At 70.1% G+C, this 93,516-nt stretch carries 84 protein-coding genes, 1 tRNA gene and 1 pseudogene (1 of these 86 running past the window's edge); 34 read left to right on the forward strand and 52 right to left on the reverse strand.

Going from position 1 to position 93,516, the window contains the following annotated elements:
- The 5 genes from Pth03_RS25110 to Pth03_RS25130 form a co-directional block, all read left to right on the forward strand.
- Window positions 1-890, forward strand: the 3' portion of a protein-coding gene (locus Pth03_RS25110) for a phosphate ABC transporter substrate-binding protein PstS (RefSeq protein ID WP_203946838.1). Its footprint begins 775 nt before the window's first position; the window shows 890 of its 1,665 coding nt (coding positions 776-1,665); the start codon falls outside the window, past its left edge; its stop codon occupies window positions 888-890.
- 11 nt (window positions 891-901) lie between these two features.
- Window positions 902-3,580: a hypothetical protein gene (locus Pth03_RS25115; protein ID WP_203946839.1), complete on the forward strand. Its 2,679-nt coding sequence runs from the start codon at window positions 902-904 to the stop codon at window positions 3,578-3,580.
- 128 nt (window positions 3,581-3,708) lie between these two features.
- Window positions 3,709-5,700, forward strand: coding sequence for an Ig-like domain repeat protein (locus Pth03_RS25120; protein ID WP_203946840.1), 1,992 nt, complete (start codon window positions 3,709-3,711; stop codon window positions 5,698-5,700).
- A gap of 87 nt (window positions 5,701-5,787) precedes the next feature.
- A complete protein-coding gene (locus Pth03_RS25125) occupies window positions 5,788-6,711 on the forward strand; it encodes a sortase (protein WP_203946841.1) in 924 nt (307 codons plus the stop codon).
- Window positions 6,712-6,864: 153 nt separating this feature from the next.
- Window positions 6,865-7,629 carry a phosphate ABC transporter ATP-binding protein gene (locus tag Pth03_RS25130; protein ID WP_239119352.1) on the forward strand — a complete coding sequence of 255 codons (765 nt, stop codon included), beginning with the start codon at window positions 6,865-6,867 and terminating at the stop codon, window positions 7,627-7,629.
- Between the two features lie 98 nt (window positions 7,630-7,727).
- Here the strand turns inward: Pth03_RS25130 and Pth03_RS25135 are convergent, their stop codons facing one another.
- A complete protein-coding gene (locus tag Pth03_RS25135) occupies window positions 7,728-8,513 on the reverse strand; it encodes a hypothetical protein (protein WP_203946842.1) in 786 nt (261 codons plus the stop codon).
- Window positions 8,514-8,666: 153 nt separating this feature from the next.
- Here Pth03_RS25135 and Pth03_RS25140 point away from each other — a divergent pair, with 153 nt between their 5' ends.
- The gene (locus Pth03_RS25140) at window positions 8,667-9,413 is read left to right on the forward strand and encodes a TenA family protein (RefSeq protein ID WP_239119342.1); all 747 of its coding nucleotides are present in this window, start codon (window positions 8,667-8,669) and stop codon (window positions 9,411-9,413) included.
- 21 nt (window positions 9,414-9,434) lie between these two features.
- Here Pth03_RS25140 and Pth03_RS25145 read toward each other — a convergent pair whose 3' ends face one another.
- Window positions 9,435-9,872 carry an SRPBCC family protein gene (locus tag Pth03_RS25145; protein WP_203946844.1) on the reverse strand — a complete coding sequence of 146 codons (438 nt, stop codon included), beginning with the start codon at window positions 9,870-9,872 and terminating at the stop codon, window positions 9,435-9,437.
- Between the two features lie 106 nt (window positions 9,873-9,978).
- Between Pth03_RS25145 and Pth03_RS25150 the strand changes: the two genes are divergently transcribed.
- Window positions 9,979-12,015 carry a phosphocholine-specific phospholipase C gene (locus Pth03_RS25150; protein WP_203946845.1) on the forward strand — a complete coding sequence of 679 codons (2,037 nt, stop codon included), beginning with the start codon at window positions 9,979-9,981 and terminating at the stop codon, window positions 12,013-12,015.
- Window positions 12,016-12,117: 102 nt separating this feature from the next.
- Here the strand turns inward: Pth03_RS25150 and Pth03_RS25155 are convergent, their stop codons facing one another.
- Window positions 12,118-12,708 carry a Dps family protein gene (locus tag Pth03_RS25155; RefSeq protein WP_203946846.1) on the reverse strand — a complete coding sequence of 197 codons (591 nt, stop codon included), beginning with the start codon at window positions 12,706-12,708 and terminating at the stop codon, window positions 12,118-12,120.
- 148 nt (window positions 12,709-12,856) lie between these two features.
- Between Pth03_RS25155 and Pth03_RS25160 the strand changes: the two genes are divergently transcribed.
- The gene (locus tag Pth03_RS25160; protein WP_203946847.1) at window positions 12,857-13,258 is read left to right on the forward strand and encodes a hypothetical protein; all 402 of its coding nucleotides are present in this window, start codon (window positions 12,857-12,859) and stop codon (window positions 13,256-13,258) included.
- Between the two features lie 67 nt (window positions 13,259-13,325).
- Window positions 13,326-13,757 (forward strand): substrate-binding domain-containing protein, encoded by a 432-nt coding sequence (locus tag Pth03_RS25165; protein ID WP_239119343.1) that lies wholly within the window; start codon window positions 13,326-13,328, stop codon window positions 13,755-13,757.
- Here the strand turns inward: Pth03_RS25165 and Pth03_RS25170 are convergent.
- Together Pth03_RS25170 and Pth03_RS25175 are read right to left on the reverse strand one after the other, a co-directional pair.
- Window positions 13,754-14,182 carry a MarR family winged helix-turn-helix transcriptional regulator gene (locus Pth03_RS25170; protein ID WP_203946848.1) on the reverse strand — a complete coding sequence of 143 codons (429 nt, stop codon included), beginning with the start codon at window positions 14,180-14,182 and terminating at the stop codon, window positions 13,754-13,756. The two genes, Pth03_RS25165 and Pth03_RS25170, sit on opposite strands and share 4 nt — an antisense overlap.
- Window positions 14,179-15,597: a DHA2 family efflux MFS transporter permease subunit gene (locus Pth03_RS25175; RefSeq protein ID WP_203946849.1), complete on the reverse strand. Its 1,419-nt coding sequence runs from the start codon at window positions 15,595-15,597 to the stop codon at window positions 14,179-14,181. Before Pth03_RS25175 ends, Pth03_RS25170 begins: the two co-directional genes overlap by 4 nt.
- A 93-nt stretch (window positions 15,598-15,690) precedes the next feature.
- Between Pth03_RS25175 and Pth03_RS25180 the strand changes: the two genes are divergently transcribed.
- The gene (locus Pth03_RS25180) at window positions 15,691-16,557 is read left to right on the forward strand and encodes an alpha/beta fold hydrolase (RefSeq protein WP_203946850.1); all 867 of its coding nucleotides are present in this window, start codon (window positions 15,691-15,693) and stop codon (window positions 16,555-16,557) included.
- A gap of 23 nt (window positions 16,558-16,580) precedes the next feature.
- Here the strand turns inward: Pth03_RS25180 and Pth03_RS25185 are convergent, their stop codons facing one another.
- From Pth03_RS25185 to Pth03_RS25200, 4 genes are read right to left on the reverse strand one after another with little or no spacing between them, the layout of a single operon-like run.
- The gene (locus Pth03_RS25185; protein WP_203946851.1) at window positions 16,581-16,952 is read right to left on the reverse strand and encodes a hypothetical protein; all 372 of its coding nucleotides are present in this window, start codon (window positions 16,950-16,952) and stop codon (window positions 16,581-16,583) included.
- Between the two features lie 30 nt (window positions 16,953-16,982).
- Window positions 16,983-17,351, reverse strand: coding sequence for a roadblock/LC7 domain-containing protein (locus Pth03_RS25190; protein WP_203946852.1), 369 nt, complete (start codon window positions 17,349-17,351; stop codon window positions 16,983-16,985).
- Window positions 17,352-17,395: 44 nt separating this feature from the next.
- Window positions 17,396-18,199, reverse strand: coding sequence for a hypothetical protein (locus Pth03_RS25195; RefSeq protein ID WP_203946853.1), 804 nt, complete (start codon window positions 18,197-18,199; stop codon window positions 17,396-17,398).
- Window positions 18,200-18,202: 3 nt separating this feature from the next.
- Window positions 18,203-18,610, reverse strand: a complete 408-nt coding sequence (locus Pth03_RS25200; protein ID WP_203946854.1) for a roadblock/LC7 domain-containing protein — start codon at window positions 18,608-18,610, stop codon at window positions 18,203-18,205.
- A gap of 315 nt (window positions 18,611-18,925) precedes the next feature.
- On the opposite strand from Pth03_RS25200, the gene Pth03_RS25205 reads away from it, so the two are divergent.
- The gene (locus tag Pth03_RS25205) at window positions 18,926-19,471 is read left to right on the forward strand and encodes a 2-thiouracil desulfurase family protein (RefSeq protein WP_203946855.1); all 546 of its coding nucleotides are present in this window, start codon (window positions 18,926-18,928) and stop codon (window positions 19,469-19,471) included.
- Here Pth03_RS25205 and Pth03_RS25210 read toward each other — a convergent pair.
- Complete coding sequence (locus Pth03_RS25210) at window positions 19,422-20,666, reverse strand: DUF4032 domain-containing protein (protein ID WP_203946856.1); 1,245 nt, start codon at window positions 20,664-20,666, stop codon at window positions 19,422-19,424. The two genes, Pth03_RS25205 and Pth03_RS25210, sit on opposite strands and share 50 nt — an antisense overlap.
- A 56-nt stretch (window positions 20,667-20,722) precedes the next feature.
- On the opposite strand from Pth03_RS25210, the gene Pth03_RS25215 reads away from it, so the two are divergent.
- Window positions 20,723-22,309 (forward strand): DUF885 domain-containing protein, encoded by a 1,587-nt coding sequence (locus tag Pth03_RS25215; RefSeq protein ID WP_203946857.1) that lies wholly within the window; start codon window positions 20,723-20,725, stop codon window positions 22,307-22,309.
- 174 nt (window positions 22,310-22,483) lie between these two features.
- Here the strand turns inward: Pth03_RS25215 and Pth03_RS25220 are convergent, their stop codons facing one another.
- Window positions 22,484-23,113, reverse strand: coding sequence for a class II aldolase/adducin family protein (locus Pth03_RS25220; protein ID WP_203946858.1), 630 nt, complete (start codon window positions 23,111-23,113; stop codon window positions 22,484-22,486).
- Window positions 23,114-23,392: 279 nt separating this feature from the next.
- Between Pth03_RS25220 and ngcE the strand changes: the two genes are divergently transcribed.
- Genes ngcE through Pth03_RS25240 form a run of 4 tightly spaced genes read left to right on the forward strand, consistent with a single transcriptional unit; the run spans window position 23,393 to window position 26,990 of the window.
- Window positions 23,393-24,835: an N-acetylglucosamine/diacetylchitobiose ABC transporter substrate-binding protein gene (gene ngcE / locus Pth03_RS25225; RefSeq protein WP_203946859.1), complete on the forward strand. Its 1,443-nt coding sequence runs from the start codon at window positions 23,393-23,395 to the stop codon at window positions 24,833-24,835.
- Between the two features lie 4 nt (window positions 24,836-24,839).
- Window positions 24,840-25,775, forward strand: coding sequence for a carbohydrate ABC transporter permease (locus Pth03_RS25230; protein ID WP_203946860.1), 936 nt, complete (start codon window positions 24,840-24,842; stop codon window positions 25,773-25,775).
- Between the two features lie 2 nt (window positions 25,776-25,777).
- Window positions 25,778-26,677, forward strand: coding sequence for a carbohydrate ABC transporter permease (locus tag Pth03_RS25235; RefSeq protein WP_239119344.1), 900 nt, complete (start codon window positions 25,778-25,780; stop codon window positions 26,675-26,677).
- Window positions 26,678-26,732: 55 nt separating this feature from the next.
- Entirely contained in the window at window positions 26,733-26,990 is a 258-nt protein-coding gene (locus Pth03_RS25240) for a 4a-hydroxytetrahydrobiopterin dehydratase (RefSeq protein WP_203946861.1), read from the forward strand.
- Between the two features lie 324 nt (window positions 26,991-27,314).
- Here Pth03_RS25240 and Pth03_RS25245 read toward each other — a convergent pair whose 3' ends face one another.
- Window positions 27,315-28,094, reverse strand: coding sequence for a spermidine synthase (locus Pth03_RS25245; protein WP_203946918.1), 780 nt, complete (start codon window positions 28,092-28,094; stop codon window positions 27,315-27,317).
- Between the two features lie 133 nt (window positions 28,095-28,227).
- Between Pth03_RS25245 and Pth03_RS25250 the strand changes: the two genes are divergently transcribed.
- The 3 genes from Pth03_RS25250 (at window position 28,228) to lat (ending at window position 31,960) form a co-directional block, all read left to right on the forward strand.
- On the forward strand, window positions 28,228-29,829 hold the full coding sequence (locus tag Pth03_RS25250; protein WP_203946862.1) for a penicillin-binding transpeptidase domain-containing protein: 1,602 nt from the start codon (window positions 28,228-28,230) through the stop codon (window positions 29,827-29,829).
- A 47-nt stretch (window positions 29,830-29,876) separates the two neighbouring features.
- Window positions 29,877-30,536 carry a PAQR family membrane homeostasis protein TrhA gene (gene trhA / locus Pth03_RS25255; RefSeq protein ID WP_203946863.1) on the forward strand — a complete coding sequence of 220 codons (660 nt, stop codon included), beginning with the start codon at window positions 29,877-29,879 and terminating at the stop codon, window positions 30,534-30,536.
- 134 nt (window positions 30,537-30,670) lie between these two features.
- Window positions 30,671-31,960 (forward strand): L-lysine 6-transaminase, encoded by a 1,290-nt coding sequence (lat, locus tag Pth03_RS25260; protein ID WP_203946864.1) that lies wholly within the window; start codon window positions 30,671-30,673, stop codon window positions 31,958-31,960.
- 36 nt (window positions 31,961-31,996) lie between these two features.
- Here lat and Pth03_RS25265 read toward each other — a convergent pair whose 3' ends face one another.
- The 8 genes from Pth03_RS25265 to Pth03_RS25300 form a co-directional block, all read right to left on the reverse strand.
- On the reverse strand, window positions 31,997-32,218 hold the full coding sequence (locus Pth03_RS25265; RefSeq protein WP_203946865.1) for a helix-turn-helix domain-containing protein: 222 nt from the start codon (window positions 32,216-32,218) through the stop codon (window positions 31,997-31,999).
- Between the two features lie 192 nt (window positions 32,219-32,410).
- A tRNA-His gene (locus Pth03_RS25270) sits at window positions 32,411-32,483 on the reverse strand.
- Between the two features lie 72 nt (window positions 32,484-32,555).
- The gene (gene orn, locus Pth03_RS25275; protein WP_203946866.1) at window positions 32,556-33,152 is read right to left on the reverse strand and encodes an oligoribonuclease; all 597 of its coding nucleotides are present in this window, start codon (window positions 33,150-33,152) and stop codon (window positions 32,556-32,558) included.
- A gap of 21 nt (window positions 33,153-33,173) precedes the next feature.
- Window positions 33,174-34,226 carry a DUF2510 domain-containing protein gene (locus Pth03_RS25280; protein ID WP_203946867.1) on the reverse strand — a complete coding sequence of 351 codons (1,053 nt, stop codon included), beginning with the start codon at window positions 34,224-34,226 and terminating at the stop codon, window positions 33,174-33,176.
- An 18-nt stretch (window positions 34,227-34,244) separates the two neighbouring features.
- Window positions 34,245-35,681, reverse strand: a complete 1,437-nt coding sequence (locus Pth03_RS25285; protein ID WP_203946868.1) for a protein kinase family protein — start codon at window positions 35,679-35,681, stop codon at window positions 34,245-34,247.
- Window positions 35,682-37,259 (reverse strand): serine/threonine-protein kinase, encoded by a 1,578-nt coding sequence (locus tag Pth03_RS25290; RefSeq protein WP_203946869.1) that lies wholly within the window; start codon window positions 37,257-37,259, stop codon window positions 35,682-35,684.
- A 162-nt stretch (window positions 37,260-37,421) separates the two neighbouring features.
- A complete protein-coding gene (locus Pth03_RS25295) occupies window positions 37,422-38,420 on the reverse strand; it encodes a serine/threonine-protein kinase (RefSeq protein ID WP_203946870.1) in 999 nt (332 codons plus the stop codon).
- A 63-nt stretch (window positions 38,421-38,483) separates the two neighbouring features.
- Window positions 38,484-39,122: a pyridoxamine 5'-phosphate oxidase family protein gene (locus Pth03_RS25300; protein WP_203946871.1), complete on the reverse strand. Its 639-nt coding sequence runs from the start codon at window positions 39,120-39,122 to the stop codon at window positions 38,484-38,486.
- 68 nt (window positions 39,123-39,190) lie between these two features.
- Here Pth03_RS25300 and pdxR point away from each other — a divergent pair, with 68 nt between their 5' ends.
- Window positions 39,191-40,648 carry a MocR-like pyridoxine biosynthesis transcription factor PdxR gene (gene pdxR / locus Pth03_RS25305; protein ID WP_239119345.1) on the forward strand — a complete coding sequence of 486 codons (1,458 nt, stop codon included), beginning with the start codon at window positions 39,191-39,193 and terminating at the stop codon, window positions 40,646-40,648.
- Here the strand turns inward: pdxR and Pth03_RS25310 are convergent.
- Entirely contained in the window at window positions 40,642-41,298 is a 657-nt protein-coding gene (locus Pth03_RS25310) for a hypothetical protein (RefSeq protein WP_203946873.1), read from the reverse strand. The two genes, pdxR and Pth03_RS25310, sit on opposite strands and share 7 nt — an antisense overlap.
- Window positions 41,299-41,460: 162 nt before the next feature.
- Between Pth03_RS25310 and Pth03_RS25315 the strand changes: the two genes are divergently transcribed.
- Together Pth03_RS25315 and Pth03_RS25320 are read left to right on the forward strand one after the other, a co-directional pair.
- Complete coding sequence (locus tag Pth03_RS25315; protein WP_203946874.1) at window positions 41,461-41,754, forward strand: hypothetical protein; 294 nt, start codon at window positions 41,461-41,463, stop codon at window positions 41,752-41,754.
- Entirely contained in the window at window positions 41,751-42,389 is a 639-nt protein-coding gene (locus Pth03_RS25320) for a hypothetical protein (RefSeq protein ID WP_203946875.1), read from the forward strand. Before Pth03_RS25315 ends, Pth03_RS25320 begins: the two co-directional genes overlap by 4 nt.
- 140 nt (window positions 42,390-42,529) lie before the next feature.
- On the opposite strand, the gene Pth03_RS25325 is transcribed toward Pth03_RS25320, so the two are convergent.
- The 3 genes from Pth03_RS25325 to Pth03_RS25335 all read right to left on the reverse strand — a co-directional run bounded on the left by Pth03_RS25325 (window position 42,530) and on the right by Pth03_RS25335 (window position 49,186).
- A complete protein-coding gene (locus Pth03_RS25325) occupies window positions 42,530-46,927 on the reverse strand; it encodes an FtsK/SpoIIIE domain-containing protein (protein WP_203946876.1) in 4,398 nt (1,465 codons plus the stop codon).
- A gap of 72 nt (window positions 46,928-46,999) precedes the next feature.
- Complete coding sequence (locus tag Pth03_RS25330; protein ID WP_203946877.1) at window positions 47,000-47,293, reverse strand: WXG100 family type VII secretion target; 294 nt, start codon at window positions 47,291-47,293, stop codon at window positions 47,000-47,002.
- A gap of 72 nt (window positions 47,294-47,365) precedes the next feature.
- Window positions 47,366-49,186 (reverse strand): Rv2240c family protein, encoded by a 1,821-nt coding sequence (locus Pth03_RS25335; protein ID WP_203946878.1) that lies wholly within the window; start codon window positions 49,184-49,186, stop codon window positions 47,366-47,368.
- A 146-nt stretch (window positions 49,187-49,332) separates the two neighbouring features.
- Between Pth03_RS25335 and Pth03_RS25340 the strand changes: the two genes are divergently transcribed.
- Window positions 49,333-52,203 (forward strand): AfsR/SARP family transcriptional regulator, encoded by a 2,871-nt coding sequence (locus tag Pth03_RS25340; RefSeq protein ID WP_203946879.1) that lies wholly within the window; start codon window positions 49,333-49,335, stop codon window positions 52,201-52,203.
- A gap of 293 nt (window positions 52,204-52,496) precedes the next feature.
- Entirely contained in the window at window positions 52,497-53,042 is a 546-nt protein-coding gene (locus Pth03_RS25345; protein ID WP_203946880.1) for a sigma-70 family RNA polymerase sigma factor, read from the forward strand.
- A 39-nt stretch (window positions 53,043-53,081) separates the two neighbouring features.
- Here the strand turns inward: Pth03_RS25345 and Pth03_RS25350 are convergent, their stop codons facing one another.
- The 5 genes from Pth03_RS25350 to Pth03_RS25370 form a co-directional block, all read right to left on the reverse strand.
- Window positions 53,082-54,467: a hypothetical protein gene (locus Pth03_RS25350; RefSeq protein WP_203946881.1), complete on the reverse strand. Its 1,386-nt coding sequence runs from the start codon at window positions 54,465-54,467 to the stop codon at window positions 53,082-53,084.
- Window positions 54,468-54,661: 194 nt separating this feature from the next.
- Entirely contained in the window at window positions 54,662-55,264 is a 603-nt protein-coding gene (locus Pth03_RS25355; RefSeq protein WP_203946882.1) for a hypothetical protein, read from the reverse strand.
- A gap of 197 nt (window positions 55,265-55,461) precedes the next feature.
- A complete protein-coding gene (locus Pth03_RS25360) occupies window positions 55,462-57,009 on the reverse strand; it encodes an RNA polymerase sigma factor (protein ID WP_203946883.1) in 1,548 nt (515 codons plus the stop codon).
- Window positions 57,010-57,211: 202 nt separating this feature from the next.
- On the reverse strand, window positions 57,212-59,005 hold the full coding sequence (locus Pth03_RS25365; protein ID WP_203946884.1) for a substrate-binding and VWA domain-containing protein: 1,794 nt from the start codon (window positions 59,003-59,005) through the stop codon (window positions 57,212-57,214).
- A 540-nt stretch (window positions 59,006-59,545) separates the two neighbouring features.
- Entirely contained in the window at window positions 59,546-60,262 is a 717-nt protein-coding gene (locus Pth03_RS25370) for a cation diffusion facilitator family transporter (RefSeq protein ID WP_239119346.1), read from the reverse strand.
- Window positions 60,263-60,328: 66 nt separating this feature from the next.
- Between Pth03_RS25370 and Pth03_RS25375 the strand changes: the two genes are divergently transcribed.
- Window positions 60,329-61,156, forward strand: coding sequence for a TrmH family RNA methyltransferase (locus Pth03_RS25375; RefSeq protein ID WP_239119347.1), 828 nt, complete (start codon window positions 60,329-60,331; stop codon window positions 61,154-61,156).
- Here Pth03_RS25375 and Pth03_RS25380 read toward each other — a convergent pair.
- The 5 genes from Pth03_RS25380 to Pth03_RS25400 all read right to left on the reverse strand — a co-directional run bounded on the left by Pth03_RS25380 (window position 61,153) and on the right by Pth03_RS25400 (window position 68,194).
- Window positions 61,153-62,115 (reverse strand): D-alanyl-D-alanine carboxypeptidase family protein, encoded by a 963-nt coding sequence (locus Pth03_RS25380; RefSeq protein ID WP_203946885.1) that lies wholly within the window; start codon window positions 62,113-62,115, stop codon window positions 61,153-61,155. The genes Pth03_RS25375 and Pth03_RS25380 overlap by 4 nt on opposite strands.
- Window positions 62,116-62,181: 66 nt before the next feature.
- Window positions 62,182-62,688, reverse strand: a complete 507-nt coding sequence (locus Pth03_RS25385) for a DedA family protein (RefSeq protein WP_203946886.1) — start codon at window positions 62,686-62,688, stop codon at window positions 62,182-62,184.
- Window positions 62,689-62,798: 110 nt separating this feature from the next.
- Window positions 62,799-66,134: an ATP-binding protein gene (locus tag Pth03_RS25390; protein WP_203946887.1), complete on the reverse strand. Its 3,336-nt coding sequence runs from the start codon at window positions 66,132-66,134 to the stop codon at window positions 62,799-62,801.
- 103 nt (window positions 66,135-66,237) lie between these two features.
- Window positions 66,238-67,311 carry a lysylphosphatidylglycerol synthase domain-containing protein gene (locus Pth03_RS25395; RefSeq protein WP_203946888.1) on the reverse strand — a complete coding sequence of 358 codons (1,074 nt, stop codon included), beginning with the start codon at window positions 67,309-67,311 and terminating at the stop codon, window positions 66,238-66,240.
- Window positions 67,312-67,396: 85 nt separating this feature from the next.
- Window positions 67,397-68,194 (reverse strand): PIG-L deacetylase family protein, encoded by a 798-nt coding sequence (locus Pth03_RS25400; RefSeq protein WP_239119348.1) that lies wholly within the window; start codon window positions 68,192-68,194, stop codon window positions 67,397-67,399.
- A gap of 161 nt (window positions 68,195-68,355) precedes the next feature.
- Between Pth03_RS25400 and Pth03_RS25405 the strand changes: the two genes are divergently transcribed.
- Window positions 68,356-69,450 (forward strand): glycosyltransferase family 4 protein, encoded by a 1,095-nt coding sequence (locus Pth03_RS25405; protein WP_203946889.1) that lies wholly within the window; start codon window positions 68,356-68,358, stop codon window positions 69,448-69,450.
- Window positions 69,451-69,738: 288 nt separating this feature from the next.
- On the opposite strand, the gene Pth03_RS25410 is transcribed toward Pth03_RS25405, so the two are convergent.
- From Pth03_RS25410 to Pth03_RS25435, 6 genes are all read right to left on the reverse strand, one after another.
- Window positions 69,739-70,575 (reverse strand): transglutaminase family protein, encoded by an 837-nt coding sequence (locus tag Pth03_RS25410; protein WP_203946890.1) that lies wholly within the window; start codon window positions 70,573-70,575, stop codon window positions 69,739-69,741.
- Window positions 70,560-71,531 (reverse strand): alpha-E domain-containing protein, encoded by a 972-nt coding sequence (locus Pth03_RS25415; RefSeq protein WP_203946891.1) that lies wholly within the window; start codon window positions 71,529-71,531, stop codon window positions 70,560-70,562. Before Pth03_RS25415 ends, Pth03_RS25410 begins: the two co-directional genes overlap by 16 nt.
- Before the next feature lie 23 nt (window positions 71,532-71,554).
- Window positions 71,555-73,090, reverse strand: a complete 1,536-nt coding sequence (locus tag Pth03_RS25420) for a circularly permuted type 2 ATP-grasp protein (RefSeq protein ID WP_239119349.1) — start codon at window positions 73,088-73,090, stop codon at window positions 71,555-71,557.
- A 111-nt stretch (window positions 73,091-73,201) separates the two neighbouring features.
- Window positions 73,202-73,801: a hypothetical protein gene (locus Pth03_RS25425; protein ID WP_203946892.1), complete on the reverse strand. Its 600-nt coding sequence runs from the start codon at window positions 73,799-73,801 to the stop codon at window positions 73,202-73,204.
- Window positions 73,802-73,887: 86 nt separating this feature from the next.
- Window positions 73,888-74,457 carry a DUF3558 domain-containing protein gene (locus Pth03_RS25430; protein ID WP_203946893.1) on the reverse strand — a complete coding sequence of 190 codons (570 nt, stop codon included), beginning with the start codon at window positions 74,455-74,457 and terminating at the stop codon, window positions 73,888-73,890.
- 10 nt (window positions 74,458-74,467) lie between these two features.
- Window positions 74,468-76,030, reverse strand: a complete 1,563-nt coding sequence (locus Pth03_RS25435) for a hypothetical protein (protein WP_203946894.1) — start codon at window positions 76,028-76,030, stop codon at window positions 74,468-74,470.
- 199 nt (window positions 76,031-76,229) lie between these two features.
- Between Pth03_RS25435 and Pth03_RS25440 the strand changes: the two genes are divergently transcribed.
- Window positions 76,230-76,850 carry a TetR/AcrR family transcriptional regulator gene (locus tag Pth03_RS25440; RefSeq protein WP_203946895.1) on the forward strand — a complete coding sequence of 207 codons (621 nt, stop codon included), beginning with the start codon at window positions 76,230-76,232 and terminating at the stop codon, window positions 76,848-76,850.
- 8 nt (window positions 76,851-76,858) lie between these two features.
- Here Pth03_RS25440 and Pth03_RS25445 read toward each other — a convergent pair whose 3' ends face one another.
- Window positions 76,859-77,785 carry a nucleoside hydrolase gene (locus Pth03_RS25445; RefSeq protein ID WP_203946896.1) on the reverse strand — a complete coding sequence of 309 codons (927 nt, stop codon included), beginning with the start codon at window positions 77,783-77,785 and terminating at the stop codon, window positions 76,859-76,861.
- Between the two features lie 24 nt (window positions 77,786-77,809).
- Window positions 77,810-79,165 carry a cysteine--tRNA ligase gene (gene cysS, locus Pth03_RS25450; protein ID WP_275413199.1) on the reverse strand — a complete coding sequence of 452 codons (1,356 nt, stop codon included), beginning with the start codon at window positions 79,163-79,165 and terminating at the stop codon, window positions 77,810-77,812.
- A gap of 127 nt (window positions 79,166-79,292) precedes the next feature.
- On the opposite strand from cysS, the gene Pth03_RS25455 reads away from it, so the two are divergent.
- Window positions 79,293-80,009, forward strand: a complete 717-nt coding sequence (locus Pth03_RS25455; protein ID WP_203946898.1) for a DUF427 domain-containing protein — start codon at window positions 79,293-79,295, stop codon at window positions 80,007-80,009.
- 30 nt (window positions 80,010-80,039) lie between these two features.
- Here Pth03_RS25455 and Pth03_RS25460 read toward each other — a convergent pair whose 3' ends face one another.
- The 3 genes from Pth03_RS25460 to Pth03_RS25470 all read right to left on the reverse strand — a co-directional run bounded on the left by Pth03_RS25460 (window position 80,040) and on the right by Pth03_RS25470 (window position 81,070).
- Complete coding sequence (locus tag Pth03_RS25460) at window positions 80,040-80,462, reverse strand: type II toxin-antitoxin system VapC family toxin (RefSeq protein WP_203946899.1); 423 nt, start codon at window positions 80,460-80,462, stop codon at window positions 80,040-80,042.
- Window positions 80,462-80,713, reverse strand: coding sequence for a type II toxin-antitoxin system Phd/YefM family antitoxin (locus Pth03_RS25465; protein ID WP_203946900.1), 252 nt, complete (start codon window positions 80,711-80,713; stop codon window positions 80,462-80,464). Before Pth03_RS25465 ends, Pth03_RS25460 begins: the two co-directional genes overlap by 1 nt.
- Window positions 80,714-80,785: 72 nt before the next feature.
- Window positions 80,786-81,070, reverse strand: coding sequence for a hypothetical protein (locus Pth03_RS25470; RefSeq protein ID WP_203946901.1), 285 nt, complete (start codon window positions 81,068-81,070; stop codon window positions 80,786-80,788).
- A gap of 238 nt (window positions 81,071-81,308) precedes the next feature.
- On the opposite strand from Pth03_RS25470, the gene Pth03_RS25475 reads away from it, so the two are divergent.
- The 5 genes and pseudogenes from Pth03_RS25475 to Pth03_RS42600 form a co-directional block, all read left to right on the forward strand.
- Window positions 81,309-82,751 (forward strand): NsdA family TPR-like regulatory protein, encoded by a 1,443-nt coding sequence (locus tag Pth03_RS25475; protein ID WP_203946902.1) that lies wholly within the window; start codon window positions 81,309-81,311, stop codon window positions 82,749-82,751.
- A gap of 16 nt (window positions 82,752-82,767) precedes the next feature.
- A complete protein-coding gene (locus tag Pth03_RS25480; RefSeq protein ID WP_203946923.1) occupies window positions 82,768-83,664 on the forward strand; it encodes a phosphotransferase enzyme family protein in 897 nt (298 codons plus the stop codon).
- Window positions 83,665-83,876: 212 nt separating this feature from the next.
- Window positions 83,877-84,080 (forward strand): cold-shock protein, encoded by a 204-nt coding sequence (locus tag Pth03_RS25485; RefSeq protein WP_203881548.1) that lies wholly within the window; start codon window positions 83,877-83,879, stop codon window positions 84,078-84,080.
- Between the two features lie 127 nt (window positions 84,081-84,207).
- A complete protein-coding gene (locus Pth03_RS25490; RefSeq protein WP_203946903.1) occupies window positions 84,208-85,911 on the forward strand; it encodes an alpha-amylase family protein in 1,704 nt (567 codons plus the stop codon).
- A gap of 189 nt (window positions 85,912-86,100) precedes the next feature.
- Window positions 86,101-86,538 (forward strand): annotated as a pseudogene (locus Pth03_RS42600) (DUF998 domain-containing protein); the annotation flags it as partial.
- A gap of 93 nt (window positions 86,539-86,631) precedes the next feature.
- On the opposite strand, the gene Pth03_RS25500 reads toward Pth03_RS42600, so the two are convergent.
- Entirely contained in the window at window positions 86,632-87,609 is a 978-nt protein-coding gene (locus Pth03_RS25500) for a malate dehydrogenase (RefSeq protein ID WP_203946904.1), read from the reverse strand.
- Between the two features lie 417 nt (window positions 87,610-88,026).
- Between Pth03_RS25500 and Pth03_RS25505 the strand changes: the two genes are divergently transcribed.
- Window positions 88,027-88,437: an ester cyclase gene (locus Pth03_RS25505; protein ID WP_203946905.1), complete on the forward strand. Its 411-nt coding sequence runs from the start codon at window positions 88,027-88,029 to the stop codon at window positions 88,435-88,437.
- Window positions 88,438-88,551: 114 nt separating this feature from the next.
- Here Pth03_RS25505 and Pth03_RS25510 read toward each other — a convergent pair whose 3' ends face one another.
- The 6 genes from Pth03_RS25510 to dapD all read right to left on the reverse strand — a co-directional run bounded on the left by Pth03_RS25510 (window position 88,552) and on the right by dapD (window position 93,185).
- Window positions 88,552-89,160 (reverse strand): MarR family transcriptional regulator, encoded by a 609-nt coding sequence (locus Pth03_RS25510; protein WP_308442376.1) that lies wholly within the window; start codon window positions 89,158-89,160, stop codon window positions 88,552-88,554.
- Window positions 89,161-89,346: 186 nt separating this feature from the next.
- A complete protein-coding gene (locus Pth03_RS25515; RefSeq protein WP_203946907.1) occupies window positions 89,347-90,384 on the reverse strand; it encodes a cation diffusion facilitator family transporter in 1,038 nt (345 codons plus the stop codon).
- On the reverse strand, window positions 90,377-90,748 hold the full coding sequence (locus Pth03_RS25520; protein ID WP_203946908.1) for an ArsR/SmtB family transcription factor: 372 nt from the start codon (window positions 90,746-90,748) through the stop codon (window positions 90,377-90,379). The genes Pth03_RS25515 and Pth03_RS25520 overlap by 8 nt, the downstream gene beginning before the upstream one ends.
- An 85-nt stretch (window positions 90,749-90,833) precedes the next feature.
- Entirely contained in the window at window positions 90,834-91,655 is an 822-nt protein-coding gene (locus Pth03_RS25525) for an alpha/beta fold hydrolase (protein WP_203946909.1), read from the reverse strand.
- Between the two features lie 208 nt (window positions 91,656-91,863).
- Window positions 91,864-92,043: a hypothetical protein gene (locus tag Pth03_RS25530; RefSeq protein WP_203946910.1), complete on the reverse strand. Its 180-nt coding sequence runs from the start codon at window positions 92,041-92,043 to the stop codon at window positions 91,864-91,866.
- A 173-nt stretch (window positions 92,044-92,216) separates the two neighbouring features.
- Window positions 92,217-93,185 (reverse strand): 2,3,4,5-tetrahydropyridine-2,6-dicarboxylate N-succinyltransferase, encoded by a 969-nt coding sequence (gene dapD / locus Pth03_RS25535; protein ID WP_203946911.1) that lies wholly within the window; start codon window positions 93,183-93,185, stop codon window positions 92,217-92,219.
- Window positions 93,186-93,516: the final 331 nt, after the last annotated feature.

Here is a 93,516-nt window from a genome sequence, read left to right on the forward strand (position 1 = left end):
TCAACTACTCCTACGCGCTCAACGCGCACTTCCCGGTCGCCAAGGTGCTCAACAACGCCGGGTACTACACCGAGCCGACCCCCAAGAACGTGGCCGTCTCGCTGCTCCAGGCGAGGATCAACACCAACAAGAACTCCGCCGACTACCTCACGCAGGACCTCTCGAGGGTCTACACGGACACCGATCCGCGCAACTACCCGCTGTCCAGCTACTCGTACATGATCCTTCCGCTGAAGGTGCAGGGCATCTTCACCGTCGCCAAGGGCAAGACCCTCGGCGCGTTCTCGTACTACTTCATGTGCCAGGGGCAGCAGAAGGCGCCCGATCTCGGTTACTCGCCCCTGCCGATCAACCTGGTGCAAGCCGGTTTCGACCAGATCCGGCGCATCCCCGGCGTGCAGGCCCAGAGCATCAACATCAAGGGCTGCAACAACCCCACATTCAACTCCGACGGCAGCAACCGGCTCGCGAAGACCGCTCCGTACCCGAGTGCCTGCGACAAGAAGGGCGTCACCGCCTGCAACACCGGCAGCGGCGGCGCGACCGGCTCGGGCGGCGGGGGCGGCACGGGTTCGTCGGGCAACTCGGGCAACACAGGCGGCGGGACGAACGGCACGTCCGGCAGCGGGACGGGCAGCACCCCGAGCCCAAGCGGTGCCGCGGTCGATCCCGCCACCGGCCAGACGCCTGGCGGCGGTACGGGCACCTCGGCCGGCGGCACGACCACCGGCGACGGAACGGTCGTTCTGGCGGAACCCGTCACCGTCGCCGCCGAGAGCGGCTGGAGCAGCACCGAGACCCTGACGCTGCTCATCGTGCTGAGCCTGCTGGCGCTGGTCCTGCTTCCCGCCGTCGTCGCCCGGGTGCTCGGCTCCCGGAAGAACTCGTGAGGACACCTACGATGACCACTCGTCACCTCAGGGCCGGCCGGTTAGGCCGGCTGCGCGCGGTGGTTCTGCGCCTGGTCGCAGGGGCCGCGATAGGCGCCGTGCTCGGCGCCGCCGCCCAGGCTGCCGTGCCGGCCCTGGCCGCGGGCGGCGCCTCGCCGTCCACCGGCTCCGCCGTCACCGTGTCCGGCCGCGGTGAGTTCGCCGGCATGAAGTTCACCGTCAGCCAGACGAAGAACCTCACCAACCAGGCCGTCCAGGTGACCTGGACCGGCGGCACCCCGACCACGTTCGCCGGCAGCTCCTTCAACACCGACTTCGTCCAGATCATGCAGTGCTGGGGCGACGACGACGGAACGGTCCCGGGCAACCCCGGCCCGTCGCGGACCCAGTGCCAGTACGGTGCCTCGCCGACCACCAACCGGACCGCCTGGCCCGGGAACGGCCGCGACGACACCCGGGTCGTCACCTACAGTCCCGGTCCCGCCCACTACGGCCAGGACGACACGTACGGCAACGGCGCTCGCGGCGGCCAGGGCGAGGTCCCGTTCAAGTCCGTGGACGGCACCCTCATCACCAGCAGCACCCAGAACAACCCGCTGTTCAACTACAACACCACCAACGAGATCGACTTCGGCCGGACCAGCGCGGACGGGACGGGCAACGAGTACTTCGAGGTGCAGACCTCGAACGAGGCGCCGCACCTCGGCTGCGGGGCGCCCGTCACCAGGAACGGCGTCACCACCCCGCGCTCCTGCTGGCTGGTCATCGTGCCGCAGGGGCACCTCGACCTGGACGGCCAGCCGTACGCCGACCCCACCCAGGTCAACGCGGGCTCCCCGGTCTCCTCCACGAACTGGAAGAACCGCATCGCGGTCAAGCTCGGCTTCAACCCGATCGGCATCAACTGCGCCCTCGGCTCGGCCGAGCGCGAGACCATCGGCAGCGAACTCGTGTCCGACGCCATGTCCAGCTGGCAGGCGTCGCTGTGCTCGAGCGGCACCGTCTACGGCTACACGGAGCTCGGCGAGCCCGACGCCCGTCAGCGGCTCATCTCAGACGGCGAGAGCGGGCTGACCTTCACCACGCGCGCGCTCGGCTCGGACGAGGGCACCTTCGCACCGAGCGACAAGACCACCTACGCACCGGTCGCGGTCTCGGGTGTCGTCATCGGATTCAACATCGAGCGCAACCCGAAAACCACAGCGCCTGACTCGATCAAGCAGCTGGCGGGAACCAAGGTCCAGTCGATCAACCTCACGCCGAGACTGGTCGCCAAGCTGCTCACCGAGTCGTATCGCAACTCTCCATGGGGCGCGGTGGTGACGAAGTTCACCGGCGGCACCGGCGTGCTCACCGCCGCCAAGGGTTACGAATGGGCGCTCCGCAACCCGGCCGGTCTGATCACCGACCCCGAGTTCGTCAAGTACAACCCGGAGTTCGCCGATCTCACCGTCACCGAGAACCCCAGCACCGACACCGACCTGATCACCGCCCTCGGGCACTCCGACAGCGCCCACCAGTTGTGGACATGGATCGAGTCGGACAAGGACGCCCGGAAGTTCCTGGCGGGTTCCCCTGACGAGTGGGGCATGCAGGTCAACCCGTACTACAGCACCAACGCGGACATCAATCCGCTCGGCCTCAGCTTCGATCCGCTCCGCGACGACTACCCGAAGAGCGACCCCTGGTGCACCGTCCCGTCGGGCAGCGGGGCCACTGAGAAGCAGTGCATGACCGACTTCCACCCATACGTGGACGACATGCACGCCGGGGCTCTGTCCAGCCGTCGAGGCGACACCCTGTGGAAGGCCAGCTGGGACCCGCTCGGCAACCCTCCCGGCTGGAAGTCCACCGGCCCGCAACTGGTCGGCCAGCGGTTCATGCTGACCGTCACCGACGCCGCCTCCGCCTCACGGTTCGGCCTGCAGACCGCGAAACTGCGCAACGCCTCCGGCACGTTCGCCGCTCCGACAGCGGCGGCCTTGACCGCGGCGGCGGCGACCGCGAGCGGCACCGGCGGCGTTCGCACGGTCAGCCCGGACACCAAGAAGGCCAAGAGCGCCTACCCGCTGACCGAGGTGGTGTACGCCGCGGCCCGGCCCGCCAAGCTCCCGGCCGCCGCCCGCAACGACTACGCCAAGTTGCTGCGGTACGCCGCCAACACCGGACAGATCAGCGGTTCCAACCCCGGTCAGCTGCCGATCGGTTATGCCCCGCTGTCCGAAACCCTGCGTGCCCAGGCTCGGGACGCCGCCACCACGCTGGTCGACTGGAAGACGGCCCCGCCGTCCTCCAGCGGCGGCGGCTCCGATGAGGGCTCCGGCAGCACTCCGTCCCAGACGCCCGACGCTGCGGCGCTGCCGAGCATCAGCCCGAGCAGCACCCCCAGTCCGAGCGCGAGCGTCACCTTCGGCGGCGGCACGGCGGTCGCCCTGACGCTGACCGGCACCACTCCCGCGGACCCGAGCACCGACCTGCGCTACGCCGTACCGGTGGGGGCTGCGCTCGGGCTGCTGGCCGCGCTCGGCGCACCGTTCACGGGCGGCCTCAGGCGCCTGCCGATACGGCTGCCGCTCAACCTGCCGGGGGGACGGTCGGTCACCGCCCTGCCCCGGTTCACCCTGCCGGCCGGCCTCCGGCGGCCGCGTCTGCCTCGCCGAGGCAAGGCAGACCGCACGCCACCCGGCTGAGCAGCCACAAGCCCGCCCGCCCCGAGAGGCAGTCGGGGCGGGCGGTAGGTACCAACCTGCCAGACCGCGGACGCCCCCGGGCAACCGCGCGCACGATCCACCCCCGTTCCCTGATCAGGAGAACCCACATGCGCAGCAAGCGCTACCTGGCCGCGGCCACCGCGTCCCTCGCAGCGGTCGCGACGGCCGGCAGCCTCACCTTCACGGGTGCGGCCTACGCCGACCCGCCCGCCGGCAACTTCCGCACGTTCGTCGGCGTGGGCTCCGACACCATCCAGGACGTGATGAACGCCCTCGCGGGCGACTCCGTCAACGGCAAGGCCTACCCCGCGGTGACCGGCAACGGCGACCACGTCGCCTCCTACGACGCGGTGGAGCCCGGCACGCTCTCCACCACGTCGAAGATCCAGACCCGGGTCAGGGGCAAGGTCTTCGCCCGTCCCAACGGTTCCGGCAACGGCCGCAAGGCTCTGAGCTCCTCCCTCACCGGCACCGCCTTCCTCGGGCCTGACGGCGTCGGCGTCACGATCCCCGGCCAGGTGGACTTCGCCCGGTCCTCCGGTGCTCCGTCGGTCTCGGGTACCACCCTCACCTACGTTCCGCTCGCCCGCGACGCGGTCGGTGTCGCGGTCAAGGGTTCCGCGCTGCAGAACCTGAGCCGTCAGCAGCTGCACGACATCTACTCCAGCACCACGCCGACGGTCGACGGCACCGCGGTGCACCCGTTCCTGCCGCAGAGCGGCTCGGGCACCCGTTCGTTCTTCCTGAACGCGATCGGCCTCACGGAGAGCACCATCGCGACGGGCATCCCCACGGTTCAGGAGAACCAGGCCAAGGACCCCGCTTTCATCGACGCCGACAACGTTCTGGTGCCGTTCTCGGTCGGTAGCTGGATCGCCCAGCGCAACGGCGTCTCCCCCGACAACAGCAGCGCGGGGGCCGACAAGGGCGTCACCCTGGCCAGCATCAAGACGTCGGACAGCGCCACGACCTTCACCGCTCCGTTCACCACCGAGGCCGGCAAGCTTGCCGCCAACCCCGTCTTCTACAACGACCCCACGTTCGGCCGCGACGTCTACAACGTCGTCCCGAGCCGGGCGATCGACCCCAGCAGCGTCTTCTACGACGACTCGCTGTACGACATCTTCGTCACCGAGGGCGCCCACAAGGCGGCCACGGCCTCCGCCGACAGCCAGAACACCATCGCGGCCTTCGGCTTCCTGAACGAGCCGTACAACGGCTCGATCGACCCGAGCAACCACGCCAAGCTCGGCGGCCTGGAGGACGGCTCCTCCAACGCGGCGCCCGGCGCCCCGCAGGCCACCATCACCCCCGCCACCGGCAGCGTCAAGGTCTCCTGGACCGCTCCGACGGTCAACCCCGGCCTTCCGGTCACCGACTACCGCGTGGTGCTGACCGGTTCCACGGGCGCCTTCGTGGCCGAGAAGGACGTCACGGCCGCCACTTCCTCCTTCACCTTCACCGGCCTCGCCGCCGGCAAGTACAACGCCAGCGTGTTCGCGAACAACCTTGGCGGCTCGAGCGTCGGCGCCGTCGCCAGGGGCGTCAGCAAGGTGACCGCCAGCGCCGCCACGACCGCGTACGGCCAGACCGGGCACGTGAGCATCACCGTGACCGACACCAACTCGGTGGTCCCCACCGGCAAGGTGACGGTCAAGGAGGGCTCGACCACCATCGGCACCGCCACGCTGGTCAACGGCAAGGCGTCGGTCGCGGTGAAGAGCAGCCTCAGCGTCGGCACGCACACCTTCAGCGTCGCCTACTCCGGTGACAGCGCGCTCAACCCCGCCAGCGTCACGGTCAAGAAGGTCGTCACCAAGGCCACCCCGACCGTCACCTCCTCGGCGCCGACCAAGGTCTCGACCAGGTCCCACGCCAAGGTCACCGTCGCCGTCAAGGCCTCCGGCTTCGTTCCCACCGGCTCGGTGCGGATCTACGAGGGCACGAAGGTCATCGCCACCGGCACGCTGAAGAGCGGCAAGGTCGTCGTCACGCTGCCCCTCCTCAAGAAGGGCAGGCACGTGCTGCACGCGACGTACGTCGGCACCTCGACCACCAACGCCAAGGCCGGCAAGAGCTTCGCCATCACCGCGAGCTGAGCACCACTTCCCGACGCACCACCGCCGGGGAGGCCTCGTGCCTCCCCGGCATCATCCCCGAGCACGCGCCAAAGGAGGCCGGCCGCCGTGACGGTCGCCGCACAGACCCCGCCCCGCGCATCGGCCCCGGCCGCCGCGTCCACGCCCCCGCCCGCACCGCGGATGCCCGTCGGCAGCCAGATCGCACGCGGCGCGCTGCTCACCCTCGCCGCACTTCTGCTCGGCCTGAGCCTCCAGGTCCTGCTCCTCAGCGGCCTGCAGGAACGCGCGGCCCAGCAGTCGGCCTTCGACGCGTTTCGCGCCTCCCTCGCCGAGGGCGTCGCCCCCGTCGGACAGACCCAGGACGGCAAGCTGCTCGCCCCCGGAACCCCTGTGGCGCTGATCGACATCCCCTCCCTCCAGGCGCACCAGATGGTGGTGCTGGAGGGCACCGACTCCTCCGTCATGGCCGACGGCCCCGGCCACCGCCGCGACACCCCGCTGCCGGGGCAGGAGGGCACCAGCGTGCTGATGGGCCGCGCCGCCGCCTACGGCGGTCCGTTCGGCAGGCTCGACGAGCTCACCGCAGGCGACACCTTCAGCGTCACCACCGGACAGGGCACGTCGCAATTCCGTGTCCTGGACGTCCGCCGCGCCGGAGACCCGGCCCCCGCTCCGCCCGCAACGGGCAAGAGCCGCCTGATCCTGGTCACCGCGACCGGCGCCCCGTACATGCCGGAGGGCATCCTGCGGGTCGACGCGGACCTGGTGTCGGCCACCGCGGCGACCCCGAACCCCACCATCCGGTCCGGCTCACTTCCCGACGCCGAGCAGCCGATGGCGGGCGACACCAGCGAGCTGTGGCAACTGGTCATGTGGCTCCAGGCGCTCGCGGTCGTCTCGATCGCCGCCGTGTGGGCGTGGAAGCGGTGGGGCCGCCTGCACACCTGGGTCGTCTTCACTCCCGCGCTCGTCCTGGTCGCCGTCGAGGTCGGCGGCCAGGTCATCCGACTCCTGCCCAACCTGCTGTAACAACCTTCTCCGTTCCACATCGAGGTGCCCGCCGTGACCGACATCGCCCCTGCCGCGACCGAGACCGCCGCTCTCGCGGCCATAGAGCCGCTTGAGGACACTCTCAAGCAGCCCGCCGTCGCCGGTGGGCCGGGCGCACTCCCGCCGGCCGCCCTGGACGCCCGCGACGTGTCCGCGTGGTTCGGCGGTCACCAGGTGCTCGACCGGGTCACGCTCGCCATGCCCGCCGGGCGGGTGACCGCGCTGATCGGCCCCTCCGGTTGCGGCAAGTCGACCTTCCTGCGCACCCTCAACCGGATGCACGAGCTGATCCCCGCCGCCGCGCTGGCGGGCGAGGTGCTGCTGGACGGCGAGGACATCTACGGCGCGGGCCGCCGCCTCACCGACGCCCGCCGGCAGATCGGCATGGTCTTCCAGAAGCCCAACCCGTTCCCGGCGATGAGCATCTACGACAACGTCGTCGCCGGGTTGCGGCTCACCGGCGTGCGCACCCCCCGCCGCACCAAGGACGACCTCGTGGAGGAGAGCCTCACTCGCGCCGGGCTCTGGAAAGAGGTCAGCAGCCGCCTCCGCCAGCCCGGCGGAGCGCTGTCCGGCGGCCAGCAGCAGCGGCTGTGCATCGCCCGGGCCCTGGCCGTACGCCCGCGCGTCCTGCTGATGGACGAGCCCTGCTCCGCCCTCGACCCCACCTCCACCCGGCGGGTGGAGGAGACCATTCACGAACTGGCCAGCGAGGTCACCGTCGTGATCGTCACGCACAACATGCAGCAGGCGGCCCGGGTCTCCCAGCAGTGCGCCTTCTTCCTGGCCGAGCAGGGCGCCCCTGGCGGCATCGTCGAGCACGGTCCGACCGAGGCCGTGTTCGGCAGCCCGCAGGACGAGCGAACCGCCGACTACGTGGCGGGCCGGTTCGGCTGACGCGGGGAGCGGGCAGCCTCCCGCACGATCGTGCCGCCGCCGAAAATGGAAGGGCCTGCCTCCCCGTGCTCCGGGGAGGCAGGCCCTTCTGCCGCAGGTCAGCCGAGCTTGCCGATGTCGATCACATCCCCGGCCGGTGGAGCCTTCAGGGTGACGGCCTTGCCGTAGTCGAGGAAGTCCATGTTCTGGGAGCCGCCGTCGGGGCCGCCGACGCGCAGGATGTACGGGTCGCCCTCGGCCGCCACGTATACCGTGCTGCCGTCTTCGGCCTTGATGGCGACCGCCGGAGTGCCGTCGACCTCCGCAAGGGTGGTGGCTCCATCGGACGGAGCCACCTCGCCAAGGAGTCCGTCGAGTTCGAACATCGAGATGAGGTCTTTGAAGTCGGACTGCGTCGACGTCATCTTGATGTACTTGCCGACCAGCAGGCTTGCGGCGTCCTTGCCTGCCGCGGATGTCCAGAAGGCCTTGTCGCCCTTCATGTAGGCGGTCTTGCCGATCACCGTCAGATCGAGCCGCTGGCCGTTGATCGTGATGTATCCGGCCCCGCCCTTGCCCGGGACCATCTTGATGTCGACCTTGTAGGTGCCGTCGCTTTCCTTGACAGCCCCGCGAAGATGAAGCGACTTCGCCGACCCCGACGCCTTGAGGGCCTGCTCGAAAGCCTCCTTGCTCGAAAGCGCCGCCAGACCGGTCGCCGCCGGGGAAGGAGCGCTCGCCGACGCGGCGACCGAGGCGGTGGAGGTAGCCGACGTGTCGGCGGTCTGGCAAGCGGACAACAGGCCTATGGCGAGCAGGCCGGAAACCGCACCCGCGACGGCGTGGCGGCGAGCCGCGCGGCCCTCGGGATGACGGGAGAGGACACGGTGGAGATTTGTAACCATGCGCATTGGACGGTAGGTATGTCCGATTGGTTCGCCGGTGTTCGTTGTCTGTGACACAAACGTGTCAAAACCGTCATAAATTACCGCAAATGCGCCGTGAACTGCTGATTGCTGGAACTTCTGGGCGGTCGGCCGGAGGCTATGATCGGCTTCGTGGAGTTCCAGGACGGCGCACAAGGTACGGCAGGCGGCACGCCCCGGCGAGCGGAAGACGGCCAGGCGGCCTGGCCCGCCTTCGCGGTGTGGCGGTCCACGGCGGCCGATCCCGTCTTCAGCGAGTGGCTTCGCTCGGCCGCCGAACCGGACTGGACCGCCGCCGTCACCCACCCGTTCGCGGCGGCCATCAGCGGCGGAACCGCCGACATGCGACGCTACCTCATCCAGGACTTCCAGTTCGTCGACACCTTCACGGCGTTGCTTGGCGCGGCCGTCGCCGCCGCCGACCGGTTCGAGGCCCGGGTGCCCTTCGGCAGGTTCCTGGGGCAGACCGTCACCGACACCGAACGCGGCTACTTCCACCGTGCGCTGGAGGCGCTCGGCGTCGACGCCGCCGACATGACCTCCCCCGAACTCGAGCCCGTGACCGTGAGTTTCCGCTCGCTGATGGACGAGGCGCGATCGAGCCAGGACTATTCGCTGGTCCTCGCCGTGCTGTGCGTGGCGGAGTGGGTCTACCTCGGCTGGGCGAGCCGTACGGTCTCTCCTCCTGAGGGATTCCTCCACCGCGAGTGGGTGGAGCTGCACAGCGGGCCGGAGTTCGAGGCGTGGGTCGGTTTCCTGCGGGCGGAGCTCGACCGGGTCGGGCCGGCGCTCGGCGAGGCCGCGCAGCGCCGGGTGCTCACGATCTTCCGCGAGGCCGTACGGCTGGAGCGCGGCTTCTTCGACATGGCCGAGGGCTGATAGCCGGGCCCTACACCGCCTTCAGGCGGCGCTCAGCTCGGCGAGGCGGTGCAGCGACCGCCGCAGGACGAGCGCGCCGGCCGGACCGGCCAGGCGGCAGCCGAGCCGTCCCACGAGGCCGAACGGCAGATCGAGATCCTCCTCCCACACGATCGTGCTGCCGCCGCCGAGCCGCGGCAGCACGCGGAACAGCCCGGTGCCGCGCACGAGCCGGCCGGTGTGCCGGACGCGGACCTCGTGGGGCGGATCCCAGCCGGTGATCTCCATGGTGTCCAGGAAGCCGACGGGCCCGACACCGGTGAAGGCGCTCAGGGAACTGCCCGCGCTGTGGCCGTCCCCGGTGTTCACGCGGGCGTCGGTGAGGAACATCCACTCGCGGTGACGCGGCCAGTCGGTCAGCACGGCGAAGACCCGCTCCGGGCTCGCCTCGGCCTCCACGCTCACCGCGAGATGTGTCATATCCCTCTCTTCGTGCCGTCCGGCCTGTCCGGATGCGACCGTGATCCGGCCCGCTGTTAGCGTTGAGGCCCGTCGGACCGAAACGTCTCCGGAGGGGCGCACCACGATGTCGGCCGGATCCATGCTTCCCCCGTCCCTGCAGCGGGCGCTGGCGCGGCCCGCCGCTCCGGGCGGCCTTTCCAGCATCGAGCACGTGGTGTTCGTCATGCAGGAGAACAGGTCGTTCGACCACTATTTCGGTCACCTGCGCGGGGTGCGGGGCTACGGCGACCGCAACGTGCTGCCCACCAGGGCGCTGCGGCCGATGTTCGAGCAGGACGGGGTGCTGCCGTTCTCCGTACGGGAGGCCGCGCGCGCCACGGGGGCCGACCCCATGCTGCTCGACAGCCACGACCACAGCTGGCTGGGCACGCACAACGCGTGGGCGGGTGGATGGAACGACGGGTGGACGCCCAACAAGGGCGCGTCCACGATGGGCTACTACGAGCGTCGCGACGTGCCGTTCCACTACGAGCTGGCTGACACCTTCACGATCTGCGACGCCTACCACTGCTCGGCGCTGACCTCCACGACGCCGAACCGCAACTACCACGTCTCCGGCTACACCGGGTTCGAACCGGGCACCGGGCAGCGCGCCGTCGACAACGACGCCTGCGAGGAGGACGGCCACGCCGGCTACACCTGGACCACCGTGCCCGAGTTGCTGACGCAGGCCGGGTACGGCTGGCAGGTGTACCAGGAATGGGACAACTACCAGTGCAACAACCTGGAGTTCTACGCCCCGTTCAAGGCCGTCATGGCGAAACTCGGGCAGACCAGCATGCACGCCTTCTACCAGGCGGTGCAGGCCGCGGACGACCCCGAGCCGCTGCTCACCGAGCTGGAGAGGCGGGTGGCCGCGCTCGCCCCCGCCGACCGCATGCTCTACGACCGCGCGCTGCGCCGCGCCAGGCCGGGCGGGCTGGGGGAGTGGTTCATCGGCGACGTGGCCGACGGCGTCCTGCCCGAGGTGTCCTACATCGTTACCTCCCTGGCCGACTCCGAGCACCCCGAAGGCTCGTCCGCCGTCGAGAGCGGCAAGATCATCTATAAGGTTCTGGACGCGCTCGCCTCCCATCCGGAGGTGTGGGCGAAGACCGCGGTGTTCATCACCTACGACGAGAACGACGGCCTGTTCGACCACGTGCCCCCGCCCGTGCCGCCGGAGGGAACGCCGGGCGAGTTCGTCAGCGGAAGGCCCATCGGCCTGGGCATGCGCGTCCCGATGATCGTCGTGTCGCCGTGGAGCGTCGGAGGCCACGTCTGCTCCGAGACGTTCGACCACTCCTCGACCGTGCGGTTCCTCGAGACGTGGCTCGGCATCAAGGCGCCGGACCTCGGCGCGTGGCGCCGGCAGGTCGTGGGCGACCTCACCTCCGCGTTCGACTTCGCCAATCCGGTCGCCGCGCCGCCGGTTCCCGAGATCATGCCGGAGACCCCGGCCGACGGGGCTTTCACGCCCGGCCGGTGGTATCCGGTCGTCCCGGACGAGCAGCGTATGCCCGTGCAGGAGCCGGGGACGAAGCCGGCGCGGGCTCTGCCGTACCAGCCGGACGCGTGGGCGAGAGCCCGGCGGCGCGCGGTGGACATCACCATGTCCAACAGCGGGAACTCGAGCGCGCATTTGGCGCTTTATGGGTACATGGGCGAGCTCGACCGACCCCAGCACTTCGACGTCGTCGACACCCACCGGGAGTCGATCTATTTCCCGACCGACGTCTACGACCTCGTCCTGACCGGGCCGAACGGGTTCCGGCGGCATTACCGGGGCGGCCTCGCCGATCGGGTCGAGCTGGCGAGCGAGATCGACGCCACGGCGCGGGTGGTCCGGATGAAGGTCGCCAACGCGGGTAACGAGCCCGCCGAGGTCACCGTGGCGCCGTTGGCGTACGGGGGCGAGACCCTGTCCGTGCGGTTGGCGGCGGGGGAGACCCGCCAGGTCGACTGGGCGACCGAGACGGGCTGGTACGACGTGATGGTGACCGTGGAAGGCGACCCGGTCTGGGCACGCCGCCTGATGGGCCACATAGAGAACGGCCGCCCCAGCATCACCGACCCATCCCTTGCCCGTGATCATGCAGAAGTTCGCGGGGACGCCCACTGACCTGCGCCGCCTCCTGCCCGTGATCATGCAGAAGTTCGCGGAGGCCTGCGCCGGCCTGCACAAACGCCGTGCGTGATCACGGGAAAAAGGCGCCGGGGGGTGTCAGGCGTGGACCAGGGGGGTGTCGACCAGGTGTTCGGCGAGGAACCACGCCTGCAGTTCGCCTGTGCGTATGACGTCGGAGACGAGCAGGTCGTTGGTCCCGTCGTCGCCCTTGTCGGCGGCCGTGGCGGCGGCGTCGTGGGCGGCGATGAGGATCATCTCGTGCGCCTCCAGCAGCCGTGACAACATCGCCGGAACCTCTTCGACCCCGTCCGGCGGCCGCGGGATCACGGTGATCTCGGCGACGTGACGGGGATCGCCCACCGCGACCCCTCCAAGTGTCTGCACGCGTTCGGCGAGTTTGTCGACGATTTCGAGCTGCTCTTCCGCGTGCTTGTCGAGGAGCAGGTGGAGCTGATAAAACGTCGGGCCCCGCATGAGCCAGTGATGCTTCTTGTAGAGGTTGTAGAGGATCTGGGTGTCGGCCAGGATCTGGTTGAGCCTCTGACAGGAGTGCATCCGGGCCTCCTGCGGGAGGCCGACCGGAAACTCTCGTACGGTGCCGAATTCCTGGATCTGAACGCCCTTCTGGTGCAGCCAGGGCTGGCTCCCGGCGCGGGAGCGTGCTTTGGCGGAAGACTTGACACTCACGGCGGTTCTCCTCCCTTTTTAGGGCTTCTTCCAAAGTGTTCCGTCCGCCAGGCAAGCCGACCCCGGCCAGATATCCCGAAATTTCCACTTATTGGGTAAAGGCAGAGCCAATGAACCGGCCCCACACCCCCCGCGTATCTCGAATGTGTTGAGACCTTCACGCGCACGCGCCACCCTGCTGCTCGTCCCCGTCGTCGTCCTCACGGCCTGTACGGCTGAGCAGGCGGCGCCGGCGGACTCCGGGCCCCCGCCCACGGTCGAACTGCTCGCCGCCAAGGCGGGATGCACGCCGAAGATCCAGATCGACGCCGAAGAACTGCGGCAGGGCTACTGCACGACCTCCATCGGCACGTTCTTCATCACGACCTTCGCCACCCAGCAGGGCAAGGACCAGTGGATGGACCAGGCGCCCGAATACAGCCCCCACCTGGTCGGGGAGTTGTGGACCGCGCTCGCATCCCGCGCGGTGCTCGACCGGCTCCGGCAGCAGATCGGCGGCGACCTCCATCTGATGGACCACAGGAAGAGCCCGAGTCCCGGCGCCTCCTGACCGGCCTGACGGGCTACGCTCGAAACCCCGCCATCCGGGTGTTCCGGCGTGCTGCGAGGAGGACGACGTGAGGCCGACGCTCGCGACCCTGGTCGCCGTCCTGCTCGTCGCCGTGGTGCCGGGATGCGGCGGGCGCGAGCAGCAGACGCTGCGGGTGTTCGCCGACCGCTCGTTGTCCGGGGTGTTCCCGGCGCTCGGCAGGGAATTCGAGGCGTCCCATCACGGTGAGAAGGTGAGCTTCACGTTCGGCGGGAGCGACCTGCTCGCCCGGCGGGTCGCCCAGGGGTCCGCCGACGTCTTCGCATCCGCGGGAGAGGCGGCGATGCGGCACTCGGGAGCGCCCGCGTTCCGGGTGTTCGCCCGCGACGCGAGGGGCGACTACCTCATCGGGGCGGCTCAGATGACGCCCCGCCTGGTCCTCGCCCGCGAGTTCGTCGACCTGGTGCTCTCCGACCAGGGCCGTCGCGCGCTGGCGGGCGCGGGGTTCACGCCGGTCTAGACCGCGTCGGCGCCGAGCAGCGTCGTGACGATCCGGTCGAGGGCGGCCTGGTCGGCGAGGCCGAGAGCCACCACCGACGCGGGCGGCTCGCCGAGGATGCGCTCGGCCGCCTCGGCGGCCTCCGCACCCGAATCCGTGATCACGACGAGCTTGGACCTCCGGTCGCCGGGATTCGCGATCCGCTCGACCATGCCACGCCGTTCCAGGTCGGCGACCACGACGCTCGTGTACGGAGCGTCGGTCGCGAGGCGCTCGGCCAGGTCGCGCAAGGTCAGCGGTCCCGCGGTCAGCATGCGCAGCGCCTTGATCCGGATGAAGCTCATGCCGAGTGCGTCGCAGACGTCCTTGCGCCTGTCGTGGATGTCGAGCACGAGGGTGCGCAGGCCCTGCCAGACCCTGGCCGCCGTCTCGAGATCGTCGCTCATGGAGTGCTCACCGGTTCCATGATCGTGAGGCGCTCCGCCGTACGGTCCGCGGTGGCGCGTCCCCATCTGCCCGTGGTGATTAGTGCGATGCACAGGACGAGCGTGCCGTACGCCGCGATGATCCACCAACTCGTGTGGGCGGCCCCCATGAAGTCGCCGTTGCTCGCGGCCGACGCGACCACCGAGCCCGAGATCGCGACGCCGAGCGACTGGCCGACCTGGCGGCTGGTCGAGGCGACCGCGGCCGCCACGCCCGCCTGCGCGAGCGGCATGCCCGACACGGCGGTGTTGGTGATCGGCGGGTTGAGCATGCCGAATCCCAGCCCGAACACCGTGTAGATCGCGAGCAGCGCGGGCAGGGGCGTGTCCAGGCCGACGCGCGTGAGCAGCACGCCGGCGACCGCCATGCAGACGCCGGCGACGAGGAGGGACGCCCGCGGCCCCCGGGTGCCCACGAGCCGGCCGGACAACGGCCCGAAGACCAGCGCCATCAGCGCGATCGGAAGCGTGCAGAGCCCGGCGTCGAGCGCGGTCAGGCCGCGATGGCTCTGGAGATAGAGCGTGTTGAGGAACAGGAACGACCCGAGCGCGGCGAATCCGCAGATCGCCATGGCCGCCGCCCCCGAGAACGGTGCGCTTCTGAAGAACCGCACGTCGAGGAGGGGTTCCTCCCTGCGCGACTCGTAGACGACAAGGCCGGCGAGCGCGAGCAACGCCACGACGAAGCACCCGAGGATCGTCGCGGACGTCCAGCCCTTCCCCGGGCCTTCGATGATCCCGTACGTCAGGGAGGCCAGCAGCGCGATGACGAGGACCTGCCCGACGGGGTCGATCCTGCGCGCGCGAGGAGCCTTGGACTCGGGCACGAACCTCCACGCCAGGATCACGGCGAGGATGCCGATCGGCACGTTGATCCAGAAGATGGCCCGCCAGCCGACGGTGTCGGTCAGCAGGCCGCCGATGACCGGGCCGAGCGCCATGCTGATGCCGACGACGCCGCCCCACACCCCGATGGCCTGGGCGCGCTCGCGGCGGTCGGTGAAGGTGTTCGTGATGATCGACATGGCCACCGGGTTGAGCATCGAGCCGCCGATCGCCTGCAGGGCGCGGAAGACCACCAGCCAGGTGAGGTTCGGCGCGAGGCTGCACAACAACGAGCCGACGGTGAAGAAGGCCAGACCTGCCTGGAAGGTCCGCCGGCGGCCGATTCGGTCCGCGGTGGAGCCGGAGAGCATGAGGAGACTGGCGAGGGTGAGCGTGTACGCGTCGATCGTCCACTGCAGGCCGGACACCGGCGCGTGCAGGTCGTGCCCGAGCGCGGGCAGGGCGACGTTAACGATCGTGTTGTCGAGGGCGACGATGAGCAGGCTCATGGAGCAGATCAGCAGGACAAGGATCCGCCTGCGGCGGGACATACGGAGACTCCTCAATTAGTTGTACTAACACAACCATATAGGCGCCGCGTGGCGCTCTTGCAGCGAGGGGAAACCGAATGAAAATCTGTCCGCATGCGTGCGACGGCGAACGGCATCGAGATCTGCTACGAGGTCTTCGGGAAACCCACGGGCCGGCCCCTTCTGCTGGTCATGGGCCTCGGCATGCAGATGATCGGCTGGGATGAGGGCTTCATCGACCTTCTGGTGGACGCAGGTCACCAGGTCGCCAGATTCGACAACCGCGACTGCGGACTGTCCACCCACCTGGACGGCGCACCCGATCTCACGGCGGTGTACGGCGGCGACGCGTCGGCCGCGCCGTACCTGCTGGACGACATGGCCGACGACACGGCGGGCCTGCTCGACGCCATGGGCTGGACGAACGCCAACGTGGTCGGCGTGTCGATGGGCGGCATGATCGCGCAGGCGCTGGCGATCAGGCATCCCGGCCGCGTCCGCACGCTGACCTCGATCATGTCCACGACCGGCCCCCGTGTCGGGCGGCCGACCGAGGCGGCCCTGGCGATGCTGCTCACGCCGCCGTCATCCAGCCGGAACGCCGTGGTCGAGCGCGCGCTGGCCTCGTGGCAGGTGATCGGCTCGCCGGGATACCCGATGGACGCCGAACGTATAGCCCGGGTCGCCGGGATGGGCTACGACCGGTCCTACGACCCTCGGGGGACGACGCGTCAGCTCACCGCGATCCTGGCCTCGCCCGACCGGGCCGAGGGCCTGCGCGGGCTGGCGATCCCGGCCCTGGTGATCCACGGAGAGGACGACCCGCTGGTGACGCCGCCCGGCGGCGCCGCCACCGCCGACGCGATCCCGGGGGCCAAGCTCCTGACGTTTCCCGGCATGGGCCACGACATGCCCCGCGCGTTGTGGCCGGTGTTCGTCGAGGCCATCGCCGAGTTGACGGGCCGGGAAGCCGCCGGCTGACGGCCTCCCTGGCCCGGTGGTCCTCAAACTTCGAGCTTGTCCTCGATCACGCGCAGGTGGTGCCGGGCCATCGCGAGGTTGGCCCGGTTGCGGTCCAGGGCGAGGTAGAGGAACAGGCCCTTGCCGCTCCGGCCCGCGAGCGGCCGGATGATGTGGTACTGGGAACTCAGCGTGATGAGGATGTCCTCGATGCTGTCCTGGAGCTGGAGGGCGTCCATGGCCCGCAGCTTGGCCTTGACGACCTCGGTGTTGGCCGCCGCGGCGATCTGGAGGTCGAGCTCCTTGGAGCCGCCGAGGGTGCCCAGCGCCATGCCGCTCCCGTAGTCGACGACCGCCGCCCCGATCGCGCCGTCGATGGCCAGCATCTCCTTGAGGGAAATGTCCATATTAGGCATGCGTTCTTCTCCTGTTCCGATGTTCGGTGATTAACCTCGTTCGACGATGGCGGCGAGTTTCTCCGCCGTTTTGCGGCCCTCTCTCCGGAGCAGGCCGAGATTGGCGCCCGGGCCCGCGAGAACGGTGAGGACGAGTTTTGGCCCCGCGGCATAGCACGCGGCATATCCCTCCGTCCCGGAGACCAGGGTCTCTTCGAGCCGGCCGACTTTGGCGAGATCGGTCATCCGGCGGCTGAGCGACAGCAGCGCCGACGTGAGCGCGGCCGTCTGCTCGGTGTCGGCCGGCATGTCCGTCGTCACGAGCATGCCGTCCACCGTGCAGGTGAGCGCACCGGTGATCTCCGGCGTACGGCTCCGGAGCAGGACGATCTCCTCGTGTATGTCGCGGCGCAGATCCATCGGGACCCCCTTTCCGGCCCGCTTGAGCCACGAGCGCGTGATCACTACAGCGCCTCCAGGGCGTCACGCAGCCTGATGAGCAGGTTCACATCGGTCGGGTCCGCCTGCGGTGGGCGCGGCCGGGCCGGCGTGTCCCGGGCGGGCCCGGCCGCCTTCCGTTTCGGCAGGGCCGGCGCGTCCACCTCGGCCTGTACGGCCAGCAGTCCCGCCGCGGCGAGTTCCCGTACGGCGAGCAGCGTCGCGTACGCCGGACGCCCCAGACGGCGGGCCAGGTCGACGGGGGTCGCCGTGGAGTCCGCGGCGACCAGCAGCTCCCACTGATGTGCGGTGAGGAGGACATGTCCGCCGCCGAGCCGCTCCACCGGGACGACCGGCCGGTCGTCGAGCTCGGCCGACGGCCAGGTGCGCTCCAACTGTTCCGTCCTCCGCTCGCATTCGCGGAACAGGCCGGGGATGTCGAAGAACCAGTGCGCGCCGAGCCAGTGGGTGTCTCCGTCCTTGAACCTGCATCGAGGCGCTCCCGAACGCAGCAGGAAGAACGACGCGTCCAGCGTCGCCCCCAGGGCGCTGAACTCGAGCTCGCCCCGGCTGAGCACGCCCTTGTTGACGAGGAGGTCACCGCCGTCGGCCTCGGGACCGGAGGCCTGCCGTACGCCGCGCACCCCGGTGGCGGTGATCCGGCCGGAGGCGGTGAGCAGTTCTTCGATTCCGGGCGTGGTCGCGCTCTCGGCGTACGACACGCGCCCGCGGGTGAGGTAGACCGTTCCCTCCTTGCCCACGCGCACGGAGCCGGTGGCGTTGTCGCGGGCGAGTCCGGTCAGGACGGCGTCCAGAGTGGGAGGGGCCATGGGTCACTGTGCCGTCGACTGTGCTGTCGACTGGGCCGTCAGCTGGTCCGTCAGCTGGTCCGTGATGGTGCACAGCCGCCGCCGCGCTAGGGCGAGGTTCGAGCGCTCGAGATCCATGCGCAGGCAGATCAGCAGAGTGCCCTGCACGGCCATCTCGATCGGCCTGATGAGGTGGTAGCTCGTCTCCGTGGTAATGATCATGTCGTCTATTCGCACGGTTCCTTCCGGGGAGGCCATCGCGACCCCCTCCAGAGCCGCACGGAAGGTCTCGGTGAGGCCGGCCGCCGACCTGACGGGGTCGGGCACCCCCTTGCCGAGAATCGCCATGCCACTGATGGGTTCCACCAGGATCGCGTCGAGCGCGCCCGGAATCGACATGACCTCCGAGAGGCAGCCTTCGATCCCGATCACGTCAACTCCTCGCCGTTCAGCCGATGTAGCGCGGCCAACATTAGAGAAGCCGGTGGCGTCATTCCGGCGTCGCGGAGAGTCGAAAAGACATCAGATGGACGATTCATCCACTCTGAATAAGTTCTGTCCCTCTCGGTGGAACGTGCCTATTTTTCGTGAGATCTGTTCGGATTGCTGACAATTTGTAGGGCATGCCGGAAAAGTTCAGGATTCCGAGGTGGATCAATGCAAGCCCTCCCGTACGGGAGCCGGTCCGGGCCTCTCACGGGGGCCGTGCCGTACGGGGGCCGGGCGGAAGCCGTACAGAATGGAGGCGTGGAGCGGATTCTGGTCAGCGCGTGCCTGCTCGGCAGACGGGTGCGGTACGACGGGGGCGCCAAGACCAGCGACGACGAGACGCTCGCCGCCTGGAGGGCGGAGGGGCGGCTCGTGCCGCTCTGCCCCGAGGTCGAGGGCGGACTGCCCGTCCCGCGCCCGCCCGCGGAGATCGAGGGAGGCGTCGGCGGGGCCGCCGTGCTCGCGGGCGCGGCGAGGATCCTGACACCGGACGGCGACGACGTGACCAACGCGTTCCTGTCCGGCGCACAGCAGGCGCTGGCCGTCGCGAAGTCCTTCGGCGTGCGGATGGCGATCCTCAAGGAGGGCAGCCCGTCGTGCGGGCCGTTGCGGATCTACGACGGCACCTTCCGCGGCCATGTGACCCCCGGTCAGGGGGTCACGGCGGCGCTCCTGGAGGCCAACGGCATCCGCGTCTTCGGCGAGGACCGCATCCCGGAGGCCGCCGCCCACCTGGCCGGCCTCATGGAGACGCTCAGGGAGACAGCGGGTCCGGGGCCGGATCCAGATCGTGAGAGTCGATGAGGGCCTTCTCGTCCGGTTTGTAGACCAGGACGTTGTCGACGTAGGACTTCACCGCCGCCTCCAGGCCGACGTCCTTGCCGGCCGCCTCCGACATGAACCAGCGGTGGTCGAGCACCTCGTGGAACAGCTGCGCGGGCTCCAGCTTGCGCCGCAGGTCGGCCGGGATGGCGTTGACCACCGGCTGAAAGACCTCCGCCAGCCAGCGGTGGGCCACGATGGCCTCGTCCTCGTGGCGCAGGCCGTTGGACACCCGGAACGAGTCGAGGTCGTTGAGGAGCCGCCTGGCCTGGTTCTCCTCGACGTCGAGGCCGGTCAGCCTGAGCAGGCGCCGCTGGTGGTGGCCGGCGTCGACGACCTTGGGCCGTACGAGCAGCCGCGACGTGCCGGCCTTGCGGCGGATCATCATCTCCGCGACGTCGAACCCGAGCGAGTTGAGCCGGCGCACCCGCTGGTCCACCCGGTGCCAGTCGACCTCTTCGATGATCTCGTCCTGCGTCAGCTCGTCCCACAGCCGGTTGTAGCGCTCGACGAGCTGCTCGGAGAAGGCGAGCGGGTCGATCGTCGGGTGAAGCAGCCCGCCGGCCTCCAGATCGAGCATCTCGCCATAGATGTTCATGTGCGCGACCTCGATGTCGTAGGACCGCTGTCCCTCGGTGAGCGCGGGGTGGATCTCGCCGGTCTCCGCGTCGACCAGGTAAGCGGCGAAGGCGCCCGCGTCCCTGCGGAAGAGGGCGTTCGACAACGAGCAGTCGCCCCAATAGAACCCGTTCAGGTGGAGCCGTACGAGCAGGACGGCCAGCGCGTCCAGCAGGCGGGTCAGCGTGTCGGGCCGCACCGAGCCGGACAGCACGGCGCGGTAGGGCAGCGAGAACTGCAGGTGCCGGGTGATCAGCGCGGAGTCGAGCTCCGAGCCGTCCGCGGTGGTCCTGCCGGTCACGACCGCGACCGGTTCGACCGCGGGGGCGTCGAGCCGGGCCAGATCCCACAGGAGTTTGTACTCCCGCTTGGCGTACCTCGCGCTGATCTCCTTGATGGCGTAGACGCGGCCGGAGAGGCGGACGAAGCGCACGACGTGCCGGGAGATGCCCCGGGGCAGCGTCACCAGATGCTGGGCGGGCCAGTCTTCGAGGGGGATGTCCCAGGGCAGCCGGATCAGCTCGGGGTCACCGGGCGCGCCGGTCATCTGCAGGGGCACGACTGCTCCTAGTTTCGGGGTTTTCATCACAAGTGTCACGGATAGAGTCGAGCGTTATGACACTGCACGACGAATTCCTCGACTGGTACCTGGACGCCTATCCGGTCAGGGCGGCGCTGCTCGGAGCCGACGGTCATGACCGTACGTTGGGCGACTTCAGCGCGGCCGGCTTCTCCGCCAGGGAGCGGGCCGAGGAACAGTGGCTGCGGCGGCTCACCTCGGAATCGCCCGGCTCCTTCGACTCGCTCGACGACGAGATCGACCGGGGCCTCGTCGTCTCGCACCTGCGCGGCTCCGTCGCCTCCGCCCGCCGGCCGGAGTGGCGGCGCGATCCCGCCCCGTACCTCGGTGCGATCTTCGGGTCGTTGTTCACGCCGTTCCAGCAGCGGCTCAAGCCGGAGGCGGAGCTGGTCGAGGCCGCCGTCGCGCGCCTGGCCGAGGTGCCCGCCGTGCTGGCCGCCTGCCGGGACAACCTCGACCCCGATCTCGCCTCCGACCTGCTCGTCAAGCGCGGACTGGATCAGGCCCGTACGGCACGGCACTTCCTGACCGTCACCCTGCCGGCCGAGGTGCGCGACGAAGACCTGCGGGCCCGGCTGGCGGCGGCGGCCGAACCCGCCGCGGACGCGTTCGACAAGCTCGTCGCCTTCCTCGACGACTTTGAGGCGCACGGAAGCTGGCGGATGGGGGAGGAGCTCTATTCGACGCTCCTGCGCGAGCGGGAGATGCTCGGGTACGGCGCCTCCGAGTTGCACGACAAGGGTCTGGCGGCGTGGGACGAGCTCGACGCGCGCATGCGCGAGGTCGCCCAGCGGCTCGGCTCCGCCGACTGGCGTGCGGTGATGGAGTCGCTTCAGGACGACCACCCGCCGACGCTGGAGGCCATGCGCGCCGAGTACGAGGCCGAGACGCTGCGCGCCCGCGACTTCGCCCGCGACCGCGACCTGGTCACCTTCCCCGACGGTGAGAACTGCCAGGTGCTGCCGTCGCCCGAGTTCCAGCGGCCGCTGATCGCCGTGGCGAGCTACCTCGCGCCGCCCCCGCTCACGACCTCGACGGCCGGCGTCTTCTTCGTGCCCTACACCCCGGACGGCTTCACCGAGGAGCAGGTACGGCAACGCCTGCGCACCAACTCCCGGGCCCAGATGCCGTCGATCGCGGTGCACGAGGCATACCCGGGGCACCACTGGCACCTGTCGTACCTCACGGGCACGCCCAGGAGGGCGCGGAAGATCTTCCGTACGCCGTACTTCGTCGAGGGCTGGGCGCTCTACGTCGAGAAGGTCATGCACGAGCAGGGCTATTTCGACACGCCCCAGACGGAGCTGGCCCACCTGGACTGCCGCATCTTCCGCGCCGCCCGCATGGTGGTGGACACCGCCCTGCACTGCGGCGACATGTCGATCGCCGAGGCCGAGGAGTTCATGGCCACCAAGGCGTCGCTGTCGCCGGGCACGGCCAAGGGCGAGGTCGGGCGATACTGCGCCTGGCCGACGCAGGCGCCGTCCTATCTGACGGGCGCGATCGAGATCGAGCGCATCCGAGCTGATTACACCGGAGATCTCAGGACATTTCATGATTCGATCGCGGGGTCCGGAGGGCTTCCGCTGGGGCTGGCCAGGAAGGCGGTCATCCCGGCCTAGCCGTACATTGCATGATCACGCTTGCCGTCCGCGCAGGTGGGAGGGCGTAGTGGCGAACTTCTGCATGATCACGAACACGGTCGGCGCAGGTGGGACGGGGTGTGCGCGAAGATCTGCATGATCACGCACAAGGGGTGTGCAGGTCGGGGTGCCTGCGCGTGAAGTTCTGCATGATCACGGGGAGGGTGGGGGGGTGAAGGCTCGGATGATCACGTCGGTCAGCTGCTCTTCGGTCAGGACGGTCGGGGTGCCGATCCCGAGGGCGCGGACATAGACCTCGCACAACCATTCCAGCAGCCGGGTGGCCTCGAACGCCTTGTCCAGGGTGGACCCGATGGTCACGCCCCCGTGGTTGGCCATCAACGCCGCCTGCTTGCCGTTCAACGCCTCCCGGACGTTGGCGGCCAGCTCCGGCGTGCCGTACGTCGCGTATTCGGCCACGCGGACGCTGCCGCCCAGCAGCAGCGAGTTGTAGTGGATCGGGGGCAGCTCGGTCTTGGTGGTCGCCACGACCGCGCCGAACACCGAATGGGTGTGCACCACCGCTCCCGCCCCGGTGGCGTCGTACACCGCCAGATGCATGGGCGTCTCCGACGATGGGGGCAGGTCGCCGTCCACGACGGTGCCGTTCATGTCGACGATGGGGCAGTCCTTCGGCGTGAGCCGTTCGAGGGCGACGCCGGATGGGGTGACGGCCACCAGGTCGCCGTCTCTCACGCTGAGGTTGCCGGACGTGCCGATGACCAGCCCGAGGTCGGCGGCGCGCCTGCCGTGCTCGCACAGTTGCCGCCGGAGCTCTTCCATGGTTGGGAATCTAGACGATCGCCCGAAATAACGACAACCCGGTCTATACCAGTTGGCTCGTGCACGATCGTTAACTTGCATCTGTTATGGGGTCATCCGACCTTTGCTCCACCTGCACAAACGGGGTTATAGTCAGTGATCGTCGGCGCGGATTCATCCCAGTCGGGTTACGGGTTGGTCTAGACCGACCGCTACATCTTGACGCTCTCTTGGCGGCGGTCGTACGGTCCACCAAACGTTTAGGAAACTTTCCTAATTGACCCCCGCTCAGGAGAGTCGATGACCCAGACCCCCCGCGAGATCACCCGGCGTCAGATGATCCAGCGTGTTGGCCTGACCGCACTCGTCGCCGGCCCCGCCGTCGGCCTGCTCAGCTCGTGCGCCACCTCCAGTGGCTCCGACACTCCGTCCGCTGCCCCCAGTGCGGCCGCCACCTCGGCGACCAACCCCTTCGGCGTCAAGGCCGATGCGCCTCTCGAGGTCGTGATCTTCAAGGGCGGTTACAGCGACGAGTACGCGACCCAGTCGCACGAGCCGCTGTACAAGAAGGAATTCCCCCAGGCGCAGATCAAGCACCAGGGTATCCAGACGATCAGCCAGACCCTCACCCCGCGCTTCGCCAGCGGCGACGTGCCGGACGTCGTGAACAACTCCGGCACCGACATGCTCGACGGCGGCGCGCTCATCGGCGCGGGCCAGCTCCTCGACCTCACCCCGCTGTTCGCGGCGCCCTCGATCGACGACCCCAGCAAGACGGTCAAGGACACGATCGTCCCCGGCACCGTCGAGTCGGGCTTCGGCGGCGACCCCGCCAAGCCGTACACGCTGAACTACGTCTACACGGCGTACGGCCTCTGGTACGACGCGAAGCTGTTCGAGAAGAACGGCTGGACCCCCCCGAAGACGTTCGACGAGTTCAAGACCTTCGCCGAGACCGCCAAGGGCAAGGGCATCACGCCTTACGCCTACGCCGGCAAGAACGCCTCCTACTACCAGTACTGGATGATCCTGATCTCCGCGGCCAAGATCGGCGGCAACGAGATCCTGCTCAACATCGACAACCTGGTCGACAACGCCTGGAACGCCGACGCGGTCAAGCAGGCCGCCGCCGCGTGGGCCGAGATCGGCAAGTACATGGACAAGTCCTACGAGGGCCTGATCCACACCGAGGTCCAGACCCAGCAGAACCAGGGCAAGGTGGCCCTCTACCCCTCGGGCTCGTGGCTGGAGTCGGAGCAGGCCAAGGACACCCCGGCCGGCTTCGAGTACGCCATGGCGCCGACCCCGTCGGTGGCCGCGAGTGACAAGCTGCCCTACGAGGCGATCCGCGCCGCCGCCGCCGAGGGCTACGTCGTGCCGTCCAAGGGCAAGAACCCGCAGGGCGGCCTCGAGTACCTGCGCGTCATGTTGTCGAAGGAGGCCGCCAAGGCCTTCACCGAGAAGACCAAGAGCCTCACGGTCGTCGTCGGCGCCACCGAGGGCATGACCCTGTCGCCCGGCCTGACCAGCGTCGTCGCCGCCCAGACGGCCGCCGGCCAGAACGTGGTCACCTACTCGCTGTTCGAAACCTGGTACAAGGAGCTCGAGACCGAGCTGCGCAAGCAGACCAACGCTCTGATGTTCGGCCGTATCAGCGCCGACGAGTTCTGCGCCAACATGCAGAAGGCGGCGGACAAGACCAAGGCCGACTCCTCCATCAACAAGCAGTCCCGGAGCGTGTGATCCGATGCGGCATGGCAAGCTGACGCCGGCGGCGCTACGGAAGTACGGGTTCATCACGTCCTTCCTCGCGGTTCCGGTGCTCCTCTACGTGGTCTTCGTGGTCTGGCAGTACATCCAGGCCTTCCAGATCTCGTTCACCAATTCGAGGGGGATCTCGCCCAAATTCGACTACGTCGGCTTCGACAACTTCACCCAGTTGTTCCAGGACGACGTCTTCTGGGCGGCCGTGCGCCACCACGTGGTGCTTCTGCTTGCCATGCCGCTGATCACCATCGCCATCGCGCTCTTCTTCTCCTTCCTGCTCAACCTCGGCGGAGGGCAGCGGAACGGGCGGATGGTCGGTGTGCCCGGCTCGGCCTTCTACAAGATCGTTTTCTTCTTCCCCCAGGTCCTCGCGGTCGCCATCGTCGGCGTGCTGTTCCAGGCGATCCTTCGCCCGGACAAGGCCGGCGTCTTCAACAGCGCCCTCGGCGCGGTCGGCATCGACCCGGTGGGCTGGCTGATCGCACCCGGCCTGGCCCTGTGGACCATCATCGGTGTCATGGTCTGGCAGGCCGTCGGCTTCTATGTCGTGCTGTTCTCCGCCGGCATGGCGACCATCCCCAAGGACGTCTTCGAAGCGGCCTCGCTCGACGGAGCGGGGCGTTTCACGCTGTTCTTCAAGATCACGATCCCGCTGTTGTGGGACACCCTCCAGGTCGGCTGGGTCTACCTCGGCATCGCCGCCTTCGACGGGTTCGCGCTGGTGCAGGTGCTGTCGGTGGACCGCGGAGGCCCCGACAACGCGACGACCGTGCTCCCGCTGGAGATCTGGCGCAACGCCTTCACCTACTCCAAGTACGGCGTGGCCTCCGCCATGGGCGTCGCGCTGTTCTTCATGACGCTGACATTCGCGGTGCTCACCCTCCGGGTGACCCGGCGCGAGAGGATCGAGTTCTAGCCGTGGCGACCGATGTGATGCCCGTGGCCCCGAACAAGGCCGTGACCTCCCCCCGGCCCGGCCGGCGCTCGATCAACGTCTTCTCCGGCCTGTCCCACGTGGCCCTGGTGATCTGGGCGATCCTGGTCATCTTCCCGATCGTCTGGACGTTTCTGGCGTCGTTCAAGACCAACACCGAGCTATTCGGCGACCACCCGCTCGCGATGCCCCAGAACTTCGACTGGAGCTCCTGGGGGCGCGCGTGGGACAAGGCCCACATCGGGCTTTACATGATCAACACGGTGAAGGTCGTGGCGATCTCCACGTTCCTCACGATGTTGTTCGGCTCCATGGCGGCCTACGTGCTGGCGCGCTACACCTTCTTCGGCAACCGGGCGATCTACCTGTTGTTCGTCTCGGGACTGTCGTTCCCCGTGTTCCTCGCGCTGGCGCCGCTCTGGCTGACGATGAAGAACCTCGGCCTGCTGGGCACGCACACCGGCCTGGTCCTGGTCTACGTGGCCTACTCGCTGCCGTTCACCGTCTTCTTCCTCACCGCCTTCTTCAGAACCCTGCCGACCTCGGTCGGCGAAGCGGCGATGATGGACGGCTGCTCCCACACCCGCACGTTCTTCCAGATCATGCTGCCGATGGCCAAGCCCGGCCTGATCAGCATCACGATCTTCAACGTGATCGGGCAGTGGAACCAGTACCTCCTGCCGATCGTCCTGCTCCCCGGAGACGCCCAGGACAAGTGGCTGATCACGCAGGGCATCGCCAACATCTCGACCAACGCGGGATATGAGGCCGACTGGGCGGGGCTGTTCGCGGCGCTCAGCATGGCGATCATCCCTGTGCTGATCGTCTACATCATCTTCCAGCGTCAGATCCAGTCGGGCCTGACCAGCGGAGCGGTCAAGTAGATCAAGTAACGTGGCGGTGGTTCCGCGTCCGGGCGATTCGTGATGTCCTGTGCGCATGGACGACGCTTCCGAATGGCAACGGGACGGGGACACGATCCGCCGCACCGTGGTCGCCTCCGACTTCCGTACGGCCATCGCGATCGTGAACGAGATCGCCGAGCAGGCCGAGGCGCTGAACCACCACCCTGACATCGACATCCGGTGGCGCACGTTGCACCTGGCGCTGACCACGCACGACGCGGGCGGGCTCACCGATCTCGACTACAAGCTCGCCGCCCGGATCGACGGCATCGTGGCCGATCACCAGGCCTAGGCCGCCCCCCCCTCCCCCTTGGTGATCATGCAGAAGTTCGCCCGCACATGGTCTGGCCTGCACTTTTCATGGGCGTGATCATGCAGATCTTCGGCAAGATGTGCGCTGAGCTGGGCTTTCGCCGTTCGTGATCATGCACGGCATGGGTGTGCTCACGGCCGGCCCGCGATCGGCGGCCGCGAAGCGACCCCCGCACGTGCATGATCACGGCCGATGAAGTGCCAGGTCGCGAGCAATGCCGGCGAATTTCTGCATGATCACGAACTGCAGAGGTGCAGGTCACAGCGGTCGCCGCCGAACTTCTGCATGATCACGCGGGATTTTTCAGCCGAAGACGGCCGGCGGGGGGACGGGAGACAACACCGCGTCCCCGTCGTGGATGGGGCGGGCTCCCGCGATGAACTTCGCGAGGTCCTCGCCCCACATGCACCTGGCCTGGGTGAGCCCGCCGGCCGCCTTCCTCGTCAGCGGCCCGGTCGGCAGCTCGGCGGCGGAGGCGGCGATCACCAGGTTGCCGAAGCGGCGCCCCCGCAGGATGCCGGGCTCACCCAGCAGGGCGACGTGCCCGAACACCTCTCCGACCGTGGCGATGACCCGCTTGGCGAACGCCAGACCCCTGCCGTCGGCCACGTTGACGACCAGCGTCCCCGCCGGCCGCAGCACCCGGGCCACCTGGGCCATGTATTCGGCGGTGGCCAGGTCGATCGGCATCGTCGCGCCGGTGAAGGCGTCGAGCACGAACAGGTCGGCGGAGCGGTCCGGCAGCGCGGCCGTGGCCGCACGGCCGTCGGCGATCCGCACCTTGAGCCGGGGCACCGACTTCAGCCGGAGCTGGTCGCGGACGAGCTGGACGAGCCCTTCGTCGGGTTCCACCACGATGTGCCGGGAGCCCGGCCTGCCCGCGGAGAGGTAGCGCGGCACCGTGCAGGCGCCCCCGCCGACGTGCACGGCGTCAAGCGGCCCCGGGGGCAGGCAGTCGGCGACGGCGGCGATCAGCTGGACGTAGGAGAACTCGAGGTAGGACGGGTCGGCGAGGTCGACGTACGACTGCGGCACCCCGTCCACGCTCAGCATCCAGCCGTCGGGCCTGTCGAGGTCGCGCATCAGCTCCACCTCGCCGAAGGTCACCGGATAGCGGCCTGGGAGCGGCTCCTTTTCCCTCGCCACCGAGATTCTCCTTCAACGTGATATAAGCACTCGTAACCGCAGGCACCCCCCCACGAGAGGCTCGGCCTCCATGTCAAACCGTACGCGCACGCGGGCCCTGCTCGTCCTCATCACGGTCGCCGGAGCCATCTTCATCACCAGCATCCTCAGTGTCCTGAGGTCGGGGGAGGACGCCCCCGCCGGGGCCGTCTCCACGCCTTCTCCGTCGCTCATGCCGGAGGTGGAGGGCTCGCCTGACAAGACGGCCACGAGCTACCTGAAGGCGTGGGCGGCGGCCGACTACGCGGCGATGCGGGAGCTGACCGACGAGCCGCCGTCCGACTTCGAGGCCAGGCACCAGGCGTTCGAGGAGACGCTGGCCGCGCGGTCGCTGCGGCTGACCCCGGGGGAGGTCGTCAGCACCGGGGACGGCACTGCGGAAGTCCCCTTCACGGAGGTCCGCGAACTGCGGGACTACGGCAGGTGGTCGTACCGTTCGACGCTCCACCTGGGCGTGCGCGACTACACCTGGAAGGTGTTGTGGACGCCCGCCGTCCTGCATCCCGATCTCGCCCCGGGCGGCGAGGTCGAGCGGCGGGACACCCCGGCGACGGCCCGGGCGTTCACAACCAGTGAGGGGCGCAGGTTCCCCGAGGGCAGCGACGCCGAGCGGTACCTCCAGAAGCTCGCGGACACCGTTCCACTGGAGGAGGGCGAGCCGGTCGGCTGGGAGGTCAGGATCCAGAATCCGGGCGCTCGGGCTGAGCGGCTGGTGGCCTACGAGCCTGAGCGGAAGAAGAAGGACGTCAGGACAACGATCGAATGGGAGGTGCAGGCCGCGGCGGCCCGGGCGCTCGACGGGGTGAAGCATCCCGCCGCCGTCGTCGTGGTGCGTCCGTCGACCGGCGAGATCCTCGCCGTGGCCGACCGCCTGGGCGGCAGGAAGGCGTTCGAGCAGAAGTACGCCCCGGGGTCGACGTTCAAGACCGTCACGGCGTCGGCGCTCCTGCGGTCGGGGATGTCCACGGAGACGATGGTCGACTGCCCGGCCTCCTACCAGATCCCGGGCGGCCGGAGCATCCCCAACTTCCGCGACGAGGAGCACGGCTCGGTCACGCTGCGCCGGGCGTTCGCGTTGTCCTGCAACACCTCCTTCGCAAGGCTCGCGGTCGAACGGCTGGACGCCGGCAGCCTTATGGAGGAGACCCAGGTGTTCGGGTTCGGGGCGTCCCTGGCGACCGGGGCGGGCGGCACCTGCGGGAGCATGCGCAGCCCGGATAACGACGACGCCCTCGCCGAGGACTCCTTCGGCCAGGGCACGGTCGAGGCCACCCCGCTGTGCATGGCGCTGGTGGCGGCGGCGGTGCAGAGCGGCGAATGGAGGCCGCCGCGCCTGCTCGCCTCGGTGCCCGGCCGGGACCAGCCGCCGACCGTCAGCCTGCCCTTCGGCGTTGCGGCCGGGCTGCGCACGATGATGAACGCGGTCACCTCCGGCGGCACGGCGTCCGGCGCCGGGCTGCCCGCGGGGGCGGCGGGCAAGACCGGTACCGCCGAGGACTGGCAGGGCGGAGCCGACCACTCCTGGTTCATCGGATACTGGGGCGATCTGGCTTTCTCGGTGTTCATCGAGCACGGCGGGACGGGTCGTGACGCCGCGGTTCCGGTGGCCGGCCGGTTCCTCCGGGCGTTGTAATCCAAACCACAACCTACGGTGCCGTAAGTTACGCTAACGTAGGTTTCATGACGACGATCACTGTGGATCGGCCCGCCAAGCCGAAGCTCCGGGGCTGGCTGCACGCCGGAGCGCTGCCCGCGACGCTGCTCGGCGGGTTCCTCTTGGTGGCGCTCGGCCCGACCCTCCACGCCCGCCTGGCCTCGGTCGTCTACGCCATCACGTCCGGCCTGCTCTTCGGCGTCTCGGCGGCATACCACCGCGGCAGGCTCTCCCCGCGTGTGACCGAGGTGCTGCACCGCTTCGACCACGCCAACATCTACCTGATGATCGCGGGCACCTACACCCCCTTCGCCGTGCTCGCGCTCGACGGGGTCGCCCGGGTGGCCGTCCTGTCGGTGATCTGGACGGGCGCGGCCGTCGGCGTCACCTTCCGGGTGTTGTGGCTGCGCGCCCCCCGCTGGCTCTACACGGCGCTCTACATCGGCCTCGGCTGGACCGCCATGTTCGTCATGCCTCAGCTCTTCGCGGGGGCGGGCGTGGCCGCCGGGGTGCTGGTGCTCGCCGGCGGCCTGTTCTACACCGCCGGCGCCGTCGTGTACGGCCTGCGCCGTCCCGACCCGTCTCCCCGGTGGTTCGGCTTCCACGAGGTCTTCCACGCCTTCACCCTGGCCGCCTACGTCGCGCAGTACGTGGCCGTCTCCCTGGTGGTGTACGCCGCCGCCTGATCGAGGCCGATGTGTCCTGCGGCGACCGAAGGGACGAAAAATGTTCTCCTAAAGGCATAGTTTTGTGGAAACTGTTCACAGGTATCGCCAGATGTGGGGGAATTGTGTTGTTCCCTACGTAGGCCGGAGGCGACATGGACCCGAGCGCTGTGCACGACGGCTTGGCCAGGCATCTTCTCGTGGACGGCTACCGCCTGGTGCTCGACCTTGATCGGAGCGCGGGGTCGTGGCTGGTGGACATCCGTGACGGCCGGAGATACCTGGACTTCTACACGTTCTTCGCGTCTGCGCCTTTGGGGATGAACCCCTTCTCCGACGATCCCGAGTTCACGGCGCTGCTCGGCCGGGTCGCCGCCAACAAGCCCGCCAACTCCGACCTCTACACCGTGCATCTCGCCGAGTTCGTCGAGACCTTCCAACGGGTGCTCGGCGATCCCGAGCTGCCCCACCTGTTCTTCGTCGAGGGCGGCGCACTGGCCGTGGAGAACGCGCTCAAATGCGCCTTCGACTGGAAGAGCCGGTGGAACGAGGCCAACGGCCGCCACCCCGGCCTGGGCACCAAGGTCCTCCACCTCACCCGGGCCTTCCACGGCCGCAGCGGCTACACGCTCTCGCTGACCAACACCGACCCGGTCAAGACCGACAGGTTCCCCAAGTTCGGCTGGCCCAGGATCGACGTGCCCGCGATCCACTTCGGAGAGGTCGAGAAGGCCGAGGAGCGCGCCCTCGCCCAGGCTCGCGAGGCGTTCGCCCGCTTCCGCCATGACATCGCCTGCTTCATCGCCGAGCCGATCCAGGGTGAGGGCGGCGACAACCACATGCGGCCCGAGTTCCTGCGGGCCATGCAAGATCTGTGCCACGACAACGACGCGTTGTTCGTCGTCGACGAGGTGCAGACCGGTGTCGGCCTCACGGGCTCCCCCTGGGCGTACCAGCAGCTCGGCCTGGCCCCCGACATCGTGGCCTTCGCCAAGAAGGTGCAGGTCGGCGGCGTCATGGCCGGTCGCAGGGTGGATCTGGTGCCCGACAACGTGTTCACGGTCAGCGGCAGGATCAACTCGACGTGGGGCGGCGGGCTGGTCGACATGGTTCGCTCCCGCCGCATGCTGGAGATCATCGAACGCGACGGGCTGATCCCCAGGGCGGCCGTCCTGGGCGAGAAGCTGCTCGGGACGCTCAAGGGGCTGGAGACCGAGGGCCTGATCGCCAACGCCCGGGGGCGGGGCCTGATGTGTGCCTTCGACGTGCCCGACCCGCAGGAGCTGGTCGCCCGGCTCCGCGAGGAGGAGGCCATCCTCGTCCTGTCCTGCGGTGAGCGGTCCGTACGGCTGAGGCCGGCCCTGTCGATCCAGCCGGACGAGGTGGAACACGGTCTGGCGGGCCTGCGCAGGGCGCTGACGCGCGTCCCCGCCGTCGCCCCCTGAGCCCGGTGCGATGACTACCGGGACGGGGACGGGTCCTCACGCTCCCGGATCGGCTCCGCCCAGCCAGCGGCCGATCGCCGTGACACGCGACTCGACGCCCAGCTTGGCATAGATGCGGTTGACGTGGTTCTTGACGGTCTTCTCGCTCAGGAACAGGCGTTCGGCGATCTGGCCGTTGGAGTGACCTGTGGCGATCAGATCCATGACCTCGGTCTCGCGTTTGCTCAGTCCCATTCCGGTGCGGTCGTCGACTCTCATCCGGCCTCCGTTAAGAGTCAAAGATCGCCGAGGCCCCCCGCCCATGCGGCGTTGCGGTCGTCTGTGAGCATAACTCGCAATATCGACTTTTGGGGGCAATGCCAGCTGACTTGCTCGCGTCAGCATCATGATTTCTCGCAAAAGCGCAAAACGTGAACGGCCGGTCCACAAGGACCGGCCGTTCACAATCAGGGTGAGTGATGGGACTTGAACCCACGACATCCAGGACCACAACCTGGCGCTCTGCCAGCTGAGCTACACCCACCATGTCCGCCGTTCAGCACGGCGTACGAGAAAAGTGTAGCGGCATTCGGGGACCGCGCGCTCCATCCGGCGATCAGGTCGCCGAGATCGCCTCAGCGACCTCGCGGGCGGTGGCCGAGTCGGGCCCCGGCTGGGGCACGAAGACCGCGGCCCGGTAGTAGCGCAGCTCCCTGATGCTCTCGGTGATGTCCGCGAGCGCCCGGTGGCCCCCCTGCTTCTCCGGGGAGGCGAAGTACACCCGCGGGTACCACCGCCGGGCCAGCTCCTTGATCGAGGAGACGTCGATCATCCGGTAGTGCAGGAAGGTGTCCACCCCGGGCATGTCGCGCGCGATGAACGACCGGTCCGTCGCGATCGAGTTGCCGCACAGGGGGGCCTTCTTGGGGTCGGTGACGTGGCCGCGGATGTAGTCGAGCACGATCGCCTCGGCCTCGGCCAGCGTCACACCGCCGGACAACGCCTGCAGGAGCCCCGAGGCGGTGTGCATCTCCCTGACCACGTCCGACATCTGGGCCAGCGACTCCGGCGGGGGTTTGATGACGACGTCGACGCCCTCGTCCAACTGGTTCAGCTCGCCGTCGGTCACCACACAGGCCACCTCGACGAGCGCGTCACGGCCGAGGTCGAGCCCGGTCATCTCACAGTCGATCCAGACCAGCAGGTCAGTCATGACACAAGCGTAGTAGGGCCTTCAGCGGGCTTCGAGCGAGTGCACGACTCGATCGAGCACCGACTGATCGAGGTTGTCGGGGACGGAGACGTACAGCAGGGACGGCCGCTGACCCTGACCACGATCTACCAGGACGAACGCCCCCTTCTCGGTCTGCCACTTCCAGCCGTTCGCCTGGGCCGTCTTCGAGAAGTCCATGTCGAATTCGAGGATCCACGCCTTGTGCCCGCTGACGTCCATGGCCTTGTCGCTCAGGATCTTCCGCTCGTGCGGTGGCGAGTAGAAGAGCTGCTCGTAGGCGTTCAGGAGCGACTTCGTGGTCGACTGGAGATCGCGCGGTCCTCCGTACGGCACGGCCGGGGCCAGCGGCCCGGTGTAGATCGAGGCGATCCAGTCGTCACCCTGGCCGTCGTAGTTCTCCTGCGCCACGGTGAGGCAGGCGCTCGTCCACACGGGCAACTGGGGGTTGGTCGGGTCGTTGATCTGCGGTGTCGTGGGGACGCTCCAGTCGCCGCCGGGGAAGGCGTAGGAGAGGCCGGAGGTCGTGTCGGAGATCCGGCCGTTCGCCGGCTGCGGAAGCCGGACTCCGGGAGGCGCGTCCTGCGGCCCCTGCTCCGGCGGCACGATCGAGTCGAGCGGCGCAGGAACCGGTTGTGAAGCCGTCGTGGTGCGGTCCTGCGTGAAGAACACGACGGCGGTGATCGCGACGACGAGCGCCACCACGACCGCGATGCTTCCGGTGATCCACGGCCAGATCGCCGGGGACTTCGGCGACGGACCCCCGAAGCCGTACGGCCCGTACCCCTGAGGGCTGTAACCACCCTGGGGCCAGTGGCCACCGGCCCCGTGCGGCGGGGTGCCGAACCCCTGCGACGGGCCCCCGGACTGTTCGGGGCTTCCCCAGCCCGGCTGGGCGGACCGCAACGGCGATCTCAGCGGCGCGGTCGGCTGCTCGGGGGGTGAGGCCGTGGCCTCGCGGGCGTGCGTCGCGTCCGTCCACTGGGAGCCGTCCCACCAACGCAGTAACGGAGATCCGTACGGGTCGGGGTACCAACCGGCGGGAGTCGTCGTCATGGAGACACACTAGTTAAGTCAGCATTTGTACGAGAAACTGGCTTTGTCCTGTATGGCCTTCCCGGACGCGGTGGGGGCCAGGACCCGCAGAGTGGCGGTGCCCCGGAAGGTCGACCGCCCGCTCACCTTCCAGTGCAGGGGGAGCTCCACCGACGTCGAGCCTGCGAGCACCCGCACGTTCTGCTCGGCCGGCTTCTGCCCGTCGCTGCGCACCCAGACGTAGCGGATGGTTCCGGCGCCCCCGTTGGTGGTGACGACGCCCGTGATGTCTGCCGTGCTGTCGCAGCCCATGGTCTTCTTCGGCGCGCGTACGTCGACCTTCTCGACCGCGACGTCCACGGTGGACGCCTGCCGCAACCAGAAGACGACCAGCGCCGCGACGATCGCCAGCGCGATCGCGCCCGCCCACGCCAGCCCGCCCCGCCTGCGGCGGGGCCGCCGGACCGGTCTGCGTGACCTGCCCGGCTTCGGCTCGAGCGTGGCCAACTGGTCCTGCCCCGAACGCCAGATCTGCTCCGCCGTACTCTCCGTCGGCACCCCCGGCCCGAAGCGCATCACCACGTCGGCGTCCTGATCGACCGGGGCACCGGTCTCCGCGCTGTACGGCGGGGCGCCGCCGGGGGCGTGGCCGTACGCGGGCGGAGCCGTGCGGTCCTGGGGGGCGCCGGCGTGCAGCAACGTGACGACCTGCCCGGGATCGGGCGCGGGCGGCGGGGGAGAGGTGGGCACGTCGGCGGCGGCCCATCGATGCAGGGTCTGCACCAGCCTGTCCCGGGTCGTGAAGCCGGGGGGAAGGGCGTCGCGGCCCATGATGAGCGTGTCACGGGCGGCCGCCAGCCCGGCTGCGGGTGCGGCTGCGGCGGCCCGCTCGATGAGCCGCGCGGCGTCGCCGTCCGCCCAGGCGCCCCCGAGAGAGCGGGCCAGCGCCGACCAGGCGGCGACGTCACGCTCGACAGGAGGCGTGTCGCCGAGCAGCGCGGCCAGCAGCCCTCGCTCGGCCAGCAGAGCCGACCCGTCCTCCGCGATCACGACCGTTCCCGGGTGCAGCGCGCCATGGGTGAGACCGGCCGAATGCAAGGCCAGCAGGGCTTGGGCGGTCTCCACCAGGACCGTTCCAGCGGCGCCCGCGTCAGGGCGATCACCTGGTTCCATGAGGAGCTCGGCGACCGTCGGCGTCGCCCTGCGTGAGGCGATCAGCCAGACCTCGCCGCGTGCGGTGACCAGGTCGGCGACCGGGAGGAGACCGGAGGCGCCGCCGCGCAGGAGCCACCGGTCGGCGCCGGCGGCGGAGACCAGTCGCTCGCGTGACCCCGGCGCGGCGAACGCCCGGGGGTCGAACCGCAGCACGCTCGACGGCGTGCCGTCAGGCGAGATCGCGTCGTACCAGATGCCGAGCTCGCTGACCCGGGTGCGTCCGGTGAGCCGGTGTCCCGAGATGGTCGCGCCGTCGCCCATCTACCGCCGCCTCCGATGCCTTCCGCTCATTCGCCTCGCCGCCGACGTGGCGGGGAACAGGCCGACGCCGATCAGGCCCACGGCCAGGGCGCCCACGGGCGGCTCGGACGGCGCCGGCGATATGCCTGGCGCCGTGCCCATCCCGATCCGGGAGATGACGGGCGGCGGCTGTGGAGAGTCGGATTCGGACGGCGTCGGCGTGGGGGTGGTGCTGCTGCCACCTGACGGACTCGGCGACGGTGAGGGGCTGGCGGAAGGGCTCTTCGTCGGTTTGCTCGACGGTTTTCCCGTCGGCTTGACAGGAGGCTTCGGCTTCCCCGGCGTGCTCGCCGGCGGGTTCGCAGGAGGATTGGCGGGCGGGTTGGCCGGAGGTTGCTGCGGCTCCGTGGCCGGGGTCGTGGTCGTCGCCTCGGGAGTTGGCGAGGGTTCCTCCGAGGGCGTGTCCTCGGGGGACGCGTCCGGGTCGTCCGTCGCCGGGTCGTCGGTCGCAGGGTCGGCGGGGGCGGCGGGAGACTGCGTGCTCGTGCCTGCCTGGAGGGTGGTGTCGCTGGACATCGACCCGACCACGGCCACCGCGCTCCCGGCGATCACCGCCATCCCGACCAGGGTGACGCCGATCTTGACGCCGGTCTTGCGGAAGAGGCCGCGGCCCAGTCTGGTCTCGGCGACCTCGGTGCCGACCTCGGGCACCTCGTCGGCGAGCGGGAAGAAGGGGATCAGCAGCCCGGCGAGCACGGCCAGGCGCCGCCGTCCCTTCTCCTCCCAGCCGGGGCCGTACGCCTCGTGCGCGACGGCTTCCAGTTCGTTGATGAACGCCTCGGCGTTCTGGGGGCGGTCACCGGCGTACTTCGCCATGCCCGCTTCGATGAGCCCGTGCAGCGCAGGCGGCACCTCTTCCACGGGCGGCGGCGTGACCCGGTGCTGCTGGGCCAGCGCGGCCAGGTTCTGCGCGCGGAAGGGGCGGGTGCCGGTGAGGCACTCGAAGAAGACGACGGTGGCGGCGTAGACGTCGGTCGCCGGGCTCGAGGGCGCGCCCGACCACTGCTCGGGCGCCATGTAGGGCGGGGTGCCGCTCACCGTCGCGCCCTCGCCGGCGCGTACGGCGATGCCGAAGTCGACCAGCTTGCTGTTGCCGTCGGCCTGGACCATGACGTTTTCCGGCTTGTAGTCCCGGTGGACCATGCCGGTTTCGTGTACGGCGGCCAGGCCGAGCAGCGATCCCTTCAGTACGGCCAGGGCCGCCTCCGGGCCCGTGGGGCCTTCGGAGCGGAGCATCGCGCGCAGCGACACGCCGTTGATCAGCTCCATGACGATGGCGGCGCCCTGGGGCGTCTCCAGGTATTCGTAGAAGCGCGCGGCGTGCGGGTTGGGCGGCATCGTGGCGAGCAGGCGGGCCTCGTGGCGGAACCTGGCGACGAAGACGAGGTCCGACAAGAGCTCGTCGGACAGGTACTTGATCGCTACCAGGATGTCGTTGCCGTCGTGCCGGGCGAGCGCGACCCTGCCGGTCGCCCCGCTGCCGAGTTCACGCAGCTCGGTGTAGCCCGGGACGCCCCAGGTGCCCGTTTGGCCGTACATCTGGTCTCCTCATCGCCCGGACGAGACCGTAGCTTAATCAGATTGTGCCCGGTGAGATGAAAAGTCATGAAACAGTAATCGAGACTTGTCAAATAGTGCAATCGGGATTTTTCGCTTCGTCGTCATCGACGGCATCGCCCCGGCGGCATCGGGTCAGGGGCGTCAGGGCGGCGGAGGATCCGTACGGTGCCGGGCCAGAGGCGGCAGCCGCCTGACGGCGGCGATCGCGGCCCGCACGGGAGGCAGGACGCGGGTGAGGGCCCCGGCGCGCCGCCGGTCCGGTTGCGGCCGGTTGAGCGGGAACGACGCCGCCAGCGCCGCCGCGGCGGAGGCGGCTCCGCGCCTGCCGCGTTCCTCCCATCCCGCGCCGCACGCGGCGGAGGCGACCTCGCCGAGTTCGGAGACGAACATCGCCGCGCTGGCCGGGCGCAGCGCCGGGTCGCCGGCCAGGCCCCGCCCCGCGACGGCGCGCAGCGGCTCCAGCAGCCCCGCCACATGACCGGCCCTGGCATCGGGTGACGGCGCCCGGCCGGTCAGGCACTCGTAGAAGACCGCCGTCGCCGCGTACATGTCCGAGGCCGCGGAGGCGGGGCGTCCCGCCGCGAGTTCGGGCGCGAGATATTCCGCCGATCCGGCCCGTAGGGCCAAGCCCAGCCCGGCGAGCTTGCTCGTGCCGTCGCCCTGCACGAGCACCCGCTCGGGCCGGTGGTCGCCGTGGACGACGCCCGCCTCGTGCGCGGCGGCGAGGCCGAGCAGGGAGTCCTTGAGCACGACGAGGGCCGTTTCCGGCGTGATCGTCGCCGGGCGGCGCAGTAGCGCCCGCAGTGTGGCCCCGTTGACCACCTCCATGACGACGGCCGCCCCCTGTGGGCCCTCGGCGTAGCCGTACACACGGGCGAGGTGCGGGTCGTCGAGCTCCATCAGGATCCGGGCCCGCTCGCGGAACCGCCCGGCGAAACCGGGCTCCCGCCGCGCATCCTCGGGGAGATAGCCGATGGCCACGCGGGCGCCGGTCATCTCGTTCACGGCCAGCACCACCCGGCCGTCCGCGTCTGATCGGCCCGGGTTCCCGGGGTCGCCCGGCTTCCCGGGTTCGCCGTCCGGGCCGAGCCTGCGCACCTCGGCGTATCCGGGCACGCGCCAGCCTCCGGGGCCGCTCATGGCATCTCCAGGGTCTGGGAGGAACGGGGTAGCCCAAAGTGTGCCCAATCGGACAGGCCTGCGCTATCCCCTCGCGCTGATGTGCGCAGGCACGGGGATGCCGGGAGCGAGGAGCGGGTCGGCCTGCGGCTCGCCCCACGACACGACGAGGGGGAGTACCCCCGCCCAGACGGGCAGGTCGTAATCGCCGTCGTCGTCCTTCGGCGGCCCCTGCCGCACCTTGACGGACGCCTCCTCCAATGACAGCGCGAGCACGGCCGTCCCCGCGAGCTCCTTCCTGGTCGGCGGGCGCACGACGTCCCACTGGCCAGGGGCGAACTGCTCGACGATCGCCCGCAGCCCCGCGACGTGCTCGTCTGGGTCGTCCACGATGCGGGCATGCCCGTAGATCATCGCGCTGCGGTAGTTCACAGAGTGGTGGAAGGCCGACCGGGCCAGCACGATGCCGTCGACGTGGGTCACGGTGACGCACACCGGCGCGGCGTCCCCGGCGCGAAGAGAGGTCGCGCCGGTCGAGCCGTGGAGGTATAGGGTCTCGCCGATCCGCCCGTACCCGGTCGGGATCACCATCGGGGCCCCGTCGACGATCACGCCAAGGTGGCAGATGAGGCCGGCGTCGAGCACGGCGTGGAGATCGGTTCGATCGGTCCTGCCGCGGTCCTTGGCTCGGTTCAGGGTCGTGCGCGCGGTGGTGGAGAGCATGACGGCTAAATTAGGCGCAAGTGGACTGCTCAACCATGTCCACTCTCAGCTGTTCCCGGGAGACCACTTTGCGCGCGGAAATCGACCTTCCCCTGCTCGTGGACAGGGCGTCCTCCCAAGCCCTGGCCGTACAGGTCGGAGACCAGTTGCGGGACGCGATGCGCAGCGGCGCGCTGAAGGAGGGCGAGCGCCTGCCGTCGACCCGCGCGCTCGCCGGCCTGCTGGGCGTGAGCCGCACCGTGGTGGTCGACGCCTACCAGCAGCTCTACGCCGAGGGGTGGCTTGACGGGCGGCATGGTTCGGGCACCTTTGTGGCGTCTTCGGGCGATTGCATGATCACGCAGAGAGAATCCCCAGGTCAGGAGGGCTATCACCGAAGAACTGCACGATCACGAACGGCGAACCCGCAGGTCGGAGGGGATGCCCCCGAAGTTCTGCATGATCACGCCAAGGGGGGTGAGGCGGGTGTGGGGGTGGTGGATCTGCGGCCGGGGCGGCCGTGGGTGGGGGCCTACGACGTGGCGGCGTGGCGGCGGGCCTGGCGCAGCGCCGGAGACGTCCCGCCTGCCGACAGGCGTGACATGCGCGGGCACCTCCCGCTCCGTGAACTGCTCGCCGATCACCTGCGCCGCACGAGGGCCGTGCCCACCTCTCCGGCGAACGTCATGGTCACCCAGGGCACGGGCCACGGGCTCGACCTCATCGCCGCCACCCTCGTACGGCCCGGCGCGCGAGCGGGCGTCGAGGAGCCCGGCTGGCGGGTCGCGAGGAACGTGCTGGCAGCCAGAGGAGCCGAGATCGTCCCCTGTCCCGTCGACGACCAAGGGGTGATCGTCGAAGCGCTTCCCGACGACCTCGAGGTGCTCTACACCACCCCCGCCCACCAGTTCCCGGTCGGCGGACGGCTGCCGATCCCGCGCAGGGAGCGGCTGCTCGCCTGGGCCCGTCGTACCGGGGCGCTGATCGTCGAGGACGACTACGACGCCGAGTTCCGCTACGACGTGGGCCCCCTGCCGGCGTTGCACGGGCTGGACCCGGCCAGGGTCGTGCTGCTCGGAACGCTGTCGAAGTCGCTCAGCCCCGACGTCGGGCTGGGCTGGCTGGTGGCGCCCGAGCCGATGCTCGACATGATCGCCCGGCGCAGACACGAACTGGCCGACTCGGTGCCGGGGCCGGTGCAGGCGGCGGTGACGACCCTGCTGGCGAAGGGCGACCTCGACCGGCACCTGCGCCGGATGCGGCGGGAGTACGCCCGCCGCCGCGCGGCCATCGTCGAGGCGCTCGGCCCGCTGGTGTGCGGAGACACCGCCGGGCTGCACGTGCTGATCGAGCTCCCCGAGCACGTCGTGCCCGGCCTCGTCAGGCGAGCAGAGGAACGCGGCGTGCTCCTGGACACGCTGGAGCGCCACCACCACGGGCCGCCCCGCGTGCACGGTCTCGTGCTCGGGTACGGCTCGGCCTCGCTCGCCGAGGTGAGACGCGGCTGCGCGGTGATCGGCGAGCTGCTCTCACCGGCGGGTCACTGAAGGACCTTCCCGCCGTCGGGCGACACCGCGAACCACGTCCCGCCGATGCCCTGCCCCTTCAGGTCGCCCGGCTGCGCGTCGCCCGCGAAGCGGTAGACGGGCCAGCCGCCCACGGTCAGCTGGATCTGACCGTCCTTGCGCTGGATCGCCCCGATCTGCTGCGGGTCGACGCCCGACAGGTAGACGTGGCCGCCCTGCTTGACGGTCACGGGCGGCCACTGCGCGGCACACGAGTCGTCGCAGTTGGACTGCGAGGGGTTCGCCGTGTCCTTGTCGAAGCGGTACAACGCCGCCTGGTTGATGTTGACCAGGCGGGGGGAGCTGAGCGGGGGAGCCGTCACCGCCGTCAGCTGAACCCACTGCGGCGGAGTCTCCTGGACGGCCGCGCCGACGACCGTGCCGCCGGTGCCGTTCAGGCCGGCCTCCGCGGCCGTGCTGTTGACGAGCTGCAGCCCGGTGTTGTCCACGGCCGGGGCAGCCGGGGCGGCGGGTGCCGAGGAGGCGGGAGCCGGGGCGTCGCCGATCGTTATCGTCTTGCCGCAGCCGGACATGACCGCCACGCCGCAGACGGTGAGGACGGACGCGACCAGGGCACGACGTATCGGCCCACGCGCGGTGCGGGAGCCGGAAAAGGTGAGATGAGCAGTCACGTCGCCTACACGAGACAGGGGCCTTGAATGGTTCACCCTTCCGGCAGGCGACCCGCTCCGAGCACGCCGCCGTGCGGGAGGACACGGCCCGGTTGAACGAAACGGCCCACCTGACTCGTGTGAATGACGAGCTCATCGTTGTCACAGCACGAGGGGATCGGGATGGCTCAAGACGTCAACATTCCTGGGGACGAACTGCGGGAGGCCCAGAACATGCTGGGCTTCGTGCACGACTACATCGACATCGGACACCACACGTTCGACTTCGACGCGGCGTTCGGCCCCGAACTGTCCCACGGCTCGGCCCAGAACTTCGAGAACAAGTGGGAGGACGGCAAGCACCAGTTGCAGAAGCAGGTGCAAGGGATCAAGGACGCCATCGGCAGCATCCTCGACTCCTTCGAGAAGACCGACCAGGACGCGGTGAGCAACCTCGACGACGGAGGCGGCAAATGAGGAACGCGCGACGCTTCCTGCTCGACGTCCCGGACCTGTGGACCGAGCTCGACCTGAGCGGGGAGGAACTCGCCAAGACCCGTGCGAAGGCCCTGGCCACGACCGACGACCCGCGCGAGAAGGCACAGATCAACGACATGTTCCGGCAGGGCCGCGAGGTCACCCGGGCGGCTCGCAGGCACGGGGCGCTGCTCGCCACGGGCACGGCGACCCTTTACGACGAGGGCCTGTTCATGGCGTACGGCATGGTCTTCGCCGTCACCACGCCCAAGGGATCGGAGCTGACGCTGCCGGTGCTGTCGGCGCAGCTCGGGGTGTCGTCGGCGTCGGGTACGGCGCCGAAGGACCGGGTCATCTCCTCCGCGAAGCTGCCCCACGTGGGCACCGTGGCGCGTGTCACCGGCACCGAGGTCACCCGGGTGACGGCCGACATCGACGTCAAGCTGCTGACGATGCACACGATGATGCCGGTGCCCGGCACGACCGAGGACTTCCTCGTGGTCACCCTCGCCAGCCCCAACCTGCCGCTGAAGAGCGAGGTGTACGACCTCTTCGATGCGATCACGAGCACGTTCCGCTTCCTCTCCGAAGGCGGCGAGGTCGTCCCCCCGCGCGGCCCCGGCGACGAGGACTGAACCGCGTCTCTGGTCTGCGTCTCTGATTGGGGCCCCTGGCCGGGGCCGCTCGACCGGCATCGGCTCAATTCGCCGAAGGGGCGGCCGGGACCGTCGGTCCCTGCCGCCCCTGGGCGTCCGGAGCGTGTGCGGCTTCCGGGTCAGAGGTTCACGTCGGACAACGGAACCTGCACCGAGAGCAGCGATCCGTCGCCGAGGTGCAGCAAACCCCTGCCCGGCCGCGGCGCCTGACCGACGACGCCGCGGGTCAGCCGCACTCCGATGACCTCGCCGTCGCTCAGGCTCTGCGGCGACAGCAGCATGCCGATGCGGTTGCGCTTCACCTGGCCCATCCAGCCGGCCAGGCTGAGCGACAACGATTCGGCGTTGCCTGCCACCATCACACCCCAGCCGTTGCCCGCGCCCCCGCGGGCGAGCAGGGCGAGGTCGGGGTCGATCTCGGCTCCCATGAACAACTCGGCGTCGTCCACGACGATCACCGCGTTCTCCTCCGGCACATTGCCGAGCACCTGCCGGAACTCCTCCACCGACACCTGTGAGTCGGTGATGACGGCGGCGACGCCGGGACGGTTCTCGAGATCGCGCAGAGGTGACCGCCTCGGCGCGAGCACGATCAGGCCGGTGCCCGCGGCCAGCAGCGAAAGCGACGCGGTGAGCAGTGCCGTGCTGCGGCCCGTGCGCGGCGGCCCCGCGATGACGAACGTCGGGACGTCCGAGAGGTCGGGGCCGAGCGAGGTGAGGGTGTCACCGCCGATCGCGACCATCGGCCGCATCGGCCCGACCCGCGTGTGCAGGGCGAGGGCGTCGGCGTACGAGATCCGGTCGGGAAGCACGTCGAGCCGCTGCGCCCTGCGGGCCGGGGGCACGTCGGCCTCGCGCTCGGTCAGCGCCCGGCCGAGCTGAATGAGGAACTGTCCCTGCGCGGCACCGGCCAGGTCGGGGCCCAGCACCATGATCTGCGTCTCGCTCAGGTCCTGCGTCCGTATGCCGCGTCCCGGGGCGGGATCGGACGGCGCCGACTTGGTGGGGATGCCGACCGAGGAATAGTCCTGACGGTCGTTCAGCCGTAAAACGATCTTGTCCTCGGTGGTGCCGGAGAACCGGCTGCTCCCGAGGACGCGGTCGCCCGCCAGCACGACGTGGATGCCTGCACCCGCGCCGTCACGCAGGAGCCGGATCATCCGCTCCATCAAACTGCCGTTGTCGTACGACGTGAACTCGCGCTCGAAGACCTCGAACCGGTCCACCATCAGCACGATGTGCGGCAGCCGCTCGCCCGGGGCCTGCGTCAGGCGCAGTTCGGTGAGGTCGGCGGCGCCCCGCGCGCCGAGCACGCTCTGACGGTGCGTGAGCTCCGCGCTGAGCCGGTCCAGCAGCCGCGCCAGGCGTTCGACCTGGTTGCGGTCCACGATCGCACCGCAGTGCGGCAGCGACGTCAGCGCGTTGAGCGCGCCGTTGCCGCAGTCGATGCCGTAGAGGTGCACGTCGTCGGACCCGTGCGCCTGGGCGAGCGCCGCGGCCAGGGTGCGCAGCGTCTGGGAACGCCCGCTGCGGGGCGACCCCACGATGTGGAGATGGCCGGCGCGGTCGACGTCGAACAGCAGCGGCGAACGGGTCTGCTGCGCGGGCAGGTCGACCATGCCGTACTCGACGGCGGGAAGGGCCGCGTCCCGTACGGCGCCGGGCTTGGGAGCGGGCGGCGCGGTCCACTCCAGCACGTCCGGCAGCGGCGGCAACCACGGGCTCGGCTGCGGGGGGATCCCGGAGAGCGTCGCCGCCTGCGCGATGGCCTGCGTGAGGACCGCCAGGTCGGTGACCGCCTCCGTCTGGGCGACGCCCGCGCCGCCGCGGGAGCGGCCCCGGGGCAGCGGACCGCCGAGGTCCTGCCACGACACCACTTCGGCCCGCACGGGGGCCTCCGTGCCCGTCACGGCCCCGCCGCCGGGACGGCGCCCGCCGACACGCCCGGACTGGAAGGGCAGCAGGGCCGACGGGCCGAGTCGCGCGTAGGCCCGGCCCGGGTTGGCCGGGGAGATCTCGCCGGAGTCGGGCGCGTCGATGATGTCGCGGCTCTCGGTGGTGTCGGTGGTGCGCAGCGCGATCCGCAGGTTGGTGTTGGCCCGGATGTCCGGTGTCACCGCGCCGCCCGGCCGCTGGGTCGCCAGCACCATGTGGATTCCCAGCGAACGGCCACGCTGGGCGATGTTGACCAGACCCGAGATGAAGTCGGGCAGCTCACGGACCATGGAGGCGAACTCGTCGACGACCAGCAGCAGCCGCGGAAGAGGAGGCAGGACGTCGCCGCCGCGCGTGCGCTTGTCCAGATAGTCCTCGATGTCCTTGGCGGCCGCCCCGGCCAGCAGCGTCTCGCGGCGTCGCAGCTCGGCGCCCAGGGAGACCAGGGCCCGCTCCACCAGATGCGTGTCGAGGTCGGTGACCAGGCCGACGGTGTGCGGCAGATCCGCGCACTCGGCGAAGGCGCTGCCGCCCTTGTAGTCGACGAGGACGAACGTCATCTCGTCGGGACGGTTCACCACCGCGAGGGTGGCGACCAGGGTCTGCAGCAGCTCCGACTTGCCGGAGCCGGTCGTGCCCGCGATCAGCGCGTGCGGACCGTCGCGGACCAGGTCGATCGAGAACTCGCCGTCGTAACCGCTGCCCAGCACCGCTCTGGTGCTGCGGCCCCCGAGCGACCAGCCGGCCATCACGGCGTCCGCGGTCGGCGGTTCGAGGGTCAGCAGGTCGAGCAGGCGTACCGATCCGGGAAGCGTGCTCTCGTCGCCGTCCCCGACGCCTCGCAGCGGCGCCAGCGCCCGCCCGAGGTTGTCGTACCAGCCCGGCTCCGGCGAGTCGGTGCGCACGTTCTCCAGGGCCGCGCTCCCGCCCGTGCGGACCCGGGAGGTGCCCGTGGAACCTGCGGCGGTGACGATGACCGCGCCGCACTCCTCCGGCAGGAGGCGCTCCTCGCGGTCGATGCAGATGGTGTAGACGCCCACCGAGGGGCCGTCGCGCAGCAGAGCGATGACACCGGGAAGCGAACGCGCCCGCCGGGCCTGCTCCAGGACCACCAGGATGTCGGGGTAGCCGTTGACGCCGCCCCTGACCAGTTCGGGCCCGGCCGCGGTCCGCGCCGTGACGATCTGGCCGAGCTCGCCGATGCGGCGGGCCAGGGAGTCGGTGGTGCTTCCCACAAGGACGTAGGCGTCCTCGCCCTGGGCCTGCGCGTGCGGCAGCCAGCGCGTCCAGGCCCACTCCTTTTCACCCTCGGGCCCCGCGAGCACGACGACGCGCAGGTCCGCCGGGCTGTGCAGCGACGCGGCCTGGGCCGTCATCCAGGCGGCCAGGCGGCTCGCCCCCTGGCCCGCGATTCCGGCGACACCGGCCCTGCGCAGGGGAACCGCCACGGGTACCTGGTTGAGCCACGGCACCGTGGTGCGCCGGTGCTCGTCCTGCAGGGGATCGTCGACGCTCACCGACGACGGCAGGTCGGCCGTGCCGATCCGTACGGACAGGAAGTCAGGGTCACGCCACCGGCGTTCCCACAGCCGCTCCGAGGGCTGGGCCGCCATCTGCAGCAGCGCGGCGGGATCCGGAAGGGACATGCGCAGGTTGCTCTGCTCTTCCAGCAGGGCGGCGTCGATGTCCGCCCGCACCCGCGCCAGCGACTCCTCGTACTCCTTCTGCTTCTCCAGGTATTTGAGCATCGTCTGCTTGCGCCCGCCGAACTGGGTGACCAGCGCGGCGACGGGCGACAGCAGGGCGATGAAGACGAACGACCAGTTCTTCGTGACGAAGATGGCGATCACGGCGCTGGCCGCCGGAAGCAGCAGGATCGGCAGGAGCGGAATCGGCCGCTTGTCGGGCTTGATCGGCGGAGTCGGCAGGCGGAACTTGGCGGTGGAGGACGACGGCAGGAACCGCGGCGGCCGGTTGAACTCCAGGCCGAGACCGTCCGGGGCCGGCGTCAGCGGCGCCTTGGCCGACCGGCGCGACGTCAGCTCCAGCAGGATGTCGCCGACGGCGAGCTGGCTGCCCTCGTGCCAGGGAGCCGCGCCCTCCACGACCTTGTCGTCCAGCAGAGCGTCGCGGGTCATGAGCAGTTCGGCGGTGCCGTCGAGCCGGACCCGCACCCGGGCCGCGAGCGAGGACGCGCCTTCGGCCAGCCGGATCCGGCAGGTCCGCCCGCCGCCGATGTCGTAGTCGCCGGGCACGAGACGGAAGACCGTGCCCGCACCCGGACCTGAGACCACCCGCACCTCGGTGCGGCCCTCGGGCTCGGGCTCCCACGGCAGGGGAGCGCCGAGCCCGAGGTCCATGCCGTCCCGTACACCTGCGGCCTGAAGCGTGACCTCCGGGTCGACGGCTTCGGAACCGACGTACAGGCTCGGCTCGGACGCCCACGCCTCACCGGACCCCACATGACCGATGGTGCGCGCCAGTTCCGCCGCGAACCTGCCTGCCCGGGCGGAGGGTTCGGTGTCGACGACGACGGTGGTGGACACCCCCTCGACCTGCGGGTCACGAACGCTGACGTTCAATCGCACGGCTCATCGTCTTTCTCATGAAGGGATGGGTGACAGAGCGGACGCCCGGGGTGGCGCGCCGGCTGGTCAGCCGAGGTTCGAACCGAGCTGGTCGTCGGTCTGGGAGAAGGCCTCGCCGACCGACTTGACGTACTGGCCGATGCCCTGCAGGCCCTGGTTGACCTGGTCGAAGCCCTTGGCGAACTCGTCGAAGAACGGCGAGAACTTCTGCTGGGCGGCGGGCGTGCTGTACCCGTTGGAGAGCAGGTTGGAGATCTTCGACTTGACTTCGCTGAGCTTGTCCTGGAGCTGGGAGAAGTCGTTGAGCAGGGCCTGAGACGTCGAGGCGGTCTCGTCCGAGTTGACCTTGAAATCGGGCATGTCAGAACTCCTTGGTGGTTATTTGTGGTGTCCATCCCTTTGGGGATGGAGATCTGGTGCGGTGTGCGTGTCCTACCGGCCCTCGCCACCGTCTACTTCGCCGCCGCCTGTGGCGGTCGGCGTGGTCGGCGTGGTCTGCGTGGTGGGTGAGGGAGGCAGGGGCACGCTCGCCGGTGCGACGGGGCTGGTGGGAGCGGGCGGCGCGTCGACCGGCGCCGGGTTGTGCGGGATGGTGATCGGGTCGAGCGTGGGCCGGCCGCCTCCCGCGGGGGAGGGCGGCAGGGGCACGCTCGCGGGCGCGACGGGGCTGGTGGGAGCGGGCGGCGCGTCGACCGGCGCCGGGTTGTGCGGGATGGTGATCGGGTCGAGCGTGGGCCGGCCGCCTCCCGCGGAGGTGGTGGGGGAGGGCGACGGGGGCACGTCGGCCGGGTTGACCGAGGGGGTGGGGGACGGCGGCGGCGGAACGTCCGCAGGGCCGGCCGGAGGGCGGCCGCCACCCGCCCCGGTGGAGCCCTTGATCGGAATGCCGTCGATCGCTCTGCCGACCTTCCCCGCGCCGACGGGGCCGGCGCCCAGTTTGGGGGCGGAGTTGGCGATCTCGCCCGCGGCCACCTCGTTGGGGTCGCCGCCCTGGGCGATGCCGACGCCGATCTTGGTGCCGAGCGTCGCGCCCTCCTCGATGAGGCCACCGACCTGGTCGGAGGCCCGCTTCCCGAGGCTGTCGCCCTCCGCCGGGGCGGTCGTGTTGCCGAACCTGCCGGGGGCGCCCTCTTTGGGCTCCGGGACCCCTCTGGACGAGCCGATCTTGCCGACGACGCCCTTGAAGGCGGTCCCGGCGACGGCTCCCGCCGCCGCTCCTCCGAACACTCCCGCCGCCGTGATCTTGTCGTGGTTGGCCGCCTTGGCGACCGTCTCTATGCCCGAGTTGACCAGGAATCCGCCGGTGGCCTCCGTGGCCACCTTGCCCACCGGGTTGGCGAGCACCGCGCCGACGACCTTGGTGTTGGCGAGCGTGTCCCCGATCTTCGTGATGGACCCGGTGGTCTTGGTGACCAGGCCGCCGATCCCCGGAACCGCCCCGAGCGCCTTGCCGCCGAACTTGAGGAGGGCGCCGCCGGGGACGAGGCCCAGCAGGCCGGTGATGAAGTCGCCTGCCTTGATGCCGCCCGTCTTGGCGGCCACCACTTGGTTGAACACGAATAACGCCCCGCCCAGCAGCGCGCCCACCACGGGGAAGAACACCGCCGTGACGGCGATCAGCAGTGCGAGCAGGATCTGGACGAACGGGAAGTCCTTGAAGAAGTCGGCGATCTTCTGGAAGATGTTCCGCTCGGGGATCGCCTCGCCGGCCGCCTGGTCGAGCACGTCGGCGCAGGCTCGCTGCGCGGTCTCCCTCATGGCCTTGGCCTGCTCGGCCAGGCTCTTCGCGGCGCTGAGCTCCGACTTGCCGGTCTCGATCTCGTCCTGCTGGGTCTTCGCGGCGGCCTTGTCCTGGTCGGTGGGGTTCTCGCCCAGGGTCGTGGGGGTCTGGTTCGCCTTCGGCGCCGCGGACTGGGCCTGGTCGACGGCCCTGTCGAAGGTGTCCTGAGCCTCGCGGAGCTTGGGGATGTAGTCGCGGTAGGCGCGGGCGGCGTCGTGATAGGACGTCATGGTCTTGGTCAGCTTGTCGGGGAGATCGTCACCGATCTTCTCCTTGAGCTGGTCCATCGCCGAGCCGCGGCCCTGTGAGATGGTGCCGTCCTTCTTCAGGACGTTCAACGCCTTCTCCGCGGCGTCTCCGATGTCCTGGTAGCGCTTGATCACGCCCTGGATCAGGTCGGGATCACCCGGCGTCGGATCCTTGTCCAGCCCGACGAGCTGGAAATCCTCGGGACTCGAGTGCCGCCGCGCCACGTTGGACCCCCGCGTTCAGTGCGATCAGTTGCCTTGCGCTTGGTACACGAAGCCCGGTGCCGCAAAGGTTCAGGTGATTTTCGACGCCTGAGCGCACGTACGCGCCCTCGCCGGCGCGGGCGAAATGCGCAGTTAAACTCGTCGCGATGCGTTTCACCGTATTGGGCCCGGTCAGGGCGTGGCGTGGGGACGCCGAGCTGGAGCTGGGTCCTCCGAAGCAGCGCGCCCTGCTCGCGCTCTTGCTGACCCAGACCGGTCACCCCGTGTCCGTCCACGAGATCCTCGACATCCTCTGGGGGCAGGACCCGCCGGACAGTGCGATCAACGCGGTCCACCGGTACATCGGGGCGTTGCGCCGTCTGCTCGAGCCGGAAATGCCGGCGAGAAGCTCACAGCGGCTGATCCGGGGGGCCGGCGGCTACCGTCTCGACGTGGAACCGGACGCCCTCGATCTGCTGCGGTTCCGCACCCTGCGCAAGGAGGCCGGCCGGCTCGCGACGCAGGGGAGACCGGGCGACGCGACCGAGGCGATCGCCGAGGCACTCGCCCTGTGGCGGGGGCCCGTGGCGTCCGGGATCGCGCCCCAGGTGCGGTCGCACCCCGTCTTCGCCTTCGTGGACGGCGAGTATCTGTCCGCCGTCAAGCAGGCCGCGGACCACGCGCTGGAGGCCGGTCCCGGCCTCACCGAGCGGGTGCTGATCACGCTCAGGCAGGCCGCCGCCCACAATCCGCTGGACGAGGCCCTGCAGGCCAAGCTGGTCCTGGTGCTCGCGGCCACCGGGCATCAGGCGGAGGCTCTGGAGGTCTACCGGACGGCGTGCACACGGCTGTCCGACGACCTCGGCATGGATCCGGGACCCGAGCTGCGGGCCGCCCAGCAGCAGGTGCTGCGCCAGACGGTGCATCCGGACCCCGCGCCGCCTGCCGGTGACGGGCCCGCACGTGAGGCCGGTGACGTCCCCCTGGCCGCCACGGTGCGCCCCGCCCAGCTGCCGGCCGATCTCGCGGGCTTCACCGGCCGCCGCCCCGAGCTGGACCAGCTCGACGATCTGCTCCCCGAGGGCTCCGAGCAGCCGCCGGCACTGGTGATCAGCGCGATCGGCGGCATGGCCGGCATCGGCAAGACCACGCTCGCCGTGCACTGGGCCCACCGGGTCGCCGACCGCTTTCCCGACGGTCAGCTCTATGTCGATCTGCGCGGGTTCCACCCGTCCGCCTCGGTCATGACCCCGGCCGAAGCGATACGTCATTTCCTCGACGCGTTCGGCGTGCCCGCGCACTCGATCCCCGCGGGCCTCGACGCGCAGGCCGCCCTCTATCGCAGCCTGCTCGCCGGCCGGCGCGTCCTGGTGGTCCTGGACAACGCCCGCGACACCGAGCACGTCCTTCCGCTGCTGCCCGGGGCACCCGGCTGCCTGGCCATCGTGACCAGCCGGGGGCAGCTTTACGGGCTGGTGGCCGGCGGGGGCGCGCACTGCGTCACCGTCGATCTGCTGACCGATCAGGACGCCGTGGAGTTCCTGGCGCGACGGGTCGGCGCCGACCGGGTCGAGCGCGAAGCCCACGCGGCGGCCGAGATCGTCGCACTGTGCGGGCGGCTGCCCCTGGCGCTGGCCATCGTGGGCGCCCGTGCGGCCATGAATCCGGGATTCTCCCTGTCCGCCATCGCCGCCGAACTGCGGGAGAGCCACGGCAGCCTCGACGCCTTCACCGGGGAGCCGCCGTTCACGGACGCGCGCCGCGTCTTCTCCCCGTCCTACCAGGCCCTCAGCCCGGCGGCCGCGCGGCTCTTCCGGCTGCTGGCCCTGCATCCGGGGCCCGACTGCTCGGCGGCCGCCGCGGCGGCACTCGCGGGGCAGCGGGTCGGTGAGGTGCGCCCGCTGCTCGCCGAGCTCGCGCGCGCCCAGCTGATCCTGGAGACCACACCAGGACGGTTCTCGTTCCACGAGCTGCTCCGCGCGTACGCCACCGAGATGGGCCGCGAAGAGGACTCCGACCAGGAATCGGGGGAGGCCGGGAGGCGGCTGCTCGACCACTACCTGCACAGCGTGCACGCGGCGGACCGCGCGCTCGGGTCTCACCGCGAGCGCATCGCGTTGCAGCGGGCCGCGCCCCACGCGAGTCCGCAGCGGTTCGCCGACCAGCGCAGCGCGGTCGGCTGGCTCGACGCCGAACGTGCCGCGCTCCTCGCGGCGATCAAGCAGGACGCCACCCATGGAAGCGGCGCCCATGCCTGGCAGCTCGCCGTGGGCATCGAGCTCTACCTGGACCGCAACGGCCGCTGGCGGGAACAGCTCGCCGCCCAGACGGCCGCGGCGACGGCGGCACAACGACTCGGCGATCTACGCGGCCAGGCGCACGCGCACCGGGCGCTCGGCTTCGTCCTCGGCCGGCTGAATCGCTCGGACGAGGCGCGCGAACACCTGCTGAGGGCGCTGAAGCTGTTCGGCGAGATCGGGGACGTCTGCGGACAGGCCCGGGCCCTCCGTTATCTCGCCTTCCTGGCCAACCGGCGCGGCCTCCACGCGGAGGCGCTCGAACACTACCGGCTCGCCCTCGAGCTCTACCGGCCGGCGGGACCGCTCAGCGGGGAGGCGAGCGTTCACAACGAGCTGGGCTGGACCTACATCTTGCTGGGGGAGCACGAAAAGGCCCTGGACGAGTGCAGGCACGCCCTCGCGATCCACCAGGCGATCGACGACCGCAACGGTGAGGCCGCGGCGTGGGACAGCCTCGGCTACGCCCACCACCATCTGGGACAGTACGGCGCGGCGCTCGCGTGCTTCGGTCATGCGCTGGACCTGTACCGCGAGATCCACGACTGCTATCTGGAAGCCGACACTCTGGCGCACATCGGCGACACGCATCTTGCCTCGGGTTCGGGCGGTTTGGCGGGGCTCGCGTGGGGACAGGCGCTGCAGATCCTGGAGGGGATCGGCCATCCCGATGCCGCGCAGGTGCGGGACAAGCTGCGAAATCTCAAGGCGGATCCCGCCGTCACGCCCGCGCGGATCTAGCCCCGACCATCGGCCGGCCAGGCCGTCCAGAATTCCGCCATTTTTTCGACACTGGCGTCTGCTTGTCTCGCTATATGCGCTGCTTCCACCAGAAGCTTCGCCGAACACGTGCGGACGCCGGCGTCCGCCGGCCGCCATGAACAGCCGCGTCACCTTCAGCTGACGTCTTCTCCCCCCTTCGGCCTCGGCGATCCGTAGATCCGACCGCCGCGTCGTCGGCTTGGTGTGAGATCTGGCAGCTGCGGAGCGCCCGGGCCGGGAGGGGGACCGCTTCCCCTCTCAGGACCCACACCATGACACTGATCGCCACCTCGGACCGCTCGTCCCTGGAAGCGTCCCGCAAGAACCTTCTGCGCACGCTGATGTCGGATCACGCGAAGGCGCTCCTCGCCTATGCCGAGCATCTGCTGGGCGACCGCCACATGGCGGAGGACATCGTGCAGGAGACGCTCATCCGCGCCTGGAACCACATGGAGCGTCTCTACACCACCGAAGGCTCCATCCGGGGCTGGCTGCTCACGGTCGTCCGCAACCTCGCCATCGACCGGTTGCGCAGCGCGGCCTCCCGCCACGAGACCGTGGGCACGGACCATCATGACGTCACCCAGCCCGACCATGCCGACGCCGTCCTCACCTCCGTCGAGACGACCGCCCTCCTGAGACACCTGTCCGCGGAGCACCGTGAGGTGCTCGTGCACACCTATCTCTACGGCAGGACCGTGGTGGAGACGGCGCGCATACTCGGCATCCCCGCCGGCACCGTCAAGTCCCGGCAGCACTACGCCCTCAGCAACCTCCGCGCCCAGGCGAGGACACGGGGGTCCGGGCGGAACGGCTGACATCCCACACCGTCGTGAACGCATTGGAGAACGCCGGGCTCAGGCCGGGACGGTGAGCTTCACGCCGAGGACCGGGATGTCCACCTCACCCTGCGCGTCGGTGTACCAGCGCCAGTGGGCGCCGTCGACCTCGCCGCACACGAGACCCGTCCAGCCGGCGCCGCCGGGGCCGCACAACGCGGCCAGTTCGGCGGCCTCACGCTCGGTGGGTGTGCCCGCCATGACGACCAGGCCCTTGACCGGGCGGCGTGAGGCCGCCCCGCGCACGGTGCCATACCGGTGCTCGACGGCGGGGGCGGTCTCCTCCACGCGGACGACCTGCTGGAGGCCGGGGGGCACGGTGAGGGGCGGGGCGCCGTCCGTGCCGCGTAGGACGGTCACCGGGGTGTACGGCCGGCTGCGCTCCACCTCCGCGAGCAGGTTCTGCACTGCCTCGCGGGCCACGGTGTGGTCGCCGGTCACGCTCAGCACGCCGTCGAGGCGGCTGAGGTCCACGAAGACGGGCTGGCCGTCGGCGTCGGCGCCCGCACGCACCAGGCAGGCCTCGGCGGCCGAGTTCCCGGCCGCTCCGCCGGTGCCCGGCCCTGCGGCGCCGGCCCGGCCGGTCTGACGGCGCCAGCGTGTGGTGTCGAGGCTCGTCCAGGGGGCGTCCATGGCGTCCGACGGCGACAACCACACCGTCACGCCCGCGTCGTCGACGCGCAGCGCGTGCACCGGCTTCTCCCGCCGCCGGTCGGCGGCCGAGAACTCGTCGAGGGTGCCGTACGCCCGCCGTACGGAGTCCGCGTCGGCGGCGAAGCGCTTGCTCAGCGACCGCCTGGCCTCGATCCCGCGCCTGCGCCTGCCGGGGTCGCTCAGCGTGCGGATGAGGCGGGACACGGCGGCGAACGCCCTGCGCGTCCGCTGCCGGGCCATGATGCCCGCCGTCACAAGTGCCAGGACCAGCGCGCCGAGCACCGCGACGGCGGCGGGCAGAGGAATGGTCAGGGCGTCGGTCCAGGTGGTCGCGCGGGCAGCCGACCCGTTCTCGTTTCCGGAATCCCTGGCCAGCTGCACGCCGGGGCCGGAGGCGTCCGGCGGCAGCCGCAGGATCCAGCCCGGGTGGAGCTGCTCGGACGGGTCGTTCAGCGCTCCGCCGTCCCGCTGGGCTCGCCCGCGGTTGAGCTGGAAGATCTCCCCGGCCCTTCCGGGGTCGCTCAGTGTCGCGGCGGCTATGGACTGGAGGGTGTCGGTCCCGGGGTCGTTCACCACGAACACCTTGACGAGACCGTCACCGTCTGCGGCGCTCGCGGACGCGTTCACGCCCAGCGCCGCCCAGAAGACGCACAGCAGGACGACGACCGCTCGCAGCACCGTCCGCGCTGTGCGGCGCGCCGTCCAGGTCGTCGGCCGGTGCAGCGGCATGGCGCTGAAGCCGTTGTTCATCTTCTCCACCCGTGTCTGCGGTGCGCGCCGGATCGCGGCTTGTCGCTGCGGTCTCCGGCGCCTCTCACACCTCTACACGGCACGGGCCCGTAAAGGGTTCGAAAAAGATCTGCGGTGGGGAGAGGCGCCGGGACGTGAGCCGGCTTCCGAGGTGGTCGCGGGGATCGCCGGACGGGTTTCGGAGACGCGGCCGGTCAGACGACCCGTTCGAGCAGCGGGAAGTCGTCGCGCGGGCGAGGGACCGCGAAATCGCGGGACTCGTCGCCGACGATGCGGGTGATGTCGATCGACCCGGGGTCTCCCTCGCTCGCTCCGGGCACCTGGGAGTGACCGAAGTGGCCTCCCCTGGCCCAGAGCCGGGTGTTGCGCTCGGACACGAGGGACTCGGGGAACGGCCGAGGAGGTCCGGCAGGCCACAGGCGGGGCACGTCCCAGGAGTCGAGCCACGACAGGATGTCGTCGAGGCGGTCGAGCTTGGTGTCGGTGAACGGCTCATGCGCCGAGCCGATCACCCGGATCTGCACGCATACCCGCCCGTTGTTGCCCCGGTCGCCGGGGAGGCCGCCGGCGGCCCGCATGACCGGGAGGAGCTGGGAGATCTCCCCGGTCACCGGATTCCACACCAGGTGGGGCGGGCGTTTGAGCTGGATGAGGCGCTGGGCTACCGACCGCGCGGATATTCCGTGCGGATCGGCGGGCCAGATGAACCAGACAGTCCGGGGAGCTCCACCGGCCATCGGCCCGGAGTCCTCGGAGGAGGGAATTCGGATGGCGCCGGGAAGCCATGCTTGGGCCACAATTGCCCCCTCAAATCCTCGGTCGCGACGTTTCTCCCCTTTCGCGCTTGGGCTGACACCTCGAAACCCAGGATTGTTACCGGCGGGAAGCCCCGGCGCGTACGGCATCGCCGCTGGTGGTGCCCATGGTGGCCATGCGCTTGGTGAGACGCGCCGGGGCGCCCCGAGGGGCCGTTCGGGCGCCCCGGCGGATCGCATCAGGCGCCCGACGGGTCGGGAGACGGGGTCGCGGGCGGGTCGTCCGAGGGCTCGCCGGCGCCCGTGCCGGTCCACGAGAGGCGGCAGGACGGGTTGCCCGCCGCGGACCGGAACGAGACGACGCCGTTGCCCGGCCGGGACGGGTCGGCGACCGTCACCGTGATCCGGCCCGCCGCGCCCGCCTTGAGCTTGCCTCGCTTCGGCGTGACCGTCAGCCCCTGGCCCACCGTCGCGGACCATTCCACGGCGGCGTTGCGGGCGGCCAGGGTGATTGCGCCACCGGTCGCCGCCCCGAGGCCGCCGGGGCAGTTCATGTCGAGCTCCGCCTGTGACAGAGGTCGCGCCGGGGTCCGCGAGAACGACGGCGTGGGCCGTGGGGAGGCCGTCCGGGTGGGCGTCCCGCTCGCACTCGGCGGCGGAGCGGAGCGCGAGGGCGACGGCGTGGGCTCAGTCGGGCCGTCGGACGCCTCCGGCTCCGGGAGGTCGTCGCCGACGTCGGGCGCGGTCGTGAGCACCTCCTGCGGCGCGGGCGGCGGATTCATCGCCTCCAGGCGGCGCTGCGGCGCCTGGGTGTAGACCAGGGTGGCCGCGCCGGCCCCGCCGAACACCACGACCGCGGCCAGCAGCACCGGGGTGGTGCGGCGGCGCTTGCGGGAACCGCGACGCCTCCTGGCGCCGCTGCTCCGCGACTCCGTCCCGCCGGCGGGGAAGCCCCTGCGGTCGACGCGGCCGGCCTGCTCGACGACGGCCGCGCGCGTGTGCTCCCGTTCGGGGTCGGTGCACGTCGCGATCACCTGGCGGCGCAGCGACAGCCGGGGGTAGGCGACCGGGAGCATCGCGAGCAGAGATTCGGCGGAGACGTGCCGTTCGCGCCCCTCCTTGCAGACCTTGCATCCGCTGATGTGCCTGCTCAGCCTCCTGCGCAGCGACGGGCTGAGCGGGCCGTCCTGCCAGGAGGCGCCCACGCCGGAGTCGACGAGGGCCGACAGGTCGGGGCAGTGGGCCCGGCCGACGCGGGCCAGGACGATCGCGGCGGCGGCGTTCTCCAGTTGGTCGCGGGCACGGGTGATGCGCCCGGCGGCCTGCCGGGAGGTGACGCCCAGCACCGCGCCGACCTCCGCGGAGGACAGGCCGTGCCGTACGGACAGGTGGAGGGCCTGGCGCTCGTCGCGCCCGAGTTCGGCGAGGGACTCGCGGACGAGGTCGGCGAGCAGCGGATCGGCGGGCTCCTCGCCGAGGATCGGCGCGGACGTGCCGTGCGGCGGGGTGCGCCCGCCCGTCGAGCAGCGCGCCCGGGTCAGCGCGTACAGCCAGGCGCGCAGCCGGGTGGGCTCCTTCAGCAGGTCCACCCGCGCGTGCGCGACGACCAGGCTGTCGTGGACGGCGTCCGCGGCGAGATCCTGGTCGTGCACAAGCGAATGGGCGTAGTCGTTCAGCCGGTCGGCATAGGCGTCGTAGAGACCGGCGGGAGCATGTGGGTCCCCGCGCCGGAGCGCTTCCAGAATTCGATGATCGTCGGTGCGGCCGACGTCCGGCCATCCGGGCAACAGATGTTCCTCCCCGCGTGACGGAAACCAGATCCAAGCCAGTCCCCACACGAGAGATGACGCCGTTCCGACGGCCTTCGTTTACTGATCCGTAGGCCATGCTCACTAGGCATGACCTGCGAAAACTGTGGTCTGAGCGAGTGCTGCGGCAAAAGTGAACGCCGGGTCCCAATGGGGCCCGGCGTCAACTCAAGTCGTGCGGTTACTTCTGGGTCCCCCCGCAGTTGGGCGCGCAGAGGCGGCGCGCGATGCCCTGCAGGAAGATCTTGCGGATCTCCAGCACGTTCTGCGGGAAGTACGCGGCGCCGCCGGTGGCCGTGGCGATCGCCTTCATCTGCGTCCGGTTCTCGTCCTTCGTGGTGTTGAACGAGATGATCAGGATGCTGATCGGCTTCTTGGGGTTGTAGGCCTGCTTGAGCCGCTGCAGGATGCCCGCGTTGGAGATGCCGCCGTTCGGGTCGTCGTTCCCGACGCCGTCGGTGAACAGGATGATCGTGTTGACCTTGTCGGGCTCATAGCTCTTCGACATGTTCTGGTAGGCCGCCCAGAGCGTGTCGTTGAGGCCGGTGTTGCCGGTGGGGATCGCCTTGGTCTGCTGCAGAGCCTGCTGGATGACGTCGCGCCGGGTCACGCCGTTGATCTGCTGGGCGAGCGGGCCGATCGGCACGATCTGCTTCCAGTCGACGCCCTTGCCGCGGAGGTTGTCGGAGAACGCCCAGATGCCGAGCTCGGCCTTGTCGGGGAAGAGCTTGAGGCCTTCGATGCCGACGCCGGAGATGGCCTGCATCCGGGTGACGCCCGACTTGTCGGCGGGCAGGGCCATGGTGCCCGAGATGTCGATCAACGCGAGGATCTTGGTGCCGAGCTTGATCTGCTGCCAGGCCTGCGCCAGCTTGGTGATGCTCGCCGCGTCGGGGATCGGCAGTTCCTTGGGCTTCTTCGGATTGACGCCGTAGTCGGCCTTGAGTCTGCCGCCGGCCTTGCCGTCCGGCGCGCGGAAGCCGTACGCCTGGACGACCTGCCGGCCCGCGGCCGAGGTCACCTGCGCCGAGAACGCCTCCGCGGCCTTGCGGAGCTGCTCGTCCTTGGCGGTGACGATGATCGGGTAGTCGAGGCTGACCGTGCCCTCCGCCGGATAGAGCGCGACGGCGGGGTTGGCCGGGGACTTCCCGGTGTTGAACGCCCAGACCGCCTGCTCGGAGGAGATGCCCACAGGGATGCGCGTCGCGGTCTTGGTGAGCGTCGCGAACAGGCTGTCCGGGCTCGGCACGGTCGACTCCGACAGCTGGCGAAGCACGCCGACGAGGGTGTCCTCACTGCCGCCGGCGGCCTTCAGCACGCCCGCGCCCGCAAGGAGGGCGCTGAGCCCGGCGGCGTTCTGCGTGGGGTCGAGCGCGAGCACGCGGACCTTCTTGGCCAGGCCGTCGGGGTTGGCGGCGTTGGCGGCGCTCATGAGCCCGGTCCAGCTCGCCGGGCTGAAGGCCGCTTTCAGCTTCGTGGCGCCCGCCTTGGACGCGGTGAGCACCACGGGGGAGTCGGCCGCATGGCCCGCCGGCTTCAGCGACGGGCCGCCCGCCTTGGCCGTCCCCGCCAGCCAGAGGCTGGAGTCGGGGATCCACAGGGCGGGGTCCACCTTCGTGGTGGTGGGGCCGCTGCCCGCCATCGTGTTGGCGACGTCGGAGGAGTCGGCCGCGGTGACCGTGACGGCCACGCACTTGCCGTCGACCCGCAGGTTCTTCGCGTCCTTGGCGATCTTCTCGACGGCCGGCTGGATGTCCGGCGAGGCGACGACCGGTAACGCGACCTTGGCGCCCCCGCTGTCGCAGCTCGGGTTCTTGTTGAAGACGACGTAGGCGCCGACACCGCAGAGGACGGCGAAGGCCGCCGCGCCCGCGAGGGGGGCGAAGACCCTGCCGCGGCTGGCGCGCCGACGGGGTGGCGGTTCGTTGTGTGGTTCGAATCCGCCATCGAGTTCGTCTGTGCGGTGCCGTCCCATGTGGTCCTCTTTGGAGTCGACTGGCTCCCGAGGGTACGCACCTCGGCGAGACCATTTAGGGAGATTCTGCGTAATGCTTACGGCACGATACTGGCTATGCCATCCATGGCAAAACGCTGATCATGGTGCAGCGATTACGAAAAGTCATACCAAACGGGCACTTTGTAAGCCATCTTGCGATACATCTTGACCCCGAAGAAACGCGATGTATCGTGATGCGTAAAGCGCGGGGGTGGCGATGATCGTGAACGGCGGCATCGGCGACATCGGTGGCCGGAACGGCACGGCGGACCACGCGGCCGTCGCCGTCGACGGCGGTCCTCTCGCGGCGTGCCGGCGGCGGCCGGGCGACCTCGTCCTCATCGAGTTCGCCGAGCCCGGGTGCACCCCCGAAGTCAGGCAGGAGCTACGCACCCTCACGTGCCTGCGGGACGTCGTGCTCTCGGGGCGGTACGCCCGGGCGTGGACCGATCCCGGGGGTGGGGCGGCGCTGGTCCGGGCCCTGCGCGCGATCGACCTCGACCTCGCGGTCGTGACCTTTCAGTGGCAGCAGGAACCGCCGTTCCACGCCTTCCACCCTCCCCGTACGGCCACGCCCGCCAACCCGGCGGCGACGGCCGGGTCGAACCACCACCAGCCGGCGGCGCCGGTGGCCAGCCCCACCAGGACGGCGGCGGCCGTCGCGGCGCAGAGCAGGTTCTGGGTTCCCTCTCCCGTCGTCGCCGCCGAGCCCAGCCTGGCCCCGAGTCGGCGTTTGGCCGCCCCGAGCAGTGGCATGCTCACCAAGCTGATCGTCGTCACGGCGAACCCGAGCACGGTGGGCGCGGCCCTGTGACCCTGGGCCAGGTCGTAGGCCACGTGCAGCAGCAGGTACGGCGCGAGCAGCCAGAAGCTGATCGCCACCGCCTTGGTCGCCGTCGCCTCCGCGGACGCCGAGCCGAGCCGTACACCGGTGAAGCGCCACACGACGATCAGGCTGGCCAGGGCCTCCACGAGTGAGGACAGGCCCCACCCGATCAGCGCGACGGAATCCGCCGACAGACCGGCCCACAGGCCGAGCGTGCTTTCCGCGCCGAGCCAGACGAGCGTCGCGAGTGACAGGGTGCGGGCCAGCCGCGCGTCCTTGAGCCAGGGCTCCGTGCGGACGCCGGCGTGGACGTGGCCGTGATCCATGAGGGGGCTCGTGTGCGTTCGCCGGTCAGGCACCTGTCCCCCGATCATGCGGGCCGATATGGCGTTGAGCACTGTATCGGTCACCCAGGGTGACGTTCGGGGAGGTCGGCAAAGACCGGGCAACGGTCGCGCAAGCCGTACCCTTGGCGCGTGGTCATCCCGGTCGAAGACGCCGCCGATCCCCGTCTGGCGGACTACACGCGCCTGCGCGACGTCGACCTGCGCAAGAGCATGGAGGGCGCGCAGGGGCTGTTCGTCGCCGAAGGCGAGAAGGTCATCAGGCGTGCCGTGGGGGCCGGGCACCCGGTGCGCTCGGTGCTGACGACGGCCAAGTGGCTCGGCCAGCTGGCGGACGTGACCCGCGACGTCACCGTCTATCTGGTGTCCGACGAGGTCATGGAGGGCGTGACCGGCTTCCAGGTGCATCGGGGGGCGCTGGCCTCCATGGAGCGCCTGCCCCTTCCGCCCGTACCCGAGGTGCTGGCGGGCAAGGACAGCCGCACGGGGCCGCCACGCAGGATCGTGGTCCTGGAGGATCTGGTCGACCACGGCAACGTCGGGGCCATCTTCCGCTGCGCCGCCGCCCTGGGCGTCGACGCGATCGTGTTGTCGCCCCGCTGCGCCGACCCGCTGTACCGCCGGTCGGTGAAGGTGTCGATGGGTGCGGTGTTCGCGATCCCGTACGCCCGCATGACCGACTGGCACGACGGCCTGGCGGAGATCCGCGCGGCGGGCTTCCAGTTGCTGGCTCTGACTCCTGATCGCCATGCGACGGCGTTGGGCGACGCGCCCCTGAAGGAGCGCGTCGCCCTCATGCTCGGCTCCGAGGGCGACGGCCTGTCGTCCCACTGGCTGCACGAGGCCGATCTGCCGGTGCGCATCCCGATGAGCGAAACGGCCATGGACCTCGGGGTCGACTCGCTCAACGTCGTGGCCGCCGCCGCGATCGCCTGCCACAGCCTGGTGGCCCGGGGTTAGACGGCGGCCGCCGCCTTCACCTGGGCGCCGGCCCAGCTGAGCAGCCTGCGCGCGGAGGTGAAGCGGGCCGTGTCGCCCTTGTCGCCGAGGACGACCCCGACGATCGTGTGCCCGTTCTTCACCTGGGCGAAGGCCAGGCAGTAACCGGCCTTGGCCGTGTAGCCGGTCTTCAGCCCGATCGCGCCTTCGCCGAGCAACTTGTTGGTGTTGGTCCAGGTGTGCTTGCGGTGGACCTTGGTCGCCGCGACCGTGCGCCTGCCGGTCTTGACGATCGTGGCCAGCGTGGGGTTCTTCAGCACGGCCCGCGCCAGCGTCACCTGGTCGCGCGCCGTCGAGTACGACACGGTCGAGGTGAGGCCGTCCGCGTTGGCGTAGCGGGTGTCCTTCAGCCCGAGTTTCTTGGCGGCGTCGTTCATCCTGGCGACGAACTTCGTCTTGCCCGAGCCGTACTTCGTGGCGAGGGCGCTCGCGGCGTCGGCCGCCGAGGGAAGCAGGAGGGCGTAGAGAAGGTCGCGCACGTAGAACTTCTCACCCGCCTTGAAGCCGCCGCCGGTCGCGCCGTGAGAGGCGGCCCACTGGATGTCGGCCTTGGTGATCGTGACGACGTCGGTCAGCTTGGCCCGCTGAAGCACGACGTAGGCCGTCATGAGCTTGGTGACGCTGGCGATCTGCACGCGACTCGTCGACGACTTCGCCGTCAGCGCCTTGCCCGTGGTGGCGTCGACCACGTACGCGCGCTTGGCCGTGATCGAGGGCGCCGCCGCGGCGGCCGCCGCGGACGTGGCGACGGGGATCGATGTGGAGGAGGAGAGCGCCGCCGGGGGCGGCGCCGTAAGCGATGCCGTCGCCGTGAGCGGCGGCGGGGCTGTGAGCGACGGCGGGGCCGCCGCGGTGGCCGTTCCCACGAAACTCGTCGCGAGAAAGGCGGCCGTCAGCGCGCCGATGAGCCTGATTCGCATTTCGACATGATCGCATGAAAGATCGGCCGTGAATGCGTTTATAAAAGGGCGCTATAAACGAAAAAATCAGGACGTTGTGGTGCTGGGAGTTCTTTTTCCGCGACGACGCCAAATGACGAACCCGGCGGTCACGGCTGCGACGACGACGAGCACGCCGAGGCCGAGCAGGGGTGAGGAGGCGACCAGGCTCACCCACGTCCCGATGAGCGAATAAAGGCCGAAGGACGTGACCGGAACCCACGTCAGGCAGCCCAGCGCGCTGGCCACCAGATACCACCGGTAGTCGACCCGCAACGCGCCCGCCACCCACGGCAGCGTGTGGCGCAGCCCGGGAATCCAGAAACAGCCGTAGACGGCCAGGGCTCCCCACCTGCGAACGATCGCCTCGACCCGGAGGATGCGCTCCTTGCCGATCTTCTCGCCCAGCCGGGAACGGTAGATCGCGTCGCCGAGCTTGTGGCCCAGCCAGTAGTACACCTGGAACGCGCCGAACAGGGCCACCGCGCCCACGGCGACGACGAGCCACAATGGCAGGCCGAAGATCGAGGCCCCCAGGGGGTCGGGGACATGCACGGGCCACCACCGCCCTTCCTGAGGTCAGGGTCACCTTACCTCTCGGTGCGGCGGCGCCCGCAAGACGTCGTCACGAAGATCGACCGTCGCCTCCGAGCCGGCAGGCAGGGTCACGGCGTGGAACCGAGCGCCTTCCTGGCGTCCTCGATCCAGCGCGCCACCCCCACCCGCTCCGCGACCACGAGCGCCTTCTCGTGATGCTCGCGGGCGGGCAGGCCGAGCCGTACGGCGAGATCGCCGAGTGTCCTGGCCACCGGCCACAGGGCGACCACGCCCGTCCCCGCGCCGCCGATGCGGTCGCGGAACGGCACGAGCTTGTCGTAGGCCTCACGCATCCGGCCCTCGTCGCCGAGCAGCATGCCCGCCAGGGCCCTCCAGATGAGGGCGAGCTCGTAGAGGAAGTCCGTGCGGACGGGCTCCTGACCAGCGGCGATCACCAGCGCGTCCTTCATGTGGCCCGCCGATGCGAGGGCGACGGCATAGGCGTCGGGCGTCCACTTGGCGCCGCGCTGGTGCGCCTCGGCCAGCGGCTCGACCATCTCGGCCGCGCGCCCGTCGACCAGGTGCAGGCAGAACGTCGCGATCAGCGGCAGGTCCTGACGGCCCTCCAGCATGCCCGCCCTGGCCGTCAGCCTGGCGGCGGTGCGGTAGGCGCGCTCGGCCCCGGCGTAGTCGCCGCTGATCACCAGGCGTTGTCCCGCGTACCACGCGCCGACGGCGGCGGGCGCCGTCAGGTCGTAGCGCCGCCCCAGCAACTCGGCCTGCGCGAGGTGCTCGTCGGCCTCGGCGAAGTCGCCCCGCGCCGCCGCGCACTCCAGCAGCACCAGGTGGGCCAGGGCCAGTACGGCGACCTGCCCGGACGCCGCGCCCACCCGCAGCAACTCCCGGCCGATGGCCTCCCGTTCGTCCACCTGGGTGAGCGTGTAGGACTGGCGCAGCCGCCCGCTGAGCGCCATGGCCAGCAGCGCGGGGTCGCCGCTGGAGCGGGCCAGCTCCTCGGCCTCCAGCGAGGCCTGGTAGCCGCGTTCGGTGGCCGACCCCTCGAGTTCGAGCGCGAGGGTGGCCAGCAGGCTCGCCCGCAGTGAGCGCTCGCCCGCCGGCAGCTCGACCAGCGCCTTCTCCGTGACGTCGACGATCTCCCAGGCGGTGCGGCTGAAGTCGCGGGCGATGCCCTTGTGCGGCACGGCGAGCGCGGCGGCGACGCGCGCGGTCAGCGCCATGTCGCCGAGGGGGAGGGCGACGTCCATGGCCTGCCGCCGCTGGGCGCGCGCCGCGCTCATGTCGCCGCACAGGGCCAGCGCCCTGATGTGCCTGAGCTGAAGCTCCAGGCGTTCGCGTACGGGGCCGTTCCCCGCGTGCGCACGGTCGAGGGCGGCGATGGCCTGCTGCCAGAGCGAGGCCGCCTCCCGGTGCGCGAAACGCCGTTCCGCCTGCTCGGCGGCGAGCCCCGCATACCGTACGGCTTTCGCCGCGGTCTCGGCCGTGCCCGCCGCGTCGTAATGGTGGGCCAGCGCCGCCACGTCGCCGGGGGCGCGCCGCTCGACCGCCGCGGCCACCGCCGCGTGCAGGCGCGAACGGCGAAGCCGTGAGGCGTCCGAATACAGGGTGTCCCTGACGAGGTCGTGGTCGAAGCGCAGCAGGCCGGTTCCGGGCTCGGTGACCAGGCCGGCGAGCAGGGCCGCCTCGACGGCGTCCACCACCGCGTCCTCGTCGCCCGACACGTCGATCAGCACGTCGACGTCGACGTCACGGCCGATGACCGCCGCCTGGAGAAGCACCTGCTGGGCGCGCTCGGGCAGCCGCGCGATCCGCCTGCGCAGCACGTCGCGCACCCCGGAGGGCACCTCGGAGATGTCGGCCTCCGCCTCGAACAGGCGGACCGTCTCCTTCACGAAGAAGGGGTTGCCGCCCGCCCGCTCGACGATCGTGCTGACGACCTCGTCCTCGACCTCGCGTACGCAGGTGGCGCGGACCAGTTCGGCCACCGCGTCGTCGCCGAGCCCTTCCAGGCCCACTCTGACGGGGCCGAGCCGGGCGAGCGCGGCGAGCACGTCCTGCTGCGGGTCGGTCAGCTCTCCGTCGCGGCAGGTCACGACGAGCAGCACCCGGCTCGCCGCCAGGAGGCTCGGCAGCGCGCGCAGCAGCGCGAGCGTCTGGTCGTCGGCCCAGTGCAGGTCTTCCACGAGGATCAGCAGGGGAGCCTCGCGCGCGACGGCCGACAGGTAGCCGCCGACCGCGCGGTGCAGCCGGAAGCCGCCCGACGCCTCGTCGGCGCCGGTGTCGGGCGCCGTGTCGTCGAGCAGCGGGGCCAGCAGATCGGCGTACTCGCCCGCGCCGCTGCGCGAGACGAGCGAGCGCAGCACCTCGACCCATGCCCAGCCCGGGGGAGTGGCGGTGCTGTCCGGGCAGCCGCCCGCCGTGGCGATCCAGCCCTCGTTCTCCAGCCGTTCGCAGAACCGGCGGACCAGGGTGGTCTTGCCCGCGCCCGGATCCCCGCCGACGACCGCGACGGTGAACCTCCCCGCGGCGGCGCGCGGCACCGCCGACCACAGCGCGACGAGTTCGGCCTCGCGCCCCACGAACGGCTCAGGCTCCAGCGGAGCGGGGGCCTTGCCCTCCAGGGGCCGGGGCGGCCAGGTCGAGCCGATCTCGACGGGCCTGCGCGCCGCGGGGACGAGGTCGAGCGCGGGATCCTGCGCGAGGATGCCCGCCTCCAGCCTGCGCAGTGCGGGGCCGGGGTCGATCCCGAGCTCGTCGGACAGGATCGTGCGCGCCCGCCGGATCGCGGCCAGCGCGTCGCCCTGCCGTCCGCACCGGTAGAGCCCCAGCGCGAGCAGCCGCCAGCCCTCCTCGCGCAGCGCGTGCTCGGCGGTCAGCGCCTCCAGGTCGGGCACGGTCTCGGCGTGCAGGCCGAGGCGAATGCCGGCGTCGGCGTGCCGTTCCCTGGCGACGACCCGCAGTTCGCTGAGCCGCGCCACCTCGGCCTCCGCCCAGGGCGGGTCGTCGAACCCCGAGTACGGCGTGCCCTGCCAGAGCGCGAGAGCCGACTCCAGCCTGGCCCGCGCCGACTGGGGATCGTCGTCGAGCCGTTCCCCGGCCGCGCGCACGGTCGCCTCGAAACGGAGCGCGTCGACCTGCTCAGGGGCGGCCCGCAGGGCGTAGCCGGAGGCCACCGTCACCAGCAGGCGGTTGGGTCCGCCACGCGGGCGGTCGGGTTCGAGCACCCGGCGAAGGCGGGAGATGTAGACCTGGAGGCCCGACTGTGCGCCCTTGGCGGCGTCGTCGTCCCACAGGTCGAACAACAACGTGCCGACGGGCACGACCTGTCCCCGGGCCACCAGCAACCGGGCAAGCACGGCACGCTGCCGCAGACCGCCGAGATCGATGCGCCCGGCCCCGTCGTCCGCTTCGACCGGGCCGAGAACCCGGAACGCCACCGAGCTCATCGGGCGTCCGCTACTGATAGACGATGCATTTCAGCCGCAACGGTATGCGGGCCCGCGAACTGCGCACAAGGTCTTCACCGTCGCGGACATCGCTCCCGGGCGATCAGGTGGCCTGGGCGCGGGTGAGCGTCGACGCGCTCTGGGCGGCGGCGCTCTCCCGCTTGCGCAGCAGCGACCAGGCCCCGAGTGCGAGCGCCCCCCAGGGGATCTCAATGGTGTAGGTCCAGAACCCGAACAGCACGGCGGCCGCGGTCGCGCCGCTCGCCGGCTGCCCGAAGGCGCCGATCAGCAGGGTCGCCACGCCGCCCTCCATGATCCCCGCGCCGCTGGGCGTGACGAGAACCGACGTCAGCACGCGGCTGAGCGCGAAGACGGCGACCGTCTCCGCGGCCCCCGGGTAGGAGCCGGTGGCCACGAGGCAGGCGGCCATGATCAGGCACTGGAGAGCGAGGAAGCTGATCATCCCGAGGGACAGGCCGGCCCACCGCCGGTGGATGACGTCGGCGGTGTCCTGGCGGAGCCGGTCGATCGCGCCGGAGGCGGCGTGCTCGGCGGGCCGGAACCTGCGGGGCAGCACCCGGATGAGGCCGTCGAGCGCCCGGCCGAGCAGGGCGGCGGCCCGATCCCAATAGAGCGCGGCGGCCACGATCGCGACAAGGACGATCATGGAGACGGCTCCCACCCAGCCGGCCTTGGCGACGGTGGGGTTGGTCGCCTTGCCGGCGAGGAGCAGGCAGGCGATGCCGACGGCGGGCAACAGGAACCGGAACAGCGAGTTCCAGATGCCCGTCACCAGCGTGTAGACCACGATGGGGCGGTTGGTGAAACCCCATCCCCGGGTCATCCCGAAGGTCAGGGCGACCCCCGCGGCCCCGCCGAAGGGCAGCAGGTTGCTGACGGCGCTGCCGCCCGCGTTGAGCGTCAGCGCCTGCAAGTTGGACAGACCCGGGAGCGCCGACGTCATGACGTAGGTGTAGGCCCACAGGCTGCCCAGCCACAACACCGACATCAGCAGGATGGTCTGCCAGCTCAGCCTGCCGAACTCGTGCCCGATCTCGTGCCAGCTGACCTTGGCCCCCGTCAGCGAGTGCACGATCTGCGGGAGGTAGACCACGAGCGCCACGGCCAGCGCCAGCGACAGCGCCGACAGCACGACCCGCAGCCAGTTCTTCTTCACTCGAGATGCCCCCAGTCGTCCTTGGTCGCCTCAAGTGTGGCGGGAGATCCGCGATGCCGACTCCTCCTGACGGAGGAGCGATCCCCTAGGGGCTGCCAAAAGGATGTTTCAGGCGTGTCCCCCGCGGCAGGCCCCGCTGGACGTACCACTCGGTGCCGAAGACGTACCGGTAGAGCAGAGGCGGAATCTTGAGCATCGCGCCCAGCGTCCTGTCGCCGGTCCCCCCGCTCGCCTGGGACGCGTGGGCGGCCATCGCGGCCCGCTTGGCCCGAGCATACTTGCGCACGTTCACCCGGTGCGTGATCGTGTCGGCCGCCGAGTAGGCGACCTCGAAGCTCCTGACGTCGATCGACGGGTAGAAGCGCGCCGCCAGCCGCACACCCTTCAGCAGGGGGTCGCGGTTGACCGTCGCCTCCAGCACGATCGGCGTGCCCGCGATCTCCGCGGCCCGGCTGCCCACCCGGTAGACCTGGACGTGATCGGGATGCCCGTACCCCCCGGAAGGGTCGTAGATCGTCACCAGGTCGGCCGTCTCCTCCTTGAGGAGGTCGGCCAGCCGCTGCGCCGCCTCTTCGATGTCGGCGTCGATGAACGCGTCGTCGCCCCGGTCGTCGGCGACGCCGCCGTCGATGGCGAGCCCGGAGTCGCCGTATCCCAGCTGGACCACCCTGGCGCAGCCGAGCAGGGAGGCCGAGCTGTGCAGCTCTTCCATCCGGGTCCTGCCCAGCTCGTCGCCGTGCGGGAGCTCGGCCAGGCCGCGTTCTCCCGCGGTCGCGACGACGAGCACCACCCGGTGGCCCTCGTCGGCCAGCATCGCCATGGTGCCCGCCGTCAGCAGCGCCTCGTCATCGGGGTGGGCGTGGAAGAACACCGCCGTGCTCATCCCGGCTCCCCCAACCTGGGCACGTAAGTTGTCATAGTGCTCCACGAAGTGTCGTCCCGGTCCCTGCCCATGATCCCACGCCACGACAGGCGCCCAGGGCCCCCCTCCCCAGGTCGGATGCCGGGTTTGATGCCCGCCGCGTGCTCTGCCACTCTGACCCGGTGAGGATCCTTCACGTCAGCGACTGCTACCTCCCGAGGCTCGGGGGCATCGAGGTGCAGGTCGCCGACATCGTCAGGGTTCAAGGAGAGGCCGGGCACGACGTCGAGGTGGCGACCGCCACGCCCGGTGAGGCCCTGCCCGGCGTGCACCGCCTGGTGGCCCCCATGCCTTTCGATCTTCCCGTTCACCCACGCGGCACCGGCCACCTCATCCGGATGATGACAGCGCGGCGGCCCGACGTCGTGCACGTGCACATGGGCGCGGTCTCGCCGTTCGCCTGGATGGGTGTGCGCGCCGCCGTACGGGCGGGCCTGCCCGTGGTGGTGACGATCCACAGCATGTGGGATCCGGTGACCCGGGGCGGCTACCGCGCGCTGCAGAGCGCCTTCCGGTGGCGGAGCTGGGGCGTGGTCGCCACCGCCGTGAGCGAGGCCGCCGCCCGCCCGATCAGGGAGGTGGCCGGGCCGGGCGTGCCCGTCCACGTCGTCTCCAACGGCCTGGACGTGTCGGCCTGGCGGCCCTCGGCGGACGTGGCGGCCGAGTCCCGCGACACCGTCCACGTCGTCGCGGTCGGCAGGCTCGCCCCCCGCAAGCAGCCGATGCGGCTGCTCCATCTGCTCGAGGCGGCGCGCAGCCGCGTGCCGGAGCACATCGCGATGCGGGCGACCGTCGTGGGCGACGGCCCGGCCCGCGGGCGCATGGAACGGCACCTGCGCGCCCGCCGGCTCGACTGGGTGTCGCTGCCCGGCAGGTTGACCAGGGAGCAGATCAAGGAGGTGCTGGCCTCCGCCGACGTCTTCGTGGCGCCGGCCCCGCGCGAGTCGTTCGGGCTCGCGGCGCTGGAGGCGCGCTCCGCCGGCGTCCCCGTCGTCGCGCGCGAGCAGAGCGGCGTGGCCGACTTCGTACGGCCAGGCAAGGAGGGCCTGCTGGGCCGCACCTTCGACGAGCTGATCTCATCGGTGGCGACGCTGGCCCGCGACCCCGACCTGCGCCGGTCGATCGCCGGGCACAACCGTGAGACCGAGCCGGTGAAGTGCTCCTGGCCCGCGGTCCTGGAAGGCTTCGAGCGCTGCTACGCGCTCGCCCGCGGCTGAGGCGTCCTCCGCCCCTTACGGAACGTCCCGGCCCTCGCAGGTCACGGTTCTCTCAAAAAGGGAGGACCTTGCCCGAAGGGGTGCGCAGGTCGACGGGTTCGGGGTGACGGGGGGGTCTCGGTCGCTGGATGATCTGCACCTTCTTCATCGGGGCGCCCTCCTCTCAATGCTTGGTGTCATGATTCCCACGAAATCATCTGGAATATCCTTGCCAGGTCATAACGGCTTCACTTTTTGTTCTTGTCTTGCCCAGCAGTCGGCAAAGTCACCATGGTCGTCAAGGCGGTGTCACGCCAACCGGGTCATCTCGACCGTCACCTCCTGATGCTCCGCGGGCGGGCCCTGATAGACGCCTTTGAGCGGCGGCACGTCCGAATAGTCCCGGCCGCGGGCCACGACGACGTGTCCCTCGCCGGCCGCCGTCCTGTTGGTGGGGTCGAGCGCCGCCCATTCCCCGGTCCAGTACTCGACCCAGGCGTGGCTCTGGCCGACCACGCTGCGGCCGATCTCGGCGTCGCGCCGCGGGTGCAGATATCCCGAGACGTACCGCGCCGGGATGCCGGCGGCACGCATCAGCGCGACCGTCAGGTGGGACATGTCCTGGCAGACGCCCTCGGCCCGGTCCCAGACCTCCTGTGCGTGGGTCTGCACGCCCGTGACCCCCGGCGTGTAGGCCACCCGCTCGTGCACGTCCCACGCGATCGCCTCCGCCGCCTCGTGCGGAGACATGCCGGCGACCTTCTCCCGTACGGCCGAGGCCAGCTCGGCCGAGACGGCCGTCTGCGCGGTCGGGCGGAGCATCTCGGCCACCGGCCCGTCGACCGTGCGGAGCTCCTTCCAGCTCAGGGACGTCCCCGGAGGGCGGGGGGCGGAGGTCTCGACCCGGCTGACCGACTCGATCGTCAGCGACGTGTGGGACTTCGGCAGGTCGAAGACGCCGACCAGCGTGCCCCAGTGGTCGGTGTAGGTCCAGATCGGGGTGGCGGGCCGCACGACCAGCCGCCGCTCCAGGGTGTTCTGCCTGCCGTCGTCGAGCGGCGTCATCCTGACCTCGTTGTACGACGCCGAGGCCTTCCCGTCGTATTCGAGGGTGGTGACGTGCCTGATCTTCACACGCCAGCCCATGACGAGCCTCCCCTCACCCAGCTCGCGGGGGCGGCGTGCTGGAAGAAGCGGTCGGTGATCGCCAGCGCGGCCGCCGTGCCCGCCTCCTGCAGCGCGATGAGCAGCTGGGGGAGCTGGTCGGGCAGCGACGTCACGTCGGCGTACTCCAGGCCCATGCGCACCCGCCCGATCGCGGCCCGCGCCGAGTCGGTCATGCCCGCCCGATCGTGGTGCGGCGCCAGCTCGGTGAGGCACTGTTCGGCGGTGGCCAGCGCATGCATGACCGACCGTGGGAACAGCCGGTCGAGCAGAAGGAACTCCAGCACCTTGGTCCGGTCGCCGCGATGGGTGCGCGTGAACGACTCGTCGGCCCCGCACGCCTCCAGCAGCAGCCGCCAGGTCGCGTTCTCCGTGGCCCCCGCCGGGGAGGCGGGGGAGTGGTGGACGGCCAGCAGCCTGCAGGTCATGTCGGCCCGTTCGAGGCTGCGCCCCAGCACGATGAACCGCCAGCCGTCGTCTCTGGTCATCGTGGCGTCGGCCAGGCCGAAGAACAGGGCCGAGCGCTCCCTGACGTACCGGAGGTAGCCGTGCGGGCCGAGCCGTTCGGCCTCGCCGCGCACCGCGGGCAGCTGGTTCCAGGTGACGTTGAGACACTCCCACGTCTCGCTGGAGATGATCTCGCGCACTCCCCGGGCGTTCTCCCTGGCCGCGCGCACGCATCCCGCGATCGAGCTCGGGTCGGCCGAGTCGTAGGCCAGCCTCCGCACCATGGTCTCGATCGTCCGGGGCTCCGCACCCGCGTGCCCGAGGATGGCGAACACGGCGGTGCCGTCCTCCTCGCCAGCGAGGGCCCGGTGGAGCGAGACGTCCAGCAGGCGGGCGATGTCGTCGCCGCGCTCGACGTATCTGCCGATCCAGTACAACGTCTCGGCGATCCGGCTGAGCAGTTCCCTGGTCATCCCGTGTCCTCCGATCATGGCTCCGATCATGGCGGTGCCGTTCACTGCTGCTGCTCCGCGTCCCACGCCGCGCTGCGGCTCGGCTCCCACTGCACGGGTATTCCGCTGGACGGAGGTGTGCCGCCCGCGTCGGCGGGAGCCGTACGGGCCGGTTCGTCCGGCAGGACCCAGGTGTCCTTGGAGCCGCCGCCCTGGCTGGAGTTGACCACCAGTTCGCCCTCGGGGAGGGCGACGCGGGTGAGGCCGCCGGGCAGCAGCCAGACGTCGTCGCCGTCGTTGACGGCGAAGGGGCGCAGGTCGATGTGGCGAGGCCGGGGGTGATCGCCGATCAGGCTGGGGGAGGTCGACAGGGCCACCGGCCGCTGCGCGATCCACCCGCGGGGATCGGCCCGCACGGCCGCCGCGAGCGTGGTCAGGGTCTCCCCGGACGCCTTCGGGCCGATGACGATGCCCTTGCCGCCCGCGCCGTCGACCGGCTTGAGCACGAGGTCGCCGAGATTGCCCAGCACCCATTCCCGCGTGTCCCGGTCCTCCAGCCGGTAGGACTCCACGTTGGTGATCAGCGGTTCCTCGTTCAGGTAGTACCTCATGAGGTCGGGCACATAGGTGTAGATCAGCTTGTCGTCGGCCACGCCGTTGCCGACGGCGTTGGCGATCGTGACGTTGCGGGAGCGCGCCGCGTTGAGGAGCCCGGGGCAGCCGAGGGTCGAGTCCCACCGGAAGTGCAGGGGATCGAGGTAGTCGTCGTCGACCCGCCGGTAGATCACGTGGACGGGGCGCTTGCCGTGCGTGGTCACCATGTAGACGCGGTTGTTCTCACAGACCAGGTCGCGGCCTTCGACGAGCTCGACCCCCATCAGGCGGGCGAGCAGGGCGTGCTCGAAATAGGCGGCGTTGTAGACGCCGGGGGTGAGAACCACGACGGTCGGGTCGGCCACGTGCTCGGGCGCCGCCTTGCGCAGCGCGGCCAGCAGCCGCCCGGGGTATTCGTCGACCGGCCGCACCCGCTGCTCGGCGAACAGGGCGGGCAGCGTGCGGCTCATGGCGAGCCGGTTCTCCAGGACGTAGCTGACCCCGCTCGGGGTGCGGACGTTGTCCTCCAGCACGCGGAAGTCGCCGTGCTCGTCGCGGATGATGTCGATGCCGGCGATGTGCACGCGGACCCGGGCCGGGACGCCGTCGGCGGCCCGGTGGAAGTGGGGGGAGGTGTGCAGCAGCCGCCAGGGCACCACGCCGTCGTGGAACACTTGGCGCCTGCCGTACACGTCGTCGAGGAACGCCTCCAGGGTCCGCACGCGTTGCCGTACGGCCCGCGAGATCAGGTCCCATTCGGCGGCGTCGATCACGCGGGGGATCAGGTCGAGCGGGAAGGGGCGTTCTTCACCCGCGTAGTCGAAGGTCACGCCCCGGTCGGTGAACACCCGGGCGAGCTGGTCGGCCCGGAAGCGGAGTTCGTCCGCCCCCAGCGGTTGCAGAGCGGCGAACAGCGCCTGGTAGGGCGGACGGGGCACTCCCGGCCGCTCGAACATCTCGTCCCACGCTTCGGCCAGGGCATATGAGTCGAATATGTCCGCCATGTCCGGAGCGTAGGAAAGCTATGTTTCCGGCAATGCCGGAGAATGTTTCAAGTCATGTCCCGGTCGGGGGCGTTCGTCCTTAATCACATCCCGCCGGCCGCCGGCGTCAGCTCACGGCACGACGGTGGCGCCGAGGATCTCGCCGAACGACGGGGTGAGCTTGGCCGCGGTCGCCTTGTCGGCGTTGACCAGGTAGACGTTCACCACGCTGTCGCCGCTGCCGACCAGGCCCTCGACAACGGCGCCGTCCCGGTCGCAGATCTTGCCGCCGTCTCCCTCGGAGTCGCCGAGCTTCCCGCCGTATTCGGAGCAGTTGTCGGTGAACTCCTTGCGGACCGTGGCCGCGCCGCCTCCGGAGACGACGTCGGCCCGCAGCACCAGCGGGTCGCCGCCCTGCTGGGGGGCGTCCGCGGCCGTCCACAGGCACACGGTGGCCTTGACCGACTCCAGCGTCTCCAGCTGGTAGTCGTCCTTCTTCTCCTGGAGCTTCCAGTCGAGCGACGTGGTCTTGCCGAGCATGTCCACGGTGATGGGGCAGCCGTCGGCCGGGCGCTTGCCCTGGCCTCCTCCGCCCGCCTGGGTGCCCGCCTGGGTGCCCGCCTGCGTGGGCGCCGCCCCGGCGGACGCGCCGGACCCGTCGCCACCGCCGCATGCCGTCAGGAACGCTCCAGCGGCCACGGCGACGAAGAACATGCTGATAGATGACCGCACGGAGGCGACACCATCCTTTTTATCTCTGAAGGGGAACGCGCCCGGGAGAGGGCTTTCGGGTTTCCGGAACCGGCGAGGCTCCGGGGTCACAGGCGGGAGGCGGCCGTGGCGGCGAGTTCCTCCATCGGCTTCCTGTTCTTCGCCGGGTCGTTGAGGAGAACGAGCCGGATCCCCACCCAGGTGCCCGACTTCAGGAAAAAGATCATGTTGTCTTCGTAGTGCGCCTCGTCACCGATGCCGGGGACCTCGGTGAACTTGTGCTCGAGGGTCTTGTCGATGTCGAAGATCTTCTTCGCCCCGTCGCCCGCGTACACCTCGACCTGCGCCGTCGGCCCGGTCGGCGGACCGGTGTATCTGCACGCGGGAGTGCTCGGGTCGCCCTCCACGCCGTCCGCCAGTTTCGTGCCGGCCAGCTTCTCCGCCTCGGCCTTCGTCACGAGCTCGCACGCCTTCACCGGCCCCGCGAGGGCGGCGTCGGTGGCGGCGGCGTCCGGCGTCCCGGGAGCCGCGGCAGGCTCCTCGGTCACAGTCACGGTCACGGTCGGCGCGGGGTCCGCCGCGGACGCGCCGCAGCCCGCGACGGCCAGGGCGCCGGTGATGAGGGACAGCGCCGTGGCCCACCGGAACACGCGGGCACGCACTGATCGGCTGTTCATGAAGTCGACCTCAGCTCTTGCAGAGTGGAACGTCTGGTTGGGTGACGGTCCGGTTGACGATGTCCTTCTTCTTGAGGTCCTTCTCGGCCGGGATCTTGACTTTCAGCGTCTTCTCGATCGCCTTGGAGAGCGGGGAGGAAAGGTCGATGCCCACCCCTCCGCGGACCGTGAGCACGAGTGTCGTGCCCCTGCATTTCACCGCGGGACCGGCCAGCGGGAGGCCGACGCGGCCGGCCGCCGACCCGTTCGTCAGCCCGAGTGAGGCCACGACCCCCACGTACGGCCCGGTCCCCGCGACGGGGAGCCCGACCATGAGGCCGAAGCGGAACTCCGCGGCCACGACGATGCCCTCGACGCCGATGGAGACGCCGCGCAGGGAGTCCATGATGCTCTTCTGCACCGAGAACGTGGGCGTGAGGACCGTGCCGCCGTCGAGCCCGAGCGGGCCGCTGAGCCCCCATTCGCCGCTGGCGGTGATGTTGCCGTTCTTCGCGGTGAACGCCGTCTCGACGAGGAGTTTGAACGTCTGCTTGAGGGTCGCGGGGAACCCTCCGATGATGATGGGCTGCTTGATCTCGACGGGAAGCTCGATCTTCACCTTCTTGTTGTCGCCCGACCCGTTGGCCGCTCCGGCCCGTACGGCCATGGCGAGGCCCGTGATCCCGTAGACCTGAAACTGAGGCCGGACGATGGTGCCGTTGGCGACGGTGAGGCTGGACCTGACCCGCAGGTCGTTCAGCTTGAGGTTGATGTCCAGCCCGACCTTCAGGTTCTTGACGGCCGTGGCGTGGTCGGCGTGGATGCCGAGGAGAGTGGGGCTCTTGGAGGCCTCGATCTTCCAGCCGCCCACGTTGGACGTCTTCTTCTGCGGCCCCGGGCCCGGCGCGCGCCGTTCGCCGGCGACCAGCTGGATGGGAGGCACGGCCATGGTCAGGGCGTCCGGCGCGTTGAGCGGTGCGACGGCGGACACGATGCCCGGATCATCCGCGGACTGCCCGGAATCCAGGGTCGCGGGCGCGGCGGTGCCGCCGGGTGTGGGCTCGCCGGCGGGCGCACCCGGGGACTCCGCATCGGGAAGGTCCGGGTCCGTCGAGTCCAGCGGCATCTCCCCGAGGAGGTCGGGCGTGTCCTGGAACTGCTGCGCGTCGACGTCGAGCGCCTGGTCGACCGTGAAGTGGCCGTTGCGGACGATGTCTGTGAGATCCACCGGGGCAAGCGTCACCGCGAGGTCGTCGCCCTTGGCCGCCGTCCGCACCACGCGGCCGGCCGCCTCGCTGGTCACGAACATGATCTTGCCGGGCCGTAAGGCGTCGGCGCCTTTGGCGCCCGCGTCGATCGTGTAGGTGAAGCCGTCCTTGCTCACCGAGCGGATCACGCCGCCGCCGCCTTCGACGATCACGACGTCCGGCTGGTATTCCACCGAGGAGTCGGAGCGGGGGGCGTAGCCGTACTGGAGGGTCGCCGCCTCGGAAGTGCCCGAGCCGTCCTTGGAGCATGCGGTGACGAGCGGCACGAGGCAGGCGAGGATCGCGATCGCTCCGCCGATGCGGCGGAGCAGGGCCCGGGAGATCATGCGCGGTTCTGCAGGGTGCGGGTAGGGACGTCGACGCCGTCGGGGTCATGCCACTCGAGGCTCTTGTGGACATCCGAGACAGGCAGCTTGATGTGGTGGACGCCACCTGGCGCGACCATCGGACACCTCCGTCACGGGCGCGTGGGGATACGCGACGCGGTGAGTTTAAAGCGAAGCTCTAAAGGAGTACTTTAATTTAATGGCCGAGGTCAAGGAACGGAGATCGACGCGAACGCGAAATCGAATCGTCGAGGCGGCGCTCGCGCTGTTCGTGGCGCACGGCTATGCCGGCACGACGTTCCAGGCGGTGGCGGACGCCGCCGGGGTCTCGGTCCAGACGGTGTATTTCCATTACGGAAGCAAGAGCCGGCTGCTCAAGCAGGTGGTCGACGTCGCCTCGGCCGGCGATGCCGAGCCGGTCCCGCTGCTCGGCAGGCCGTGGTTCGCCGAGTTGCGGGCCGCAAAGGATCCGGATGCGGCGTTGCGGCGTTGGGTGCACGAAAGCGGAGTGATCCTCGACCGCGTCGCGCCGGTCCTCGCGGTGGTCCGCGACGCGGCGCCCGTCGACGCGGAAATGGCCGACCAGTGGGCGACGAACACCGAGCAGCGGCGCACCGCCCACGGGGCGTTCGTCGCCATCCTCCACGGGCTCGGCGCCCTGCGGCCCGGTCTGAGCGAGCACGACGCCACCGACGTGACCGTGGCGTTGTTGTCGCCGGAGCTCTTCCTCGTCCTCACCCGGGAGTGCGGGTGGACGACGGACCGGTGGGCCGGCTGGGCCGCCGATCAGCTGGCCCACGGCCTGCTGACCGGCCGCTGACCAGATGATCAGCCGATCGTCGCGGCCACCCGGGCGTAGGCGGCGAGCACGAGCTCCCAGAAGCGGCCGGAGTCGATCGAGGTGCCCACAAGCGCGTTGGGCGTGCGCTCGCCCAGGTGGAAGTTCACCACGGTCATCCCGGAGGTGAAGCGGCCCATGGTCTCCACCTCGACCACGGCGGGCTCGACCTGGATCAGGGTGGGATCGATGAGGTAGGCGACTGCGCACGCGTCGTGGATCGCGGGGCCCTCGTCGGCGGTGACCATGCCGTAGAACTCGACGCACGGCACCAGCAGGTCGGTGCCGAGGCGGCCCATCTCCCGCATCTGGTCCACCACGGCGCCCGTCGCGAGGGCGGTGCGGCTGACGTCGAGGCCGATCATGGTGACGGTCCAGCCCGCGGAGAACACGATGGCCGCCGCCTCGGGGTCGGCCGCGATGTTGAACTCGGCCGCCGGGCTGTAGTTGCCCCGGGTGAACGAGCCGCCGAGGATGACGAACTCCCGCGCCCACTCGGTCACCCGGGGCTCCTTGCGTACGGCGAGGGCCACGTTGGTCAGCGGGCCGACGGCGACGAGGGAGATCTCGCCCGGGTGGGCGGCCAGCGTGTCGATGATGAAGTCGGCCGCGTGGCCGTTCGCGGGCGGGAGGGTCGCCGCGGGCAGGCGGGCCTCCCCGAGCCCGGAGTCGCCGTGCACGGCGGACGCGTCGATCCAGCGGCGCAGCAGCGCTCCGGGGCTGCCGGCCACGACCGGGACCTCGGGGAACCCGAGAAACTCCCGCAGGGCGAGCGCGTTGGCCGTCGTCTTCGGCAGAGAGACGTTGCCTCCCACCGTGGTGACGCCCACGATCTCCACCTCGGAGCTGCCGTGGGCCAGGGTGATGGCCAGCGCGTCGTCGATGCCGGGGTCGCAGTCGATGAGGATCTTCTTCACTCTGGCAGCGTAGAACCGGGCAATCTATCCGGTAAGGGCGGAGTGTCGGTTTTGATGGCGTTTTCTCAACGCGACCTCGATCTGCCGTTCCATGATCCGTGCGCGTTCATGATCTCCTTGCCTGGCGCTCGTCGCCGCGAGATTCCTGACAACCGTGAGTACGGCTTCCGCGACATCGGCGAGTTGCGTTTCCCGCGACCAGGTCTCGCTCATCGGATCGAGGCCGAGGACATCGAGCATGGCCCGCACGGAACGGCATTTCCGAGCGGCCTCGTCCCGGGCTCCCGCATCCAGGGCGGTGTTGCCTTCGCCCACCGCGGCGTGCACTACGGAAAGGGCCGAGGACACGTTCAGGTCGTTGTCCATGGCTTCGCTGAACTGAGCGGGAAGCTCCGAGCCGAGGTCCGCGCCGACCCGCAGCACGAACCGCTCGATCCGCCGGTAGGCGACCGCCGCCTCCTCCACCGCGTCGACCGAGAATTCGACGGGAGACCGATAGTGCGCCGAGGCGAGGTAATAACGCAGCTCCGCGGGGCGAATTCGATCGAGCAACTCCCTGATCGCCAGCGGGTTGCGCACGTGTTTGCGAATCTTCTCACCCCGGTGGGTGACCGGGCCGTTATGCAGCCAGAAACGTGCGAACGAGTGGCCCGCGGCTTGTGACTGGGCCATTTCGTTCTCGTGGTGGGGGAATATCAGATTGGCGCCGCCGCCATGGATGTCGAATTCTTCGCCGAGATATTTCCGGGCCATCGCGGAGCATTCCAGATGCCATCCTGGGCGGCCTTCCCCCCATGGCGCCGACCAAATGGGCTCGCCCGGTTTCGCGCGTTTCCACAAGGCGAAGTCGCGGGGGTCGCGCTTTCCCCATTCGTTTTCCTCGGTGACCCTCACGTGCGCGGCCTGCTGCCGCGACAACGATCCGTAATCAGGGTAGGAGTCGACCGCGAAGTACACGTTCCCGTCGGACTCGTAGGCGTGCCCGGCGGCGACGAGCTGCTCGATCATCTCGATCATCTCGGGGATGTGGCCGGTCGCCCGGGGCTCCACACTGGGCGGAAGGCAGCCGAGCGCCGCGTACGCGCGGGCGAACGACCGATACACCGAGCCGGTGATGCGCCACCACGGCGTGCCCTCGGAAAGGGACCGGCTGATGATTTTGTCTTCGATGTCGGTTACATTCCTGCATAACAGGACCTTGAGTCCGTTGCTTTTCAACCACCGGTGGAGAACGTCGAAACTCACCTGTGATCTGATCTGCCCCACATGGGGCGGGACGACGACGGTCGGGCCGCAGAGATAAATCGATACCCTTCCGGGAATTCGAGGGGTGAAATCGCGGACCATGCGACGACGTGTATCGTAAAGGCGAAGTCCCACCTATCCGAGGGTAAGCGACTAATCCGCTCGCTGTCGATACCGGCCCGCGGGTGCACATCACGAAATGCTGATTGTGAGGCGCGCGTAACGGGGAATAATCGGGCGGTGCCCGGTGGTTCGTCCGGACATGGAGCCGACAACCCGAGGTCGTGTCCGTGTCGAGACGACGGCCAAGCGCGTGCGCACCTATGCAGACGGGCGGCCGGTGGCCGACACCACCCGCGCCCTCCTGGTCTGGGAGAACCCACACTTCCCGACGTATTACTTCCCGCTCGACGATGTCGAGACCGGCGAGCTGAAGCAGACGGGGAAGACCAAGCACTCGCCGAGCAGGGGCGACGGAGCCCTGCACGACGTGGCCGGCAGGCCGGACGCCGCCCTCGTCTACGGCGACGACGCCCCGCTGGAGGAGATCCGCGGGCACGTCCGCTTCGACTGGGACGCCATGGACGCCTGGTTCGAGGAGGACGAGGAGGTCTTCTACCACGCCCGCGACCCGTACACCCGGGTGGACATCCTCCCGAGTTCGCGGCACATCCGGGTGGAGATCGACGGCGTCACGGTCGCCGACTCGCGGCGGGCGCGGATCCTGTTCGAGACGGGCCTGCGGCCGCGGTACTACCTGCCGAAGACCGACGTGCGGCTCGACCTGCTCACCCGCTCGGACACGGCGACGTTCTGCCCCTACAAGGGCCGGGCGGAGTACTGGTCGGTCGGGGAGGGCAAGGACCTCGTGTGGTCCTACCCCACGCCACTCCCGGAGAGCCAGAAGATCGCCGGACTGGTCTCCTTCTACAACGAGAAGCTGGACATCTACGTGGACGGCGTTCTCGAGGAGCGCTGACCGGCGGCCGGGGCCACGGGCGGTCGGCTGTCAAAGCTGCAGGTCGAATGGGTTGATGACGGACACGCCCGTGCCGGCGAAATCTTTCGTGTTCCGGCTCACGAGGGTCCAGCCGTTCACGCGGGCTGTCGCGGCGATCAGCCCGTCTGCGGTCGGGAGCGTTCGTACAGCGTTCAGCCGCCCCCATTCCTCGGCCACTTCGGCTGTTATGGGAGCGATGCGATCGTTGAACTGGCGATGGAGGGCGTGCAGCCAGCGTTCCAGGGCGGCAGCCTGGATGGGATCACTACGTCTACGCGTCTCGACTCCACAGCGGATCTGTCCGACGGTAAGACTGCTGAGGTGGAGGGTGGGTCCGTGCGCCGCACCGATCCAGTCCTTGACCAGAGCGCTGCCGTTCCGTTTCCTTGCTTCAGAGACCACGTTGGTGTCAAGGAGGTAGCCGGTGGTCATCAGCCGAGGTCCACCCCTCGGGGCAGGTCCCGATTCCGGGGGAACTCGACGTCATCGCTCCAGTCTGGATCGGTGAGGAGAAACCGGCTGAAGTCGGGTGAGTCTTCTCGGAGCCTGCGATATTCGGCGATGTCGATGACGACGGCCACCTCTTCCCCGTGACGGGTGACGATTTGGGGACCTTCGTCGAGGGCGCGGCGCACGACCTCGCTGAAACGCTGTTTCGCCTCTTGCACCTGCCACGCGGTCATCGGAGCTCCTGTCTGGTCTGTCTAGACCACGATAACCGCGGGCGGCGGCAGGCGTCAGCGCCTTTTGGCAGGTCAGCGACGGATCACGTGGAGGACGCTGGCGATCCGCTCGGCCGCGGTGACCACGTCGGAGGCGTGGCCGATCCGGCCGGCCCACGAGAGCCAGTACCACCACTCGCCGTCGTTGGCGTCGGAGGCCAGGACGTCCTCGGCCATGGCGGGGGCCATGGGGTTGATCACGCGCAGGCGGGGATAGAGCCCTGCCGGCGCGCTCAGCCGCACCTGGAACGAATGGGCCTCCAGCTGGGCGGCGAGCCGCTCCAGATGGTCCATCGCCTCGCTGCGATCTGCCGTCATGGTGGCCTCCGGTGGGCGTCGGTACCTTTCACCGGAAAGCCTGAACCCGAGCAGACCTACCGGCAATCGGCCCGATTCCACGAAACCGTGCAATAACCAGGGAATTCATCGACATTCCGTGGAACATCCTCGGGTCCCTGGCCACGAACACATAACGGTGCCGGGGGTTGGGTGCCGACCGGTTTACGTTTGGGAAATATCCGTAACGAGCGACACTCCGATTGCGGGGGGCACGTACATGGCCCGAGGAGAACACTCACCCGCTTGCGCCCGTCGCTGGCGTGAGCAGGCGGAGGTCCGTCAGTGGACGCTGTGGCAGACGGTCCAGGCCATTCACGGATGTTGTGGTGTCAGCCTGCTCAAGGCTCACCGGCTCGGCCGGGGCTGGTCCGCCCGGCAGGCGATCGAAGAGCTGGAATTCCTCTGTGAGCAGCAGTCCCTCGGGCTGCCGCGCGCCAGCATCGACCTGCTGAACGCCTGGGAGAACAACCGGGCCCGTCCCCGCCCCCAGACGATCGACCTGCTGGCCCGCCTCTACAAGGCCAACGCCGTACGGCTGGGCCTGGCGGCCGACTACTGCGAGGACACGGGCGGGCAGAAGGTCGTGGTGGTCGGCCCCGGGCAGGCCGACGAGGCCGTCCATCTGGACGATCTCGCGGGTGACGACACCGAGCGGAGGGCGCTGTTCCACCAGGCAATGCTCCTCGGCACCCCGAACGGGCGGTTCTTCGCCGAGGTGGAGGGCACCCGGCACGACGTGGACCGCACCCTGGCCGCCGGATCGGTGACCGAGGACCAGCTCGACCGGCTCGACGAGCAGGTGCTGCGCTACCGGCGGGAGTACATGACCACCCCGCCGATGCCGATGCTCTGCCGGGTCATGCTGGAGATCTCCGACGTGCGCAAGCTCAGCGGCAGCCGGCAGCCCTCCTCGGTGCAGCGCCGCCTGCTGACCGCGATGACCATGCTGTCGCTGCTGTCGGCCGACGCGCTGATGAAGCTCGGGGACACCCGCCAGGCCCACTCCTGGTACGGCACGGCCCGCGCCGCCTCCGACGACGTCGGCGACCTGCGGCTACGCGCGCTCGTCCGGGCGCAGCAGACGATGCTGCTCTACTACTACGGCGACCTCAACGAGACCGTGCGCCTGGCCAGGGAGGCCCGGATGCTGGCAGGCTCGGCCCCGAGCTCTCCGGCCGCCCTCGCGGCGGCGGCCGAGGCCAGGGCGCTGGCCCGGATGGGAGACGGCAAGGCCGCCAGGCTTGCCCTGGCCGAGGCCGAGCAGATCTTCGCCAGGATGCGCGGCATGAGCCAGGACGACCTGGCCTTCGTCTTCACCGAGAAGCGGATGAAGTTCTACCGGACCGGGACGTTGATCGAACTCGGCGACGCCGAGGAGATCCAGAGCCTCGACACCTCTCCGGGTTTCCACACGATCGACCCCGCCCTGATCCAGCTCGACCAGGCCAGCCATCTGGCCAGGCACGGAGATCACGAGGAGGCGTGCCGCATCGCGGCGGAGGCGCTGCGACAGGTGCCGGCCGAGCATCGCACCTCGATCGTCGTCACCCGGGCCAAGGCTCTGCTGGCCGACGTCGATCCGCAACTGGCGTCCGTACGGCATCTGCGGCAGGTGCTCGCGGAGTCGTCGCCGCGGCTCGCGCTGGACAGCCGACTGTGAGCGGGGCGTGAAAGCCATGGGCCGGACGCTGGCCGAAGAGGCGTTCGGCCTGCTGCACGAGGTGTGCGGCGAGCTGGGAGTGGACGCGCAGGGCGCGCGGCTGCTGCGCCTGCGCAGCAACGCCGTCTTCAAGCTCCGCGGCGAGATGGTCGTGCGGATCGCGACCGCCCCCGACGCGCTCACCCGGCTGCCCGTGGTGCTGGCGGTCGCCCGCTGGCTCGCCGACCGGGGCTTCCCGACGGTGCGTCCGGTGGACGAGATCCCGGGCCAGCCGCTCGTCTACGGAGATCGGGCGATCACCTTCTGGCGTTATGTGCCCTCCCGGGGCCGCCCGACCACGCGGGAGCTCGGCAGGGTGCTGCACAATCTGCACCGGGAGCCGGTGCCGCCGATGGGCCTGCGCCGGCTCACCGACCCGTTGTCGGAGGTCAGGCATGCCGTGGAGCATCGGGCGGAGGTGCTGACCCCTGGGCAGCGGGCCTGGCTGAGAGATCGGATCGAGGAGCTCACCGACCGCTGGGGAGACCTGGAGACCGGGCCGCCGGTGCTGCTGCACGGTGACGCGTGGATCGACAACCTGCTGCGCTGCCAGGACGGCCACGTGGTGCTGCTCGACTGGGACGGCGTCGCGGTCGGCCCCCGCGAGTGGGATCTCGTCCACACCTACCACGGCCAGCGACGGTTCGGGCTGTCGGCCGACGACGTGGACGACTTCGCCCGGGCGTACGGCTCGGACCTGCGGTTGTGGCCCGGCTACGGAACCCTGATGGAGGTCAGGGACATGTACGCCGTCGGCATCCACATCCGGAATGCCCTGGGGGACCCGTTCTCCCGTCAGGAACTGCCCCGCAGGCTCGACTCCCTGACCCGTGGAGACGGACACGCCCGGTGGTACATGGCTTCGCCCGCATAGGTGTTCGGCGATCCGGGTAGGTTCCGGATAGGCTGCTGGAGTTGCAGCGGTGATTCTGGATCGTGTTTTAGCCAAAAGCACACTCGAGAATCTCCCGGCAGCGGGCGTGCTTGCTTTTCCTGCGTGATACGCGGATGCAGCGTAAGGGTCCGCTGAGCAGCCCTGTGTCGCCGACCTGGTGACATGGTGAGGCTCCCGTAAAGGAGAAGCAGTTGTCTGAAGGCACCGTCAAGTGGTTCAACGCCGAAAAGGGCTTCGGGTTCATCGCTCCGGACGACGGTACCCCTGACGTGTTCGTTCACTACTCGGCGATCACCTCAAGTGGTTACCGGAGCCTGGACGAGAACCAGCGCGTCAGTTTCGTGACCGTTCAGGGCGCGAAGGGTCCGCAGGCCGAGCAGGTCACGCCCCTCTAGGCTCGGGAGAAGGCTCGATCATCGGGCTGCGTTTCGAGCTCGACATATCGATGGTTCGGGCCCGCACCGCTTCGGTGGTGCGGGTCCGAATGTTTTGCCCAGCTTTTGCCGGGCAGTCGGAACGCCCATGAGGCTGAGCGTCACGTCCGATCTCTGGTGGAAGAACGCGGTCGTCTATTGTCTCGACATCGAGACGTTCGCCGACGGAGACGGCGACGGGATCGGTGATTTCCAGGGGGCCATCCAGCACATCGACCATCTGGACACGATGGGCGTCACCTGCGTGTGGCTTATGCCGTTCTTTCCCACGCCGGACTGCGACGACGGCTACGACATCACCGATTTCTACAGCGTGGATCCGAGACTGGGCACGCTCGGTGATTTCGTCGAATTCATGCGGGTCGCCAGAGACCGAGGGATCCGGGTGATCGCCGACCTCGTCGTCAACCACACCTCCGACCGTCATCCGTGGTTCCTGGACGCCAGGTCGAGCAGGGACTCCCGCCACCGCGACTGGTACATCTGGTCCGACGTGCCGGAGCCCGACGACCCCAAGGGCATCGTCTTCCCCGACAAGGAGACCAGCCTGTGGGAGCTGGACGAGAAGACGGGCCAGTACTACTTCCACCGCTTCTACCGTTTTCAGCCCGACCTCAACACCTCCAACCCGGAGGTGCGCGACGAGATCGCCCGGATCCTCGGGTTCTGGATGGAGCTGGGCCTGTCCGGATTCCGGGTCGACGCCGTGCCGTTCCTGGTGGAACAGGTCGCCGACGACGGCGGGGACAAGCTGCCCGACCCGCACGAGTTCTTCGCCGGCCTGCGGGCCTTCATGAACCGCCGGGACGGCTCGGCCGCCCTGCTCGGCGAGGTGAACCTGCCCTACGACGACCTGGTGAAGTACTTCGGCAACGCGCTCGGCAACGAGATCACCATGTGCTTCGACTTCATCGGCATGCAGAACATGTACCTCTCGCTGGCCCGCGGGGACGCCCGGCCGCTGGCCGCCGCGCTCAGGGACCGGCCCCGCCCGCCCAAGGACTGCCATTGGGCGACCTTCGTCCGTAACCACGACGAGCTCACGCTGGACAAGCTGGACGACGCCGAGCGCAAGGAGATCTTCGCCGCCTTCGGCCCCGACGAGGCCATGCAGCTGTACGGCAGGGGCCTGCGCCGGCGCCTGCCGACGATGCTCGGCGGCGACCAGGACCGGATCAAGATGGTCTACAGCCTGTTGTTCTCCCTTCCGGGCACCCCGGTCCTCTTCTACGGGGAGGAGATCGGCATGGGGGAGAACCCGGAGCTTGAAGGCAGGCAGGCCGTACGCACCCCGATGCAGTGGACCCCCCACCGCAATGGCGGATTCAGCACGGCCGACCCCTCGAAGATCCGCAATGCGATGCCCTCGGGGGACTACGGCCCGGAGAACGTCAACGTCAGCGCGCAGCAGCGTAACCCCGGTTCCCTGCTGAGCTGGATCTCCCGGCTGATCCGCCACTACCGCGAGTGTCCCGAGCTGGCCTGGGGCGACTACACCGTGTTGGACTACACCGTGCTGGACGGGGGGGCCGACGCCGTGCTCGCCCACCGGGCCGACGCGGACGGCCAGACCGTCGTCGCCGTGCACAACTTCGGTGAGGAGGAGGCAGAGGTGGAGATCGTCCTGGACGACCTGGACTCCTCCACCGTGCTGACCGACCTGCTCGTCGACGGAACCGTGAAGATCTCCGGCGACGGGCGCGCGCGGTTCGGTGTCGGCCGGTACGGCTGCCGATGGTTCCGGGCCTCCACCCCCGAGACGGCACCGGCGGATTCGGCCGACGCATCCTAGGGGGAGCCTCAGGGACCGGTCCGGTAGATCTCCGATGGGCCGTGATCCGCCTCGTCGCCACAGTGATGAGGCATGGGGACGCTCTTCACTTTCGCGGCACATCCGCATGACACGCATGACAGGACAGGCGCGCCGGCGACCGGGCTCAGGACGGCTCAGCGCGCGCTGATCGGCGCCGGCTGCCTGGGAATGGTGCTCCTGCATCTGCTGGCCGGGCTCGACCCGTTGCACGACGTGATCAGTGAGTACGTCTACGCGCCGTACGGCTGGCTGCTACCCGTCTCCCTGGTGTCGCTGGCCTGCGGCTCGGCCCTCGCGGGGCTGCGGCTGGCCCGGGTGAGCCGCGCGGCGGGGCTGCTGACCGGGTTGTGGTGCGGCTGTCTGCTTCTGGTGGCCGGGTTCCCCACGGACCCGCTGGGACTGCCCCTGTCGATGTCCGGGCAGATCCACCGTTACGCCGCGGCGGTCGCTTTCGTCAGCATGCCGGTCGCCGGGCTGGTCCTCGCCTGGATCACCGGCTCGCGGCTCATCCGGGCCCTCAGCGTGGTCACGCTGGTCATGGTCGTCTTCGTGCTCCTGCCGTACGCCGGGACGGCGCTGGGTTTTGACCTCGGGGCGTTCCCCGACGGCCTCGCCCAGCGCCTGACCGTGGTCTCCGACGTGACCGATCTGATCGCGATGGCGCTGCTGCCCGCGTGCGCGGCGGCGCCGCGGCGCCGGTCAGATCAGGCCGAGCTCCTTGACGGCGTCGCGCTCGTCGATCAGCTCCTGGACGGAGGCGTCGATGCGGGCACGGGAGAACGCGTCGATCTCCAGACCCTGGACGATCTCCCAGCGGCCGTTCTTCGCGACCACAGGGAAGGAGGAGATGATGCCCTCGGCCACGCCGTACGAGCCGTCGGAGGGGATGGCGGCCGAGGTCCAGTCGCCCTCGGGCGTGCCGTTCACCCAGTTGTAGACGTGGTCGATGGCGGCGTTGGCGGCCGACGCGGCCGACGAGGCGCCGCGGGCCTCGATGATCGCCGCACCGCGCTTGGCCACGGTGGGGATGAAGGTGTCGCGCAGCCAGTCCTCCTCGACCTGCTCAGCGGCGATCTTGCCGCCGACCTCGGCGTGGAAGAGGTCCGGGTACTGCGTGGCGGAGTGGTTGCCCCAGATCGTCAGCTTCTTGATCTCGGACACGGGCACGCGGAGCTTGGCGGCCAGCTGCGACAGCGCCCGGTTGTGGTCCAGCCGGGTCATCGCGGTGAAGCGCTCGGCGGGCACGTCGGGCGCGGACGACTGCGCGATGAGGGCGTTGGTGTTGGCCGGGTTGCCGACGACCAGCACGCGGATGTCGTCGGCCGCGTGGTCGTTGATGGCCTTGCCCTGCGGGCCGAAGATGCCGCCGTTGGCCTGAAGGAGGTCGCCGCGCTCCATCCCCGCCGTGCGGGGGCGGGCGCCGACCAGCAGCGCGATGTTGGCGCCGTCGAACGCCGTGTTCGGGTCGTCGGAGATCTCGATGCCCCGCAGCAGCGGGAAGGCGCAGTCATCGAGCTCCATGGCGGTGCCCTCGGCGGCCTTGACGGCCTGCGGGATCTCCAGCAGGCTCAGCGTCACCGGGGTGTCAGGGCCCAGGAGCTGGCCTGAGGCGATGCGGAAGAGCAGCGCGTAACCGATCTGGCCGGCCGCGCCGGTGACGGTCACTTTGACGGTCATGACGATCCCCATTCGCGATAAGTGTGACTCACGGACTCTACCCGTCCAGGCCCTCGCCGGCGGTGCTGAGGTGCCGCCGCGCGCCGCCGCTCCGGCCTTGCCGTACCGGGCGGAACGTCCAGGCGGGCGTGGTTTCCGGGCATCCGTCCGGGGCCGTACCCCCGAGATCTCCGGCTCGACCCTGATCGCGTCGTCGGGGTCCCCCTTGGACGGGCCCCTTCGGCCCTCGCCGGCGCTGCTGAGGTGCCGCCGCGCGCCGCCGCTCCGGCCTGCGAGGCCATTTGTGATCAAATGCCGACATACAGTGAGAAAGCGGGCGCGATTGGCGGGCCTGGGTGCCACGCCGTACAGGTCGGCGCCTCGACCTCGCACCGGTGTACGACGCGGCCTGCGCGCCGGGCGGTGAAGGAGGCGGACGTGCCGGGCATCGACGCGGTGCACAACTTCTGGGAGCGGGTCTGGCAGCCGCCTCAGGACTACGACGCCATCGACGACCTCGTCGTCGAGGACTTCGTCCTCATCACCGGTGGTCAGAGGATCGAGGGTCGCGAGGCGTTCAAGCAGTGGGCTCGGGGGTTCGGCTCGTCCATCCGGGACCTGGAGTTCGAGGTGGTGGAGTCCTTTGAGAACCACGACGGCTCCCGGGTGGCCTCGATGTGGCGGGTCACGGGCAGAAACGACGGAGTCTTCGGCACCGAGCCCGACGGCCGGCCCATCGAGATGACCGGCACGGCCATCTGGGCCGTCCGTGGGGACGGTCGGCTCGTGTCCAACCAGGTCGAGCGCAACGCCTACGAGGTCTACCGGAGACTCACCGGCGGCGCGTGACGCCTCAGAAGGGCTGCATCTGGTCGATCACCTTCGTGGAGATCGCAATGATCGTCTCGACCTTCGGCAGGTCTCTTTGCACGTCTTCCGCATTGAAGCGCTCTGACTCGCGCCTCATGGAGAGTCCTCTCTCGTGATGCTCAGCCGTACGAGGGGTCGTGACCGGACGGCATCCAGAAACGGATCTTCATCGGTGGATTCCCAGACGGCGCGAGCCACACGGCGGATGTTCACTTCCCTGCCAAGTCGCCGCTCTGCTCTCCGCGCCGCGTCATAAAGGTCATCCTCATCCGCGTCGCCTACGGCGATCACATCGATGTCTCTGGGGACGCCGCCCGGCTCCCCGCTGTAGCGCGCGGCCCACGACCCGTATATGTAAGCGTCTTCCAAGCCGGGGATGCCGACGAGAAGATCGGGCAATACCGCTGTCGGGCCGTAGGTGAGCGCCAGGAGCTCCGTCAAGGGGCGGGCGATCGGAGTCTCCGTAGCGGCACTGACGAACCGTAGATTGCCCATCCGGCGGTCGTTGACGAGTCCGGCGTCGGCCAGCCGGTCGACCTCCCGGGTCACGCTCGCAGGGGAGACCTTGAACCTCCTCGCCAGCTCCACCTGCGGATATTCCTCCCCTGGATGGAGGAAGAGCCAGGCCAGCAATTCCCCCTGGAAGGCTGAGCGAAGCAGAGGCAACAGCGCAGGGGGCGGTTGTTTCATAACCTGAAACATAGCTTGCAGGTTACGCAAGTTCCACGCCGCCCGCTATCGATTTCGTCACGTACGGCAATGGTGATCGATCAGATCGTGACCGGTCTTGATGGCGTCGCCTTCTGATCCCTCGCAGGTTTCTCGTCTTGCCTGCTGTACTGCATGATCACGCGGAGGGGGGGTGGGATCACGCGGAGGGGGGTGGGGTCAGGCGGAGTGGGAGGGGCCGTGGGGGTCGCGGCAGTGCGGGCCCTCCTCGCCGATGATCAGCAGTTTGGGCGAGGCGTGGTCGACCTGCAGCGTCGTGTGCTCGATGCCGTACGCGTCGTGCAGCATCGCCTCGGTGGCCTGCCGTACGGCATGGCAGTCGGAGCCGGGCACCACCAGCACGTGGGCCGACAGGGCGGCATAACCCGAGGTGACCGCCCAGATGTGCAGGTCATGCACCTCGACCACCTGGTCCATGGCCGCCATCCGGGCGCCGATCTCGTCCGGGGACATGCCTGTCGGCGCCGCCTCCAGGAAGACGCGCCCGGAGTCGCGGACCAGCCCCCAGCCGGCCTTGGCCATCAGCGCGGCGACGACGAGGGCGGCGATGGCGTCGGCCCGGGCCCATCCGCCGAGCCACACGATCAGACCTGCGGCGGTGGTCGCGATGAACGCGTAGAGGTCGCTGAGGATGTGCTGGAAGGCGCCTTCGACGTTGAGGCTCGACCGGTTGGCCTTGCTGATCAGCCAGGTGGCGACGACGTTGACGGCGATTCCGACGAGGCCCGTGATGGTGACCAGCAGGCCGGAGACCTCGGGCGGGGAGAACAACCGGTGCACGCCCTCGGCCACGAAGAAGACCGTGAGCAGCAGCAGCGTGATGCCGTTGATCTGGGCACTGATGATCTCGACGCGCTTGAGGCCGTAGGTGAATCCGCCCTTCGCCGGGCGGGCGGCGATGCGCATGGCGACCAGTGCGAGCGCGATCGCGGCCGCGTCGGTCAGCATGTGGCCGGCGTCGGACAGCAGCGCCAGGGAGCCGGCCACCAGGCCCGTCACGACCTCCGCCGCCATGAAGGCGAGGATCAGCAGCAAGGCCGCCACGAGGGGGCGCCGGTCGGCGTCGGCACGCACCCCGTGCCCGTGTCCATGCCCCTGTCCAGGTCCATGTCCGTGCCCGTACACGGCGTCGTGCCCGTTTTCGTGCGCCGGACCGACGGCCGGCTCCGGGCTGTGCCCGGCTCGTTGATCAGTCATGGGCGCCGGCCGCGTCGTGTGCCACGTGGGTGAGGCCGAGGTCGAAGAGCATCCTGACGTGGGAGTCGGCCAGGCTGTAGTAGGCCATCCGGCCGGAGCGCCGCACCTTCACCACGCGGTTGAGCCGAAGGAGCCTCAGCGCGTGAGAGACCGACGATTCGCTCTGCCCGCAGGCCGCGGCGAGATCGCACACGCACATCTCCCCGCCTTCGAGGAGCGCGGCCATCAGGCGGAGCCTGCCCGGGTCGGACAGGAGGCCGAACACCTGCGCCAGGCCCTCGATGGCCGTCTCGGCGGGCAGTGCCGCCATGACGGCGCTCACCCGGTCGGCGTCGACGACCCGCGCATGTGAAGAAACGCTCATATGAGCGATGGTATGCGGCCTGCCGGCCGCCTGCCGTACGGCACACGCCGGGCCGGGAGCCAAGCCGGCGCCGCAGAAAAAATCCTCAGAAGAACGCGGCCAAGAGGTCGGCCACCTTGGCGGGGTCGTCCTCGTCGGGGGCGTTGTGGCCGACGCCGGTCAGCGTCTCGGCTCGTGCGCGCGGCATGGTGACGGCGAGGGCGTCCACCGCCTCGCGAAGGTAGTCCGGGCTCCGGTCGCCCATGATCAGGAGCGTTTCCGCCTCCACGTCGCGGTAGCGGGCCACGGTGGCGTCGAGGCGCTGGATCGCCCGAACCTCGGCGGGGAAGGTCCCGGCGAGCTCGCGCCATTCACGGCCTTGATCGCTACGCATCATGAGCCCGACCAAGGGCATGAGCACCGGCGTAGGCACGCGGTCGAGCAGGCCGCCCATCCGCAGCCCCTTGATCATTCGGATCATGGCCTCGCCATGCCGGCCCCGGGCGAGCGCCCGCTCGTAATCCGGCATCCACTCCAGCGGCAGCGGCTTGTGCGCCGCGACCGCCGGTTCGTACAGGGCGAGCTTGACGACGCTGCCGGGATGGCGCAGCGCGGTCTCCAGGGCGACCAACCCGCCATAGCTGTGCCCGAACAGGAAGTGCGCCCCGGTGAGGTCCATGAGCGCGGCGACGTCGGCGCAGTCGTCGGCGATGATGTGCCCGCCGCGCTGCGGGCCACTGCCGGACCGGCCGCGCCGGTTGAGCGCGTAGACGGTGAGCCGGCCGCTGAGGCCTGCCGCCATGGCGGCGTAGTGGCGCGCGGCGCGCGTGCCCCCGGGGACCACCACGAGCGCCGGCTCGCCGTTTCCGTCCACCTCGTAGGTGATCACCGTGCCGTCGGCGGAAACGGTCTGATCGCGTCTGCCCATGGTCCAGCCTTTCGGGGGATGGCGCCGGTCCCGCTGCCGGCGAGTACGGCCACCGTGCCCGGACAGGCTGTCAGTCCTCTGGCAGAACGCTGTCAGGTCGATCGCCGTCCTGTCGGCTTCGGCCCGCCGGGAGCAGGGCACAGCCCGGTCCGGTCCCGGCCGCGCCGGTCAGGTCCCGGTCGCGCGCCGGGCGGGCCGGGCGTTCGGGTCAGGCGTGGTGGTCGTGCCGGTCGCTGGAGCGGGTGAGCCGGACGACGACGGACACGATCAGTGCGACGGCGCCGATGATCAAGACCCACTTCAGGAGGCCGAAGAGTATTCCCATGATCGACCCGAGCAGGAAGAACCCGACGACGACGGCGGCTGCGATGAGGAGAATGCGTCCCATGTCTTCACCGTAAGCTCCACCCGCCTGGTGAACCCAGGGCGGGAGGCCAAGTTCAGGGCCGCCTCAGGGACATCTCAGGGGAGACCGCCGGCGAGGACGGGAACGGCCCGCCGGCGCGGCGCTCTGGACGAAGGCGCGGAACCGGCGGGCCGCAGGACCCCAGGGGGAAACGGTCAGTCGTTGGCGTGGAGCGCGGAGTTCAGCTCGATGCCGGTGCCGGCCCGGGGCACGGCCTCGACGGCGCCGGTCGTGGAGTTACGGCGCAGCAGGAGCCCGCTCTTGCCGGACAGCTCCTTGGCCTTGACGACGTCGCCGCCGGGGAGGATGACCTTGGTGCCGGCCGTGACGTACAGCCCGGCCTCGACCACGCAGTCGTCGCCGAGGGAGATCCCGATGCCGGCGTTGGCGCCCAGCAGGCACCGCTCGCCGATCGAGATGATCTCCTTGCCGCCGCCGGACAGGGTGCCCATGATCGAGGCTCCGCCGCCGATGTCCGAGCCGTCGCCGACGACGACCCCGGCCGAGATGCGGCCCTCCACCATGGAGGCGCCGAGGGTGCCGGCGTTGAAGTTGACGAAGCCCTCGTGCATCACAGTGGTGCCGCTCGCCAGATGGGCGCCCAGCCGTACGCGGTCGGCGTCGGCGATGCGCACCCCGGCGGGCGCCACGTAGTCGACCATCCGGGGGAACTTGTCGATCCCGTAGACGGTCACCGGGCCCCGCGCGCGCAGGCGGAGCCGTACGGACTCGAAACCCTCGACCTGGCAGGGGCCGTGGTTGGTCCACACGACGTTGGCCAGCTTCCCGAAGATCCCGTCGACGTTGACGCCGTGCGGCCGGACCAGCCGGGCGGACAGCAGGTGGAGCCGCAGGTAGGCGTCGTGTGCGTCGGCCGGGGGAGCGGACAGGTCGGCGATCCCGGTGCGCACCGCCACGACCTCGACGCCCCGGGCCGGGTCGGGCCCCAGGAGCGCGGCCAGATCGGCGTCGAGACCGGCGACCGCGAGCCGCTCGGTGCCGGCGACGGGCGGCTCACCAAGCGTGGGGGAGGGATACCAGGTGTCCAGGACGGTGCCGTCCGCTGCGATCGTCGCCACGCCGATCCCGTGTGCGCCCGAAGGCGTGGGGTCCATGTCTGTCATGGCACACAACGCTACCGGCACCCCGCCTGCCGGCTTTTCCCCCGGCGACTCGAGGCGATTTTTCCCGCTAAATCCGCTGGTTTTATGGCATTTCAGGTTAATTCGGAACGTCCTCGGGGAGGACTCGTTCCCCGGAAGTCCTGCGCCATTCGCGGAGCCTGGCGATCCGCGTGGACGCCGATGGAGGGCGAATGACCGACGTGGAGGCGTACGCCCGCACGTGCTTTCGCGGCGAGACCACCGACCGGGTGGGCGTCGAGCTGGAGTTCCTCGTGTTCGACGCGCAGGCCCCGGCGGAGCCGGTCCCCATCGCCCGGACGTCGGCCGCGCT

Origin of the sequence: Planotetraspora thailandica (genome assembly GCF_016863335.1) — a bacterium.
GTDB classification, from domain to species: Bacteria; Actinomycetota; Actinomycetes; order Streptosporangiales; family Streptosporangiaceae; genus Planotetraspora; species Planotetraspora thailandica.

What these genes read in the sequence shown, in the direction of transcription:
- Pth03_RS25190 (WP_203946852.1), bottom strand. Translation starts at nt 17,351, where the DNA reads ATGGATCTGCGCCGCGACATACACGAGGAGATCGTCCTGCTCCGGAGC.
- ngcE (WP_203946859.1), top strand. Translation starts at nt 23,393, where the DNA reads ATGACCCAGACCCCCCGCGAGATCACCCGGCGTCAGATGATCCAGCGT.
- Pth03_RS25170 (WP_203946848.1), bottom strand. Translation starts at nt 14,182, where the DNA reads ATGAGCGACGATCTCGAGACGGCGGCCAGGGTCTGGCAGGGCCTGCGC.
- Pth03_RS25400 (WP_239119348.1), bottom strand. Translation starts at nt 68,194, where the DNA reads ATGAGCACGGCGGTGTTCTTCCACGCCCACCCCGATGACGAGGCGCTG.
- Pth03_RS25500 (WP_203946904.1), bottom strand. Translation starts at nt 87,609, where the DNA reads ATGACCGTCAAAGTGACCGTCACCGGCGCGGCCGGCCAGATCGGTTAC.
- Pth03_RS25470 (WP_203946901.1), bottom strand. Translation starts at nt 81,070, where the DNA reads ATGACGGCAGATCGCAGCGAGGCGATGGACCATCTGGAGCGGCTCGCC.
- Pth03_RS25280 (WP_203946867.1), bottom strand. Translation starts at nt 34,226, where the DNA reads ATGACGACGACTCCCGCCGGTTGGTACCCCGACCCGTACGGATCTCCG.
- Pth03_RS25295 (WP_203946870.1), bottom strand. Translation starts at nt 38,420, where the DNA reads ATGAGCGGCCCCGGAGGCTGGCGCGTGCCCGGATACGCCGAGGTGCGC.
- orn (WP_203946866.1), bottom strand. Translation starts at nt 33,152, where the DNA reads ATGACTGACCTGCTGGTCTGGATCGACTGTGAGATGACCGGGCTCGAC.
- Pth03_RS25230 (WP_203946860.1), top strand. Translation starts at nt 24,840, where the DNA reads ATGCGGCATGGCAAGCTGACGCCGGCGGCGCTACGGAAGTACGGGTTC.
- dapD (WP_203946911.1), bottom strand. Translation starts at nt 93,185, where the DNA reads ATGACAGACATGGACCCCACGCCTTCGGGCGCACACGGGATCGGCGTG.
- Pth03_RS25330 (WP_203946877.1), bottom strand. Translation starts at nt 47,293, where the DNA reads ATGCCCGATTTCAAGGTCAACTCGGACGAGACCGCCTCGACGTCTCAG.
- Pth03_RS25135 (WP_203946842.1), bottom strand. Translation starts at nt 8,513, where the DNA reads ATGGTTACAAATCTCCACCGTGTCCTCTCCCGTCATCCCGAGGGCCGC.
- Pth03_RS25145 (WP_203946844.1), bottom strand. Translation starts at nt 9,872, where the DNA reads ATGACACATCTCGCGGTGAGCGTGGAGGCCGAGGCGAGCCCGGAGCGG.
- Pth03_RS25240 (WP_203946861.1), top strand. Translation starts at nt 26,733, where the DNA reads ATGGACGACGCTTCCGAATGGCAACGGGACGGGGACACGATCCGCCGC.
- Pth03_RS25480 (WP_203946923.1), top strand. Translation starts at nt 82,768, where the DNA reads ATGGGCCGGACGCTGGCCGAAGAGGCGTTCGGCCTGCTGCACGAGGTG.
- trhA (WP_203946863.1), top strand. Translation starts at nt 29,877, where the DNA reads ATGACGACGATCACTGTGGATCGGCCCGCCAAGCCGAAGCTCCGGGGC.
- Pth03_RS25300 (WP_203946871.1), bottom strand. Translation starts at nt 39,122, where the DNA reads ATGCTCTCCACCACCGCGCGCACGACCCTGAACCGAGCCAAGGACCGC.
- Pth03_RS25285 (WP_203946868.1), bottom strand. Translation starts at nt 35,681, where the DNA reads ATGGGCGACGGCGCGACCATCTCGGGACACCGGCTCACCGGACGCACC.
- Pth03_RS25525 (WP_203946909.1), bottom strand. Translation starts at nt 91,655, where the DNA reads ATGGGCAGACGCGATCAGACCGTTTCCGCCGACGGCACGGTGATCACC.
- lat (WP_203946864.1), top strand. Translation starts at nt 30,671, where the DNA reads ATGGACCCGAGCGCTGTGCACGACGGCTTGGCCAGGCATCTTCTCGTG.
- Pth03_RS25430 (WP_203946893.1), bottom strand. Translation starts at nt 74,457, where the DNA reads ATGAACAGCCGATCAGTGCGTGCCCGCGTGTTCCGGTGGGCCACGGCG.
- Pth03_RS25440 (WP_203946895.1), top strand. Translation starts at nt 76,230, where the DNA reads ATGGCCGAGGTCAAGGAACGGAGATCGACGCGAACGCGAAATCGAATC.
- Pth03_RS25415 (WP_203946891.1), bottom strand. Translation starts at nt 71,531, where the DNA reads ATGATCGGAGGACACGGGATGACCAGGGAACTGCTCAGCCGGATCGCC.
- Pth03_RS25320 (WP_203946875.1), top strand. Translation starts at nt 41,751, where the DNA reads ATGAGGAACGCGCGACGCTTCCTGCTCGACGTCCCGGACCTGTGGACC.
- Pth03_RS25455 (WP_203946898.1), top strand. Translation starts at nt 79,293, where the DNA reads ATGGAGCCGACAACCCGAGGTCGTGTCCGTGTCGAGACGACGGCCAAG.
- Pth03_RS25265 (WP_203946865.1), bottom strand. Translation starts at nt 32,218, where the DNA reads ATGAGAGTCGACGACCGCACCGGAATGGGACTGAGCAAACGCGAGACC.
- Pth03_RS25380 (WP_203946885.1), bottom strand. Translation starts at nt 62,115, where the DNA reads ATGCGAATCAGGCTCATCGGCGCGCTGACGGCCGCCTTTCTCGCGACG.
- Pth03_RS25120 (WP_203946840.1), top strand. Translation starts at nt 3,709, where the DNA reads ATGCGCAGCAAGCGCTACCTGGCCGCGGCCACCGCGTCCCTCGCAGCG.
- Pth03_RS25220 (WP_203946858.1), bottom strand. Translation starts at nt 23,113, where the DNA reads ATGGAAGAGCTCCGGCGGCAACTGTGCGAGCACGGCAGGCGCGCCGCC.
- Pth03_RS25365 (WP_203946884.1), bottom strand. Translation starts at nt 59,005, where the DNA reads ATGGGACGGCACCGCACAGACGAACTCGATGGCGGATTCGAACCACAC.
- Pth03_RS25185 (WP_203946851.1), bottom strand. Translation starts at nt 16,952, where the DNA reads ATGCCTAATATGGACATTTCCCTCAAGGAGATGCTGGCCATCGACGGC.
- Pth03_RS25195 (WP_203946853.1), bottom strand. Translation starts at nt 18,199, where the DNA reads ATGGCCCCTCCCACTCTGGACGCCGTCCTGACCGGACTCGCCCGCGAC.
- Pth03_RS25215 (WP_203946857.1), top strand. Translation starts at nt 20,723, where the DNA reads ATGACACTGCACGACGAATTCCTCGACTGGTACCTGGACGCCTATCCG.
- Pth03_RS25490 (WP_203946903.1), top strand. Translation starts at nt 84,208, where the DNA reads ATGAGGCTGAGCGTCACGTCCGATCTCTGGTGGAAGAACGCGGTCGTC.
- Pth03_RS25340 (WP_203946879.1), top strand. Translation starts at nt 49,333, where the DNA reads ATGCGTTTCACCGTATTGGGCCCGGTCAGGGCGTGGCGTGGGGACGCC.
- Pth03_RS25410 (WP_203946890.1), bottom strand. Translation starts at nt 70,575, where the DNA reads ATGGGCTGGCGTGTGAAGATCAGGCACGTCACCACCCTCGAATACGAC.
- Pth03_RS25460 (WP_203946899.1), bottom strand. Translation starts at nt 80,462, where the DNA reads ATGACCACCGGCTACCTCCTTGACACCAACGTGGTCTCTGAAGCAAGG.
- Pth03_RS25475 (WP_203946902.1), top strand. Translation starts at nt 81,309, where the DNA reads ATGGCCCGAGGAGAACACTCACCCGCTTGCGCCCGTCGCTGGCGTGAG.
- Pth03_RS25350 (WP_203946881.1), bottom strand. Translation starts at nt 54,467, where the DNA reads ATGAACAACGGCTTCAGCGCCATGCCGCTGCACCGGCCGACGACCTGG.
- Pth03_RS25150 (WP_203946845.1), top strand. Translation starts at nt 9,979, where the DNA reads ATGTCGGCCGGATCCATGCTTCCCCCGTCCCTGCAGCGGGCGCTGGCG.
- Pth03_RS25345 (WP_203946880.1), top strand. Translation starts at nt 52,497, where the DNA reads ATGACACTGATCGCCACCTCGGACCGCTCGTCCCTGGAAGCGTCCCGC.
- Pth03_RS25515 (WP_203946907.1), bottom strand. Translation starts at nt 90,384, where the DNA reads ATGACTGATCAACGAGCCGGGCACAGCCCGGAGCCGGCCGTCGGTCCG.
- Pth03_RS25315 (WP_203946874.1), top strand. Translation starts at nt 41,461, where the DNA reads ATGGCTCAAGACGTCAACATTCCTGGGGACGAACTGCGGGAGGCCCAG.
- Pth03_RS25245 (WP_203946918.1), bottom strand. Translation starts at nt 28,094, where the DNA reads ATGCGCGACCTCGACAGGCCCGACGGCTGGATGCTGAGCGTGGACGGG.
- Pth03_RS25250 (WP_203946862.1), top strand. Translation starts at nt 28,228, where the DNA reads ATGTCAAACCGTACGCGCACGCGGGCCCTGCTCGTCCTCATCACGGTC.
- Pth03_RS25420 (WP_239119349.1), bottom strand. Translation starts at nt 73,090, where the DNA reads ATGGCGGACATATTCGACTCATATGCCCTGGCCGAAGCGTGGGACGAG.
- Pth03_RS25115 (WP_203946839.1), top strand. Translation starts at nt 902, where the DNA reads ATGACCACTCGTCACCTCAGGGCCGGCCGGTTAGGCCGGCTGCGCGCG.
- Pth03_RS25435 (WP_203946894.1), bottom strand. Translation starts at nt 76,030, where the DNA reads ATGATCTCCCGGGCCCTGCTCCGCCGCATCGGCGGAGCGATCGCGATC.
- Pth03_RS25520 (WP_203946908.1), bottom strand. Translation starts at nt 90,748, where the DNA reads ATGAGCGTTTCTTCACATGCGCGGGTCGTCGACGCCGACCGGGTGAGC.
- Pth03_RS25530 (WP_203946910.1), bottom strand. Translation starts at nt 92,043, where the DNA reads ATGGGACGCATTCTCCTCATCGCAGCCGCCGTCGTCGTCGGGTTCTTC.
- Pth03_RS25465 (WP_203946900.1), bottom strand. Translation starts at nt 80,713, where the DNA reads ATGACCGCGTGGCAGGTGCAAGAGGCGAAACAGCGTTTCAGCGAGGTC.
- Pth03_RS25290 (WP_203946869.1), bottom strand. Translation starts at nt 37,259, where the DNA reads ATGTACGGCCAAACGGGCACCTGGGGCGTCCCGGGCTACACCGAGCTG.
- Pth03_RS25390 (WP_203946887.1), bottom strand. Translation starts at nt 66,134, where the DNA reads ATGAGCTCGGTGGCGTTCCGGGTTCTCGGCCCGGTCGAAGCGGACGAC.
- Pth03_RS25180 (WP_203946850.1), top strand. Translation starts at nt 15,691, where the DNA reads ATGCGTGCGACGGCGAACGGCATCGAGATCTGCTACGAGGTCTTCGGG.
- Pth03_RS25510 (WP_308442376.1), bottom strand. Translation starts at nt 89,160, where the DNA reads ATGTTTCAGGTTATGAAACAACCGCCCCCTGCGCTGTTGCCTCTGCTT.
- Pth03_RS25175 (WP_203946849.1), bottom strand. Translation starts at nt 15,597, where the DNA reads ATGTCCCGCCGCAGGCGGATCCTTGTCCTGCTGATCTGCTCCATGAGC.